Annotated in this window: 120 protein-coding genes and 2 pseudogenes; 46 read left to right on the top strand and 76 right to left on the bottom strand. The window is 47.6% G+C overall.

Annotation, left to right across the window (positions count from 1 at the left end):
* Positions 1–228 precede the first annotated feature (228 nt).
* Together ACTL32_RS09245 and ACTL32_RS09240 are read right to left on the bottom strand one after the other, a co-directional pair.
* Positions 229–426, bottom strand: a complete 198-nt coding sequence (locus tag ACTL32_RS09245) for a hypothetical protein (RefSeq protein WP_204890701.1) — start codon at positions 424–426, stop codon at positions 229–231.
* A 208-nt stretch (positions 427–634) separates the two neighbouring features.
* Positions 635–1,048, bottom strand: coding sequence for a hypothetical protein (locus ACTL32_RS09240; RefSeq protein WP_441341167.1), 414 nt, complete (start codon positions 1,046–1,048; stop codon positions 635–637).
* A gap of 198 nt (positions 1,049–1,246) precedes the next feature.
* Between ACTL32_RS09240 and ACTL32_RS09235 the strand changes: the two genes are divergently transcribed.
* The 5 genes from ACTL32_RS09235 to ACTL32_RS09215 all read left to right on the top strand — a co-directional run bounded on the left by ACTL32_RS09235 (position 1,247) and on the right by ACTL32_RS09215 (position 6,394).
* Complete coding sequence (locus tag ACTL32_RS09235) at positions 1,247–2,521, top strand: mechanosensitive ion channel (protein ID WP_441341166.1); 1,275 nt, start codon at positions 1,247–1,249, stop codon at positions 2,519–2,521.
* A gap of 514 nt (positions 2,522–3,035) precedes the next feature.
* Entirely contained in the window at positions 3,036–3,440 is a 405-nt protein-coding gene (locus ACTL32_RS09230; RefSeq protein ID WP_441341165.1) for a hypothetical protein, read from the top strand.
* A gap of 82 nt (positions 3,441–3,522) precedes the next feature.
* Positions 3,523–3,873 (top strand): hypothetical protein, encoded by a 351-nt coding sequence (locus ACTL32_RS09225; protein ID WP_441341164.1) that lies wholly within the window; start codon positions 3,523–3,525, stop codon positions 3,871–3,873.
* Between the two features lie 6 nt (positions 3,874–3,879).
* Positions 3,880–4,209, top strand: a complete 330-nt coding sequence (locus ACTL32_RS09220) for a hypothetical protein (RefSeq protein ID WP_441341163.1) — start codon at positions 3,880–3,882, stop codon at positions 4,207–4,209.
* Between the two features lie 154 nt (positions 4,210–4,363).
* Positions 4,364–6,394: a Na+/H+ antiporter gene (locus ACTL32_RS09215; protein ID WP_441341162.1), complete on the top strand. Its 2,031-nt coding sequence runs from the start codon at positions 4,364–4,366 to the stop codon at positions 6,392–6,394.
* Positions 6,395–7,138: 744 nt separating this feature from the next.
* Here the strand turns inward: ACTL32_RS09215 and ACTL32_RS09210 are convergent.
* Both ACTL32_RS09210 and ACTL32_RS09205 read right to left on the bottom strand, forming a co-directional pair.
* Positions 7,139–7,891 (bottom strand): arylamine N-acetyltransferase family protein, encoded by a 753-nt coding sequence (locus ACTL32_RS09210; protein ID WP_441341161.1) that lies wholly within the window; start codon positions 7,889–7,891, stop codon positions 7,139–7,141.
* Between the two features lie 85 nt (positions 7,892–7,976).
* Positions 7,977–8,912, bottom strand: coding sequence for an acetamidase/formamidase family protein (locus ACTL32_RS09205; RefSeq protein ID WP_441341160.1), 936 nt, complete (start codon positions 8,910–8,912; stop codon positions 7,977–7,979).
* A 254-nt stretch (positions 8,913–9,166) separates the two neighbouring features.
* Here ACTL32_RS09205 and ACTL32_RS09200 point away from each other — a divergent pair, with 254 nt between their 5' ends.
* Positions 9,167–9,730: a divergent PAP2 family protein gene (locus tag ACTL32_RS09200; protein ID WP_204890659.1), complete on the top strand. Its 564-nt coding sequence runs from the start codon at positions 9,167–9,169 to the stop codon at positions 9,728–9,730.
* Positions 9,731–9,799: 69 nt separating this feature from the next.
* Here ACTL32_RS09200 and ACTL32_RS09195 read toward each other — a convergent pair whose 3' ends face one another.
* The gene (locus tag ACTL32_RS09195) at positions 9,800–10,378 is read right to left on the bottom strand and encodes a TVP38/TMEM64 family protein (protein WP_441341159.1); all 579 of its coding nucleotides are present in this window, start codon (positions 10,376–10,378) and stop codon (positions 9,800–9,802) included.
* Positions 10,379–10,411: 33 nt separating this feature from the next.
* On the bottom strand, positions 10,412–10,924 hold the full coding sequence (locus tag ACTL32_RS09190; RefSeq protein WP_441341158.1) for a GNAT family N-acetyltransferase: 513 nt from the start codon (positions 10,922–10,924) through the stop codon (positions 10,412–10,414).
* Positions 10,925–11,095: 171 nt separating this feature from the next.
* Here ACTL32_RS09190 and ACTL32_RS09185 point away from each other — a divergent pair, with 171 nt between their 5' ends.
* The gene (locus ACTL32_RS09185; RefSeq protein WP_441341157.1) at positions 11,096–12,553 is read left to right on the top strand and encodes an aldehyde dehydrogenase family protein; all 1,458 of its coding nucleotides are present in this window, start codon (positions 11,096–11,098) and stop codon (positions 12,551–12,553) included.
* Between the two features lie 40 nt (positions 12,554–12,593).
* On the opposite strand, the gene ACTL32_RS09180 is transcribed toward ACTL32_RS09185, so the two are convergent.
* The gene (locus ACTL32_RS09180; protein WP_441341156.1) at positions 12,594–13,574 is read right to left on the bottom strand and encodes an ion channel; all 981 of its coding nucleotides are present in this window, start codon (positions 13,572–13,574) and stop codon (positions 12,594–12,596) included.
* Between the two features lie 156 nt (positions 13,575–13,730).
* Between ACTL32_RS09180 and ACTL32_RS09175 the strand changes: the two genes are divergently transcribed.
* Complete coding sequence (locus tag ACTL32_RS09175; protein ID WP_441341155.1) at positions 13,731–14,438, top strand: GDSL-type esterase/lipase family protein; 708 nt, start codon at positions 13,731–13,733, stop codon at positions 14,436–14,438.
* Positions 14,439–14,650: 212 nt separating this feature from the next.
* Positions 14,651–16,084 (top strand): carbon starvation CstA family protein, encoded by a 1,434-nt coding sequence (locus tag ACTL32_RS09170; RefSeq protein WP_441341154.1) that lies wholly within the window; start codon positions 14,651–14,653, stop codon positions 16,082–16,084.
* Positions 16,085–16,096: 12 nt separating this feature from the next.
* On the opposite strand, the gene ACTL32_RS09165 is transcribed toward ACTL32_RS09170, so the two are convergent.
* A complete protein-coding gene (locus tag ACTL32_RS09165) occupies positions 16,097–16,828 on the bottom strand; it encodes a FadR/GntR family transcriptional regulator (RefSeq protein WP_441341153.1) in 732 nt (243 codons plus the stop codon).
* A 186-nt stretch (positions 16,829–17,014) separates the two neighbouring features.
* Here ACTL32_RS09165 and ACTL32_RS09160 point away from each other — a divergent pair, with 186 nt between their 5' ends.
* The 3 genes from ACTL32_RS09160 (at position 17,015) to ACTL32_RS09150 (ending at position 20,519) form a co-directional block, all read left to right on the top strand.
* Positions 17,015–18,418, top strand: a complete 1,404-nt coding sequence (locus ACTL32_RS09160) for an FAD-binding oxidoreductase (protein ID WP_441341152.1) — start codon at positions 17,015–17,017, stop codon at positions 18,416–18,418.
* Entirely contained in the window at positions 18,415–19,407 is a 993-nt protein-coding gene (locus ACTL32_RS09155; protein ID WP_441341151.1) for a bile acid:sodium symporter family protein, read from the top strand. The genes ACTL32_RS09160 and ACTL32_RS09155 overlap by 4 nt, the downstream gene beginning before the upstream one ends.
* A 149-nt stretch (positions 19,408–19,556) precedes the next feature.
* Positions 19,557–20,519: a TRM11 family SAM-dependent methyltransferase gene (locus ACTL32_RS09150; protein WP_441341150.1), complete on the top strand. Its 963-nt coding sequence runs from the start codon at positions 19,557–19,559 to the stop codon at positions 20,517–20,519.
* A 629-nt stretch (positions 20,520–21,148) separates the two neighbouring features.
* On the opposite strand, the gene ACTL32_RS09145 is transcribed toward ACTL32_RS09150, so the two are convergent.
* Together ACTL32_RS09145 and ACTL32_RS09140 are read right to left on the bottom strand one after the other, a co-directional pair.
* Positions 21,149–21,850, bottom strand: coding sequence for a DUF2294 domain-containing protein (locus ACTL32_RS09145; protein WP_441341149.1), 702 nt, complete (start codon positions 21,848–21,850; stop codon positions 21,149–21,151).
* Between the two features lie 107 nt (positions 21,851–21,957).
* Positions 21,958–22,809 carry an NAD(P)H-hydrate dehydratase gene (locus ACTL32_RS09140; RefSeq protein WP_441341148.1) on the bottom strand — a complete coding sequence of 284 codons (852 nt, stop codon included), beginning with the start codon at positions 22,807–22,809 and terminating at the stop codon, positions 21,958–21,960.
* Positions 22,810–22,905: 96 nt separating this feature from the next.
* On the opposite strand from ACTL32_RS09140, the gene ACTL32_RS09135 reads away from it, so the two are divergent.
* Both ACTL32_RS09135 and ACTL32_RS09130 read left to right on the top strand, forming a co-directional pair.
* Entirely contained in the window at positions 22,906–23,835 is a 930-nt protein-coding gene (locus ACTL32_RS09135; protein ID WP_441341147.1) for an MBL fold metallo-hydrolase, read from the top strand.
* 219 nt (positions 23,836–24,054) lie between these two features.
* Positions 24,055–24,420 carry a nuclear transport factor 2 family protein gene (locus ACTL32_RS09130; protein WP_441341146.1) on the top strand — a complete coding sequence of 122 codons (366 nt, stop codon included), beginning with the start codon at positions 24,055–24,057 and terminating at the stop codon, positions 24,418–24,420.
* 71 nt (positions 24,421–24,491) lie between these two features.
* Here ACTL32_RS09130 and ptsP read toward each other — a convergent pair whose 3' ends face one another.
* Positions 24,492–26,204, bottom strand: a complete 1,713-nt coding sequence (gene ptsP / locus ACTL32_RS09125; RefSeq protein ID WP_441341145.1) for a phosphoenolpyruvate--protein phosphotransferase — start codon at positions 26,202–26,204, stop codon at positions 24,492–24,494.
* Positions 26,201–26,470, bottom strand: coding sequence for a phosphocarrier protein HPr (locus ACTL32_RS09120; protein WP_204890645.1), 270 nt, complete (start codon positions 26,468–26,470; stop codon positions 26,201–26,203). Before ACTL32_RS09120 ends, ptsP begins: the two co-directional genes overlap by 4 nt.
* Before the next feature lie 179 nt (positions 26,471–26,649).
* Between ACTL32_RS09120 and ACTL32_RS09115 the strand changes: the two genes are divergently transcribed.
* The 14 genes and pseudogenes from ACTL32_RS09115 (at position 26,650) to ACTL32_RS09050 (ending at position 41,318) form a co-directional block, all read left to right on the top strand.
* Entirely contained in the window at positions 26,650–27,402 is a 753-nt protein-coding gene (locus ACTL32_RS09115; protein ID WP_441341144.1) for a DeoR/GlpR family DNA-binding transcription regulator, read from the top strand.
* The gene (pfkB, locus tag ACTL32_RS09110; RefSeq protein WP_441341143.1) at positions 27,399–28,331 is read left to right on the top strand and encodes a 1-phosphofructokinase; all 933 of its coding nucleotides are present in this window, start codon (positions 27,399–27,401) and stop codon (positions 28,329–28,331) included. The genes ACTL32_RS09115 and pfkB overlap by 4 nt, the downstream gene beginning before the upstream one ends.
* Entirely contained in the window at positions 28,328–30,244 is a 1,917-nt protein-coding gene (locus ACTL32_RS09105; protein WP_441341142.1) for a PTS fructose transporter subunit IIABC, read from the top strand. The genes pfkB and ACTL32_RS09105 overlap by 4 nt, the downstream gene beginning before the upstream one ends.
* A gap of 187 nt (positions 30,245–30,431) precedes the next feature.
* Entirely contained in the window at positions 30,432–31,664 is a 1,233-nt protein-coding gene (locus ACTL32_RS09100; RefSeq protein ID WP_441341141.1) for an AI-2E family transporter, read from the top strand.
* Positions 31,665–32,103: 439 nt separating this feature from the next.
* A complete protein-coding gene (locus tag ACTL32_RS09095) occupies positions 32,104–32,826 on the top strand; it encodes a 3-ketoacyl-ACP reductase (protein WP_441341140.1) in 723 nt (240 codons plus the stop codon).
* Positions 32,827–32,898: 72 nt separating this feature from the next.
* On the top strand, positions 32,899–33,411 hold the full coding sequence (locus tag ACTL32_RS09090; protein ID WP_441341139.1) for an SRPBCC family protein: 513 nt from the start codon (positions 32,899–32,901) through the stop codon (positions 33,409–33,411).
* Positions 33,395–33,916 carry an SRPBCC family protein gene (locus ACTL32_RS09085; RefSeq protein ID WP_441341138.1) on the top strand — a complete coding sequence of 174 codons (522 nt, stop codon included), beginning with the start codon at positions 33,395–33,397 and terminating at the stop codon, positions 33,914–33,916. The genes ACTL32_RS09090 and ACTL32_RS09085 overlap by 17 nt, the downstream gene beginning before the upstream one ends.
* A gap of 137 nt (positions 33,917–34,053) precedes the next feature.
* The gene (locus ACTL32_RS09080; protein WP_441341137.1) at positions 34,054–34,905 is read left to right on the top strand and encodes a phosphotransferase family protein; all 852 of its coding nucleotides are present in this window, start codon (positions 34,054–34,056) and stop codon (positions 34,903–34,905) included.
* Between the two features lie 67 nt (positions 34,906–34,972).
* A complete protein-coding gene (locus ACTL32_RS09075) occupies positions 34,973–35,641 on the top strand; it encodes a YIP1 family protein (RefSeq protein ID WP_441341136.1) in 669 nt (222 codons plus the stop codon).
* Positions 35,642–35,882: 241 nt separating this feature from the next.
* A pseudogene (locus ACTL32_RS09070) lies at positions 35,883–36,341 on the top strand (NUDIX domain-containing protein); the annotation flags it as partial.
* A gap of 65 nt (positions 36,342–36,406) precedes the next feature.
* Complete coding sequence (locus tag ACTL32_RS09065) at positions 36,407–37,717, top strand: GNAT family N-acetyltransferase (RefSeq protein ID WP_441341135.1); 1,311 nt, start codon at positions 36,407–36,409, stop codon at positions 37,715–37,717.
* A gap of 133 nt (positions 37,718–37,850) precedes the next feature.
* Positions 37,851–39,854 (top strand): ABC1 kinase family protein, encoded by a 2,004-nt coding sequence (locus ACTL32_RS09060; protein ID WP_441341134.1) that lies wholly within the window; start codon positions 37,851–37,853, stop codon positions 39,852–39,854.
* A gap of 119 nt (positions 39,855–39,973) precedes the next feature.
* Positions 39,974–40,912, top strand: coding sequence for a bifunctional helix-turn-helix transcriptional regulator/GNAT family N-acetyltransferase (locus tag ACTL32_RS09055; protein WP_441341133.1), 939 nt, complete (start codon positions 39,974–39,976; stop codon positions 40,910–40,912).
* Entirely contained in the window at positions 40,905–41,318 is a 414-nt protein-coding gene (locus ACTL32_RS09050) for a GNAT family N-acetyltransferase (protein ID WP_441341132.1), read from the top strand. The genes ACTL32_RS09055 and ACTL32_RS09050 overlap by 8 nt, the downstream gene beginning before the upstream one ends.
* Positions 41,319–41,681: 363 nt before the next feature.
* On the opposite strand, the gene ACTL32_RS09045 is transcribed toward ACTL32_RS09050, so the two are convergent.
* Positions 41,682–42,071 (bottom strand): VOC family protein, encoded by a 390-nt coding sequence (locus ACTL32_RS09045; protein ID WP_204890629.1) that lies wholly within the window; start codon positions 42,069–42,071, stop codon positions 41,682–41,684.
* Positions 42,072–42,349: 278 nt separating this feature from the next.
* On the opposite strand from ACTL32_RS09045, the gene ACTL32_RS09040 reads away from it, so the two are divergent.
* Positions 42,350–43,156, top strand: coding sequence for a helix-turn-helix domain-containing protein (locus tag ACTL32_RS09040; RefSeq protein ID WP_441341131.1), 807 nt, complete (start codon positions 42,350–42,352; stop codon positions 43,154–43,156).
* Between the two features lie 68 nt (positions 43,157–43,224).
* Here the strand turns inward: ACTL32_RS09040 and ACTL32_RS09035 are convergent, their stop codons facing one another.
* Positions 43,225–43,791 carry a TetR/AcrR family transcriptional regulator gene (locus ACTL32_RS09035; RefSeq protein ID WP_441341130.1) on the bottom strand — a complete coding sequence of 189 codons (567 nt, stop codon included), beginning with the start codon at positions 43,789–43,791 and terminating at the stop codon, positions 43,225–43,227.
* A 144-nt stretch (positions 43,792–43,935) separates the two neighbouring features.
* Here ACTL32_RS09035 and ACTL32_RS09030 point away from each other — a divergent pair, with 144 nt between their 5' ends.
* Positions 43,936–44,694 (top strand): SDR family oxidoreductase, encoded by a 759-nt coding sequence (locus ACTL32_RS09030; RefSeq protein WP_441341129.1) that lies wholly within the window; start codon positions 43,936–43,938, stop codon positions 44,692–44,694.
* Between the two features lie 77 nt (positions 44,695–44,771).
* Here ACTL32_RS09030 and ACTL32_RS09025 read toward each other — a convergent pair whose 3' ends face one another.
* Positions 44,772–45,077 carry a hypothetical protein gene (locus ACTL32_RS09025; protein WP_441341128.1) on the bottom strand — a complete coding sequence of 102 codons (306 nt, stop codon included), beginning with the start codon at positions 45,075–45,077 and terminating at the stop codon, positions 44,772–44,774.
* Between the two features lie 21 nt (positions 45,078–45,098).
* Positions 45,099–45,515 (bottom strand): hypothetical protein, encoded by a 417-nt coding sequence (locus ACTL32_RS09020; protein ID WP_441341127.1) that lies wholly within the window; start codon positions 45,513–45,515, stop codon positions 45,099–45,101.
* Positions 45,516–45,649: 134 nt separating this feature from the next.
* Here ACTL32_RS09020 and ACTL32_RS09015 point away from each other — a divergent pair, with 134 nt between their 5' ends.
* Both ACTL32_RS09015 and ACTL32_RS09010 read left to right on the top strand, forming a co-directional pair.
* Positions 45,650–46,537: a hypothetical protein gene (locus ACTL32_RS09015; protein ID WP_441341126.1), complete on the top strand. Its 888-nt coding sequence runs from the start codon at positions 45,650–45,652 to the stop codon at positions 46,535–46,537.
* A gap of 192 nt (positions 46,538–46,729) precedes the next feature.
* Positions 46,730–47,278 (top strand): ArsR family transcriptional regulator, encoded by a 549-nt coding sequence (locus tag ACTL32_RS09010; RefSeq protein WP_441341125.1) that lies wholly within the window; start codon positions 46,730–46,732, stop codon positions 47,276–47,278.
* An 18-nt stretch (positions 47,279–47,296) separates the two neighbouring features.
* On the opposite strand, the gene ACTL32_RS09005 is transcribed toward ACTL32_RS09010, so the two are convergent.
* The 6 genes from ACTL32_RS09005 to ACTL32_RS08980 form a co-directional block, all read right to left on the bottom strand.
* Positions 47,297–48,511: an MFS transporter gene (locus tag ACTL32_RS09005; RefSeq protein WP_441341124.1), complete on the bottom strand. Its 1,215-nt coding sequence runs from the start codon at positions 48,509–48,511 to the stop codon at positions 47,297–47,299.
* Positions 48,512–48,706: 195 nt separating this feature from the next.
* Positions 48,707–49,144 (bottom strand): VOC family protein, encoded by a 438-nt coding sequence (locus ACTL32_RS09000; protein ID WP_441341123.1) that lies wholly within the window; start codon positions 49,142–49,144, stop codon positions 48,707–48,709.
* A gap of 248 nt (positions 49,145–49,392) precedes the next feature.
* The gene (locus ACTL32_RS08995; RefSeq protein ID WP_441341122.1) at positions 49,393–49,941 is read right to left on the bottom strand and encodes an NUDIX hydrolase; all 549 of its coding nucleotides are present in this window, start codon (positions 49,939–49,941) and stop codon (positions 49,393–49,395) included.
* Positions 49,942–49,955: 14 nt separating this feature from the next.
* Positions 49,956–50,417: an NUDIX hydrolase gene (locus tag ACTL32_RS08990; RefSeq protein WP_441341121.1), complete on the bottom strand. Its 462-nt coding sequence runs from the start codon at positions 50,415–50,417 to the stop codon at positions 49,956–49,958.
* Positions 50,418–50,426: 9 nt separating this feature from the next.
* Positions 50,427–50,555 carry a hypothetical protein gene (locus ACTL32_RS08985; protein WP_441341120.1) on the bottom strand — a complete coding sequence of 43 codons (129 nt, stop codon included), beginning with the start codon at positions 50,553–50,555 and terminating at the stop codon, positions 50,427–50,429.
* 83 nt (positions 50,556–50,638) lie between these two features.
* Entirely contained in the window at positions 50,639–51,049 is a 411-nt protein-coding gene (locus ACTL32_RS08980) for a hypothetical protein (RefSeq protein WP_441341119.1), read from the bottom strand.
* Positions 51,050–51,249: 200 nt separating this feature from the next.
* Between ACTL32_RS08980 and ACTL32_RS08975 the strand changes: the two genes are divergently transcribed.
* Positions 51,250–51,942 carry a Na-translocating system protein MpsC family protein gene (locus tag ACTL32_RS08975; RefSeq protein ID WP_441341118.1) on the top strand — a complete coding sequence of 231 codons (693 nt, stop codon included), beginning with the start codon at positions 51,250–51,252 and terminating at the stop codon, positions 51,940–51,942.
* A gap of 124 nt (positions 51,943–52,066) precedes the next feature.
* Here the strand turns inward: ACTL32_RS08975 and ACTL32_RS08970 are convergent, their stop codons facing one another.
* The 5 genes from ACTL32_RS08970 to ACTL32_RS08950 all read right to left on the bottom strand — a co-directional run bounded on the left by ACTL32_RS08970 (position 52,067) and on the right by ACTL32_RS08950 (position 60,259).
* Positions 52,067–53,050, bottom strand: a complete 984-nt coding sequence (locus ACTL32_RS08970; protein ID WP_441341117.1) for an S-layer homology domain-containing protein — start codon at positions 53,048–53,050, stop codon at positions 52,067–52,069.
* A 346-nt stretch (positions 53,051–53,396) separates the two neighbouring features.
* The gene (locus ACTL32_RS08965) at positions 53,397–54,992 is read right to left on the bottom strand and encodes a long-chain-fatty-acid--CoA ligase (RefSeq protein ID WP_441341116.1); all 1,596 of its coding nucleotides are present in this window, start codon (positions 54,990–54,992) and stop codon (positions 53,397–53,399) included.
* Between the two features lie 320 nt (positions 54,993–55,312).
* Entirely contained in the window at positions 55,313–57,754 is a 2,442-nt protein-coding gene (gene parC / locus ACTL32_RS08960; RefSeq protein WP_441341115.1) for a DNA topoisomerase IV subunit A, read from the bottom strand.
* Positions 57,751–59,721 (bottom strand): DNA topoisomerase IV subunit B, encoded by a 1,971-nt coding sequence (gene parE / locus ACTL32_RS08955; RefSeq protein ID WP_204890614.1) that lies wholly within the window; start codon positions 59,719–59,721, stop codon positions 57,751–57,753. Before parE ends, parC begins: the two co-directional genes overlap by 4 nt.
* A 124-nt stretch (positions 59,722–59,845) precedes the next feature.
* The gene (locus tag ACTL32_RS08950) at positions 59,846–60,259 is read right to left on the bottom strand and encodes a CoA-binding protein (protein WP_441341214.1); all 414 of its coding nucleotides are present in this window, start codon (positions 60,257–60,259) and stop codon (positions 59,846–59,848) included.
* A gap of 129 nt (positions 60,260–60,388) precedes the next feature.
* Here ACTL32_RS08950 and plsY point away from each other — a divergent pair, with 129 nt between their 5' ends.
* Together plsY and ACTL32_RS08940 are read left to right on the top strand one after the other, a co-directional pair.
* Positions 60,389–60,979 carry a glycerol-3-phosphate 1-O-acyltransferase PlsY gene (plsY, locus tag ACTL32_RS08945; RefSeq protein WP_441341114.1) on the top strand — a complete coding sequence of 197 codons (591 nt, stop codon included), beginning with the start codon at positions 60,389–60,391 and terminating at the stop codon, positions 60,977–60,979.
* 25 nt (positions 60,980–61,004) lie between these two features.
* Positions 61,005–61,304 (top strand): HesB/YadR/YfhF family protein, encoded by a 300-nt coding sequence (locus tag ACTL32_RS08940; protein ID WP_441341113.1) that lies wholly within the window; start codon positions 61,005–61,007, stop codon positions 61,302–61,304.
* A 2-nt stretch (positions 61,305–61,306) separates the two neighbouring features.
* Here ACTL32_RS08940 and ACTL32_RS08935 read toward each other — a convergent pair whose 3' ends face one another.
* The 4 genes from ACTL32_RS08935 to ACTL32_RS08920 form a co-directional block, all read right to left on the bottom strand.
* Entirely contained in the window at positions 61,307–61,615 is a 309-nt protein-coding gene (locus tag ACTL32_RS08935; protein WP_441341112.1) for a hypothetical protein, read from the bottom strand.
* Positions 61,599–62,039 (bottom strand): acyl-CoA thioesterase, encoded by a 441-nt coding sequence (locus tag ACTL32_RS08930; protein ID WP_204890609.1) that lies wholly within the window; start codon positions 62,037–62,039, stop codon positions 61,599–61,601. Before ACTL32_RS08930 ends, ACTL32_RS08935 begins: the two co-directional genes overlap by 17 nt.
* 93 nt (positions 62,040–62,132) lie before the next feature.
* Entirely contained in the window at positions 62,133–64,844 is a 2,712-nt protein-coding gene (gene acnA, locus ACTL32_RS08925; protein WP_441341111.1) for an aconitate hydratase AcnA, read from the bottom strand.
* 142 nt (positions 64,845–64,986) lie between these two features.
* Positions 64,987–65,478 carry a DinB family protein gene (locus tag ACTL32_RS08920; protein WP_441341110.1) on the bottom strand — a complete coding sequence of 164 codons (492 nt, stop codon included), beginning with the start codon at positions 65,476–65,478 and terminating at the stop codon, positions 64,987–64,989.
* 293 nt (positions 65,479–65,771) lie between these two features.
* Between ACTL32_RS08920 and ACTL32_RS08915 the strand changes: the two genes are divergently transcribed.
* The 3 genes from ACTL32_RS08915 (at position 65,772) to ACTL32_RS08905 (ending at position 68,350) form a co-directional block, all read left to right on the top strand.
* Complete coding sequence (locus tag ACTL32_RS08915) at positions 65,772–66,626, top strand: site-specific integrase (protein WP_441341109.1); 855 nt, start codon at positions 65,772–65,774, stop codon at positions 66,624–66,626.
* Between the two features lie 831 nt (positions 66,627–67,457).
* On the top strand, positions 67,458–68,000 hold the full coding sequence (locus ACTL32_RS08910; protein WP_441341108.1) for a cysteine hydrolase family protein: 543 nt from the start codon (positions 67,458–67,460) through the stop codon (positions 67,998–68,000).
* A gap of 86 nt (positions 68,001–68,086) precedes the next feature.
* Complete coding sequence (locus ACTL32_RS08905) at positions 68,087–68,350, top strand: GlsB/YeaQ/YmgE family stress response membrane protein (protein ID WP_441341107.1); 264 nt, start codon at positions 68,087–68,089, stop codon at positions 68,348–68,350.
* A 36-nt stretch (positions 68,351–68,386) separates the two neighbouring features.
* On the opposite strand, the gene ACTL32_RS08900 is transcribed toward ACTL32_RS08905, so the two are convergent.
* Positions 68,387–69,034, bottom strand: a complete 648-nt coding sequence (locus tag ACTL32_RS08900; RefSeq protein WP_441341106.1) for a lytic transglycosylase domain-containing protein — start codon at positions 69,032–69,034, stop codon at positions 68,387–68,389.
* A 155-nt stretch (positions 69,035–69,189) separates the two neighbouring features.
* On the opposite strand from ACTL32_RS08900, the gene mscL reads away from it, so the two are divergent.
* Positions 69,190–69,573, top strand: coding sequence for a large conductance mechanosensitive channel protein MscL (gene mscL / locus ACTL32_RS08895; RefSeq protein WP_441341105.1), 384 nt, complete (start codon positions 69,190–69,192; stop codon positions 69,571–69,573).
* Between the two features lie 150 nt (positions 69,574–69,723).
* Here the strand turns inward: mscL and ACTL32_RS08890 are convergent, their stop codons facing one another.
* Positions 69,724–70,182 carry a hypothetical protein gene (locus ACTL32_RS08890; protein ID WP_441341104.1) on the bottom strand — a complete coding sequence of 153 codons (459 nt, stop codon included), beginning with the start codon at positions 70,180–70,182 and terminating at the stop codon, positions 69,724–69,726.
* A 76-nt stretch (positions 70,183–70,258) separates the two neighbouring features.
* The gene (locus ACTL32_RS08885; RefSeq protein ID WP_441341103.1) at positions 70,259–70,750 is read right to left on the bottom strand and encodes a DUF2716 domain-containing protein; all 492 of its coding nucleotides are present in this window, start codon (positions 70,748–70,750) and stop codon (positions 70,259–70,261) included.
* Positions 70,751–70,885: 135 nt separating this feature from the next.
* Here ACTL32_RS08885 and ACTL32_RS08880 point away from each other — a divergent pair, with 135 nt between their 5' ends.
* Together ACTL32_RS08880 and ACTL32_RS08875 are read left to right on the top strand one after the other, a co-directional pair.
* The gene (locus ACTL32_RS08880; RefSeq protein ID WP_441341102.1) at positions 70,886–71,275 is read left to right on the top strand and encodes a hypothetical protein; all 390 of its coding nucleotides are present in this window, start codon (positions 70,886–70,888) and stop codon (positions 71,273–71,275) included.
* A gap of 37 nt (positions 71,276–71,312) precedes the next feature.
* A complete protein-coding gene (locus ACTL32_RS08875) occupies positions 71,313–72,527 on the top strand; it encodes an RtcB family protein (RefSeq protein ID WP_441341101.1) in 1,215 nt (404 codons plus the stop codon).
* A 94-nt stretch (positions 72,528–72,621) separates the two neighbouring features.
* Here the strand turns inward: ACTL32_RS08875 and ACTL32_RS08870 are convergent, their stop codons facing one another.
* Positions 72,622–72,978, bottom strand: a complete 357-nt coding sequence (locus ACTL32_RS08870; protein WP_441341100.1) for a YxiJ family protein — start codon at positions 72,976–72,978, stop codon at positions 72,622–72,624.
* Between the two features lie 235 nt (positions 72,979–73,213).
* Between ACTL32_RS08870 and ACTL32_RS08865 the strand changes: the two genes are divergently transcribed.
* Positions 73,214–73,684, top strand: coding sequence for a hypothetical protein (locus ACTL32_RS08865; RefSeq protein ID WP_441341099.1), 471 nt, complete (start codon positions 73,214–73,216; stop codon positions 73,682–73,684).
* A gap of 417 nt (positions 73,685–74,101) precedes the next feature.
* On the opposite strand, the gene ACTL32_RS08860 is transcribed toward ACTL32_RS08865, so the two are convergent.
* The 8 genes from ACTL32_RS08860 to ACTL32_RS08825 form a co-directional block, all read right to left on the bottom strand.
* On the bottom strand, positions 74,102–75,790 hold the full coding sequence (locus ACTL32_RS08860; RefSeq protein WP_441341098.1) for an S-layer homology domain-containing protein: 1,689 nt from the start codon (positions 75,788–75,790) through the stop codon (positions 74,102–74,104).
* Between the two features lie 75 nt (positions 75,791–75,865).
* The gene (locus ACTL32_RS08855) at positions 75,866–76,177 is read right to left on the bottom strand and encodes a DUF4279 domain-containing protein (RefSeq protein WP_441341097.1); all 312 of its coding nucleotides are present in this window, start codon (positions 76,175–76,177) and stop codon (positions 75,866–75,868) included.
* A gap of 372 nt (positions 76,178–76,549) precedes the next feature.
* Positions 76,550–77,782: an MFS transporter gene (locus ACTL32_RS08850; RefSeq protein ID WP_441341096.1), complete on the bottom strand. Its 1,233-nt coding sequence runs from the start codon at positions 77,780–77,782 to the stop codon at positions 76,550–76,552.
* A gap of 136 nt (positions 77,783–77,918) precedes the next feature.
* The gene (locus ACTL32_RS08845; protein WP_441341095.1) at positions 77,919–78,242 is read right to left on the bottom strand and encodes an ArsR/SmtB family transcription factor; all 324 of its coding nucleotides are present in this window, start codon (positions 78,240–78,242) and stop codon (positions 77,919–77,921) included.
* Between the two features lie 148 nt (positions 78,243–78,390).
* Positions 78,391–79,263: an ABC transporter permease subunit gene (locus ACTL32_RS08840; protein WP_441341094.1), complete on the bottom strand. Its 873-nt coding sequence runs from the start codon at positions 79,261–79,263 to the stop codon at positions 78,391–78,393.
* Positions 79,247–80,182, bottom strand: coding sequence for an ATP-binding cassette domain-containing protein (locus tag ACTL32_RS08835; protein WP_441341093.1), 936 nt, complete (start codon positions 80,180–80,182; stop codon positions 79,247–79,249). Before ACTL32_RS08835 ends, ACTL32_RS08840 begins: the two co-directional genes overlap by 17 nt.
* 173 nt (positions 80,183–80,355) lie before the next feature.
* Positions 80,356–81,489, bottom strand: a complete 1,134-nt coding sequence (locus ACTL32_RS08830) for an anti-sigma factor family protein (RefSeq protein WP_441341092.1) — start codon at positions 81,487–81,489, stop codon at positions 80,356–80,358.
* Complete coding sequence (locus ACTL32_RS08825; protein ID WP_441341091.1) at positions 81,486–82,031, bottom strand: RNA polymerase sigma factor SigX; 546 nt, start codon at positions 82,029–82,031, stop codon at positions 81,486–81,488. Before ACTL32_RS08825 ends, ACTL32_RS08830 begins: the two co-directional genes overlap by 4 nt.
* A gap of 390 nt (positions 82,032–82,421) precedes the next feature.
* Between ACTL32_RS08825 and ACTL32_RS08820 the strand changes: the two genes are divergently transcribed.
* Positions 82,422–83,213: a putative hydro-lyase gene (locus ACTL32_RS08820; protein ID WP_441341090.1), complete on the top strand. Its 792-nt coding sequence runs from the start codon at positions 82,422–82,424 to the stop codon at positions 83,211–83,213.
* Positions 83,214–83,284: 71 nt separating this feature from the next.
* A complete protein-coding gene (locus tag ACTL32_RS08815; protein WP_441341089.1) occupies positions 83,285–84,034 on the top strand; it encodes an alpha/beta fold hydrolase in 750 nt (249 codons plus the stop codon).
* A 25-nt stretch (positions 84,035–84,059) separates the two neighbouring features.
* Here the strand turns inward: ACTL32_RS08815 and nhaC are convergent, their stop codons facing one another.
* The 30 genes from nhaC to ACTL32_RS08665 form a co-directional block, all read right to left on the bottom strand.
* Positions 84,060–85,445, bottom strand: a complete 1,386-nt coding sequence (gene nhaC, locus ACTL32_RS08810) for a Na+/H+ antiporter NhaC (protein ID WP_441341088.1) — start codon at positions 85,443–85,445, stop codon at positions 84,060–84,062.
* A 467-nt stretch (positions 85,446–85,912) separates the two neighbouring features.
* Complete coding sequence (locus tag ACTL32_RS08805; protein ID WP_441341087.1) at positions 85,913–86,470, bottom strand: AAA family ATPase; 558 nt, start codon at positions 86,468–86,470, stop codon at positions 85,913–85,915.
* On the bottom strand, positions 86,467–86,781 hold the full coding sequence (locus ACTL32_RS08800) for a hypothetical protein (protein WP_441341086.1): 315 nt from the start codon (positions 86,779–86,781) through the stop codon (positions 86,467–86,469). Before ACTL32_RS08800 ends, ACTL32_RS08805 begins: the two co-directional genes overlap by 4 nt.
* 41 nt (positions 86,782–86,822) lie before the next feature.
* Positions 86,823–87,461 (bottom strand): pyridoxamine 5'-phosphate oxidase family protein, encoded by a 639-nt coding sequence (locus tag ACTL32_RS08795; RefSeq protein ID WP_441341085.1) that lies wholly within the window; start codon positions 87,459–87,461, stop codon positions 86,823–86,825.
* A 96-nt stretch (positions 87,462–87,557) separates the two neighbouring features.
* Positions 87,558–88,790 carry a DUF3221 domain-containing protein gene (locus ACTL32_RS08790; protein ID WP_441341084.1) on the bottom strand — a complete coding sequence of 411 codons (1,233 nt, stop codon included), beginning with the start codon at positions 88,788–88,790 and terminating at the stop codon, positions 87,558–87,560.
* A 76-nt stretch (positions 88,791–88,866) separates the two neighbouring features.
* Positions 88,867–89,541 (bottom strand): hypothetical protein, encoded by a 675-nt coding sequence (locus ACTL32_RS08785; RefSeq protein ID WP_441341083.1) that lies wholly within the window; start codon positions 89,539–89,541, stop codon positions 88,867–88,869.
* A 325-nt stretch (positions 89,542–89,866) separates the two neighbouring features.
* Positions 89,867–90,157, bottom strand: coding sequence for a hypothetical protein (locus tag ACTL32_RS08780; RefSeq protein ID WP_441341082.1), 291 nt, complete (start codon positions 90,155–90,157; stop codon positions 89,867–89,869).
* 151 nt (positions 90,158–90,308) lie between these two features.
* On the bottom strand, positions 90,309–90,569 hold the full coding sequence (locus ACTL32_RS08775; RefSeq protein ID WP_441341081.1) for a hypothetical protein: 261 nt from the start codon (positions 90,567–90,569) through the stop codon (positions 90,309–90,311).
* A 282-nt stretch (positions 90,570–90,851) separates the two neighbouring features.
* Positions 90,852–91,292 (bottom strand): hypothetical protein, encoded by a 441-nt coding sequence (locus tag ACTL32_RS08770; protein ID WP_441341080.1) that lies wholly within the window; start codon positions 91,290–91,292, stop codon positions 90,852–90,854.
* 166 nt (positions 91,293–91,458) lie between these two features.
* Positions 91,459–91,950 (bottom strand): WapI family immunity protein, encoded by a 492-nt coding sequence (locus tag ACTL32_RS08765; protein WP_441341079.1) that lies wholly within the window; start codon positions 91,948–91,950, stop codon positions 91,459–91,461.
* Positions 91,951–92,003: 53 nt separating this feature from the next.
* A complete protein-coding gene (locus tag ACTL32_RS08760; protein ID WP_441341078.1) occupies positions 92,004–92,633 on the bottom strand; it encodes a hypothetical protein in 630 nt (209 codons plus the stop codon).
* A gap of 117 nt (positions 92,634–92,750) precedes the next feature.
* Positions 92,751–93,236 (bottom strand): hypothetical protein, encoded by a 486-nt coding sequence (locus tag ACTL32_RS08755; protein ID WP_204890581.1) that lies wholly within the window; start codon positions 93,234–93,236, stop codon positions 92,751–92,753.
* A gap of 171 nt (positions 93,237–93,407) precedes the next feature.
* Entirely contained in the window at positions 93,408–93,776 is a 369-nt protein-coding gene (locus ACTL32_RS08750) for a hypothetical protein (protein ID WP_441341077.1), read from the bottom strand.
* Between the two features lie 496 nt (positions 93,777–94,272).
* Complete coding sequence (locus tag ACTL32_RS08745) at positions 94,273–95,241, bottom strand: carbohydrate kinase family protein (protein ID WP_441341076.1); 969 nt, start codon at positions 95,239–95,241, stop codon at positions 94,273–94,275.
* A 33-nt stretch (positions 95,242–95,274) separates the two neighbouring features.
* Positions 95,275–96,744 (bottom strand): glycoside hydrolase family 32 protein, encoded by a 1,470-nt coding sequence (locus ACTL32_RS08740; protein ID WP_441341075.1) that lies wholly within the window; start codon positions 96,742–96,744, stop codon positions 95,275–95,277.
* Between the two features lie 261 nt (positions 96,745–97,005).
* A complete protein-coding gene (locus ACTL32_RS08735; protein ID WP_441341074.1) occupies positions 97,006–97,995 on the bottom strand; it encodes a LacI family DNA-binding transcriptional regulator in 990 nt (329 codons plus the stop codon).
* Positions 97,996–98,151: 156 nt separating this feature from the next.
* Positions 98,152–99,291 carry a PstS family phosphate ABC transporter substrate-binding protein gene (locus tag ACTL32_RS08730; RefSeq protein WP_441341073.1) on the bottom strand — a complete coding sequence of 380 codons (1,140 nt, stop codon included), beginning with the start codon at positions 99,289–99,291 and terminating at the stop codon, positions 98,152–98,154.
* A gap of 390 nt (positions 99,292–99,681) precedes the next feature.
* Positions 99,682–101,181, bottom strand: a complete 1,500-nt coding sequence (locus ACTL32_RS08725; RefSeq protein WP_441341072.1) for a S26 family signal peptidase — start codon at positions 101,179–101,181, stop codon at positions 99,682–99,684.
* Positions 101,168–101,722, bottom strand: a complete 555-nt coding sequence (locus ACTL32_RS08720) for a sigma-70 family RNA polymerase sigma factor (protein ID WP_441341071.1) — start codon at positions 101,720–101,722, stop codon at positions 101,168–101,170. Before ACTL32_RS08720 ends, ACTL32_RS08725 begins: the two co-directional genes overlap by 14 nt.
* Positions 101,723–101,985: 263 nt before the next feature.
* Positions 101,986–102,480, bottom strand: coding sequence for a hypothetical protein (locus ACTL32_RS08715; RefSeq protein WP_441341070.1), 495 nt, complete (start codon positions 102,478–102,480; stop codon positions 101,986–101,988).
* A 101-nt stretch (positions 102,481–102,581) separates the two neighbouring features.
* The gene (locus ACTL32_RS08710; protein ID WP_441341069.1) at positions 102,582–103,034 is read right to left on the bottom strand and encodes a hypothetical protein; all 453 of its coding nucleotides are present in this window, start codon (positions 103,032–103,034) and stop codon (positions 102,582–102,584) included.
* A 499-nt stretch (positions 103,035–103,533) separates the two neighbouring features.
* Positions 103,534–103,914: a hypothetical protein gene (locus tag ACTL32_RS08705; protein WP_441341068.1), complete on the bottom strand. Its 381-nt coding sequence runs from the start codon at positions 103,912–103,914 to the stop codon at positions 103,534–103,536.
* Positions 103,915–104,038: 124 nt separating this feature from the next.
* Positions 104,039–104,461, bottom strand: a complete 423-nt coding sequence (locus ACTL32_RS08700; RefSeq protein ID WP_441341067.1) for a hypothetical protein — start codon at positions 104,459–104,461, stop codon at positions 104,039–104,041.
* Between the two features lie 79 nt (positions 104,462–104,540).
* Positions 104,541–105,062 carry a hypothetical protein gene (locus tag ACTL32_RS08695; protein ID WP_441341066.1) on the bottom strand — a complete coding sequence of 174 codons (522 nt, stop codon included), beginning with the start codon at positions 105,060–105,062 and terminating at the stop codon, positions 104,541–104,543.
* A 429-nt stretch (positions 105,063–105,491) separates the two neighbouring features.
* A complete protein-coding gene (locus tag ACTL32_RS08690) occupies positions 105,492–106,259 on the bottom strand; it encodes a hypothetical protein (RefSeq protein WP_441341065.1) in 768 nt (255 codons plus the stop codon).
* Positions 106,260–106,402: 143 nt separating this feature from the next.
* Positions 106,403–107,026, bottom strand: coding sequence for a DUF3885 domain-containing protein (locus ACTL32_RS08685; RefSeq protein ID WP_441341213.1), 624 nt, complete (start codon positions 107,024–107,026; stop codon positions 106,403–106,405).
* A gap of 106 nt (positions 107,027–107,132) precedes the next feature.
* Positions 107,133–107,465 carry a hypothetical protein gene (locus ACTL32_RS08680; RefSeq protein WP_441341064.1) on the bottom strand — a complete coding sequence of 111 codons (333 nt, stop codon included), beginning with the start codon at positions 107,463–107,465 and terminating at the stop codon, positions 107,133–107,135.
* A gap of 275 nt (positions 107,466–107,740) precedes the next feature.
* On the bottom strand, positions 107,741–108,169 hold the full coding sequence (locus ACTL32_RS08675) for a hypothetical protein (RefSeq protein ID WP_441341063.1): 429 nt from the start codon (positions 108,167–108,169) through the stop codon (positions 107,741–107,743).
* Between the two features lie 266 nt (positions 108,170–108,435).
* Complete coding sequence (locus ACTL32_RS08670) at positions 108,436–108,894, bottom strand: SRPBCC family protein (RefSeq protein WP_441341062.1); 459 nt, start codon at positions 108,892–108,894, stop codon at positions 108,436–108,438.
* 282 nt (positions 108,895–109,176) lie between these two features.
* Positions 109,177–109,773 (bottom strand): hypothetical protein, encoded by a 597-nt coding sequence (locus tag ACTL32_RS08665; RefSeq protein WP_441341061.1) that lies wholly within the window; start codon positions 109,771–109,773, stop codon positions 109,177–109,179.
* 288 nt (positions 109,774–110,061) lie between these two features.
* Between ACTL32_RS08665 and ACTL32_RS08660 the strand changes: the two genes are divergently transcribed.
* Positions 110,062–111,261, top strand: a complete 1,200-nt coding sequence (locus ACTL32_RS08660) for an MFS transporter (protein ID WP_441341060.1) — start codon at positions 110,062–110,064, stop codon at positions 111,259–111,261.
* A 160-nt stretch (positions 111,262–111,421) separates the two neighbouring features.
* Here the strand turns inward: ACTL32_RS08660 and ACTL32_RS08655 are convergent, their stop codons facing one another.
* The 3 genes and pseudogenes from ACTL32_RS08655 to ACTL32_RS08645 all read right to left on the bottom strand — a co-directional run bounded on the left by ACTL32_RS08655 (position 111,422) and on the right by ACTL32_RS08645 (position 113,679).
* Positions 111,422–111,865: a hypothetical protein gene (locus ACTL32_RS08655; protein WP_441341059.1), complete on the bottom strand. Its 444-nt coding sequence runs from the start codon at positions 111,863–111,865 to the stop codon at positions 111,422–111,424.
* 153 nt (positions 111,866–112,018) lie between these two features.
* On the bottom strand, positions 112,019–112,228 hold the full coding sequence (locus ACTL32_RS08650) for a hypothetical protein (protein WP_441341058.1): 210 nt from the start codon (positions 112,226–112,228) through the stop codon (positions 112,019–112,021).
* A gap of 657 nt (positions 112,229–112,885) precedes the next feature.
* A pseudogene (locus tag ACTL32_RS08645) lies at positions 112,886–113,679 on the bottom strand (aminoglycoside phosphotransferase family protein).
* 181 nt (positions 113,680–113,860) lie between these two features.
* On the opposite strand from ACTL32_RS08645, the gene ACTL32_RS08640 reads away from it, so the two are divergent.
* Positions 113,861–114,613, top strand: coding sequence for a class I SAM-dependent methyltransferase (locus ACTL32_RS08640; RefSeq protein WP_441341057.1), 753 nt, complete (start codon positions 113,861–113,863; stop codon positions 114,611–114,613).
* Positions 114,614–114,648 lie beyond the last annotated feature (35 nt).

Here is a 114,648-nt window from a genome sequence, read left to right as displayed (position 1 = left end):
GAAGAAATAGAAAAGAGGCGCTTTTTTCTTTTATAAAGCGCTTCTTTTTTTTGGATTACACTGTATGTATAATTATTCATTATAAATTTAGTATACATAATAGAATTATATTTGATAAAAGTGCCTTTTGAGGGCTGGATTCAAGAAGCAAGCCATAGGCGAAGAAAGCGAAGATTCTTTGCATAAAAAAACCGTTGTTCCTTTAAAGGAACAACGGTTTCTGTAAGATCAATAGCTTAATGCTTTTTCATATAACCAGCGCTTGAGATTTCCGACTGAATTGAAGGAGATGGCTTCGCCAGTAGCAGGATGTTCTGCTCTTACGACAACGTCAGACTCGTTCGAGATAAATGCCCAGCCTTCTTCCATAAGCGTGCGTGTCATCTTGATCACCATGCTCGAGCCTTTGATCGTTTCCATATTCATTTTCGTCATCTCCTTCGAAGTTGTATTTTAATTATATAAAATTTTAGCTTGTTCTAGCAATAATTATGTTTACAGTTTTATTCCTGAATTGATCCTTTTTTAAACTTAAATATCCAAAAGAAAATGGTACCGCCACAATATAATTTAAAAAGGCTGTTCTTAAAGAAAACGGCATTAAAAAAACCGGGGGAACCCGACGGGCGAACTGCTATTTCGGCTGTTCGAGCAAGCCTTGCATAGCGCGTCTTTCCAATTCGATCTCTTCTACAGTGCGGAATTCCAGCCTGCGGAGGGCGGCAAACGGAGGGGACCAGCCATACGCTGCTTGCTGGGCCATAAAGATGCCGGCAATCCCTGCAGCCAAGCCCCACTTTTTAGTGGATTTGGCTGAAAGGAAAATGGTGGCCACGGTCAAAGCAGCAAGGCCAGTTTTCAGCATTTTTTCAATATCCCATTCTTTTTCAAGCAGTTCAATGTGCTCTCGGATTGCATCATGATTCTGTTGCTTAAAATAACCGACATTCGCCTCAATTTGGCGTTCAATGCGCTGATTGATTTCATCTGGTGAATTGCTGAGTGCCGATGAACCTTCTTGCGGCAAAATCTCTTTTGGTTCGGACATTGGAATTTCCTCGCTTTCGTTTAATTTCCTTCCATAAGTATTCCGCATAAGATGAAAAATAAACCTTCTAGACGGAAATCGGAATTGCTTGCAATTATCAGAAATATTGAACAATCGCCGTTTAGGTTTAGAAGATAAAGGGAATATTTAAATAGCAATCATTATTCTTGCTAAAAAAATTTGAAAGGAGAATGGTATATGAACAATGATGTAACTTTAGCGTTCAGGGATATGTGGTACAGCGTTGTGAACTTTATTCCGAATATCCTTGGCGCACTTTTGCTGCTGCTTGTAGCTTGGATCGTAGCTACTCTTGTAAGACTGCTGTTCCAGAAAGTATTGAAGAAAGCTGGAGCGGACCGCGGCATGGTAAAAGGCCATATGGCGAAGACAGTGGAGGACGCGGACAATAAACTGGATGCGATAGGGAAAATCTTCTATTATCTAATTTTCATCCTGTTTCTGCCGAGTGTCTTTGAACAGCTGAATATGGGAGCTGTAGCCAGACCGATCTCGAATATGATGGATAAACTGCTGGCATTCCTGCCGAACCTCTTTATGGCAGCCATTATTCTGGTCCTGGGTTATTTTGTCGCAAAATTCGTCAAGAACCTGGTCGCTACATTATTGAGTACGCTCGATATTGACCGTTGGTTCAACAAATTGACTAACCGCACCGGCACTACGAAGACCATGTCTGCATCGGACAAGAATACACTTGCGAATGTTTTAGCGAATGTCGCATTTGTCCTTGTGCTGATTCCAATTGTCACAGTGGCGCTCGAGACATTGAATATTGAATCGATTTCCCGCCCGATCACTTCTATGCTGAACCAAGTATTGAACATGATCCCGAATATTTTCGTAGCGATCATCCTGATTATAGTAGGCGTCATGATTGCGAAATTTATAGGCGACCTTCTAATCAGTTTGTTGAAAGGGACCGGCCTCGACAATATTTCAAACGCGCTTAATTCTGGCCAGCGTCCGAATATGCCAAGGTTTGACCTTGCGAAGATCATCGGCAAGACAGTACAAGTATTGATCATTGTTTTCTTCACTGTTGAAGCTCTCAATGTATTGAATCTGGAAGTACTGAACAATATCGGCTCAGCAGTCATCAGTTACCTGCCGCTTGTCCTTAGTGCATTGATCATTTTGGGGCTAGGGATTATCGGTGCGAATATGCTCGGGAATTACCTGCAGCGTTCTACTGGTAACCGCATGTTGAGCGGCATCGTGAAATATGCCATTATCATCTTGGCTGTATTCATGACGCTCGACCAACTCAATTTTGCTACAAGCATCGTCAATCTAGCATTCTTGTTCATCGTTGCCGGATTGGCAGTAGCATTCGCGATTGCATTTGGTATCGGCGGGCGCGATGTAGCCAAACGCCAGTTGGAAAAGTTTGAAGCAAAAGCCGAAGCGGAAGAGAAGAAGCCTTCCGATCCGACGGAAGGAAATTTCTAAAAAGCTGATCGGTTATGGATCCTGCAGGAAAGACCTGCAGGATCTATTTTTTTTGCACTTTTCCTTTAATTATTACAATAATGTTCTTATTTGGAAATGAATCATTGTTCACCTCTCAGCCCTTGGAAGCGGGAAACGTACGCTCAGGGTCAAAGGGCATGCAGGAGCAAAAAAGATATTCTTGCATAATAATATTGATGCGCTAAAATGATTAGAAATTATTTTTTTATTATTTATTTACTTTTTGTAGCACTTGGAGTAGCCTATAAGTAGGTGGAAATGCTATATTTTCGCCAAATATAGAAGGGGATAGTCATTTCGAATCAGACTCATTATTATTCAAAGCCTTTGTGATAAATATAGTTCCACAATATATTTTGCTTTCAAAATAGTAAGCAAAAAGAAAAAAGCAGAGCTGACAGATAGCGAACCAGGTAGTTTCCATGGCTGTTGCTCCCCCAGTCGGATTCTCTCCAAACTGCTGAAACTTGGATTTCAGGAAGGAATGGATTTAATGGTTTTCAAGATAGATACATTTGAAGAAGCGGCTTTAAAAGTTGCGGCATTTCTTGATGCCGAAGTCGATTCGGCTTCCGGGAAATGCATTATCAAACGCGCTAGAAGATTCAAAGTGCTCGACCGCGGAGAGGTGCGGAACTGTAAAGGGGATTTTGAAATCAGTTTCAGTGCCTATCGAAAAAACGGGGTTTCGCTTAATAAAGCAGCTATCTGCTTGATGCCGGAGGAATATGATCTGTTTATCCGGACGATTATGGGGCACGAACTTCCGCTTCCCATCCATTACACGCAGCGGTTGACTACCGATTTCAACATTTATTGTTTGAATTTCGAGTCATTCGAACCACCCGGACATTTCGCCGAACGGCTGGCTGCCGCTTTGAAAGCAATAGATCATTGATTGCTGGTGCGCCTTCAACAGACTTCCGAATTTTAGAAAGTAAGCCCATGCTTATAGACCAAAGCTAAGGGGGGATAAGTAGATGCAGGAAAAACAATGCTTGAATGAAGGATCGGTGAACTATTACTTTTTAAGGTCGAAAGATGTCCATGAGGAAGATGGAAAGGAGTTCATCACATTATTTGCCCGTCTTACGCGTGAATTCACGTTTTACAGGCAGGACCATGTATACAGCCAACGCCAGTCGGTCTGGGTGGATATCGATGAAGTGGCATCTGAGGATGCTCCCGAAAAGGTAAAAGAACTGCCGAATACCATACAGACATTCACCGTTAAAGAGAAAGTGTTCAAAGAATTGGTGGAAGCGTCGAAACAGTGTCCAAAGGAATTGTATTTCGTGACGCCGATGCATGATCGAAAAGGCATGATGTAGGGCAAATTGAATAAGATGGAGCGAACGGAAAAGGGGAGTGCCCTTCATAAAAAAGGCGGTGCTTGGATGATGAGAATTTTCTTTACATTGGTTTCAGTTTTCTTATTTTTGATGGGCGCCATTCCCTTGGCATTGGCCTCGCTTCACTGGAACAACCAGCCGCTTTTTGCGTTTTTGGAGGTCAATCCCTATTTCCCGTGCATACTGGGTGCACTGGGTATCTTTTGCGGCTGCCTGGGGAAAACGGGTGATTGCAAACTCTATTTGATTGGTATGAATACCATGAATCTGGGATTGTATTTGATACTCATCAATTTGGTCATCAAAACACCTTAATTCGCAGATCTCTTCACTTGTTTCAGCCTCGCAGCCTATTTTCCGCCACTTTAAGTGGTCTTTTTTTTTGCTTTTTTTTACGGTTGTGGCTTCGCTTGGAGCTCTAATTGGGTATACAAAATTTATAGTTAATGATGAAGATGGGAGAGCATGTATGGATTTATTGATGACGATTTTATTGCTTTTATTAATATTGCTCATTTCCAACGTAGTGAGCCATTATACGCCGTTCATCCCGACGGCTTTAATCCAGGTTGCGCTAGGGGTACTGGCGGCTTTTTTGTTTGATGATATTTCACTTGATATTGAGACAGAATGGTTCTTGCTGCTGTTTATCGCCCCGCTTTTGTATAATGATGGCCGGAATTTTCCGAGGGAGGAATTATGGCGCATGCGCTGGCCCATCCTTGGGAATGCGGTCATCCTGGTGCTGATCACGACAGTGGCAGGCGGCTATTTTATCCACTGGCTCATCGATGACATCCCGCTGGCAGCCGCTTTTGCGCTGGCAGCCATCCTTTCGCCGACAGACCCGGTTGCAGTCAATGGTATTGCGAAGAGAATCCATCTTCCACAGAAAGTCCTGAACCTGGTCAGAGGAGAATCGCTGATCAATGACGCTTCCGGACTGGTTGCATTCAATTACGCCGTAGCAGCAGTGGTGACCGGTTATTTTTCATGGCAGGAAGCCGCCCTTGACTTTTCGTTCAAATTTGTTGCCGGGGGCATACTCGGACTGGTTTTGGGCTTATTGGTCATCGGCATTCGCTTCGCTCTGCGCAGGCAAGGCATCAGCGATGTCAGCTTCCAAGCCCTTTTGTCGGTCTTGACGCCATTCCTCATTTTCATCATCACTGAAGAACTGCTGCACGCGTCAGGTGTTATTGCTGTCGTAGTTGCCGGAATCATTCATTCGTTGGTGCGTGAACGGACAGAAACATTGGTTGCCGAAGAGCAGGTGTTGACCGAAAACATCTGGACAATCATTTTGTTCATCTTAAACGGTATTGTCTTTCTGCTCCTCGGATTAAGTATTCCTTCTTCAATCAGCGGGGTGCTTGAAAACCGATCAATCAACGAATGGGTGCTGTTCTCGTTTGTCCTTGCCATCGGGCTTGTCATCCTTGGCATCCGTTTTGTTTGGGCATATCTGTTTTCGGCATATGAATACCATTCCGGACATATGGCTAGCGAGGAAAAACCGGATTTACGTACGGCCTTGATGGTCAGCCTGACCGGAGTCAGAGGTACGGTGACAATGGTCGGTATATTATCCCTTCCTTATCTGCTGGCGAACGGCGATGCTTTTCCAAATCGTTCGTTATTGCTGTTCCTTGCAGCAGGCACGATCCTCTTTACGCTGATTCTGGCAACAGTTCTGCTGCCAATACTGAGCAAGGGAGAAATGCCAGAAGCTGGGACCGGGAAATTTACGACAGAAGATGCGAGAAGAAAAATCCTGCTGAAATCGATCTCCACACTTAAACAAAAGATGAGCGAAGAAAACGAAGTCGCCGCTTATGAACTCATCGACGAATATACGGTCCGCCTTCAGCAAATTGAACCGGATACGCAGCAATTGAAAAAGGGAACTAAGACCTTGCAGGACAAGCTGCGTGAAATCCGTCTGATAGCACTGGATGAAGAGCGGGCATACTTGAACCGGGTGAATGAATCGCCCGGTATGACACAGGAGGTTTATGAAGCGTTCGAAAAATCGCTGGACCGGAGGGAAGAAGCGGTTTCAAGAAGCATCCGCTCAATGATGGTCTATATGCAAGGGAAGCTGATACGGGCATACAAACGGATGAGAGGCCAGTATATCAAGGACGAGGAAACTCGCCTCGTCCAACTGGAGGAAGCCCAGGAAATCCAAATTGGCGCGCTGAAAGTGGCACTGGAAAAGCTCGAAGAAGTTGCAGCGGACAAAGAACGCAAAGATTATGTCCAAGCCGTCATTACTGATTACAAACAGATGATCAGCGGCGCGCAGCGCCCTGAATTGCATTTTAATGAGGAATTCGAATTGCAGAAAGAAGAGCTTCGCCTCATTGTCATGGATAAGGGACGTTCAGAGATCTACAAAATGTATGAAGCTGGCGACATCAGCAGAGAACAGGCAAAGGAATTGCGGAGATATGTAAACCATATTGAAAGCGTTACGCTTTATGAAAGGGAAGAGTAGAAGGCATAAATTTCATAGACAAAAAGAAGCATCCGGGTAATTCCGGATGCTTCTCAGAGTGTAGACAAAGTCTAATTTGAATGAATAGAGATGGATAAGCCCGACCATGCTGGCCACTTCGCTTTCCGTGGCCTCGGCTTCAGCCGCTTCCATTGCTCCTGCGATTACTCGTCGCAAATTGAAAAAACATTCGCTTCGCTCAGTCCAGGGTCTTCAGCTCGAGTCGCTTCGCTGCTCCCACATGAGTCTCGTGGCCAGCACGGTCGGGAGCGTCATCTGTATCTAAAAGACGAGATTAGGACTCTAATTCTGCTTGAACCTGCTAGGAACAAGCCGCTGGCTTCAGGATCCGCAACGGAAGGCGGCGAGCAAGTTGGCCGAAGGCAGTTCGGCCGACTTGTTTGCGACGAAGCAGCGAAGCGATGCAACGCCCTTTCATGTCTCGAAGCTAGCGCAGCGATGCAGAGACAGGAGCACCGGTTTTACCTGCGGGATAGCGAAGTGTCGAAATCCACTCGGACGCCAGTCAATGCTTGACCGAAGCTTGCGAGGGCAAGTATTTGCGACGAGCTTGCGCAGGAGGACAGGTTCTTAGTTAGTTCGGCGCGAGCCCGCGGAAAGCGTCCGCCTGAAGTGGAGGATTCGGTATAACTTATTCAAAATGTAAGGTTATTCTTTAAGATGAGTAAATATTTTTTTGTCTACAAGCTCAGAAGCATCCGGGTAATTCCGGATGCTTCTTTTCTATTCATTCAGCTCGATGCCGAATTCGGTTTTTAGAATTTGGATCTTTTCTTCATCCGTCAAATCGGTTTTCTCTTTCTTGCCGTTTTCGGAGCGGGTGAGCTGATGGCCGGATAAGGTGATGCGGCCGATTTCGGTCGCGCGGGTAGCCAGGTCGTCATGGGTGAAGGTTGATTTGTCCGACACCTGATTGAAGACGCACCCTTCGTGGAAATCGGCCAGCTGCTTTTCTGCAGTGCTGAACCGGTACAAGATTCGCTCGTTGCCGTCTTCTTCCCGGATCAAATTATAGAATGTGTCATCATGCGGCGCGATTTTGTAAGTGCCGCTATGGTCAGTATGGCGTTCTCCGCCAAGCGGGATCGGGCTGATGGTCGAATCGCCGAAACCGACATCCATGAGGTACGGTGCATCAAGTTCTACGAGGATAGCGGCGTGAGTATCCGCCTTCGCAGCTGTGCCATCCGGTTTCATGACGGTGGCTGAAATCAGTTTGGCGTCAAAGCCGAGTTCCTGTAGCAGCCAATGGAACAAGCCGTTCAGCTCATAACAATAGCCGCCGCGGTGCTGGTTCACGATTTTTTCGTAAATCGTCTCGAGATTGAGGTAGATGGGGACTTTCCGGATTACGTCCAGGTTTTCAAACGGAACATGCTGCATATGCAGCGATTGCAGACGTGCCAAGTCCTGCAGAAAAAGCTCCTCTACCGGATATGCATTGAAACGCTTTAAATAAGCAGTAGTGTCCATCATCAAAATCCATTCCTTTCAATCAATTCTAGCTGTTTCCATAGTAGCATGAAGGTCGGGAAATGCCTTTTTCCGGCATTTCGGAATTTCAGCGGATGGCGCCGTGCGGCAAGATGGCATGGACCCCTTTGACGCCATTCACTACTTGTGTGATATGGAGGTCGGCGGCAACACTCGACAGTGCGGCCGCTTCCGTTTTGCTGATGCCGTGGGTGTGCTGAATCAGTTGGACCATTTCATCCAATGCGACCGCCGCCGCTTCGTTCAAGTCTTCATGGAAGCCGAATGTAACCCAGCCGGCTGGCGTATGGGCACGCGGCATGGAAAGATGCCAATCCTCATGCAGGATGACGGTGACATCGGCAAGGTCCATTGGGCATTCGATTGCGGTACCCGAACTTTCGCCGTCCCCTTGAAGCGCATGGCCGTCGCCGATCGACAGCAGCGCGCCGTCGACTTCGATGGGCAGGAATAAACTGCTGCCCCTTACCAGTTCCTTGCAGTCGATGTTGCCGCCGGTGCGGCGAGGCGGCCTGGTCGAATGCGGGCCCGCTTCTTCGGGAGCCAAGCCGATGAGCCCGAGAAATGGAGAGAGGCCGACGTGGAATTCCTTGTCGCCGATCGAGCAGCTGCCGCTCATTTTGTCCGCGTGAAGCATCCAGTCAAGCTGGACACGCTCGCTTTTGAGGAGCCCTAATTTTTCATTTTGCCAGCTGGGCAGCTTGCCGGCCCAATTGGTTCCATACCATCCTGGAATAACTTGATTGGTCCGGATTTCAAGCACCATGCCCTCTTTTGCCCCTTCGACCGCGATCGGGCCGATTATCGGATGGACCTTTTCGGGTTCTTTTTCCCTGGAAGCGAATACGGTTTTCGGCTGGCCGTTCTGTGCTGAATAGCCCCATTGGATATCAGGCGTCGTCAAATGCAGCGTGTCGCCGGACCGGATGGTGAGAATCGGTTCGTAATCCTTGCTGAAAGAAGAGTGAAGGTTTTGGTTTTTTAAAGCTATTTTATGTATCATGCAATTTTCCCCTTCCGGTCTGTGGTGGCGGACTATTTAAGTAGTACCCGATTCTCATTATATCAATCTCCAAGCGGCTTCGCCCGGGTACTTGATTTTTCAAATCCCGTATAACCGGAAAGTAGGGCGGCTTTTTGCGGCGCCGGTCCTCTGCACTTTTCTTGGGCAGACCTGCTTAACTTCTTAAAGTTAGGGTATAAAAAAATATACCAAGAAAAGAAGATGACTTTGATGCAGAGTGGAGGACGAAGAATATGCAAAGAATGAACAGAGGGATCATCACATCATTATCGGCGATCGGGGTTGCCCAAGCGCTAAAAATTGTTACACATAAAAAATTGACCGGAAACTGGGATCTGAAGCAGGCGTTTACAACTGGCGGCATGCCGAGCTCCCACTCGGCGGGCGTGTCCGCACTCGCTTCCTATGTGGCAGCCAATAAAGGGACAGGCCATACGGAGACGGCGCTCGCTGTGATTTTCGGGACGATCGTGATGTACGACGCACAGGGAATCCGCCGGCATACCGGTGAAATTGCACATTTAGTGAACGACCTCGAAGACAGTTTTGTCTCCCTGTCCGGTGATTTCCCAAGCCTGGAGTTTGAGAAGCGCGACAAAGAATTGAAAGAGCTTCTGGGCCACCAGCCAATTGAAGTCCTCGGAGGAGCGATTTTCGGAACGGCCCTAGGGTTAATCTCTGCGAAGATTGAGAACGATGAACGGCGGCAAAAACGAAAAGCACGCAAACTGAACGGCACACCTTACCGATTGGAACAGCCGAAAAGGCTCCAACGAAAACAACGCACCCTAAATTAAAACTGAACGCAGAAATGAAAAAAACCAGTGCAGATTATCCTGCACTGGTTTTTGAATGGGAATTTTTCGTCAAGGGGAATGATTGTGTTTGTTCTGTTCCCCGAATGGCAGCGGCACCTGATGGATTTTGTTCAACAGGGAGTAGAGCAATGCAAGCACGGCAAACATCAGGAGTGTCAAATACCAAGGGAGATTGGTGATTACATCACCGAATCCCGTATAGAGGATTGACGGCAAAAGCACTCCAAGCAAAGCATAGTACATATATTCCTTGAAGTTTTTTGTCATTTCCATCAGGTAGAAGGAAAGAAGGTGGAAATGGACAAATGGCATGATTCGCAAGATCATCACTTGCGCAATCGACAGGTTTCTGTCCGGCAATAATTTATTCTTCAACTTGTTCATCTTTGCTTCGAATTTTGGCATGTGCCGAATGATGAGATAAAAAATCAGGTTCATCGAACCCAGGCCGATAAAATTATAAAGTGCACCTTGCCAAAAGCCGAACAGCACCCCGCCTGCAATGCAGACAACGATCACCGGCAGGAAAAAAACCGGGCGCAGGATATGCAATAGGATGAAAAGCGGCGGTGCAAGCCATCCCATGCTAATAATGAACATTTCTACATCCAAAAGGAAATTCTCCATATCGATTCTCCAGTCTTTTAGGGAAGTCCCTTATTACTCAAGGTCTTTAACCCAAATGGCATGGGGCTGCCCAATCCCCCAGTAATCTTCCAGGATGATGTTTGGTTGGCCCAGTTGTTTAGTCCAGTATACGCGCGAACTTGAAAAGCCGGCGTCAAGGAAAAACCGGGCGCCAGGACTTTCTTTGGCCTTCTCGAATACTGAACGGAACAGGAACTGCCCGACGCCTTTCCGTTGGTGGCTTGGATGGACATAGACGCAGCCGATTTCGATATCCGACTCTACGGCGTTCGCGTGTGAGACAGCTATCGATCCAGGAGGCACGAGGGCTGCGGTTCCGAGCAGGGTGCCTTCGGATTCAATGATGTACATGCAGGGGCCCGCATATTGCAAACTTGCAGCCGCCACCATGTTCAAACGTTCTATTTCATTTTCAAGGAGCCCGGGCTCATCGATGCCTTCGCGGCGGATCAGATCTGCCAGACAGGCTTCGAAAAGCGCTGAAGCGTTTTTCTTATCGGACATTTTCAGCTTTCTGAAATTCATCGGGCACCTCTCCTGTTCGCTCTTCTATCTTTTCTAAATTCTACTATATGCTCTTGCATAATGCTTCTTTCGTGTCTGCGGAAGGGGCGAATGTAAGCGGGAAGATGTTTTTTTTACAGAATAACGGGAACAATAAAATTGTTGACTGGAGTTTAGAAAGGGGTTTTACATTTGACTGCATACACAGATCTTGACAAGCAATTCATCGGGGGAACATGGCGCGAAGGGACAGGATCAAAGGAAATTGAAGTGGTGAATCCGTACACACAAGAGCAAATTGCCTCGTATAAATCTGCCGGCATCGCCGATATCGACGAAGCCTATACACATGCAAAAAGCGTTCAGAAAGAATGGGCGGCTGTAAGCGCATTCGAACGGAACCGCATAATTGAAAAAGCGGCAAGCATCATGGAGGATCGGCGGAGCGAAATCGTCAAAGTGCTTATTGAAGACGCCGGTTCGACATTCATCAAAGCGAATGTTGAAGTCGATTTCTGCATCGCTATTACCCGGCATGCGGCATCGTTTCCGTTCCATGCCGAAGGCTCCATTACACCTTCAATCATACCGGGAAAACAGAATAATGTCCTGCGCAAGCCGCTAGGCGTGGTCGGCGTCATCGGGCCGTTCAACTTCCCAATGTATCTAGCGATGCGGTCTGTAGCGCCGGCTTTGACGGTAGGGAATAGCGTCGTCCTTAAACCTGATTCCCAGACATCGTTTTCGGGCGGGACACTCATCGCTAAAATCTTTGAAGAAGCAGGCGTCTTGCCGGGAGTGCTCAGCGTGGTGGTCCCGGACATCAGCGAAATCGGCGATGCCTTTGTCGAGCATCCGATTCCGCGCATGATCTCATTTACCGGTTCAACCGGCGTCGGCCGCCATATCGGCGAACTATGCGGCCGGAATATCAAGAAAGTCGTTCTTGAGCTTGGCGGCAACAATGCATTCGTTGTCCTGGAAGATGCCGACATCGAACGGGCGGTGGAAGGTGCCGTCTTCGGCAAATACATGCACAGCGGGCAAATCTGCATGGCTGTCAACCGCATCATTGTCCATCAGGACATCTATGAAGAATTCACGAAAAAGTACATTGAATTGGCCCAAAAGATTAAAGCGGGGGATCCGCACGACGAGAAAACACTGATCGGTCCGCTGATCAACCAAAAAGCGGTCAAGCGCCTGCTCGGGGAAGTGGAGAAGGCGAAAGCGGAAGGGGCGGAAATTCTGCTCGAAGGGTCAGTCGACGGCAACGTCATGACGCCTTACATCCTAAAAGGAACAAATGAAAACTCGACTGCGAAAAACGAAATGTTCGGTCCGGTCGTGACGATCATTCCGGTTGCCGATGAAGAAGAGGCATTGCGGGTGGCAAACGACACTGAATTCGGATTAAGCGGTTCTGTCCATTCGCAAGATCTCGAAAAGGCAATGAAATTCGCAGAACGCATGGAGACTGGAATGGTGCACATCAATGACCAGAGCGTCAATGATGAACCGCTTGTCGCTTTCGGCGGCGAAAAAGCTTCAGGGCTTGGGCGATTCGGCGGCGAATGGTCGCTGGATGAATTCACCACATTCAAGTGGATTTCCGTGCAAGAAGAAAAACGCCAATATCCATTTTCATAAACGCCAAAAAGCCGCTTTTTGATAAAGCGGCTTTTTTTATTCATTCCCATGGACTTTCTACACCGCTTGCATGGGCCAAGCCGACCAGCTGTTTCCGGCGTTCAGACAGGCGGTCGAGCGCTTCGTTGAATTCCTCAGCGGAGACGGTTGGCAATCCCGCAGCTTGCAGTTTAGCAAGATCCGGGGGCGGCGGCAACGGCCCGGCGCTGATGTCCATGGTTTCCAGGTAGCTCTGCGCAGTCCGGCGCATTTCTTTAATGAGCAAGCCGTTCGGACGATGTTCTTCAGGGATGCCGAACCGGAATACCGTCAATGCCTCATCAAGTACGATGACAGCGACCGGAACCGATTCCTGCCGCTTCTCGGCGTAATAATAATGCAGGATCGGATACGCGCTGTGCTGGGACGTGATGGTGCTGAGCTGGGAGGAGAAGCTGCTGAGAAGCAGATGGACATTGTGAAAGTCGTTACCGTCCCAGGAATCGGTGACGATTTCTTCGGCGCTGCTGCCGATCGACAAAACGCTCTCTGCAAAAGCCCTTTTCAGCGTGACGGCCCCGAGTACCGACAAGAGGTAGGTGACGCCGAGCGTGATGAACATCATGCCGGTGCCCGTTGCGATTACCGTGGCAATTTGCCAGACACCGGTAGTCGGTGCGTAATCTCCGTTGCCGAGCGTGAAAATCAAGTAGCCGGCATAGTACAGCCGCTCGACCCACGTCGCGGGGGTGCTGTCCGTAGAGTTGACGATGGCGCTTTCGTTTCCTGAAAACACGAGCGTCCATCCTGCCCACAGCAGAAAAATCCACATCAGCAATGTCGCCGACAGAATGACCGGTCCGGCTAAACTAAGGATTTTCGGATGGTCGCGGCTCCATTTGCGCATGAATGCCCAGATGGCGCTCGATAAGCGGTCGGTCAACGGCCCGGCTCCGCCGTCGACCCACAATGTTGTCCAGATGAAATCGGCGATGGCTGCAATCACCAGCACGATGCCGATGATTAAAAAGAACGTATTCATTTTCCGGTTCCTCCGTTCTAAAGATGTTGGCTTTTATGGTACAGAAATGGAAGGGAAATGTAAAAGGGCAGGCTTCTGCGACGGGCACCAAAATCGTGGGAATCTGTTTTTTATGTTAAAATAAGGAGAGATAAATTGAAAGGGACGTGTTGCAACTTGGACAAAATTGCACGCTCAGGCGCCCTTTTGAAAGGGTTGCCATTTTTGCCATCGAAAAAAGAAGAACGTGAATTATTCATAAAACATATCGTCATTTTAGGGGATTCGGTCGCCTATGGCTACGGGACGCGCGGAGGCATCGCCAAACATTTGAAAGAGGCGTTCCCCGGCACCACGGTCACCAATCTGGGGATCAATGGATTGACAAGCAACGGACTGATCGGCCGGCTGCAGGAAAACCGGTGGGATTCCGTGCTCCAGTCAGCGGACATGGTCCTATTGAATATCGGCGGGAATGATCTTTTGCGGGGATTCCGCACGCACGGTGCCAAGGGGCTTATCCGCCAATTTGCGGTCATGAAACGGATTTACCGGAAAAATTTATTGGCGATTTACCGCCATATCCGGGAACTGAACGAAGAAGCCATCATCGTCCAGAACAACCTCTACAATTCCATGAAAAAAAACGTCCAGTACTTCGGGTTCACGGACCTGCTGCTCCGCACCTGGAATCGGGCCATCGGAGAAGAAGGCGTCATCATTTCACGGACGGATCCGATGAACAAGAAAGAAGGGATCTGGCTGGATGATATCCATCCGAACGAAGAAGGCTATAAACTCATGCACGAACTGCTGATGCAGACTTTGGAAGGGACCGGGCTCCGCGTCAAAGGGCATGAAGAACCAGCGCAGGCGGAACACTGAAACAGGCACATATCTACAGCCGGGCTTAACGCCCGGCTGTTTTTATTTCGGAAAAATTCAAATTGACTAATGGATTTAACTGTAATAATCTTAAATTCAGCATAAATTTGGAAAGCCCGCATTTTATTTTCGCGGGGACATACGGGGGAGGGGACCGGCCGCTATCCGGCCATTGCAGCAAGTGTTTACAAAAAAAGAATAGAGGTAGAAAAATGATCACATTTTTAGTTTCCATCGCATTATTGATTGCAGCTTATTTTACATACGGCAAGTATATCGAAAAAATGTTCGGCCCAATGGCGAACCGGAAAACACCGGCCTATGCCAATCAGGACGGCATTGACTTCGTGCCGATGAATAAACATAAAAATTCCTTGATCCAGTTGCTGAATATCGCCGGAACCGGTCCGATTTTCGGGCCGATCATGGGGGCTCTCTATGGTCCGGTCGCGTTTTTATGGATCGTCATCGGCTGTATCTTTGCAGGTGCGGTACATGATTACCTGACGGGCATGATTTCAATCCGCAACAAAGGCGCTCATATTCCGGAGCTTGCCGGCAAGTTTCTTGGCGCGGCTTCCAAGCACGTCGTCAACTTCTTCGCCTTGCTGCTGTTGCTGCTTGTAGGCACCGTCTTTGTAACGACGCCGGCGTCGCTCCTTGCGATTCTGCTTGACGGAAAAGTGGCTGTCGGCATTTTGATCGCTGTTATTTTCGTTTATTATTTCTTGTCGACGATCTTGCCAATCGATAAAATCATCGGCCGCCTTTATCCATATTTCGGTGCTGTCCTGCTGATCGGAACGATCGGGGTCGGTGGCGCATTGTTGTTCTCTGAATATAAAATTCCCGAATTGAACCTGGTGAATATGCACCCGGCGAATCTGCCGATCTTCCCGATGTTGTTCTTCACCATTACTTGCGGGGCATTGTCCGGGTTCCACGCGACCCAATCGCCGATCATTTCGCGGACCACCCAGAATGAATCACAAGGCCGCTACATCTTCTACGGCATGATGATTGCTGAAGGGATCATCGCTATGATCTGGGCAGCAGCAGCCATGAGCATTTTTGATGGCCAGACTTTGAGCACCATCATCAATTCCGGAACGCCTTCTGCTGTCGTCAACGAAGTGTCCATGACGCTCCTTGGTGCTGTGGGCGGTACCATCGCGGTCCTTGGCGCCATCGTCTTGCCGATCACGTCCGGCGATACCGCCTTCCGTGCAGCGCGATCCATCATCGCGGATTACATCAAGATGGATCAGCAAAAGGTCGCAAAACGCCTGTTGATCGCTGTTCCTTTGTTCGCTGTGTCCCTGGTGCTGACCCAAATCGATTTCAATTTGCTGTGGAGATATTTCTCTTGGGCCAATCAGGCAACCGCTGCGATTGCTCTTTGGATCGCTACGATGTACCTGTATATCCAAGGAAAAAACTATCTGGTGTCCTTGGCGCCGGCCATCTTCATTACGTATATGGTTTTTGTCTACATCTTGAACCAGAAGATCGGCTTCAACCTCGATCTTGATGTGTCATTTATCATCGGTTTGATCTTGACGGTCATCCTTGTCGGCATGTTCTTCGCCAAAGCGCGCAAGAACCGTGCAGACGATGTGGAAACCGTCGTCGCCGTAGAACAATAAGAAAAAGCGGACTCACTCGAGTCCGCTTTTTGTTTTGGCCGGATGTATCACGGAACGGTTCAATTCCAGCCGGATGCGGGAAATGTGCTTTTCCATCAGCCGTGCTGCAAGGGCGGCATTGCCTGAGGCGATGGCCAGGAAAATCTCCTGGTGTTCTTCGTACGTATCTTTATGGCGGCTGGCGTCCACAAACCGGTGGCGCCGCGTCGCGCGGATATTGTCTTCCATGCGTTTGGCAAGTGTGCCCATCATGTCGATCAACAAGCGGTTCTTCGCAGCGCGCGCAATCTGCAGATGGAATTCAAGATCTGCTAGCACTCCGGCTTCAGGATCGTCAATGGCCTCCTTCATCCGGCCCAGCGCTTCCTGAATCGCATCCAAATTCTCAGGGGTCGCCCGCTGCGCAGCCAGCGAAGCAGCTTCGACTTCGAAGGCCCTGCGCAGTTCTAGCATCTCATGAATGAAATGAGTTTCGGCATCATCGAAGTGGGAGGACAGCACACGGCTCAGTTTTGTAAGTTCTGTCGCGGCGATAAAACTGCCGCCTCCGCGCCGTATTTCGATTGCGCCGTTCATTTCCATAACTTTCAAAGCTTCGCGGATGGAAGTGCGGCTGACGCCGAACAGCGCTGCCAGATCCCGTTCAGCAGGCAGGCGGTCGCCCGGCTGCAAGCGGTTTTCGAGCAAGTATACTTCGATCTGTTCCACGACAAGTTCATACGTTTTTTTCTTCGGATTCTCCATGCAATCTCTCCTAGCTGCCAGGAACTTTGCTTTCACCATACCAATTCTAAAAAAATTAAGCAATGTCTGAAAATTTTGCATTGAAAGTTTCAGATTATTATGTATAATGAACTCTATTGGTTGGACCAATTTGAATGAAAACAAAATGCAACACCGATCCCATTATGAGAAATGGAGCGAGCAAAAATGGCAATGGACAATCTGGAAACTATACACGAAGCTTTGCGCGAACACCTGAAAGAAGATCAAATTTCCGTCAACGAAACGGTACGGGAACTGCACGGCCGCGATGAATCGTACCATTCGATGAAATTGCCGGACATCGTCGTTTTCCCGGAGACTGCGGCTCATGTGGCTGCTGTGATGAAAGTATCGAAGCAGTTCCAAATGCCGGTCGTGCCGTTCGGTCTCGGTTCGAGCCTGGAAGGGCATGTGATTCCTCAAAGCGGGGGGATTACCATCGATTTTTCATTGATGAACAAGGTCCTAGCCGTTTATGAAGAGGATTTCCTGGTCAAGGTGCAGCCGGGCGTCACGCGTACGCAGCTGAACAAGGAATTGAAGAAATACGGTTTGTTCTTCACGGTCGACCCGGGAGCGGATGCCACACTCGGCGGCATGGTCGCAACCAATGCCAGCGGAACCACTTCCGTCAAGTACGGCGTCATGCGGGATCAAGTGAGGGACCTTGAAGTCGTCCTTGCTGACGGCACCATCATCCATACCGGCAGCATGGCTGCCAAATCCTCCTCAGGCCTCCATTTAAACGGCCTTTTCACCGGTTCGGAAGGGACGCTAGGCTGCTTTACGGAAATGACGCTGCGCGTCTATGGCATTCCCGAGCATATCACAGCAGCCCGTGCATCGTTTCCGTCCGTCAAGGATGCCGTGGAAGCGGTCGTGTCCATCCTGCAGGCGGGCATTCCGATTGCCCGTGTGGAACTCGTGGATGAACAATCGGTGCGCCAGGCCAATCTCTTCAGCGACACGGCCTATCTTGAAAAACCGACGCTGTTCATGGAATTCCATGGCAATGAAGCGGGATTGAAGCAGGATGTCGAATTCATGCAGGAAATCGTCCTGGGACATGGCTGTGAAGAAGTAGCTTTTGAAACGGATACCGCCGGCCGGAACCGGCTGTGGGAAGCGCGGCATAACTTGGCCTATGCTTATATCCACGGATACCCGGGCAAAAAAATGATGGTTACCGATGTCTGCCTGCCAATATCGGAGCTTGCCGGGGCTGTCGGGCATGCCAGGGAGAATCTCTTGGCGCTCGGCTTGCCCGGCGGCATCGTCGGCCATGTTGGGGACGGCAATTTCCATGCACTCATTATGATGGATATGAACGATCCTGAAGAAGTGGCAAAAGCGCAGGAATTCAATGAACGCATTGTGCTATATGCGCTCGAACGCGGCGGAACATGCACCGGCGAACACGGGGTCGGCATCGGCAAGCAGAAGTACCAGGAGCGGGAGCACGGCGCAGCGCTGGCGGTCATGGAGAAAATCAAGCGGGCGCTGGATCCCGACAATTTGTTGAATCCGCATAAAAACATCAAAGCAGAAGCGAAGGAGATAATAAAATGAAGATGCTCGAGTCATTAAGTTCATTTGCAGGAAAGTATTTCGCCGTGTGGGTCATCTTGATTGCATTGCTTGCGTTTTTTATTCCGGAAGCGTTTCTCGGTTTCGGCAGCTATATCACGATCCTGCTTGGGGTCGTCATGTTCGGCATGGGGCTGACGCTGAAGCCCGTTGATTTTAAAATTGTGCTGACCCGGCCGCTGCCGGTGGTTATCGGCGTTGCCGCGCAGTTTCTAATCATGCCTTTTGCAGCATTCGCCATCGCTTATTTATTGAAACTTCCGCCTGAACTGGCAGCCGGCCTCGTACTCCTTGGCTGTGTGCCAGGCGGAACCGCTTCGAATGTCATGGTCTATTTGGCAAAAGGGAATTTGGCGCTTTCGGTTGCCATGACTTCGCTGTCGACATTGATGGCACCCATCATGACGCCTTTGCTGCTGCTCCTGTTGGCTGGGCAATGGCTGCCTGTCGATCCGTTGGCCATGTTCCAGTCAATCATCCAAGTCATCATCATTCCGATTGCGCTCGGATTCCTCGTACAGCGCTTTTTCCCGGGAGTGGTCAAAAAAGGCATCACGATTGTGCCGCTGATTTCTGTAGCAGCCATCCTGATCATCGTTTCGGCCGTGACGGCTGCAAATGCGCAAAATGTTATCAGTTCAGGGTTTATCGTCTTCCTGGCTGTGTTCCTGCATAACGGATTCGGTTTGCTGCTCGGCTATTTGACAGCTATGGCGATGGGCTTGTCAGAAAACGACCGCCGGGCCATTTCGCTGGAAGTCGGCATGCAGAACTCCGGCCTCGGCGTCGCATTGGCAACTGCCCACTTCAGCCCGCTCGCGGCATTGCCGAGCGTATGGGGGGCAATTTGGCACAATATCTCAGGGCCGATTCTTGCGACGGTTTGGTCGAAAAAGCCGACAACCGGACCGCAAGCGGCGCGCACTGTCCGGACTGGCTCTGTACCTGCGGGCATCAAAGCCGGAAAGTAAAGCTTGGTTCATCTTCATCCTCGAACATAATGAAAAAGCCTGCATGGTGTCTATGCGCCCTGCAGGCTTTTCTGTGCAGCTGAGGCAGTTCGCGCTATACTGGTAAAGCTAAGCGACTTTGCAATAAAAGCGAGAAGGACGGGAATTTTTTGAACCGATTGATGCCAAGAGGCGAATATCTTTACACATATGCCTATACAGAAGATGAGAAAGAACTTTGCGGCTTGGAGATGCGGTCGTTTTTTGGAGCCGGCCATACCGGCAAAATCATAAAAAGCAGGACAGCGGTCGATCCGGACCGGAGCCCCTTCATGAAAGAGCGGATCGATATCCTTTTCGAGGAAGAAGGCCTGGAAGGGATTGTCGACCGGGCGTCTGCTATCTCGATGGAAGGGCAGACGTTCAAGGTCATCTTCGTCAAGATCAACGGCGAACCGGAAGCGGAGAAAACCGGATACGATGAGAAGCGGGCTGTAGAATCCCGGATCGGTAAGGTGATCCAAGGGAAAGCCGACATGCAGGAACCCGACGTCGTATTCGGCTTGCTTCCGTATGGAGGGCGCTGGTATTTCGGACGTTACCAGCTGGCAGAGCCGGTGTGGTTCAGGCATCAGAAAAAGCCCAAGCAGTATTCGACCGCTTTAAGCACGCGGGTCGCAAGGGTAGTGGCCAATATCGCCGCCCCTGAAATCGAAGGCGTCCGGGCGATTGATCCGTGCTGCGGCATCGGTACGGTTTTGGTGGAAGGTTTATCGATGGGAATCGACATTGTCGGCAGGGATGTGAATCCGCTCGTCGTTGTGGGATCAAGGGAGAATATCGCCCATTTCGGATTGTCGGGAGAAGTGGTGCATGGCCCGATCGCTGAAGCAACCGGCCAATTCGATGTCGCGATCATCGATATGCCTTATAATCTCTACACCAGTGCAACGCCTGCGGATCAGCTGTCGATTTTGTCGCATGCGCACCGGATCGCTGAAAAACTGATCGTCGTCACATTGGATAATTTGGATAGCATGATCGCAGAGGCAGGATACGCCATAACGGACCGCTGCATCGCTAAAAAAGCCGGATTTTCACGGGAAGTCGTCGTTTGCCACAGGGCACAATAAATCGCAATTAAAAAGAGGCGCTGATGCGCCTCTCAAACTTTAGACAAAGTCTAATTTAAATGAATAGAGATGCATAAGCCCGACCGGGCTGGCCACTTCGCTTTCCGTGGGCTCGGCTTCAGTCTCCTCGTCACTGAAAAACCATGCTCCTGCATCGCTGCGCTAGCTTCGTCGGAAAGACTTGGTAAGCCAAGTCTTTCCTGTGGGGCATTCAGCTGGAGTCGCTTCGCTGCTCCCACAGGAGTCTCCGTGGCCAGCTCGCTCGGGAGCGTCACCTGTACCAAAAAGAAAAGATTAGAATTCTGATTCTGCTTTAATCTGTCAGAAACACGCCGCTGGCTTCAAAATCCGAAACGGAAGGCGGCGAGCAAGTTGGTCGAAGGCAGTTCGGCCAACTTGTTTGCGACGAAGCAGCGAAGCGATGCAGGAGCACCGGTTTTCCCTGCGGGGTAGCGCAGTGCCGAAATCCACTCGGACGCCAGGCCGAGTTAGTTCGGTGCGAGCCCGCGGAAAGCGTCCGCCTGAAGTGGAGGATTCGGTATAATTTATTCTAAATGTACGGTTATTCTTTTAGATGAGTAAATATTCTTTTGTCTACTAGTTCAGAGGCGCTGATGCGCCTCTTTTTTTTATTTTGTTTCTACAGGGCTAAGCAGAAACACCGAGTAGCTGATGTCTTCATCAAAATTCCAATCTACGAACATTTCCGCTATGTCACGTCCTAGTACCGATTCGAGCGGCACTTCGCTCATCACTTTGTGTTCGAGCGGCCGTTTGGCAAGTTTCAATTCTTCCACAAAACCGTTCTGGATCAGTTCCTTTTCAATACGCACTAAAATTTCCGACCGTTTAACGAGGATGGTCCGGTCATTCATCCAGAACGATTCTGTTTTGCCGGGGGTCTTTTCCGCTTTGAAGCTTGCCGCATCGATCGTTTCTTCAAATGCCTTCTGATCAACTTCCTTTGGCCATTTCAATGTGTCCGCTGCAGGTTCTTCATTCAAAACGGCGATGATCATGCCGGTTTTATTTTCCAGATCCCAGTCGGCATAGATTTCTTTGACCTCCAGTTCGGCAATCTTCCATAACGCGAGAATGATTTCGGAACGCAGGTCGTTCATCATCAAATCCCGCGTCTGCAGCACGCGCTGGAATTCTTTTTGCTTCACGAGAATGGCTTCCATGGGTGCGAGGAAACCCCGGAAGTGGATGGTGATATAAGGGCGTTGGATGCTGACATAGACGGAAGTCGGCCCTTTTCCGAAGTTCGAACGGAGCAGCGTTGAAACATAGCTGCTGATTTCTGAATGCAACGTCTTTTCTTGCGGCAAGTAAAGCCCTCCTTGGAAAGCAATGTGTATTTTTTGATTTCTATCAATTATATACATAGCAATGACCATAGTAAAACCAATAAGCGGCCAGGATTTACGGAGACACTTTACCGTTCGTACTGTTTCCAGACTTCAGGCAGCATGCCGGTTATCTCATGGGCGAGCATCGTATGCGCAGAGCGGGTGCGGACCCATTCATCGGCGCAGGCGCCGTGGAGGTGAACGGCATTCAAGACAGCATGGCGCCAGTCCTCATGGCAGCACAGCATGCCGAGAAGCATGCCGGTCAGCGTATCGCCGGTTCCGCCTTTTCCGAGCGCTGAGTTGCCCGTCGGATTCTTCCATATCTCACCGTCCGGAAATGCAATCAGCGTTTCGTGGTCTTTCAAAACGATGGCAGTGCCCCATTCCCGGGCCGATGCTTGGAGCAACGGGATGCGGTTTTCAGCAAGTTCCTCTTTGGATACACCGGTGATCCGGGCGAATTCACGCACATGCGGCGTCAGGATGGTGGGAGAGGCGCGTCTTGGATACTCCCGTTTGGACAGCGCGCCGGCGTCGAGCACGACCGGATGGCCGGATGCCAGCAATGCGGCGACCGCTTTTTCGGTCATTTCATCCGGCGGCAAGCCGGGGCCAGCTGCACTAGCACGGTATGGATCAAGATCAAGAGAATGTTCTGCGGTTTTTTGGACCCCGTCGCGGATATAGGTGGCTTCCGGTAGAAGCACGACGATGGCGGTTGCCACTTCCGGAGCGGTGGCGATTTCCAGTTTGCCTATGCCGGATCGCATGGATGCCAGCGCAGCAAGCAGCGCCGCTCCAGGCATGTCGCGCGTTCCGGCGAGAAGCAGGCCGGTTCCGAACGTCCCTTTATGGCCGTCCTCCCGACGGATGGGAAGGGAGGCTTCGACATGTTTTCTGGTCCAGAATGGAATCCCAGTGTTGCTCGCACTCATGGCCATCTCTCCAATTCGTCTATTCATTTGCCTCAGCCGCAATGAATGGTAGAATATTCTTATTATTCATTATTACATAATAAAGGGGTTTGGTGAATGGCTAAGCAGTTGAACGGACGCATCTTCATTATTGACGGTTTCGATTTAGGCATTGCAGAACGCACGGGCACATACGTCATTGATGAAAAGGAACTGACACTGGTTGATACAGGGGCGAGCCCGTCTGTCCCGCACATCAAAAAAGGGCTGAGCGAGCTGGGGTATTCGCTTGAACAGGTGAAATACATCATCGTGACGCATATCCATTTGGACCATGCAGGCGGGACGGGCTTGCTGCTCCAGGATTGCCCGAACGCCAAAGTGGTCGTCCATCCGAAGGGCGCCCGGCACCTTGCTGACCCGAGCCGGCTGATTGCGGGCGCCAAGGCGATCTACGGTGATAAATTCGCTGACTTGTTCGATCCGATTGTGCCGATTCCGAGTGAAAGCATACTCGTGAAAGGGGAAGGCGACACCTTGGAAATCGGGCCGGAATGCACTTTGAAATTCTGGGACACACCGGGCCACGCGAAGCATCATTTCGGCATTTATGACCCTGTCAGCAACGGTATGTTCGCCGGTGATACTGTCGGCATCCGCTATCCTCAGCTGATAGAGGAGGGCATCCCTTTTTTCCTGCCTTCGACGTCTCCGAACCAGTTTGATCCGCAGGCGATGCAGCAGGAGATCGACCGTTTTCAGGCGGCCAATTTTGATGCCATCTATTACGGGCATTACAGCATGGAGAAAGAATCCAAAGAAGCGCTCCGGCAAGTTGCGGAATGGCTGGTGATTTTCGTGGAAGAAGCGGAAGAAGCCTTCCAAAAAAGGCGAGAGCCGTCAGAGCTGGCCCTGCGATTGCAGGAGCAGGTGCGTGGTTATCTGCGTACAAAAGGCGTGCCGGACAGCCATGAAGTCTATAATATGATCAAGCTCGACACGGAAGTGAGCGCGATGGGTTTGCTCGACTACCTGGCTGCGCGCTAAGCGGTGCAATAGTAAAGGAAGCGCAAAACCGGCAGTGGGAGACAAAAGGTTTCAGCTGCTGGTTTTGTTTTGCGGCATTCTCGGCAAAAGCGCAGGTTGGGTTGAATATGCTCTGTGATCGCTGGCAGATTCCTTCCTACTCATTTATTTCGAAGGGGATTGAAGTTTTCCGAATCGGGTATTTAGTTCAATAAGCATTTCCAAAGGAGGAAACAAACAATGGCAGATAAAAGCGCCGAGAAGTTTTTCCGCGAAATGAACGTGGCTTTCGTAATTGGGGACGTTGATTTCCTGTCGCGCCACCTTGCAGAGGATGTCGTTTGGGACCGTGAAGGAAGAGATACAATCGAAGGGAAACAGGCATTTCTGGCACATGTCGAAGAAATGGACATCAAGGACGATGTAGAGATGACAATCGATGAAATTGATATCAATGGCTCGGAGTCGGCAGTGTCAGGAAAAATGACCGTCAAGCACAACGGCGGAAATGCAGAACAGTATGCGTACCGGGACGTCTACCAAGTAGCCCCTGGAAACGACCGGGTGATCAAAAAGCTGGTTTCTCAAATGAAGGAACTTTCTTGACAGCACCGATTTAGCCGAAACAAAAGCGCTCAAGGATAGCCCTTGAGCGCTTTTTTGCTTTCATGATGATGCTATAGGAGTTTTTCCACGTAAGCTTTCACTTCATCAGCTGTTGCCAAAGAGAGGATGGCTTCGCTATGGGCGGCCATGTCGCTCTTGGACAATTGGCTGATCTGCTCGCGCGCTTTCAGGATGGACGAAGCACTCATCGAGAATTCATCCAGCCCAAGGCCAAGCAGGACAGGGATGGCGATTTCATCGCCCGCCATTTCGCCGCACATGCCGGCCCATTTGCCTTCTTTGTGCGCAGCATCGATGACCATCTTGACCAGGCGCAGGATTGCGGGATTATACGGCTGGTACAGGTAAGAGACATTTTCATTCATCCGGTCTGCAGCCAGCGTATATTGGATCAGATCATTTGTTCCGATGGAGAAGAAGTCGACTTCTTTCGCGAATTGGTCAGCCATAACAGCGGTGGACGGGATCTCCACCATGATGCCGATTTCTATCGACGGGCTGAATGGGATCCCTTCCTCGGCCAGCTTTGCCTGTTCTTCAAGGAACAGCGCTTTGGCCTCCCGGAATTCTTCAAGCGTTGCAATCATCGGGAACATGATCTTCAGATTGCCGTGGACGCTTGCGCGTAGGAGTGCACGCAGCTGGGTGCGGAACATATCGGGCCGTTCCAGGCAAAGCCGGATGGCGCGAAGGCCGAGGAACGGATTCTGTTCTTTCGGCAGGTCCAGATAGGAAAGTTCCTTGTCCCCGCCGATGTCGAGCGTCCGCACGACCGTCGGTTTGCCGCCCATCGCCTTCAGGACTGCCGAATAGGCTTCGGTCTGTTCCTGTTCTGTCGGAAAATCATCGCTTCCCATATAAAGGAATTCCGTCCGGTACAATCCGACGGCTTCTGCACCATTTTCAACGGCACCGGCAGCGTCTTTCGGCGATCCGATGTTTGCGGCCAGTTCGATAGAAACCCCGTCGGAAGTGACGGTCGGTTCGTGTTTCAATTTGGCCCATATTTCTTTTTGCTTTCGGAAAGCCGCTTGTTTCGCCTCGTACCGTTTTACCGTTTCGTCATCCGGTTCGATGATGACCGAACCTTCGAGCCCGTCCACGATGATCAATGAACCGTTTGCAACACTTTCCATCGCTTTTTTCGTGCCGACAACAGCCGGAATTTCAAGCGTCCGCGCCAAAATAGCTGAATGCGACGTGCGTCCGCCGATGTCCGTGATAAAACCCTTAACATATTGCGGATTCAATTGGACCGTATCGGAAGGCGTCAAATCTTCTGCGATAATGACGACTTCTTCTCGGATAAAGCTCGGGTCCGGAATGGAAACGCCAAGCAGGCGGGCAGTCACACGTTTGGTCACATCGCGGATATCCGCGGCACGTTCTTTCATATAATCGTTTTCCATCGCTTCGAACATGGCAATGAACCCATCCGCCGTTTCTTTCAGAGCGTATTCTGCATTGACGAGTTCCGATTCGATTTTTTCATTGACCGGTCCGACAAGTTCCGGATCGTTCAGGACCAGAAGATGTGCTCCGAAAATCGCTGCTTCTTTATCGCTGATCCCTTGTGCAGTGGCTTTTTGGATCGCCTCGAGCTCCGAGACGGCCTCCGCGCGTGCCGCAGCGAAACGTTCGATTTCCTGGCCGGCATCGCCAACGGTCTTCTTAGAGGTGTCCAACACGGGTGTTTCGAGTCTGAACGCTCTGGCAATTGCTATACCATCTGATGCCGCAATCCCGGATAGGGTAGACGTCATTGGTTTGAGAGCCCCTGTGCTGCCATAACTTCAGTGATGGTTTCGATTGCCTGTTCTTCGTCTTCACCATTTGCGGCAATGGTTACAGTCGAACCGGAAGACACTCCGAGTGACATGACGCCAAGGATCGATTTCAGATTGACGGTTTTGCCGTTAAACTCCATCGTAATGTCCGATTTGAACTTGCCTAGCGCGCCTACGAGTGCGGATGCCGGTCGTGCGTGGATGCCTGCTTCGTCCGTGATAGTGAATTGTTTTTCTGTCATGTCAATTTCCTCCTAGTGTTTTGATTGATATTGGATGAGTCTTAATTCGTTCACGACGGCTTTTGGATGAAAAATAAAACCTTTTGAATGAATTTGACTGCTTATGAATGATTATGATTGATTTTGGAAGCGATTTCAAGTAATATCGATTTAACAAAAATAAAAAGAAGGTGCAGCCAATGTTAACGAATGAGCGGCATGAATTTATTTTGAACTTGCTCGAAAAAAAAGGGACCATCAAAATCCAGGACATTGTCGACCAGACGTCCGCATCTGAATCCACCATCCGGAGGGATTTGACGGAACTTGAAAGCCAGAACAAGCTGGAGCGCGTTTTCGGCGGGGCGGTTCTTCCGGGACGGAATTTGACCGAGCCTTCGATCGAGGATAAATCGGACCGCAACCAGGCGGAAAAAATCCAGATTGCAAAACTCGCTGCTTCGTTCGTCCAGGACGGAGATAGCATTTTCCTTGATGCCGGCACGACCACTTTCCAGATGATCCCGTTTTTAAAAGGTAAAGATGTTGTTGTCGTCACTAACGGGCTGACGCTTGTCGATGCACTTGATGCGCACGGGATTACGACTTACTTGACCGGCGGAAGGATGAAACCGAGCACCGGTGCACTGGTCGGCGCTCAGACCATCCAGTCGCTGAAAAACTACCGTTTCAACCTTTGCTTCCTAGGGGTCAACGGTTTCCACCAGGATCTCGGCTTTACGACGCCGGACCCGGAAGAAGCGGCTGTCAAACGGGAAGCAAGTACACTGGCCAGGGAAACTTATGTGCTGGCCGACCATTCCAAAGCGAACAAGGTGAGTTTCGCCAAAATCATGGAGCTGGATGAGGCATTCCTCATCGTCGACGGCTTGCCGCCGGGGCTTCTGGATGCACTTGAAAAGAAAACGATTGTAAAGGTGGGAACCCGATGATCTATACGTGTACAATATCACCTTCCCTGGATTACACCACTTATTTGGACGGCTTCGAAGTCGGCTCCTTGAACCGTACGTCCGATGTTTATTATTACCCTGGCGGTAAAGGGATAAACGTGTCACGTGTGTTGGCGCGCCTCGGAACAGGAAGCAAGGCGCTCGGATTCACCGGGGGCTTTACAGGACAGTATATAGAAGACTTTTTGAAAGAGGAAGGCATTGAAACCGACTTCATCAAAACGGATGGTATCACTCGCATCAATGTCAAAATCAAATCCGGCGTCGAAACCGAACTGAACGGGCCGGGTCCGGAATTGGACGCACAGCAATTGATGCAATTAAAGGAAAAAGTGGAAGCGATGCAGCAGGGGGATTGGCTGGTCCTTGCAGGGAGCTTAGCCGGCTCGATTGCGCCGGATTATTTCACCGGACTGGCAGAGTTGTGCCGGAAGCAGCAGGTCCGCTTCGTCGTTGATACATCCGGCCCGGCACTCAAAGATCTGATCCGTTCATCCCCGTTCCTGATCAAGCCGAATTTGGAAGAGCTCGGCGAGTTGTTCGGCCAAACCATTGCGGGTCCGGATGACGCCTTGTCGTATGCGCGCGAGCTCAACCGTATGGGCATTGGGCATGTCGTGGTTTCGATGGGCGGCCAAGGAGCGCTGCTTGTTGCAGATGGACTGGCCCTGCTGGCAGAGGCGCCGAAAGGGAAAGCGGTCAATACGGTAGGCGCAGGCGACTCGCTTGTGTCCGGATTTATCGCTTCCTACGCGCTCCATGAAGATGCGGAGCGGGCGTTCCGCTACGGTGTTGCAAGCGGCAGCGCCACGGCGTTCAGCACAGACCTCTGCACGAAAGCGGCGGTAGAGGACTTGCTCGCAAAAGTCAAAATCACCCCAATACAAGAGAAGGATGTGGCAAAATGAAAATCACCCAATTGTTGACTGAAGAAACAATCGTCCTTGATGTCCAGGCCCGTTCCAAAAGCGATGTGCTGTCGGAACTGATCGGCCAGCTGGACCGCGCCGGCAAACTGAATGATCCTGCAGCGTTCGCCCGCGACATCCAGGCGCGCGAAGACCAGAGCACGACGGGCATCGGGGAAGGAATCGCCATTCCGCATGCCAAATCCGCAGCGGTAAAATCCCCGGCAATCGCTTTCGGCCGTTCGGTGGAAGGACTTGACTACGATTCGCTTGACGGGCAGCCCGCCCATCTGTTCTTCATGATCGCCGCCAGTGAAGGGGCGAATGACGACCATTTGGAAGCCTTGTCCCGGCTCGCGACATTCCTCATGGACGAAGCGTTCCGCAGCCGGATCCTGGCAGCGGGTTCAAAAGCGGAAGTCCTGCAGGCGGTCACCGATAAGGAACATGAAACTGAGGGCCCGGCAGCGCCCGAAGAAGAACACACCGCACCAGCCGGCACCGGCAAACGGATCCTTGCGGTCACAGCTTGCCCGACCGGCATTGCCCATACTTATATGGCAGCGGAAAAACTCAATGACCGCGCCAAAGAGCGCGGCATCGACATCAAAGTTGAAACCAACGGCTCAAGCGGCGTCAAGAACCGCCTGACCGATGAAGACATCGCAAATGCAGATGCAATCATCGTTGCAGCAGACACCAAAGTGGAAATGGCGCGTTTTGCTGGAAAGCCCGTCATCCAGACAGCGGTCGGCAAAGCGATCTATGAAACGGACAACCTCCTTGACCGTGCGCTGGCCGGCGATGCGCCGCTTTACAAGCACGATAAGTCGAAAGACGAAGCGTCGGATTCGGATGGCAAAGGCGGTTTCTACAAGCACTTGATGAACGGCGTTTCCAACATGCTGCCGTTTGTTGTCGGCGGCGGGATCCTCATTGCGCTGTCGTTCTTCTGGGGCATCAACGCAGCGGATCCGGACAGCCCTGAATACAATGCGTTCGCCGCCATGCTCAGCACGATCGGCGGCGGCAAAGCGTTCTACTTGATGGTTCCTGTACTGGCCGGCTTTATCGCGATGAGCATCGCTGAGCGCCCCGGTTTTGCACCGGGTATGATCGGCGGTTTGATTGCCACTACCGTCACCGGCGTTGAAGAAGCGAGCGGCGGTTCCGGTTTCCTTGGCGGCTTGATCGCCGGTTTCCTGGCCGGTTATGTCACGCTTTTCGTCAAACGCGCGTTTGCCGGCTTGCCGAATTCGCTTGAAGGCTTGAAGCCGGTGCTGTTCTATCCGGTGTTTGCGATTGCCATCACCGGCATCATCATGATGCTTGTCAATCCGCAATTGACGAAAGTCTATACCGCCATCGCCGCTTTCCTTGAAAGCCTGGGCGGAACGAATCTTGTCCTGGTCGGACTGCTGCTCGGCGGCATGATGGCGATCGACATGGGCGGACCGATCAACAAAGCGGCCTACACGTTCGGCATCGCGATGCTGGACGCTGAAAACTTCGTCTTCATGGCTGCAGTCATGGCAGCGGGCATGGTTCCGCCGCTTGGCATGGCGCTTGCGACGACATTCTTTAAGAACAAATTCTCCAAACCCGAGCGGGAAGCCGGCAAGACCGCTTATGTGCTCGGTGCCTGCTTTATCACAGAAGGCGTCATTCCGTTCGCCGCGGCCGACCCGGCGCGCGTCATTCCGGCTTCAGTTGCCGGGGCTGCGGTCACCGGTGCGCTCGTCATGCTGTTTGATATCGGCTTGCGTGCACCACACGGCGGCATCTTCGTCATCGGACTTGTCGACGGAGCGGCGATGAACATCCTGCTGTATATCCTGGCAATTCTTGCCGGAGCGGCTGTGACTGCTGTTGTAGCCGGATTGCTGAAAAAGAAAGTCGCTGTCGCGGCTTGACCGAAACAGAAAAAGCCTGCATCCCGAATAAATGGATGCAGGCTTTTCTTGTGAAATTTTTTATGCCTCTAGCCGGATAAAGGAAGAAGCTGCTGCCATATCGAATTAAGAGATATAAACAAAAGCACAGAGGGGCCTTATTCCGTAATGTGAAGGGAATGCCATGTGCATGGAGAGGTGGTAAGCGATGGAACCGGAAAAAGAACGGCTGACGGCGAAAGCGGTCGCCACATGGTTTTGGCGCTGGGTCTTGAACAATAAAGTGGTGGCCATCTTACTGGTTTCGCTATTGGTGCTGCTGAATCTTTTCCTCTTGACAAAAGTCCTGTATCTGCTGGAGCCGCTCAAGGGCTTTGCATCCGCTATGGGGTTGCCGATCGTCATGTCCGGCATTTTGTACTACCTGCTGAATCCGCTGATCGACGGGCTCGAGAAAAAAGGGGTGCCCCGCATCTCGGGCATCCTGATCGTCTTTCTGCTGCTCGCTGGCCTGATCGTCTGGGGCATTGTCAGCCTTATTCCGATTCTCCGGGAGCAGGTCCTGAGCCTGCTGCTCAATTTCCCGGATTATTTGTCGACATTCATCACCCAGCTCAATATGTTCCTCCGGAGCGATCTTTTGACGCGCATCCAGGAACAATTGCTGGGGGACACCGGTACGCTCGCAGAAACGATCTCGACCCAGGCTGAAGGGATGATCGATTCGGCCATCAGCAACCTCGGCAGCATCTTCGGCACATTGACGTCGATCGTGCTCGCCGTCATCACGACGCCGTTCATCCTGTTCTATTTGCTGAAGGACGGCCATAACCTGCCGTATCATATCATGAACATGGTGCCGTCGAAAATGCGGGAGAAAACCTATGTGCTGCTTCGCGAGACCAACCTCCAGATCAGCCAGTACATACGCGGCCAGCTCCTGGTGGCGTTTGCGGTCGGCGTCATGTTTTGGCTGGGCTTTCTGATCATCGGAATGGAATACGCGCTGATCTTAGGCATCATGGCCGGCGTGCTGAACTTGATCCCTTTCCTTGGAACGTTCATCGCTTTTTTTCCGATCATCATCGTCGCGATTGTCGTCCATTCGCCGATTATGCTGGTGAAAGTGCTCATCGTCTTTACAATCGAACAGACGCTTGAAGGCCGGGTCATTCAGCCCTTGATCCTCGGGAGCAACTTGAACATCCATCCGGTGACCATCATCGCGGTCCTATTGACTGCCGGAAACCTCTTCGGCATTCCGGGTGTCATCCTCGGCATCCCGGCCTATGCCGTGCTGAAGGTCTTTTTGGTCCATGCGTTCGTCTGGTACCAATCGTATACGGGGCTATATGCCGATCATTTCAACCCGGCACCGAAGCCGGTCGTGTCAAAAAAGAAGAAGAAAAAGCAGTTGGAGTTCCGCCGGAAAATGAAGTAGGAGAACGAAAATAAAGGAAGTTGAAGGCCAAAAGATATGGTAAGATAATGAAAGGCAATTGAAAAGGGTACTCAAGGGTGGTCGGCCATCCCCGAATGAAAGGGGGTGGTGCGGATGACAGTGTTCGAGGCATTGATGTTTGCAGTAACGTTTGCAAGCCTGGTGCTCGCCGTAACGTCATCAAACCAAAAAAAATAACCCGCCCTTGAGTTGGTAGCTCTGCGGGTTATCCTTATGAAGAAACCTTGAGGCTGATCTCCCTTGGGGAGGACCTATTGATTGCTTGCCGTCCGGTGTTCGCGCACCGGCGGTTTTTTTATTCTTATTAGTTACTATATACCCTTGAATCCCAAAATTCAACCAGACAGCGGCAACTTTGCGTTTCCGCCAGGCTTCGGTCAAAATAAAAGGTAAAGACATGATGGAAGGTGGAAAAACAATGGCACAATCGTTGAACGGGAAAATCGCTTTTATCACGGGAGCCGGAAAAGGCATCGGACGGGCAGTCGCCCTCGGATTGGCAAAAGAAGGCGTCCACATCGGGCTCATCTCCCGGACAGAGGAAGATCTGCAGCAGGTCGCTGAAGAAGCAGCAGCGCTCGGCATCAAGACCGCTTACGCCACAGCGGATGTCTCAGACCTGGTGCAAGTGGAAAATGCCATTTCATCCCTGACGGAGCAGCTTGGGCACACGGACATCCTCATCAACAATGCCGGCATCGGCAAATTCGGGCCGCTGCTGGAAATCGATCCGGCTGACTGGAAAAAAGTCATCGATGTCAATTTGATGGGCATGTTTTATGTCACCCGCACCGTGCTGCCGCAATTGATCGAAAAAAACGGCGGCGACATCGTCAACATCTCCTCGATGTCCGGAGTAAAAGGAACGGCGGGCTCAAGCGCGTACAGCGCTTCGAAATTCGGCGTCCTCGGGCTTTCGGAATCGCTGTCTCAGGAAGTGCGCAAGCACAATATCCGGGTATTCGCGCTGACGCCGAGCCGGGTGATCACCGAGTTTGGCGGAAATGCCGGAAAACCGGATGCGAGCGAAGAGAAATTCATGCAGCCGGAAGACATTGCCGAATACATCGTCGCCCAGCTCAAACTGCATCCACGGATCTTCATTCCGTCCTCGAGCCAGTGGGCGACCAATCCGTTCTAAAGGGTTCGGGAAATCAAACCGCCTCAGATAAACGATCGATAATCGGAAAGCCGGAAGAAAGGAGGGGGCAAAATGGTGAAATGGCGAGAGGAAACGGTCATCAACGCAGAGATTGAAACGGTGTGGGCACTATTCCTCGACCGCAACATGAAGAAAATCTTCCCGAAGCTCGAGGACCATGTGCTGGTTGAAGGGACGGACGACGAAGCGGGCGCAAAGCACGCCCAAAGTTTCCTGCAAGGCAGCCAGCTGATGACCTATGTTGTCGAAACGCTCGCGTTTGAAGACACGCCGGAGCGGAAGCAGCGTACAACCAGTTTTTTGATGAACGCTTCGATTTCCGTCGTCTACTCGTTTACGCTTGAAAAGCTGGAAGAAGGAAAAACCCGCTTCATCTATGCGGGGTCGAATAAAGGCGTGACCGCCTCAGCGAAGATGATGCTGCTTGCAGGCAGCAAAAAAGTGCGGCAGGAGACCATCCGCGCATTCATGGAGCGGGTTAGCGAAGAAGCCATGAAGCTTCAAGAGCAAGGCGAAGGGTCGATTAGCGGGAAGGGGGAGCCGAAAAATGATCGAATGGAATGAACAGCGGGTGATCGATGCAGATATCGAGACCGTCTGGAACTTGTTCAAGGACGAAGAAATCCGTCGGATCATGCCGAAATTGGAAAAGCACGTGCTTATAGAAAAACGGCAGGACGAAGTGGGGGCGAAACACGAGCAGACGTACCGGGAAGGCAAGCGCCTGGAAACCTACATTGTCGAGACCCTGGCCTATGAAGATGCGATTGACCGGAAACACAAGCGCCTGCATTTTGTGCTGGCTAAAATGTTTGATGTCCACCTATCGTTCACGCTGCTGAAAATAAGCGAAGGGCAGACGCGCTTCATTTACCGCGGGTCGAATGAAGGCATCAATTTTATCGGCAAGTCCATGCTGAAGATGGCCGGACCGAAAAACAACCAGGCGACCGTAGGGGATTTCATGGACCTGGTGGAGAAAGAAGCGATGAAAGGTTCAAGCGGCCGGCAGGACAGTTCAGGTCCGGCAGCGGGGAAAAACAGCAGGCCATCCGAAAACCACACTTGAAAAAGGGTGCAAAACCGGAGCGGCTCTTGGTGGCAGTGTTCGATAAAGAGGCCGGCACGGCCTCCTATAATAAATGTATGTTATTACATAAGGTATTAATACCAAAAATCAAAACCGGCAACAAGAAAGGAAGCGAGATGGAAAAGCACATCGACTTTATCCGGCGAACAGGGATCGCCGCGCAAAATCCTGATATCCAACGGGAAACCGGCGGATGGGACAACGATTTGTATATCGCCGACGGCCGCTGGGCATTCCGTTTTCCTAAAAACAGTGAAGTCCAAAAACGGGTGGCGGCTGAAATCGGCGTACTGGAAGGGCTGAGAAAATCAGGGGAGCCAGTCTTGAAAGTTCCAGCCTACCAGCCATGGTACGGCTCAGATGGAAGCCTCGTATGTGTCAGCTATGAATTTATCGAGGGCGCGGCGTTCAGCGGGAATGTACAAGAACAGACAGAAGAAAATGCCCGGAAACTGGGGCTCTTTCTACGGCAATTGCATGGCATCGAGCCGCCAGCCGGTTTGGCCGGCCAACGAAACAAGGCTTATTGGGAAGAATTCCGCCAAAGGGTTGAAAACAAACTGCTTCCAAAGTTGTCTGTGCCGGACCAACTTGCAGTGCAGACGGTCTTTTCGGAATTTCTCGCTTCTTACAATGAAGAAGTGGGGAAATGCCTTCTCCACGGCGACCTGACTGCTTCGAACATTATCTGCCAGGGAGGGGAAGTCACCGGCATCATCGATTTCACTGATGCCCATATCGGAGATCCGGCATTCGATTTTGCGGGAATCTACTGGGCGTGCGGTCCCCGTTTCACTCGGCAGGTCCTGCGCTTTTACGGGGGTACACAGCAAATGGAACTTTTCAGCCAGGTGCGGCAATTTTACGGCCTCCAGCCGGTCTTCCATGAACTGCTCCATGCTATGGAGTCGGGAAGAACGCCAGAATGGGAAAATGCGCTGCGTAAATTCCATCATTTGAAAAAATAAAAGAATGGACGAAACCATTCCGTCACGGTTCCGTATACCATATTAGAAAGAAAGAGAGGGAAATGAAATGAAAGAAATCACAGAAAAACACATGGCCGAAAAGGTCAATCCGTTTACAGCGATCTGGCTGCAGACGAGAAAAGCCGTGCGGTATGTAATTGATGCAAAATCGGCCGGATACGCCATCGCGTTGATCCTTCTTGCAGGCATAGGCAGCGGCTTAATGGGGATGCAAAGCTCAGGCCTGAACGATTCGATCCCGACGTGGCTGATCTTGCTCGGGGCATTGCTGCTGTTTCCAGTGATCAGCCTGGCGAGCGCTGCCGTCATTGCAGCACTTTATCTGGTGGTGGGCAAATTATTTAAAGGCACCGGCACATATATGGACTTGTTCAAAACTACGGGGGCGGCCATGATCCCTTATATTTGGCTCGCACCGCTGCTGATCCTGTGGATCTTGGTTTCCCCTGATACCTATTTTGCAGATCCGTTCGCAGCATCGCAACCGGGTGGGGGAGCGATTGCGGGAGCCGTCCTGTATGGAGTGGGCGCAATGATCATTGCGATCTGGAGCATCATCATCCACAGCAAAGCAATCGGGGAAGCACACCGGTTTTCTGCCTGGAAAGGGTTTTTCACCCTGATGATTCCGGCCGTCATTTTCGGGCTCGTCATATTTGGCATTGTGCTGCTGTTCATCGTCTTGATTGCGGGAGCCACTATATACGGCGGTTAAGAGAAGGCTTTGGCCTTCTTTTTTTAATTGCAAAAGTACATGTAGAAAACTACATAAAGATACATCTTAAAAAACCAAACCGTAACAAGAAAATAACAGCCAAAGAGCATTTTATCAAAGATCACGAGGGGAGAGAATAATAAAAATCCTTCATTTAATAAGTTCTTCCGGTTCTGCTTATACCCAATGACAAGTCCGACAGAGATTAGTAAGATGGATTTAAGCATAGGGGGAATCGTCCGTGGAAAATCAGCATCCGAAACACATCGTTGCCACTTCAGCGTATGTTGAAAATGAAAAAGGCCAGGTTCTGCTTGTTAAAACACACTTCAGGCCGGATACTTTTGAATTGCCGGGCGGCCAAGTCGAGGAAGGGGAAGCACTGGACCAATCGGTCGAACGGGAAGTGTTTGAAGAAACCGGAATCAGGATCCGGCCGCTTGGCATCACGGGTGTTTATTATAATGCCAGCCTGCATATTCTTTCTGTCGTCTTCAAAGCGCAATACATAAGCGGAACGCTCAAGCCCCAGCCGGAGGAAATCAAAGAAGCGGTGTTTGCCGAATTGGCCCCGGAAACCATCGCCCACTGGATCACCCGGCCGCACATGCAATCGCGGACACTCGATGCCCAGAAAGCGCAAAGGTTCGTTCCTTACGAAACATGGGAAACGGATCTCTATCACCGGATTGGCCGGCTTGCCGAAGACCTGCAGCAATCAGCAGCGGATCCGGGCAAAAGCGGCTCTGAGAAGGAGAGAAATTCATGCTGAACATCTATGAACAGGAAGAAGTGATTTGCGCAGAAGGCACGCTCGGCCAAGGGCGCAAAGTGTTTGTTTACTGGGTCGATGGCATGCTCATCGATACGGGGGCGGAAAAAATGCAGGAAAGCCTAATACCATTCTACAAAAAGTATGGATTTGACCAGGTTGTATTGACCCACAACCATGAAGACCATACCGGAACGGCCGCCTGGATCGAAGAACATCTGCAAAAACCGATCTTCGTCCACCAGAACGGTGTGGCGCTTTGCCGGCTGCCCGGGGAATATCCCAAATACCGGCAACAGACATGGGGCGGCCGCATAGCCTTCTCACCGCTCCCGCTCCCGAAAATTGTCCAGTCCCGGCACCATACTTGGAAGGTGATCTATACGCCCGGGCATGCCGGCGACCACACCGCTTTTTACAATGAAGCGACCGGCCAGCTGTTTTCCGGGGATCTGTTTGTTTCCCCGAAAACCAAGGTCATGATGGCGACCGAATCGGTGCCTGAAATCAGGGAGTCGCTGAATAAACTTCTGGCCACGGATTTCCGTTCGCTTTATTGCAGCCATGCCGGATATTTACCGAATGGACGCGACATGCTCCAAGCCAAGCTTGAAAATCTCGAAAATTTGACCGAGGCAACGATTGATCTCGCGCAAAAGGGATTATCCGCTTTGGAAATCAGGGACCGTCTTCTGCCCGGCGCTTATCCCATCATTGCTTTTTCAGAAGGGGAATGGGACTCGCTGCATGTCATCAATTCCATTCTCCAGGAAGGCCGCCCGGACAGAGGGGCTGAAAGCAGAGACAACGTAGCTGAAACAGCGCGTCTTGTGTTAAAGGTATTTACGCCGGAAGATGCACATGCCGCGCGTGATTTTTGGGGCGATGAAGAAGTGATGAAAGCCTCAGGCGGCGCAACGCCCCATTCCGCCTTGCCGCAAGTGCTCGACGGATACCGGAAATGCCAGCTGGAAAAAGGGCTGTCCGTTTACGCTGTCGTGGAAAAAAGCACTGGGGAAGTAATCGGCGCTGCAGGATTCAACATAACGGAAAGCGACGGCCGTGCGGAATTGATCTATCATTTTTCCCGGAACAGCTGGGGCAAGGGCTATGCTACTGAAGCGGTCAGTGCATGCATCGGACTGGCCCGGCAGCACCCAAACACCCATCTGGTCCATGCATCAGCCGATCCGGCCAATCAGGGCTCGCTTCGCATTCTGGAGAAGACAGGGTTTCGGTCCATCGGCATGAAATGGTTTGATGATACCCTGCAGCACGAACCGTATTACGAACTTCCCGTATGAGCCTTTTGCGCCCGCAAAAGGCTTTTTCTTTTCCTTCTTCTCCTCCGGGCGTTTCTATGGGAATAACTTTGCTATACTGAAAGTAGAAAGATTATTCAAACTTTATTTATTTTGGCTAAAAGGAAGTGGGCGGATGATTTACCTACGCATTTTCGTGGAGATGTTCGTCATAGCAATTTTCATCTTTTATGTCAGCGGCCGGTTAATCGGCAACCGGATCCATGTCATGAAACGGCTGTTCTCGGTCATTTTCGGGGTCGGCTTGACGACGCTCGTCTACTGGTACTCATATCTGCGGTTCACCGATTATTTCAACGAAGGGTTCCTGTCGGCCGTGACAGATGCGAGCACAGTCATCTGGATCGGCAGCATGCTGATGATTTCCATGCTGTTCTTTTTGTTCCTGGAACTGTTCGATACCCAGACTTTTACCACACGGCGGCAAAAAAGCGCGCACAAATCCATTTTCCTCCGGCTCCGGCATAATTTCCGCCGGCAAAAACGCCTCAGCCACGTGCTCGAAATCGCCATGAAAAACGGCATCTCGACGACGATCCATTATGCCCGCCACCGGGAAAACGAGCGCGACCTCGCCATCGCGTTGCGCCGGACACTTGAACAAAGCGGCGGGATTTTCATCAAGTTCGGCCAGGCGCTCTCCACGCGCGCCGATCTTCTGCATCCTGCATTCATCGAAGAACTTGGGAAGCTGCAGCAGAATGTCGAACCGCTCTCTCTTGAAAAAGTGCAGTTCGTGCTGAGCAAATCGCTGCCGGGCTCATTTGAAGAAGCCTTTTCTTCGTTCAACATCGAGCCGCTCGCTGCCGGGTCCATCGGTCAGGTGCACCGGGCTGTCCTTCGCAAAAACGGCGCTGAAGTCGTCGTGAAATTGCTCCGGCCGGATATCACCACGATCATGCGCGACGACCTGGACATCCTCGTCCAATTTGCCGAGTGGGTCACGGAAAAATCGACATGGGCAGCAAGCATCGGCTTCCGCCAGCTGGCCATCGGCTTTGCGAACGGCTTGCGGGAAGAAATCGATTTTGAAATCGAGATCCGCAATACGATCCAAATCGCGAACATCCTGGAAAAAAGCCCGTACGAGGTGAAAGTGCCGCGCGTTTACCGGGAATACAGCAACAAGAACCTGATTGTCCTGGAGTTTTTCCGGGGGAAGAGTGTTTCCAAAGGGCCGGAGATTTTCGAGCAGTTCGGCGTAGATCCGAAAGAGTTCGCGAAAACGGTGCTGTTTTCACTGCTGGAGCAAATGCTCTTCAGCGGCATCTTCCATGCCGATCCGCATCCGGGCAATGTCTTTATCGACGGGCAGGACGGGGTGCCGGTGCTGCTTGATTTCGGGGCAGTCGGCCGATTGGCACAACCCCAACAGGAAGCGCTCGCGCAATTTGTCATCGGGGTCCAGCAAAACGATCCGGAGATGATTTATGACGCCATCACGAGCTTGATCGAAGACACGAAAGACATCGACCGGCCGAAAATGCAGCAGGCCATCGGGCAGATCCTCCTGAAGGTCTCGTATGTCGACCGCATCCCGACGGACGAACTGATCCATGCGTTGTTTGATGTCGTGCGCGATTTCGGGCTGTCGTTCTATCCGTCGGTCGGGACCGCGCTCCGGTCGCTGATTACGCTTGACGGCACGCTGCGGACGATCGACCCGACATTCGATATGTTCACAGATGCCAAACAATTTGCGAAAAAGTTCAAACGGGATTCACTGACGCGCCCGTTCCGCGAACCGCGCGCCGCCAAAGAACGCCTCGAAGAGGAAGTAGCGCTGCTCCTGCCGGAACTGAAGAAAATTCCGAGGCGCGTCGAACATCTTGTGCGGCGGATCGAAGGCGGGCGGGTGGTGCTGCACCACGACATTTTCTCAGACAAAGCGAATGCCCGCTACGTCACTTTGCTGTTTTCACGATTCATTTTGCTGATGACTGGCATCACGTTCGGCATCATTTCGTCCGCGTTGCTGGCCATCGCCCAATTCATCGATACAGTGTACGCCGTCTACTTGAATATTGCGGCCTATACCGGGCTGTTTCTATGCGTTATCCTGCTGGTGCGTCTGGCCATCCAGGCCGTACGGGACATCAAGGACGGCGACTTGTCCTGAGCCCGATTAAAACCACTTCAGACAGGTGGTTTTATTTTTTATATTTAGTTGATTTTGTCAACTAAATGAGGTAAGGTCGAATTATAGAAAAGTTCTGATAATTAAAGGGGTGTACATACATGCAGGAACAGTGCCAAATCGAACAGATCCGCAAATTTAACCGGTTCTATGCCAATTTGCTCGGCAAGATCGACCAGGAAATCTACAGCCCGGCATTTCCATTGACCGAAGCGCGCGTGCTGTCGGAAATTGAGACGCAAAGAGGCGCAACAGCCACTGAAATACGGGAAAAGCTCGGCATTGACCGGGGCCATATGAGCCGGATCCTCCAGAAGTTTGAAGAAGACCACTTGATTGTGAGACAGCAGTCGGCCAAAGACAAACGCCAATACGGGCTCCTATTGACGCCAGACGGCCAAACCGTCCACAACGAATTGGTCCAAAAAGCAACGAAAGGCGTCAGCAAACTGGTCGAATCACTGGAACCACCTAAACTAAACGAGTTGACCGCTGCAATGGCAACAATCCAGCAATTGTTGTCAAACACCAAGCAGAATTCCGCACACGTAACCATCCGCCCTTATGGACCCGGCGATCTCGGTTTCATCGCGCATCTGCACGGAACGCTGTACGCCGAAACCTACCAGTTTAGCGAACTCTTCGAATATTATGTGCTGAAAGGCTTGACAGAATTCATGGCCGAGCACGAAGGCGGCGAATTGTGGATTGCGGAAGTGGACGGCGAGATCGCCGGATCGATTGCCATCACCAAATCAGCCGACGATACGGCTCAATTGCGCTGGTTTATCCTCGCTGAACGGTTCCAGGGGCTCGGCATCGGCAAACGGCTGATGGATACCGCGATGGCGTTCTGCAAGGAACAGCAGTACCGGCATGTGTTCCTTTGGACCGTCAACATTCTGGAAACAGCGCGTTATTTGTACAGCACCTACGGATTCCGCGTTACAGAGCAAAAACCGAACAGCGACTGGACGCCGTCTGAAGTGCTCGAGGAGCGCTGGGACGCCAAATTGGCTGTGGAGCATGCAAATGCCTGAAAGAGCAGCTATACGTTATACAGACAAGCATCCGGAGGACTTTGAAGGGCTATTGGCATTGTATGAGGCGCTGGGCTGGAATTCACTCGAGCTGACAGCAAAACAGCTGGAAGCGATGTGCCGGCAAAGCTGGCACGTGGTATATGCGTACCAGAAAAATCGATTGGTTGGAACAGGCCGGATTGTATCAGACGGCGTCGTCACAGGCGTCATCTGCGGACTCGGCGTTGACCCGGACTATCAGAACTTGCGCCTCGGCACCGGATTGATGGAACGGCTGCTTGCAAAATGCGACGCACACCGGGTCATTGCTCAGCTGATGTGTACGGAAAGCCTGGAAGCGTATTACGAGCCATTCGGATTCCGGAAGTTCGCCATCGGCATGTCCAGGCGACGCAAGGGTTAAGCCTGAAGACAGAAGAAGAGGCCCAAAGGAAAAGGCCTCTTCTATTCAAAATATATTTTAGTTAACATAATATAAATTATCGGAAGTTGTGTTTCATTTAACAAGTATACTTAAGACAGTGAGACGAAACAGCTTTTTTCGGCTATTTTTGCGGTTTTTCGGACTTTTTGCTATTCAGCGGTTTTGCTGCGTTTTACAGCGTTTTAACCAGTCTTTAGTTAATAATGATTTCATCCCGCTGGAATTATTCGCTGAGCCGGCAAACTTTTTTGTCTCACTGAAATGTTCTTAGTGTTCATTGACGATGAATCCTGCAGCTGACGTTTGTTGTGTCTCATACAATGATTCAACTTGCGGTGAATCTCACATCACCAGCAAATTCCAGCGATGTCCATCCAAATCACAAAATCCGGCTCCGTACATGCCATTTCTTTCACCAGGCTCTGCATACACGATTCCGCCTGCGTTTGCCGCTTTATGAATTAATTCCTGGACTTCGTCGCGGTCTTCTACAGAAATCGAAATCAGCATCTCCGTGCCCGCTTGCGTATCAGCGATTTTGGCATTGATGAATCCTTCGAATGTCTCCACCGGAAAAAGCATAATCATCGAATTGTGGCCGCCAATGACGACGCCAGCCACGGTATCGCTGTCCGCAAACCGTTCGTTGAGCCTGAACCCCAATGCTTTGAAAAATTCCTTTGATTTCGAAATATCTTTGACCGGCAGATTGATCCAGCATTCTTTAGCCATAATCTACATCCTTTCGGTTTGTGAGAGTGTTGTCCTCATTTTACGTCATTATAAAGCTTATTGGAAAAAGACACCACAAGTGTTTTCTTCTCCTCCGCTCCCTCTCCAAGAAAACGTATTGGGCAATAATTTCTTAATTTCGCCACTCCTATTCCATCGACACTTATTAATTCTTGCTCAAGAATCAAATATATTGTGGCATAATACGGATTTTTCCCAGAAAAACTATGGATTCTTGCTATAATAAGGATTATCCGAACCGGAAATGAGACGACGCCATGGACATCTATCCCCTTTTTTATTCTGCCAGAACCCTACATATCCTACACGGGAAAACCTACCGAAAACCGCTCCACCAGCACGCTGAAACGGCGGAATTGCTGCTGATCACCGAAGGGCGCGGCCGGTTCACCATCAACAATAAAACCTATACGGCTGGCGCAGGGTCGATTGTTCTTCTTAATGCCGGCGACTGGCACGAAGAAGCCGCCGCTCCCCCATTTTCCGCTCTGTCGCTGTGCTGCAGCGGCGCACTTATAGACGCTTTGCCGATTGGACACGTCCGGCCTGCCGCACTCGCACCGGTGCATAAGCTGCGGGAATTCCCGAAACTCCTGTCCATCCTTGACGACATCCTAGCTGAAAACAGCAGCAGCCACCCGAATAAAGAAGCAACGGTCCGGCTCTATTTGTCGCTGTTCCTGGAAGTGCTCGGCCGCAATTTGCGTCCAAGTCTCCAATCCGCTCCGGATGCGGCACAGCACATGCGGATGGCACGGCATTTTATTGAAGAAAACTGTCACCGGGAACTGACGCTTGAAGAGCTGTCGGCGGAAATTGGCTTGAGCAAATACTACCTGGCGCGCCAGTTCAAAGAACATATTGGCCATAGCCCGATTCAGTACGTTATCCAGTGCCGCCTCCATATCGCCAAGCGGCTGCTCGAAACCACGGCATTGCCGGTAGCTGAGATTGCCCAACGTACGGGGTATAAAAGCGGCACGCATTTTCAGCAGGCGTTTAAGAAGTCCGAAGGCACAACGCCCGGCGCTTACCGCCGTATTTGCACCGCTCCCGCTCCTTGACAGAAAACTCTCTTATGACACGCTCATAAGAGAGTTTTCTTATGCTGAATCAACGGATTACAGCCGCATCATTTGCTCAGCCGGATCTTCAGAATTTTGACCAGCTGTTCGTTCATGTCGGCGGCGCTTTTTTGGAACGCTTCCCGGTGCCATTGGATCACCATGCCGAGGATCGCATTTGACTGGTATGCACTCAGCATGTCGATGTCCGCTCCACCGTCCGTACCCTGTGAAATGAAATCCCGTCTCATGAGCCCGTTAATCTCGTCGAATAATAGGTAATAATACGCGAGCGGCACATTTTTCGAAAACACGATCAAGTAGAACTTCTTGTATTTCTCGATGTGATGGAAAATGCGGATCGTCGCCGGATTGAGCCGGTTGGCTTCAAGGCGGCTCGCGTGCCGGTACGGCTCCTGATAGGATTCCTCCAGGTCTTTCATGATTTCCTTGAAATATTCTTCGAACAGGTCCTCGACTTTCCCGTAATGCTGGTAGAACGTGCCCCGGTTGATCTTCGCCGTCTGGCAGAGCTCGGTGATGGAAATGGCGTCAAGCGGCCGCTCCTTCAGCAAGAAGATCAAGCTTTCATGCAGGGCTTCTTTGGTTTTCAGGATGCGCAGGTCGGTTTTCATCTTTTGCCTCCTCTTATTGAACAAATACTCAGAAAATGTCGGGTAATGAACAAAACGGATTTTTTTGTCGGTTGTAAGCGCTCGCCGAACCAGATTATAATTTTATTATACAGTTGTTCAATAACTTGCAGGAGGTTTTCATTGATGAAATTCGAAGGAAAAGTAGCGATCGTGACAGGGGCAGCATCAGGCATGGGCAAGGCCATTGCGGAAAGCTATGCACAAGAAGGCGCGAAAGTTGTCGTGTCGGATATGAACCTAGAAGGCGCCAAAGCAGTTGCTGACGGCATCAAAACAAATGGCGGCGAAGCAATTGCTGTGCAGACGAATGTCACGTCTACCGAGGATTTGGAGCGTTTATTCGAAGAAACCAAACAGGCATACGGCAAGCTTGATGTCTTGATCAACAACGCAGGCATTATGGACGGCATGGAGCCGGTCGGCGAAATTTCCGATGAGCGCTGGGACAAGGTGTTTGCGGTGAATACGACGGCTGTCATGCGGACGATGCGCATCGCGACCGCCCTTTTCCTTGAACAGGGCCATGGCGTCATCATCAATAACATCTCAGCAGGCGGGCTTTACGGTGCCCGTTCCGGTGCGGCCTATACGGCTTCGAAGCACGCGGTGGTAGGATTAACGAAAAACACGGCGTTTATGTATGCCGATAAGAATATCCGCTGCAACGGCATTGCCCCTGGCGCTGTGATGACGAACATCGGCAACACGATGAGCAATATCAGCGAAGCGGGCATGAACCGCCAGCAGCTCGGCATGGCGATCAACCCACGCGTCGGACAGCCGGAAGAAATTGCGAAATTGGCGATTTTCCTCGGTTCAAACGACGCCAGCTTCGTCAACGGCCAAGTCGTGACAGCAGACGGCGGCTGGACCGCGTATTAATAATTTCAGCAAGACTGGACATTTGAGAACCAGCCGTTTTTCTACGGCTGGTTTTTTTGCTTTTTCCAAGCGAATGCCTACACATCCCCATAATAGGAGGCAAAGTGCAACCATCCCCGTTTCACTACGAGAAACTGCCGCAAGTCGCTCTCCGTTGCCCGCTCAAAAGGCGGTCTTTCCATGATCAGTACTTTTCCGCGCCCGCCTGCAAACTCCCGACTGTCCTTTTCATGATGAAAAGGCCCTTCACTGATTTCCGAAGTGAAGGCTGATACCGGATACCCCATCGTCAAGACATTGGTCCGCAGCGCGTGTTCAGGGGTTGCGTGTAAGAATACAAATAGAGCCATGAACGCAACAATGCCGCATATGATTTTCTTCATGCCTTCCCTCCTTCCCTTTTCTTAACGCGGTTCAAGCAATCGGAGCATCCGCTCCCATTCTTCTTCCGCTATGGCATAACGGACGTCTCCCTGTTCGGTCTCGGTCTTTTGCGCCGGATCCTGGAAACTCGCGCTGTCTGTCCCTTTCCATACCGGGTACTCGATTGTTTCGCCATTCTCTTGGTGGAAGGTGAACGTCAGGTTGTTGCCGATGCCCTTCACCGCACCTTCTGTACGCTCCGCCCTTTCGAATGCCCTGACGATGAGCGCGACGTCTTCTTCCCGCTCCACGGTGAGCGTCTCACCCGTTTCGGAAAAGGCGGTGCCGCGGATGGTCACGGTTTCCGTGGAATGCCCTTGACCGCCTCTGAGGAAACCCGCTCCGATCACCAGCAGCAGGAATACCGCGGTGGCGAATAAAGGATATTTGTTTTTCATACACCTGCCTCCTTCTCCCGGCAACTAAATTAAAGCTCCGGGTTCGTTTGTAATATGGTTTAGATTTGGATATCATTTACTTAATACCGGGATGAAAAGTCCATCCACACTACGCATTTAGGAGCAGATGACCTGTGAAACTAACCATTGCGCCAACCAAACAGCAACTGAGAACGTGGATGGAAATGTTCGTGCCCCACCATGAATTGTTTTTTGTGGAAGAAAACGAATTGGCTTCCTTCAAAATCGAGCTGACAGCTGTGCTTGTCGTGCCGATCAAAGAGTTTATGGCCCACGGCGAATACAAGCGCCTGCAGCTCGCCAACAGCTACCTGTACTGGAATATTGCGAGCGGACTGAGCCATGTCATTGTCGCACCGCCGGAATGGATCGAGCGCTTGGACGCGGCTAAAAAACAGCGACTCTTTGAACGGCAAGTACGCGCAGACAGAGGACTGGTCTTCCCGTTGGAAATGTTGCCGGACGCCCCGGCGGACTATACCGTAGAAGTAGACGGCTTCTCTTACGCTGTTGTGCAGCATGCAATGTGGCAGCGCTTAAGCACCGGAGCAAAAGAACGCTTTTTGAAGGAATACCTGTTGCTGTGGGATCGTCCGGAAAGTTACGCCCTGCCACAAAACGCACCCAAGCACCTAAAAGCGTTCGCCAATCGCTACAGCAGCAGCCATGGCGGCAATTGCCTGTCTGCTGCGTTGTTCGCCGCCTCCAGGCAAGACTGGATTGCCGGCGAATGGGTGCACCCCGAAACGTTCTGGAACAGCGTGCAGCGGCTGGGATTTGTCCAAAGCAACAAAGCGCCGGACCGCGGGGATATTGCCGTCTGGTGCAATAAAAAAGGTGTGGTGCAACATGCCTCCTACTGCCTCGGAGGCGGCCTGTACTTCAACAAGAACGGGCAAACGTTCTTCAATCCGTGGAAAATCGTCGATGAGCAGGAATTGAACGGTGTCTGGGGGCATCTCAGCAAAACGGTCTACACCTTGCCGAAGGCCTTTATGTAGGCACCCATCAACCCGTAAAACCAAGCATAGAGCTTTTGTGCCCGTGGCCAGATCCACTTTCCGCTGCGATACTTCCTGCTTATCCCTAATATTACCATTCACCTATCCAAGAGCTTCTTGAAAAAATAAATCTTTGGTAAAAAAATTCCCATGCGTTAAAATAAAATCAAACGGGATAAGCGAGGCGATACAATGGCAACCAACCTGGATATGATGAAGATGGTCTTTGACCCGAAGATGGAAGCAATCCTGCAGGCGGTGAAAAAGACGCCGAAAACCGTCAAAGACGTTGCGGCGGAATTGGACGACAAGCCGTCGCGGCTGTACTATCCGGTCCAGAAACTGCTGTCAACCGGTCTTTTAGTGGTGCAGGAAGAAAAGCAAGTCGGCAATCTGATTGAGAAATACTATTCCTCCCATCATCTTTTCGGAGCGAACGATGTGATGCAGTTTGAAGGAGAACTTGCCGGAAAGAACATTGATTTTTTATTGCCACTGATTCTGATGTCGGTTAACAAAGGGGTTAATCTTTTAAAAGAGGATCTGGAGAACCATCAGAACCAGGACCATTCCCGTGCAATGTATACGGAGACGAGCGCGTTTCTGACGCCGGATGAGTGGGTGCGGGCCAATGAGGCGATCCGCCAGATCATCAGCGAACGGAGCGGGAACGAAGAGGATTCCAAAGAATACACCTTCTCCTTGCTGACATACGAGAAAAATCCAACAGGTGCCGAGTGATTGCTCGGCACCTGTTTTCTATTCCCCTTGCAGTCCGGATGTTTCCACTGCCGGCAGCGAACGGATGGTTTTATTGAACAGAAAGTAACCGGCAATTACGGCAAGGCCGAAGCTGCCCGCGAGCATAATGCCCCCTGCGCCGACTGTCTGCGCGAATGCACCGCCGAGGACCGCGCCGAGCGGCATTGCAGTAACGAGGATGCTGTCAATGATCGATGAAACCCGCGCCAACATGTCCTCGTCAATGGAGGTCTGCAAAAACGTAATCAGCAAAATGCTCATCATGCCAAACGGAATGAACGCCAGCCCGAGCAATATCACCGACTGCCATACGCTACCGGCAACGACCGACCAGGCCCACATGACGAACGACAAAAGCGGCAACACAATCATCAAGCGGCCAAGAGGGTATTTCAGGACTTTGACAACCAGCATCGACCCCAGCAAGTTCCCCGCGGTGATGCCGAGTATCAGGTAGCCGTACAATTCACTTCCGCCCCGCTCCGCCGCATAAACAGGCAAAATCGCATTGGTCATTCCGAACGAGAAATTGGCAATGAGAAAAGGCAGGCAGATCAATGCGATTTTGGTGGTGAAAAAGTACTTGAATCCCTCTTTCAGGCTTGCGGCATATGCTCCACGTGAACTTGTCGGGCGAAAGTTCGCTTCAAATCCGCCTCCCCGCAGCAGGCTGAAGAAAAGCGCTGCTCCGAGATACGTCAACGCATTGTAGAGAAAAATCGGGCCGACACCGACCAGAAGGATCGCCCCGGCGAACCCTGCTTTCATGAGAAGATCGATGATTTGCTGGGAGCTGCCGGCAAAGGAGTTGAAATGCCCTCGCTGGCCAACCTGCACGAGTTTGGGAACAACCGCGATTTCGGCCGTTCCTTGGAAATTCTCCAGGAACGAAACCAGGAACAGGACTGTCAGCACGAGCGTAAGCGAATCCACACGGAAATAGATGCTCACCGGAATGGCTGCCATCAGGAGAAACTGGCCATACTGCGCATAAACCAGCACCTGCAGTTTGTTCAGGCTGTCAATCACCGGCCCTAAAAGGAAATTGAGGCATTTCGGGATCATGACGATTGCAGCAGCGAGCCCGGTATAGAACGCATCCTGGCTCAGTTCAAAGATATACCAGATGACAGCCACCTGGTACAGGCTATCGCCGGAAGTCGAAACCAACCTTCCGAACAACAAATTGCGGATATTCCTATTCTTTAGCATCGGTTCAATCCTAAATTTCGTTTAACGTTAAAATTAATTTTAACGTTAAATATTATTAAGTAAATAGTAAACACGAAACTTTAAATGGCTTTAATAAATTACCGAAGACCCCTAAAAAGCCCGGCAGCGGTACACTACATCCGCTGCCGGGCTTTTAGTTTATAATTAAACCGCTTAAATCTTTCGTGTCGCTTTCTAGGTAAGTTTCTCCGCCAGCTCAAGGATGATTCCTTCCGGTCCTCTGCAATAGACCAGCTTGTATTGCCCTTTATAGTTTTGGATTTCGCTAAGCACCTCCGTTCCGTTCTTTTTCAATCTCGCCACCACTGCCTCGATGTCATCCACCGTAAAAGCAATGTGCCCGATGCCTAGCGTATTGGCAAACGGTTCCGAAATGCCCCTTTCATCTTTCGGTGTTTCGTAATGGACCAGCTCGATCCATACTTCACCGTCTCTTGTTCCCAGTGCGGCACATGCCACTTTGGCGTCCGGGAGCGCTACGATATTTTCCAACAGCTCCCCGTCCATCTCCCATTCCCCGATCACATTCAGCCCGAATTCAAGAAAGAACGCTTTTGCCACTTGCAGATCCGCTACGTTGATGCTCACGTGGTCAATTCGTTGAATTTCCATTTTTTTCACCCCTCTCACTTTTCAGCTTCTGTCCGCATTCAAGCATTTGCCTTTTATAATTCGGGGTGGACGCTTGATTTCCTTCCTTTCCCAAGCAGCAAAAACAAAAGAATTCTATCCGTCGTTTGGCTTTTTAAGCCTGACTAAAAACTCCTATTTAAAAAGAAAAAACGAACCGCCTTTTTCAGGAGCGGTTCGTTCTAATAGAGGGTAAATAAGTGGCCATTATTACGCTAAGGCGCCAGAATCTAATTTTCCTGGAGATAGTCTTTCGCCATATAATAAGCAGCGGCTGTGAACAGCTGCGTCTTTACTGTTCCGCTTTGCAGCTGGCTGCCGAAGCCGGCGAATCCGAATAGGGCAATTTCAAGCTCCTCGGTTGCATCCAATGCGGGATCTTGTGCCTTGAATGCATCCACCAGCAAATAGGTCTTGATTTTATTGGTCTGGACTGCCGGATTGACCATAAAGTCGCCAAGCAGGACCGGAGGCGCAAGCGACGTGTAGCCGGTCTCTTCCAGCACTTCCCGGAGTATGCCTTCTTCACCGGTTTCCCCTGCTTCAAGCTTCCCAGCGGGGACCTCGAAGTAGAACTCCCCGCCGCCGTGGCGGTATTGTTCGACCAAAATGAGTTCTTTGTCTTTGGTCAGCACAACCGCATTGACCCAATCTTCAAACTCGTTGATGTAGAAGGGGGAGATCAGCTGGCCGTCCGGCAGCTCGCACGCTTCTTTGCGCATATTGCCAAACGGCGTCTTATACAGGTATTCACTCTGGCGCGTCTTCCATTTCTCCATTCTTTGCCTCCTTTTCACTTGATGACTGGCCGCGCCGCCCCGTTCGCCCAATCATGGATAAAGCGAGCCTGGTGCGCATTGAGCGCCGGCAGGGCGTGCTTCGGGAAAAAGCGGTGGGCATGGCTTTCTTCGGCGTCTTGAAGCAGACTGCCGGAGAACTGGGCGGTGTGGAAAACGAGCTGGACGCTGAAGACCCGGTCGCCGTTTTGGTATTCGGCAAAGCCTTCAGCACCGGAATAAAGTCCGAAAAGCGTCAAGTCTCCGACCGTCAGGCCCGTCTCTTCGAAGGTTTCCCGCTTTGCGGTCTCGAGGAAGGTCTCACCGGGTTCCATGGCGCCTCCCGGAATCCCCCAGACGTCCCGGTCTTTCCGGTGCTGGAGCAGGATGTGCCCGTCGCGTTCTATTATGATGCCGCAGCCGACCGTCATCAGCAATTCATTGCCGATCAACCGGCGCATTGTTTGTATGTAATCCATTTCTGCCTCCTATTTGCCGCTGCGCTTGCTGAATTTGTATACTGCGAATACCAGGATCAACGGTACGCTGACCATCAGGCCGAAAACCGCGACTGCCGCAATGACTTCGCCGATTTGAATAGTTGAAGCTACCTGCATCGTATATCCTCCTTTGAACGTTCATTCGTGAGTCACCTTATCTCTGATTCTACACGAAAGGAGCGGCCTTTTGGCCTTTTGCTTCAGTTTTGCGCGCGAAAGAGAGTCTGCAGGGTTTCAGCAGACGCGGCATTCAGCACTCCGTATCCTTCTTCTTCATTATTGCTTTCAATCTCTGCCGTGCCGTCCTCAGCAAAAGCGATCCGGTGCTCGAAAAGCCGCTCCGGCATGTTTTTCTCGAGTTCATTAAACAAAACCGCGGTGTAGTCCGCATCTAAGACATCTTTTGCGTTGCCTGTCTCCCAGTCGATGTCCGCCAGTACGTCCCGGTAGATGGCCAGTGTTTCCTCATCCGCAATGACCCGCTCCTCAGGTTCGCCTTCCGTAAAGACATCCACCCGATTCAGATGGTCCTCTTTGTCAGCGAAGATAGACCCAGTTGCTAGAAGTCCTATTCCAATCAACCCGGCCGCTGCATAACGCCATTTTTTCATTCACTTTCCTCATTTCCTGGTTTCTCTTTTCATAGTATTCGACGCCATCCATCTTTTTCCTTTTCCATTCAACTTTTTACCGGACCGCCTTGGGTAGCCAACGGCCGGACAGAAGTCTATACTGAGGGAAACTAAGGATTGCACAATGCCGATTCCCACTGACATCGGAACATGGTCGCAAAAAGAAACGGGGAATAAGCATGACAATGGAAAGAACCACGGAAACAGAAATCAGCGGCTATATCTCAAACGTCTTGCGGAGCCATTTCGGAAAAGGGCCGTCTTCCGTCTACGTGACCTTGAAAGCTCCGTTCATCACAATCCATTGCCGCGGCTTGAACTCCCCAATGGAACAGCTGCTCCTGCGGCAAGGGGAATGGGAGCGGGTCCTAAAGACACGGGACCTGATTCTGGATGACATGAAGAAAGAAATCATGGAGCAACTGCGCCGCATGGCGGGCTTAGACATCTTGGATTTCTTTGCGGACTGGAACTTGGAGCATGAGTCCGGCATGTTTGTCGGTGTGCTGGATGAAGAAACGGAAGGAGCGGATTTCGAATGGCCAGCCGGGATAAACCGCGAAGAAGTGGAAAACAAAGTGGTGCAGGCAAGTGAAAACGCAGAAAAAAAGCCTGGAAAAGTCAGCAGCTTCTGGCTCAGCGACCGCACCTTGCTCATAGAGCGGCGCAAAATCCTGGTGGGCATCGAAAAAGCGTTGATCGAAAACGGCCATATGGAAACCCTTAGGTTGACCAAGCGCCCGCTCGAACGGTCCCTGCTGTATAAAGCTGGCCTGGCAGATGTGCTGGCGCGCGAGGTACAGGAAATCTTTGTCGATTGGGACTTTGACAAAGACATCAGCTATATCGTTGTTGTCATGGCGCCAGCCTGACCATCCTCATAATTCCAAAGCTGCAGCCGGAAATCCGGTCGGAAACACAAAAAAAGAGAGCCGTTTGGCTCTCTTTTTCGTTTGGAAGATCCAGCCGTCGGAAGATCCACAAACGGCCTGGTAATTATTGAACAGTTACAGGTGTTTCGGTTGGCGCAACCGGCTCTTCGGTTGCCGGTTCTTCAACGACCGGCGGTTCAACCGGAAGATAATTGAATGGGATGATCATTTCTTTTTCCCAATCGTCAACGATGATGTGGCCGGATTTGCCGGTCAGATCCATGCTGCCGATATTGAATGTCACGGTCGTGCGGTCTGCTGAAAACGAAGCAGTCGTCGGCACAAATTCAGTTTCATCGCCGTTGTCAAAACGGATCGAGTAGTAGAACGAATCTGCAATGTCCTGCGCTTTGAATTCAGACGGTACAGCTTCGGTCAACGTCACTTTGAACGATTTGCTGTTCACCATTTCGGCCTTCAGGACTTCCGGGTAATAGAATGATTCAAACATGAACATGAACGTATTGTAGAGGAGGTTCGCAAATTCTCCGCGAGTGATGTTGCTATAAGTTCCGTACGAAGTAGCGGTTTTCCCCGTCGTGATTTCCGTGCCGTAAAGGGCACCGATATACGGAGCAAAGACGCCGCCTACGTCGGTGAATGGCGTTTCTTCTTCAAATTCCTGCAATTCGAACGCTGTGACCAAAAACTTCGCCATCGCGCCGCGTGTCAGGATGTCGTTCGGTTTGAATTGTGTAGCCGTCACACCGGAAACGATTCCGAGTTCCGCCAGGCCGTTGACTGCGCCTTTGACACGGGTGTTCAAATCGGTAAAGCCGGCATCCGGTGCTGTTTCAGTATCGGCACCGATGGCATTTGCCAAAATGACTGCTGCATCTCCGCGCGTCAATTGCTGCGAAGTGCCGAACTGTGTAGCCGTTTTACCTTTGATGATTTCGTATTCATACAGGAAGCTCACTGCTTCTGTATAGCGCTCACCGACATCGGTGAAAGGATGGCTTGCTTCTTCTGCATGTACGGGTGTTGCTACAGCCGCTACTGCGACGATGGCAGTGCTTGCTGCCAAGAAAAGTTTGTGGTTGTTCAATTCGGTAATCCCCTATTCTCTATGTTTTCTCGCTACGCTGGTCCGGTCTGTACAGTTGCCTATCCTATCCGTTGTTCACAATGAGCGGTACAGAAATATTATAACTGGTAAAATTAGAAAAACAATACTTTTTTGAGGATAGTTTTAAAAGTTTTAACTTTTATTTTCTACCCTTCAGAAAATTTGCCGGTGCATCCCGTTAAACAGGTCGCCAGGAAGGTCTGTCTCTTATAGGGAATCATCTATTGAGCTTCTTCAAACAAGGAGGCAGATCCACCTATTGGACAAATATTTATTATCTCGAAAACTAAAAAAAGACCAGAATCCATCGATTCCGGTCTTTTTGTCAATTCACCTTTTTTGGGCTGTTCCAGTACATTTCGCGCAAGCGGAATTTCTGCAGTTTGCCGGTGGCCGTCTTCGGCAGCGCATCGACAAAATCGATCGACTTCGGTGCTTTGAAATGCGCCATGTTGTCGCGGGTATACGCGATGATGTCCGCTTCCGTGCACGCAGCGCCCGGCTGCAGCACAATGATCGCTTTCGGCACTTCGCCCCATTTCTCGTCTGGAACGGCGATGACGGCCACTTCCATGACGTCCGGATGCTTATAGAGCACACCTTCAATTTCGGTCGAGGAGATGTTTTCACCGCCGGAGATGATCATGTCTTTAATGCGGTCCTGGATCTCAATATAGCCGTCGGGATAGGTGACCGCGAGATCCCCTGTGTAGAACCAGCCGTCCTTGATCGCTTCAGCCGTCTTTGCGGGATCCTTATAGTAGCCGCTCATAACGACGTTGCCGCGCGTGATGATTTCACCCAGTTCTTTGCCGTTCCACGCGACTTCCCTGCCGTCCTCCTGGTTGACGACTTTTGTTTCCCCGTTGAACGCGAGCTCAATCCCTTGTCGCGCTTTGATGGAGGCCTGTTCATCTGCTGCGAGACCATCAAACTCTTGATGCCATTCGCAATACAGGATGAACGGCGACGTTTCGGTCAGTCCGTATACGTGCATCATATTCAAACCGAGGACCGATTGCGCTTTTGCAATCAGCGCAGCTGCCGGCGGAGCGCCTGCTGTCGCCATCCGCAGCTTGGTTTTCAAGTTGATTTCTTTCGCTTTCGGTTCGTTGACGAGCATATTGACGACGGTCGGCGCGCCGCATAACAGCGTCACCTGGTGCTGTTCAAACAGTTCAAGAATGCGCGGCGGATCGACTTTGCGCAGGCAAATATGCGTCCCGCCTGCCGCTGTCAGCGCCCAGACCCCGCCCCAGCCATTGGCATGGAACATCGGCAGCGTGTGCAGATAGACGTCATCATGCGAAACATTCAAATGGTACAGGAAGTTGGCGGCGTTCAAGTAATTGCTGCGGTGCGTCAGCATGACGCCTTTCGGGTTCGAGGTGGTGCCGCTTGTATAGTTCAGCGTCAGCATCTGGTTCTCATCAATATCGACTTGTGGAAGCGCACCGTCCTCCGGCATTTCGCTGATGAATTCTTCATAGGATACGCCGTTGATCTTCGACTCGCATCCGGGCACGTCGACAACGATGTATTTTTGGAGCGGCAACGTATCCTGGATGTCCTCGATCAATTTGCCGAACTCAGCGTCTACAATGAGCATTTTCGCGTCGCTGTGGCGGATGATGTATTCGAGGTCCTTGGCAGTCAGCCGGTAATTAAGCGGCACCATTACGGCACCCAATTGGCAGATGCCATAGAAGCACTCGAGCATATAGTGGGTATTCGGCAGCATGACCGCGACATGGTCGCCTTTTAGGACACCGGCATTGTGCAGCGCGTATGCCAGCTGATCTGTCCGCTTGCCGAACTCTTTGTATGTAAACGTTTTTTCCTCATCAACCACCGCCACTTTCTCAGGGTAATACTTGATGGCGCGGCGCTTCCAATCCAATGGTGTAAGTGGTGCAAACATGAACATTTCCCCTTTCGCTTAGCTTATATGAAACTGTTATATATCAAGTATAGGAAGCTTCTCAGGCAGTGTCAACGAAGCTATCAGAATAGAACGACATTTGAAGAATTTCATATATAGTTTACATAATTTATTTATTTACTACATAACCATACGCTTATATATAACATTTTTCGTTACATAAATTAGTTTACATAAATAATTTATTTATAATATAAGCGATAGGTTATATGTTAAAAATCTTGTCCTTAACCCACTTTGCTGGTTAAATGCAAAAAAAGCTGACCCTTAGCGGATCAGCTTTTCTTCTTGTATTCGGTTCAACTTTGCTCTTTTGGAGCAGGCAGTTCTTTTTTGTAGACGGCGGTAACTTTGCCGTCAGCCGCTTCATCCGCGATAAACGAACCGTTGGAATAGCGGTCAACCGTTTTCAGTTTAGTGGCCGGGATTGAAAGTTCGACGCCTTTGGCCGTTTCGATCAGCACTTCCTCTGCCCCTTCAACTGGTACGACTGCCACAACGCGGTGAGGGTTGGATTTCAGTTCACGCAGCATGACGACGCCTCGCTTCGCGCGGCTCCCTGTTTCAAATTCCTGGAGCTTCATCTTCTTCGCTGCCCCGCGGTGTGTAACCAAGAGAAGATCCTGGCTCCGTTCCGGGTGGACCATGATGGCAGAGACGACCGAATCGCCGTCTTTCAAATTCACGCCTTTGACGCCAGCTGTCCGAAGACCGGTCAATGGCACTTCATCCATCGGGAACCGCACGCCATAGGCTTGATTGGTCGCGATGAACAATTCCGTTTCTTTGGTGACCAATCCGGCAAAGACCATCGTATCGCCTTTTTTCAGGTTCATCGTCTTGATGGCACGCGAGTAGCGCTGGACATGGTAGTCCTTGAGAGCCGACCGTTTGACCATGCCGTTTTTCGAGACGGTGAGGATGCTCGCGTCGGCATCGAAATTCTCGAATGGATACACCGCAAGAATCGATTCATTCGGCTCCAACTGGACGATGCTCGACAAATGCTGGCCGAGGTCTTTCCACTTGATGTCCGGCAATTCGTTGATCGGCTGATAGACGAAATTGCCGTTTGACGTGAAGATGAGTACGGTATGCTGCGTGTTCAAAACGCGTTCGAACAGCAGATGATCCGAATCCTTCATCGCGAAGTCCTTGCCGTTCGAAGCGGCGTGGGAACGCGTGCTTGTCCGTTTCACATAGCCTTCCTTCGTGACGGTCACCACCACGTCTTCACTCGGAATCATCAATTCGCGGGTGATGGTGATTTCCTGGATCTTTTCTTCAATGACGGAACGGCGCGGTTCGGCAAATTGCTTGCGGATGCCGGCGAGTTCCTTCTTGATGACGTTCTTCAATTTCGTCGCACTTGTCAAAATACCCGTCAACTCGGCGATCAGCTTTCTCAAGCTTTCGGCTTCATTGCGGAGATCTGTAATATCGGTGTTCGTCAAGCGGTAAAGCTGCAAGCTGACAATCGCTTCCGCTTGGGCTTCCGAAAACGCAAACGAATCGATCAAATTGTTCTTCGCATCGCGCTTGTCTTTCGACGCACGGATGGTCTTGATGACTTCGTCCAGAATCGACAGCGCCTTCATCAAACCTTCCACAATATGCATGCGGTCATTGGCTTTTTGCAGGTCGTATTCTGCCCGTTTTGTGACGATCTCCTTTTGGTGCGTGATATAGGCATCCAGCAAGGTATGGAGCGTCATCATCATCGGCCGGCGCTTGTGGATTGCGACCATATTGAAGTTGTAGCTGACCTGCAGATCGGTATTTTTGAATAAATAATTCAAAATGCCGTTCGCATCCACTTCTTTTTTCAATTCGATGACGATCCGCAGTCCGGTCCGGTCGGTTTCATCGCGGACTTCCGAAATGCCTTCGAGCTTCCGGTCAAACCGCTGATCATCGATTTTCTTGATCATGTTCGCTTTGTTGACTTCAAACGGGATTTCCGTGATGACGATCTGTTCTTTTCCGCCTTTGAGCGGTTCGATTTCCGCTTTGGCGCGGACGATGATCTTCCCTTTGCCTGTCTCATAAGCTTTCTTGATGCCGTCGACGCCCTGGATGATGCCGCCTGTCGGGAAATCCGGCCCTTTGATGACCGTCATCAATTCCTCGACGGTTGCATTCGGGTTGTCCATGCGCATCAATACTGCATCGAGCACTTCGCTTAACGCATGCGGCGGGATGTCTGTTGCGTAACCGGCAGAAATACCGGTCGAGCCGTTGACCAAAAGGTTCGGAAAACGGGCCGGCAAAACAGTCGGCTCCATATCCGAATCGTCAAAGTTCGGGATGAACTCGACGGTGCGCTTGTCGATGTCGCGCAGCAATTCGCCGGCAATCGATGACAAACGCGCTTCTGTATAACGCATCGCAGCCGGGGAATCCCCGTCCATCGATCCGTTGTTCCCGTGCATTTCAACGAGCATATGGCGCACTTTCCAGTCCTGGCTAAGCCGCACCATCGCCTCGTACACGGACGTATCGCCGTGCGGGTGGTAGTTGCCGATAACGTTCCCGACCGTCTTGGCCGATTTCCGGAACGCTTTGTCATTGGTATTTCCTTCTTTGAACATCGCATATAAAATCCGGCGCTGAACAGGCTTCAACCCGTCCCGTGCATCCGGAAGTGCACGGTCCTGGATGATGTATTTACTGTAACGCCCAAACCGATCGCCGATGACTTCTTCTAATGGCAGATCTTGAAAACGTTCGGTCTGTGTCATACAACTTCCTCCTCAGCATGAATCAAATCATTTTCTAGAATGTTTCCGTCTTCCTCCATACCGAAGTCGACGTTGTTCTCAATCCATAGGCGGCGCGGTTCAACCTTGTCGCCCATGAGCGTGGTGATCCGGCGTTCGGCACGCGCCCCGTCCTCGATCGTGACGCGGATCAGCGTGCGGCTTTCCGGATTCATCGTCGTTTCCCACAATTGGTCGGCGTTCATCTCGCCAAGACCTTTATAGCGCTGCAGCATATAGCCCTTGCCCACTTTTTTCGTTGCCGCTTCAAGGTCGGATTCGGTCCAAGCGTAATCGATGACTTCTTTCTTGCCGACGCCTTTTGACACTTTGTAGAGCGGCGGCAGGGCGATGAACACTTTGCCCGCTTCGATCAGCGGCTTCATGTAGCGGTAGAAGAACGTGAGAAGCAACACTTGGATATGCGCTCCGTCCGTATCGGCATCGGTCATGATGATGACTTTGTTGTAGGCGATGTCCTCGACAGAAAAGTCCGACGCCACGCCGCCGCCGATTGCATGGATGATCGTGGAAATCTCTTCGTTTTTCATGATGTCTTCAAGCTTCGCTTTTTCAGTATTGACGACTTTCCCGCGGAGCGGCAGGATCGCCTGGAACGTCCGGTCGCGGCCTTGCTTCGCTGAACCGCCGGCCGAGTCGCCCTCAACGAGATACAATTCGTTTTTCGAGGCGTTGCGCGATTGCGCCGGCGTCAATTTGCCGGACAATAATGCATCGGATTTCTTGCGCTTTTTGCCGTTGCGTGCATCTTCCCGCGCTTTGCGGGCAGCTAGGCGCGCTTGTGATGCCCGGATGGCCTTGCGGACAAGCGAGGCACTCAATTCTGCATTTTCTTCCAAATAATACATCAGCTGCTGCGAAACGACCGCATCGACGATGCTCCGCGCTTCACTTGTGCCGAGCTTGCTTTTCGTCTGCCCTTCGAATTGCAGGAGCGCTTCCGGAATGCGCACGGAAACAATCGCCGCAAGCCCTTCGCGGATATCCGAGCCTTCGAGGTTTTTATCTTTATCTTTCAGTAAATTGATTTTCCGTGCATAGTCATTGAACACCCGCGTCATCGCCGCTTTCGCGCCGGTCTCGTGCGTTCCGCCGTCCCGTGTCCGGACGTTGTTGACAAACGACAGGATGGTTTCGGAATAGCCGTCGTTGAATTGGAATGAAAATTCCACTTCAAGTTCGTCCTGCTGCCCTTCCATGTAGGCGACAGGGTGCAGCACGTCTTTCTCTTCGTTCAAATAAGCGACGAACGCTTCAATGCCCGTTTCAAAAAAGAACGAATCATGTGTATCCGTCCGTTTGTCGGTCAGTTCGATTTTGAGGCCTTTCAGCAGGAACGCCGATTCGCGCAGCCGTTCGCTCAGGGTCTCGTAATTGTACTTGGTCGAAGAGAAAATCGTCTCATCCGGCAGGAAATGGATCTCCGTACCGGTTTCTTTCGTTTTGCCGATTTCTTCAAGTGTCGTGACGGGTTTCCCGCCATTTTCAAACCGCTGGCGGTATTTTTTGCCGTCGCGGTGGATCGTCACTTCCAGGAATTTCGACAATGCGTTGACGACCGAAGCCCCGACGCCGTGCAGGCCGCCGCTTGTCTTATAGCCGCCCTGGCCGAACTTGCCGCCTGCGTGGAGCACGGTCAAGATGACTTCCGGCGTCGGTTTGCCGCTGCGGTGCATGCCGGTCGGCATTCCGCGCCCGTAGTCGCGGACGCTCAAGCTATTGTCTTCGTGGATCGTGACATTGATGCGGTCGCCGAATCCTGCAAGCGCTTCATCGACCGAGTTGTCGACGATTTCATAAACCAAATGGTGAAGACCTCTGGCATCAGTCGAACCGATATACATACCCGGGCGTTTTCTAACGGCGTCTAGGCCTTCGAGTACTTGGATTGCTTCTTCGTTGTATGCCGTATTTTTAGATTTGGCCATTGATTTTCCCTCCAACAAAACATCTGTTCGTATTTCTCTTATCTATTAATCGTATCGGTAACGCGCCAATCTGTCAATAATCATAGAAAAAGAGCGCTAGGCGCCCTTATTACCTATAATCACCTTATTTTAAGATGGCGTGTTCCACTTTGATGCAGCGGTCCATGATAACAGTGCGTCCGGATTCGGTCAACTTCTTGAAGACTTCTTCGTCGACAACATTCAACTGTGTCCAGAAGACCGGTGCGTCCGTTTCCAGGTACGCCTCTGCCAGCTCCGGCAGGAATTCACTGCGGCGGAAAACATTGACGATGTCCACCGGTTCCGGAACTTCCGCAAGGGACGCAAAGCTCTTTTCACCGAGCACTTCGTCTGCCTGGGGATTGACCGGGATGATCCGGTAGCCCGCTTTTTGCATCGCTTCCGACACCATATACGAAGTCCGGCTCGGGTTCGGGCTCAAGCCCACGACCGCAATGGTCTTCGACTCGTCGAGCACTTTTTTGATTTCTTCACGGCTTGGGTTTTGCACGCTGATCACCTGTCCTTTTCATTCTATCATACATGATTTGCGTTGCGTTGTTGAATAATCAAGTGAATATTGTCCATTGATCCGGCTTCATGTTAAACTGAAAACATAAATACATATGGCTCAAAGGAGTTTTCCATGGATATTTTTTTTCCAATTATTCTCGCTTATTTGCTTGGCTCGATTCCATCTGCGCTGTGGATCGGGAAGATTTTTTACAAAACCGATATCCGCACGAAAGGGAGCGGCAACCTCGGCGCAACCAACACATTCCGGACGCTCGGTGCAAAAGCTGGCATCGCCGTAACCGTGATGGATATCCTAAAAGGCACTGCAGCTACCATGATCCCCTATTTCATCGCTACCGACATCCACCCGCTCGTCTTCGGCGTGCTTGCGGTCATTGGCCATATGTTTCCGGTTTTTGCGAAATTCAAGGGCGGCAAAGCGGTGGCAACTTCCGGCGGCATCCTGCTCGGCTATCAATGGCCGTTGTTCCTGGTCGCAGTTGCAGTTTTGCTGATTGCGCTGAAAATCACGAAGATGGTATCGCTTTCTTCTATCATTTTAGCAGTAGTTGCGGTTATTTATACAGTCATTTACACTTTTTATTCACAAGATTATCCATTTTTGATTGTCATTTTGATTCTTGCCGGTTTTATCATTTACCGGCACCGAGCGAACATTGCCCGGATCAAAGCCGGCACAGAACCGAAAATCAAGTGGTGAACAGCCGCTGAAAGGGCGTGTGACGATGAAAATCAACATCAGCAACGATGCATTCGAATGGTTTCAGAACGAAATGGAAGTAGAACCGGGAGATACGGTCCGCTTCTTTGTCCGCTACGGCGGCTCGAGCAAGCTGCAGCCCGGCTTTTCACTGGGCGTCACCAAGGATGTCCCGGCAGAAGCTGCTGCAAAAGTGGAACAAGGCGACGTGACGTATTACATCGAAGCGACCGATGCTTGGTACTTTGACGGCCACGATCTTTTTGTCAACGTCAATGATGACCTGAAAGAATTGAATTATGACTACCAAAAGGAAGAAGCGTGAATTCACGCTTCTTCCTTTTTGAATCGGTGCAATTGATGGAGCATGTCTTCCGCTTCCATGATGCGCTGCTGGTGCTCCCCGAACAAGTCGAAATGCGGGTAGTTGTTGCGCAGGTCCATCCATTCCGGCTTCAAGCCGTACTGCCTCCCCCACCTCTCCAGCTTTTCGAGATCGCTGCAGCCGACTTTGGTGACCGTCGAACAGCCCGGAAACCGGACGTCCACCCAGTAATGCGTCAAAAAAGCGATTTCCCCTTCGGCGACTTGCTGCTTCCAGATCAGGAGCTCTTCCCGCTTAATTCCGAACGCCATCGGGTGCCTGCTTTTTGATTTCTTCGTATTTTTCATGCCATTCCGGATAGATTTTCTTCAAGGAAACCGGACGGAACGACTCTTTTTTCACGACCACATGCTCAGACGTCGCCGTCGCTGCGAGCGTGCCGTCTTCATGGAGGATTTCATAGCCATAGGTCGTGCGCAGGCGGCCATGCTCTTCCACCCAGGTGCGGACGATCGCTTTTTGGCCGTACCGGAGCGCCGCCTTGTACTGGATGGAAATGTCGGTCACCGGCGACAGGTAGCCTTGGCTCTCCATTGCCGCATAGGTGAAGCCGACGTCTTCAATCAGTTTTGTCCGGCCGATTTCCAGCCAGATGATATAGTTTGCGTGATACACCACGCCCATTTGATCGGTTTCCGCGTAGCGGATTTCGATTTCTTTTTCGCTTATATGCATTTCCACTTTCACCTCTTCGTAAGTATACCGAATTTCTTCCGGGAAATAAAAAATAAGGCCGCCCAGGGGCGGCCTTATCTCATCAGCGTCAGCTTACGCTTCCACTAATTTTCTTCTCAATACCATTTGCAGAATGCCGCCGTGGCGGTAGTAGTCGACTTCAACTTCAGAGTCGAAACGAACTAGCGCTTCGAATTCCGTTACTGTGCCGTCTTCTGCAGTCGCAGTGACTTTCATGATGTCGCGCGGTTTCACGTCATCAGTCAAGTTGACAGAAATGGTTTCGCGGCCTGTCAAACCAAGTGAATCCGCGTTTTGACCGTTCAGGAACTGAAGCGGCAGAACGCCCATCATTACAAGGTTCGAACGATGGATCCGCTCATAGCTTTCCGCGATGACTGTTTTGATGCCCAATAGGAAAGTCCCTTTGGCAGCCCAGTCACGGGAAGAGCCCATGCCGTAATCTTTTCCAGCAAGTACGACCAGGCCAGTGCCCAGGTCTTGGTACTTCATCGCTGCATCATAGATCGGCATCGTTTCGCCTGTCGGCCAGAACGTTGTATAGCCGCCAGTTGTTCCTGGTGCTACCTGGTTGCGGATCCGGATGTTCGCGAACGTTCCGCGCATCATGACTTCGTGGTTTCCGCGGCGTGATCCGTAAGAGTTGAAATTACGCGGCTCTACGCCGTTTTCACGCAGGTATTTGCCTGCAGGAGTATCTTTGCCGATCGCTCCAGCTGGTGAAATATGGTCTGTCGTGATGGAATCTGCGAATTTCGCAACAACGCGCAAGCCGGCAAGTGTCTGGATCGGCTGCGGTTCTCTTGAAAGTCCTTGGAAGAACGGCGGGTTCTGGATATACGTCGAATTCTCATCGAAGTTATAAAGCGAATCGTCGTTCGTTTCAATCGCATTCCATGTTTCGTTTTCATCGAATACGCGAGCATATTCTTTACGGAACAATTCAGGCGTAACTGTGCTCTTGACAACTTCGTTCACTTCTTCAGTTGTCGGCCAGATATCGCTCAAGAAGACCTTGTTTCCTTCTTTGTCTTGTCCGATCGGGTCGTTCTGAAGATCGATGTCCACTGTTCCAGCAAGTGCATAAGCGACAACCAATGGCGGTGAAGCCAAGTAGTTTGCTTTAACTAGCGGGTGGATGCGTCCTTCAAAGTTACGGTTACCGGAAAGTACAGAAGTCACCAATAGATCGTTATCCAAAATCGCATCTTCGATTTCAGGAAGCATTGGGCCTGAGTTACCGATACATGTCGTACAGCCGTAGCCGACCAAATTGAAGCGGATTTGCTCAAGGTAATCCAAGAGTCCAGCCTGCTTCAGGTAGCCCGTAACAACTTTCGACCCTGGAGCCAATGAAGTTTTTACGTAAGCTGGCGGCATCAAGCCTTTTTCAACTGCTTTTTTCGCAACAAGTCCAGCACCGAGCATAACGTACGGGTTGGAAGTGTTTGTACAAGAAGTGATCGCCGCAATGCCGATCGCGCCTGTCTTCATTACAGCAGAAGAGCCGTCTTTGAAGTTCACAGTTGCTGTCTTGTTGATTTCCTGGTCGCTAAGCGCAAAACCATGAGGTCCTTCTGGAGCAGTGACCGCTTTGTTGAATTCTGTTTTCATTTGAGAAAGCGGAATCAAATCTTGCGGGCGTTTCGGTCCGGAAAGGTTCGGTTCGATCGCTGAAAGATCCACTTCGATCGTATCCGTGTAAACCGGATCTTTGTCTGCATCGAAGAACATGTCGTTCGCCTGCAAATAAGCTTTCACGACTGCGATATGCTCTTCTTCGCGGCCCGTCAAGCGGAGGTAATCCAACGCTTCTTCGTCAACCGGGAAGAAACCGCAAGTTGCGCCGTATTCAGGTGCCATGTTGGCAATTGTTGAACGGTCAGCAAGCGGCAATGTCGTAACACCCGCGCCGTAGAATTCAACGAATTTCCCAACCACGCCTTTTTGGCGGAGCACTTGTGTGATTTTCAGCGCCAAGTCAGTAGCTGTTGCGCCGTTTGGCAACGCATTCACCAATTTCACACCGATAACTTCCGGAATCGGGAAGAATGATGGCTGTCCAAGCATACCGGCTTCCGCCTCGATGCCGCCGACGCCCCATCCGAGTACGCCAAGACCGTTGATCATCGTCGTATGGGAATCTGTTCCGACTAATGTATCTGGGTACGCTTCGAACGTGCCGTCTTCATTTGCGATGGCGTGGACGACGTTCGCCAAGTACTCAAGGTTCACTTGGTGCACGATGCCCGTTTCCGGTGGAACCGCACGGTAGTTGTCGTACGCTTTTTGAGCCCAGCTAAGGAACTGGTAGCGCTCCGCGTTGCGTTCAAACTCCAATTTCGTGTTGATCTTCAATGCTTCGTTCGTGCCGTAGCTGTCAACTTGTACAGAGTGGTCGACAACGAGGTCAACTGGAACATCCGGGTTGATCTTGTTCGGGTCTCCACCCATTTCCGCCATTGCAGAACGGAGTGCAGCCAAGTCGACGACAACCGGTACGCCTGTGAAATCCTGAAGGATTACGCGTGAAGGCTTGAATGGCACTTCGGCTTCTTTGTTGGCGTTCTTGCCCCATTTTGCCAATTCTTCCACATGCTCGTCTTTGATGACGTATCCGTCGTGCTGGCGCAATACGGATTCCAATAGCACTTTAATCGAGTAAGGAAGTCGTGATACTTTCGCGATTCCTGCTTCTTCCAGAGCGGCCAAACGATAATAGTTATACGTTTTGCCATTCAGCTCAAAAGAAGTGCGGCTATTATGCAAACTGCTTTTTGCCATGATCATGTTCCTCCTTTAAATCTTCTGAAAAGGCTAGTTATAGCGTCTTTTCTCCTCTACCATCATAACGAAAATAAAAGCATAAGTAAATTACATTAAAATTATAGAATGTGATAAGTTTTTTGAATTACTCTTTTGGAAATCATTTGAGTTTTCCGATGGTTTTTTCCAATTGCTTCAAATGACGCTTTTCATGCAGTCCGATAAACGGAAACCACTGGATCAGCGGCACTTTCCCAAAGACCGGATGCGGCATAGATTTGCTTTCAAGTACGTCTTCCGTGGTGGCATCATAGACGCTGTCCAAAAACACACGGGACTCGGCGAGCCGCGCTTTCATCTCTTCCAGTGTGAAAAATTCACCGGTTGGAACCAATGGTGCCGGGGCATCCACTTTCACCATTCGGCTGACAGTCAATTGAATGGGTTTCTTGGATGCTTTTTCACTTTCCTCTCGCGCAATCTGTTTCGAGAGGTTTTTCGCGATATACGCCTCCATCAAGTGCAGATGCTCGAGCACTTCCATCGGCGACCATTCATCAGCCGCGGGTTTCCGGTTCAGCAAATCATCCGGCAACCCTTCTGCAGCAACGAGGACTTGCTGCCTCACCTTTTCGTTCGCTTCTTTATACATTATCCACCTCTTCCTTCTATATAAGACCCTTCATATAAGGCATACCCTATTATTCTAACAATAGTACGTATTTCCTTCTTCTTTTCTTCATTTTATCGAGGTTTTAGCGTCTTGGTGGCTGTTTTTGGTTTTTTAGTTGTATTTCCCTTATGTAGAATTGTATTTATTAATCAAAAACCGATGCTTTTCTGAATAAAGCCCGTCTTTACTGGGTTTCTGAAGGGAAAGTACGTTCCCTTTCGGTCCACAACTGGTATAATTAAGATAATTCAAAAAAGAAAGGGTGCTGCACTATGCCATACGGCTACGAGAAATACCGGTTGAAGAACGGCATCAGCCCGAACACGGTCGTCCATGAAGTCCAGTTGATCCGTTCGCTTTTCGCCTTTCTTCGGAAAACCTATAAAAAAACAGTCGAACCCCATGAGATCCGTCCGTCCGATATACAGAAATTCCTGCAGGAACAGCACGAAACCGGCATCAAGGACAGCACATTGAACCGGAAGTTGATCTACATACGCCAGTGGTTCGATTATATGTGGCAAATCGGCCGGATTCCGGTCGACTTCATGCCGAAATTCAAACTCAACCAGAAGCTGGATTTGACGCCTGCTGATATCGAAATCGATTACCAGCAGCTGTTGGAGAAAAAAGACAGCCTTCTCGCTTCAGATAAGCTGACGCTGAACGCCAAAATCCTGTTCATTTTTTATATGCGCGGGCTGCGGCTTCGGGATATGGCCGCTATTGAAGTGGATGATTTCGAGAACCGCGGCGACAAACTCACGCTTTTATTGGAGAAAAAGGATGGCTATGCGTGCCAGCTCGAATTCTCCGGTTCGGAAATTCCGGTCCTCCAGGAAGGAATCGAACGCGCCGTTTTCCGGAACACCCCTTACCTATTGTCTTCCAAAGTGAAAGAAGGCTATTCCATGTTCAAGATGGGATCGCTGTCTGATTACACGGACGCCTTGTCGGAATTTCTTGGCGTGCCGGTGCGTTCCGGCGATATCCGGTTCGCCTATGTCTATCATTTGTATTCTGTTGAACACAAGAACTTGGAAGAGATCCAGGAAACGCTCGGAGTCTCGCTCGATTCAGCTTCCCGCATGCTGAAGGAAGCCCTCACCCGCTTGAAGCGAGGATAAAAGCAGAAAGATATAATTTACGCATCTCTTAATCGATATTCCGCAAAACAGCTGCGTAATACCCCTGTGCTCCTGCGCGCTATGCGCTCGTCGCAAAGAGATGGCTCAAACTTCCTTAGAGCCATCTCTTTGCCGCGGGCGAGCGCCAAGCCTCCTCAGCCGCTATGCGGCTTGCGGGGTCTCGGCTGTCTCGCTGTCCCGCAGGCAAGACTTACCCGAAGCCTGCAAGGGCAAGTCTTTGCGACGAAGCGCACAGCGCTGCAACGGTTTTTCATGTCCCGAAGCTAGCGCAGCGATGCAGGGACAGGAGCAGTACGGTTTTCTCCGCTGTTTTGCTTCATATCTCAGATAGCGCTACTAAAACGGATAAAGTTACCAGCTTTTAAAGAGCGAAACCAGCGCCGGCGCGTCCACGGGCTGGGCGAAGCTATGAGACGGGTGCTTTTCCGGCTCATGGCGAAAGTCATGCCCTGAGCGGCCGAAGCGAGGTGAAAAGTTCATTTTTTTATTAACTTATCTAAAGAAGGTTTCTCAACAGTCAGTAAAGGCCGGCTTCCAAGTTAGGAAGCCGGCCTTTTAAATTTTTAGAAAAAGAACTCGAAGTCGATGACGAAATTCAGGAGAACCAACGTATGGATGACAACAAACCACATGCCTTGCCGGTTGAGTTTTTCTACGTTTTCATATTGCATATTGACCATCCCCTTATCTCTTTTTGAAAGTATACTGAAAATTGCAAACAAAGGCAAGTATTTTAGATTTCCATCTTCCAGCAAGATTCAGGTAAACTGATAATAGAAGATTTTGCTAAAACTACGAGGAGGAAATGGAATGAAGAAAGCTTTATTGGTTGTGGATTACACGGTGGATTTTGTGGCGGACGACGGCGCTTTGACCTGCGGCGAACCCGGACAGGCGATTGAAGAGCGGATATGCGAACTGGTTGAGCAATTCCTTCAAGAAGGCGAGCTGGTGGTGTTCCCTGTCGATCTGCACGAGCAGGACGACCCGTACCATCCGGAAGCGAAACTTTTCCCGCCGCACAACATCCGTGGAACAGCCGGCCGCAATTTGTTCGGCCGTTTAGCTGACGTCTATGAAGCAAACAAAGAGCGCATCGTCTGGATGGATAAAACCCGCTACAGTGCATTTGCTGGCACAGCTCTTGAACTGATGCTTGCGGAACGGGACATCACGGATCTGCACCTTGCAGGTGTGTGTACGGACATCTGCGTCCTGCATACGGCAGTCGATGCGTATAATAAAGGGTTCGATATTACAGTCTACAAAGACGCTGTTGCCAGCTTCGTTCCGCAGGGCCACGAATGGGCGCTTCGGCACTTTTCCGGCAGTCTTGGGGCTAAGGTCAAATAATTTTTCCTCCTTTATGTTTCAAATGTCATGAATAAGGTTATATCTTAAGTGTAGCAATTATTCATAACTAAAAGGAGATGGAAAACATGAGCTTTATTTTATTCTTAATCATGGGCGGTATCATTGGTTGGCTAGCTGGCATGATCCTAGGCAAAGACATTCCTGGAGGCATTATCGGGAACATTATCGCAGGTATCGTCGGAGCTTGGCTCGGAAGCTTGCTTCTTGGAAACTGGGGACCTGAAATCTGGGGCGTATACATCATCCCTGCATTGATTGGTGCTTTGGTTCTAGTATTCGTCTTAAGCCTAATTCTTGGTTCAATGAGAAAAGGCCGCAGAAGAGCATAATTGAAATGTAAAAAGAGGACCCGAGGGTCCTCTTTTTTATTGTGCTGCATATTCTTTTTCATAGAGATGATAATAATGGAGCACGTCCTCGACGTATTGGTTGCTGTGGTTGTACTGAAAGATTGCGCGTTCGAGCTCCCCTTTGGCCGCTCCGTTTTTCGAAAGGTAATTGGCAGCGCTATACACAGCATCCGGTAAGCTGTAAGGATCGGCAATGCCGTCCTGGTCGCCGTCTACCCCGTAGCCGCCGTATTGGGCAATGACCGCAGGATCAGTTTTTTCCGTGTCAGGGATATCCCCTTCCCCCAATCCTGAGCAGGACGGGTGGCTCCATCCGACGAATGTGCACGGCATAAATTGCATATGGCCTTCCGCTCCGACAGGCGACAAGAGCGGATCCATTGACGAAAATTTCGTTTCAATGCGGTGATGTGCAGCGAGCAGCGTCCAAGGAACACCGTATTCATCGGCCGCTTCTTGATAAAGCGGGATGTTTTCCTCAGGCAACTCCACTTCAAACAGATTTTTGGGTGTATCTTTGATTGAATTTATAACAGTTGCCGGATTGAATAGATAAAACACGAGGATCAACATCGTAGTCAGAACGACAGCTGCAGGAAACAAGACGATCAGAAACCACATTTTTAAGCGGTTTCCGCGTTTCGTTTTTTTCTTGGTTTTCATAGTTCCACACCTATTTTGGGATTTCTTTCAGTGTACCATAGTTTCGATTATATATTCTTTCAAGAATAATTTCCGAAAAGGAATAAATTAGGCGTTTCTTTTCCTTCTTCCTTTTCAGTCCCACGAGAAGTACACTGGATTTGGAGGTGAATTATATGTGGGAAGATTTTAAGAAATTTGCATTAAAGGGAAATGTACTGGACTTGGCAATTGCCGTGGTCATCGGTACAGCGTTCGGAAAGATTGTCACTTCGCTTGTCGAAGACATCATCATGCCGGCCGTTGGCATTCTCCTTGGGGGATTCAGCGTAGCCGACTGGACTTATACATTCAATGGAGCTGAATTGCGCTACGGGGCATTTGCACAGTCTATTATCGACTTTCTGATCATTGCATTCTCCATCTTCCTGGTCATCCGTCTGTTCACCAAATTCAAACGAAAAGACGATGTTCCAGCCGAAGCTGAACCTGAAGTGCTCGACAAAAAAGAAGAGCTGCTTACGGAAATCCGCGACCTGCTTTCTAAAGATAAGTTTTAAGGAACCTATAAAACAACTTAACAAAATGAAAAAAACCCTGTCCTTAAACCATTCTTGCATTAGCAATAGTCTTAAGGACGGGGTTTTTAAATGATAGCCCAGGCTGGGTAATCAATGAAAAAGGTGAGGCTCCCTTCAATTAGCAGCACTTTACCATTCATCAACACTGGTTCCGGCAGGAAGTGCCCCTTCAAAAAAGTCCCGTTGTTGCTGTTTTAACCCTGTACCGGTAAACTCCGTTCCGTAATGTTCGGATGAAAACCGTGATTTCCCATTCTGACTTAGGAAGACCGAGAACCATTTTAAATTCCCGCTTTCGTCCAACGCTTGAGACACGATGAAATTCTTTGCCTCTTCTTTTAGGACGCCACTGACAATAAGGACTTTCCCTTCTTTTCTGCAAGCTGCATCCTTCACTACCACTAAAATTTCTTCAACCGCTGCTTCTTCATCTTCCCAGCAGTGTATTTCGAACTCATCTGCCTCGTTAAGGAAATAACGGATTAGCGGAACCCAAAACGAATAGTCGGCTGCAATATGGATGCCTGAACTGGCCTCCGCAAACTTGGCAAGTTCGAAGTGCATATTAAATTTAGGCACCGATTCCACCCTCCTGTTCAGTTTTACTGAAATTTCCTCTATCATATTAATCACGCTAAGCCATTAAAGAGGGCGTTCCATCGGCTTATCCTTCCCGGAGCTTGCCGGCAAACAGCAATGGGCGATGCTTTTCGAACCGTTCCAAGAGCTTTTCTCCAAATAGGGTGATGGTCCCTTCCCATGGATGGCCTAAATAGCCCCACTCGAAATCCTTCTGCAAATAGAAATAATAGTCCCCATCCGGATACAAAGGGACCAGCCATTCATTCCATTCGTTGCGGCGCATTTCCAAATGTGGATTCATCCGGTACCCAGCATGCTGCCAATCCAGTGCGTAAATGTATTCATCCGGTGCAATGAGCCCTTGGAAAACCCATCTCACTTTCGCTTCAAGATCAGCAAAAGACTCCAGATTCTTCTCGAAATCTGCCAAGCTGAAAATGTTATAGGTAATAAACGGCTTCGGAACTTGGAACCCAGGAAATACATGGATGCTCGGTTCAAAGTAGAACTCATTGTAAACCCGTTCCCAAACAAAATGGTTTTCTTCCGCTGAAAGTTCCTGCCAATTTTCCATATACCTGCACCTCTCTCAATCATTGAATCTTTTCTTTTGGAAAGTATAAAATGGATTGAAATAAATGGCAATGTTATTGGTAAAATGTAACTTAAGGCAACTTCACGCGTCTGACTTTCCATGGAGGCGATACGGATGAAAAACCTTTGGACAAGTCTTCTCGTTTCTTGCTTGTTCTTGTCGGCTTGCGGCGATGAGAAAGAGCAGAATGTCCCAAGCGTAGTTGAAGTTGTGGAAGCAGAGAAATCCTACGCTTTTGGTAAACCATATGCCCCGGTAGTTGTTGAATTTATTTCAGAGAATGACAGGGCTCGGTTTCAAAAAGCGATCAAGAATGCTGTAAAAATTGATGGCGCTGTAAACATGGCTGCCCCCCACTATAAAATTATAAACGGTGAAGAAAGCTATTTTCTCTGGCTGAACGAGGATGGCTCAGCGACGCTGATGAATGCCTCAGATACACATACCATCTATGAAATGGATAAAAGCAGCAACATTAAAGAGTTGGTCGCGACGGATTCATAGAACCTGGAGCTTTGACCCGGAAGAGAGGCAGAAAACGATGAAGATCATTAAAGGCAAATACAGCGATGCAAAAGTGTTTACCCACAATATCGATGAAATGACCGTTTCCCAAATCGAGGGGTTCCTTAATGAGGAACTGACAAAAGAAGCGAATGTCCGCATCATGCCGGACTGCCATGCAGGCAAAGGCGCAGTCATCGGGACGACAATGAAAGTGACGGATCGGGTCGTCCCCAATCTGGTCGGAGTCGATATCGGCTGCGGCATGTTGTGTGTCGAGATTCAGAAAAAGGATATTGATTTCGGGAAATTGGATGCGGCGATCCACGCTCTCGTCCCTTCCGGACAAGCCATCCGTTCTGATGCCCACGAGTTCGACGGCAGGATTGACTTGGACAATGTACTGGCGAACTTTTCTAAAGAAACAGCCATCCAGTCGCTAGGAACACTGGGCGGCGGAAATCATTTCATTGAAATGAACGCGGCGGCAGACGGACGCCTGTATTTAGTGATCCATAGCGGAAGCCGCCATTTGGGCGTCAAAGTTGCGAATTATCATCAAAAGAAAGCCATCGCAAGCCTGAGCAATGATAAAGAAGGGCTTGAAGCGATGATTGACCAGTTGAAGAACGAAGGCCGGCATTCAGAGATTCATGCGGCTATGAAATCCTATAAATCAACGAAGCCTGTCATTCCGAATGATTTGGCCTATTTGCAGGGATCTTTGATGGAAGACTATTTCAATGATTTGAAAATTGCCCAAGAATACGCCAAGTGGAACCGCGCAGCAATGATGCAGGTGTTGATCGAAGCAATGGATTTAAAGGAAGTCGGCCGCATCGATACCGTACACAATTACATCGATCTCGACCATATGATTTTGCGGAAAGGGGCTATTTCTGCACGAAAAAATGAATTGGTGCTGATTCCGATCAATATGCGCGATGGCTCCCTTCTTGCAAAAGGCAAAGGCAACGATGATTGGAATCAGTCTGGCCCTCACGGAGCCGGCCGCATCCTTTCGCGTACAAAAGCCAAGCAGCTGCTGCAGCTTGATGATTTTACCGATACGATGAAGGACGTCTTTACAACGAGCGTCAGCCAGGACACGATTGACGAATCGCCTTTTGCCTACAAAACCATGCAGGAGATCATCGATAATACTGAAGATACAATTGAAATCCAGTCGGTTTTAAAACCGCTTTACAACTTCAAAGCTGCGGAATTTCAGGGTTGGAGAAAGGGATTGTAAAAAGGAAGAGGCTCCGGAGGAGCTTCTTCCTTTTTGATTTGTTAGGAATTCCGGCGGATCCTATTGGGTTAAGTAAATTCACTCCAGAAAACAATTACAATGTTTTAACCAACATCTTCCGCGCCTTTTCAATTCGCAGCATTTCCTTCATTAGTTCTGGGAATTGATGTACTACGGCCTGCAAGAATGCATATTGGGGGTAACTCTGAAAAAAATCTTTTTTCAAGAAACTGCTTTGAGGTTTGGGCACCTGGTTTCCTATAATAACATAGGTACAGCTCCCTGCAATCAAGTCACAATACTCATTAAAATCCATGATAAAGTCTTCTATCTCGGGATGAATTTCTCCTAGCAAATTTTCAAGCTTTTCGATTTCATCAGATGGAAAGCACAACGAAAGTTCATTTTCGTAGAGGTTTTTTAATTCTATTACTAATTGATTATCAATCATAGCGTAACCTCAGATCTTTGTTTTCTATAACGCCTAAGAACTTTCATTAAAATCTATAAAATTAGTTGATGTTTTGATAGGTACGATCATTTTAAGAGAACTTCCTCTTCTTATTTCTAATAAATTTTTAAACATTTATAAAAATATACTTTATTTTCCTTCAAGAATAAAGCATACTGTTAATAAAATAATTAGAACTTACTTCAAACTCGAAGAGTTCGATAAGGAGAAAGAAATGCCTCAAGCGATCCATTTGCTAGAACCGAGTATTTTAACACCGGATAAATACTACAAAGTCTATTCCACTGACCCATCCCTATTATTCGTCAAAGTGGGCGGGCAATTTTACGATGAAACAAGTGATGATGAAGCTCCGCTTGTCCTTGGTCTTTTCATGATGGTGTTGAGAAAGCTCTATTTGAATAAAAGAAAAGACGACATAAACACTTTGATCGACCGTCAATTCAGTGAAGATCCGCAGCAATTATTAGCGAAGAAAAGCAATTTCGATATCGCTTCCACCAGCATCGAGAAAATCGAGCTGAAAACGAAATCCACGTTGCATACAAATAAAACCGATAACGGGACTCTCCATTTCCATCTGGAGAATGGTGACCAAAGAAAATTCACCATTCCTTCGTTTGTTCCAAGGAAATCCGTTATCAGCTTCTTTCTGAATCAGGGTATACGCGTTGAGATTTTGTGAAGCTGCATAGATTAATCTAACTTAAAAACCAGTTCATCCTTGGAATATCAAAGATGAACTGGTTTATTTTAATTTTCTTTTCTCGAACTCAGTTAAACTGCTAAAATGTTGCTTTTTTAATTCTCTACGATAAACTTCGCCCAGTCCGCTCGCTCGACCTCATCTTGAGAAGGTGCAGCAACACGATTGTGCTCTCTCCGTATACCTTCTTTCTTGCTGATTGCATCGAGAGGGTGGCGCCATTCGGTTTCGCATTCATCACACATCACAAACAATTCGTTCCTTGTTGGGTCTTTTACAATCTCCACCCAGCCCTGAGAGCATACCGGACACCATGAAATTTTAAACGGAAAATGCAACTTACATTGTCCTCCTTCAGAAAACCTATTAACGTGTTTTACTGTTTGCCATCAAGCATCATTTCGTTTCCACCAGCAAAAAGTCGCCTGGCTCATACAATTTCGCAGGATCTCCGCTGTCATTCCAGACAGAAGCGGTTGTCCACTTCAAGCTCTGCGGCGGATTATGAATCGCATCCGGTCCGGAAGTAATATTCACGCTTTGGCCGGAGCGGAGAATGAACCCGGAAGGAAACTTGTAAACTTCGTTTCCGTTGACGCTGACGAGCTTAAAGCCTGTCATGTCTGCATTCACACGGTCGTGATTCGTCAATGTCACGACTTCATTTAGCAAGTCTTTTTTGGTGAACCGGATATCCGGTATAAGCTGACCATATCCGAACAGATGGTATTGCACATTCGACCTCATGTATTCTTCCGTGATGACAAAGATGATATTTCCTTGTACTTGCGTATCATAAATATCCGAACCGCCTGCCCGCAGGTCCTTTACGACTGATTCGTCCGGAAGCCCTCCCGCATTTTCTCCGTAAGACAGGATCGACATCCGCGGGTCCACTTCGTCCACAAATGGATAGGTGTAATACTGTTCATCCCCGTGATGAGGCACTTTCAGGATTTTCGCTTCCAAGTCATGATTGTCGATGAGATTCTGCTGAACTTTTGGCGTTGCATCCCCGGCAAGGAGAAATTCCCAGGAGTCGCTTGTCAAATTGAGCACCATCCCGCCGTCATCCAATTCCTCTGCGTCCGGATCAACGTATAAAACTTCGAGTGCCACCGACGGGTCCGAAGACAAATCATCTGCTACCTCCACAGTCTCAGCAACAATTTCGTTCGCTTGGAGAGCGTCCTGGAAATCGATGAATAGGTCTGAATCCGTGGTCAGCCCGCTTTCAAAGACCTTTTCAATTCCCTTATTTTCAATGACCCACGCCGCTCCGCCCATGTGTTCAGGATCTGGATGCGTGACAATCAACGTGTCGATTCTCTTCGCTCCGATTTCATCGAGCGCCTTGCTGATTTGTTCAGCGCTCGGACCCGCGTCAATGAGCATCGCTTTCCCGTCCGGATACTCAACATAAATCGCGTCTCCATGGCCGACATCCAGGAAAGCCACTTCCACTTCTTTCAAGCCTACTGCAAATTCAGCTGGATTCAGCGACCTTGCCAGGAATGCCGCAAATTGTTCTCTTGTGAGCGTTAGCGCTGGACGGAATTCGTTTTTCCCATATCCCGCAGCCACGCCCGAAGCGGACAGCTGGCGGATGGCTTCATACGCTTTCATGCCTTCATGGACATCAAGAAAATACTCCGGCTCCCCTTCATACCCCATGTCGAACGCCCGGTCCAAAAACAGCGCCATTTCCGCCCGCGTCACAGCATTATCGGGCCTGAACGTGCCGTCAGGATAACCGCTGATGATGCCTTCTCTTGCCAGTGCCGCAATAAACCCGCTCGACTTGGAAGAAGCATCGACATCACTGAACGGCGTTTTTTGTGATTCACCCGGATAATCCAACGCCTTTGCGATCATGATAGCTGCTTGTCCACGTGAAACTGAACTTTTCGGATAGAACTTACCGTTTGCAAAGCCGGTTATGATCTCCTCATCCAGCAAGAATTGAATTTCTTTTTGGAACCGGTTGGTATCACCTACATCCGGAAACGATGCCGCTGAGATAGGCGATGCAATAGACACGATGAGCATGGCGATAAATATCAGCTTAATAGGGAATCTTTTCAAGCGAACCACTCCTTTTACGCCTAATATTACCACAATATCCCATATGACATAGTGAAACTTGTAGAAATACTTCGGTTAAATAGAGGCAGCTAAAAGGTAACCCAACTCCTTTTTCAGTTTGATCAAACTTGTTTGTTTGCCTGCTAAAGAGTTGAGCAGCGGCGTAAGCTGATCGTTGATATCATCAGATTGTTGAAAACCCGTACTTAATGTCCAGTCGGTTTCTACTCTCTTTCTTGTCTTGTAGGAAGCGGGTCCGCTTTTTCCGATGAGGTCGCCTTTGACAAAGGTTTCTGTAGGTTCAAGCCCAAGTTCCTCCGTGATCCGTTCAAGCGGAAACCAGTCGCCAACTATGCTAAAGCAGGCCATCACTTTTGTGCCACCCATTCAAATTCCTCCCTTCTATATAGCCTGAAACTTAATTGAACTGCACTTTTAGTTTGTTGAATAAAACCAAGGTAATCTTCTATTCTTTCAATATACTTAGCAAACCAAAAGAACGCTAGCTAATTTTGTATGCTAGTTACTCGTTAACGAGTTTTAGAGAACTAAAAAAGAGAAGATGCTTCATAAGAAGCTTTTCTCTTTCGATGTGCATTAAAAATATAGGCAGCTTTCTAGATTGCCCATTCCTACATATAATAAGTTTCTCGTTTTAATTTATTCCTTTAAATTTTGCTCAAGCAATCAAATCATAACTCTTTTTATTTATTGATAAACATAAAAAACACCTTGCACAGTGCAAGGTGTCTGCTGAAATTATGCCTTTACTCCGCTGCTTGCTTCAGAATCCGTCAAGTTTTCTGCAGCATCCATCCGGTAACTGATGAAGCCCAGTCCAGAGGCGATCAACGCGCTAATGCCGCTAACCCATGAAAGATGTTCGTATCCTCCATTGGCAACCACATAGCCTCCAAGAGTTGCACCCAACGCAATGCCGATATTGACTGCAACCGGCGTTAAGGAAGAAGCGAAATCCTTGGCGGCCGGGAAGTACACAGTCGCCAAGTTCATCAAATACAATTGAATTGTCGCGTTCATGGCATAGATCATCACTGCCATCAACATCAGGCTGGCCAGTCCGGCCAAAGTGGATTCCATTGTGAAATACAGCGACCCTAAAATTACAGCCTGGACAATAAATACATAGCGCAGCTTGCTGACACCGTTGCGGCTGGCGATTTTCCCTGCCAAGACATTGCTCAGGATGGAAAACGCGCCGTAGGCAAGCAGTATGGCACTCACATAGCTAGTCGGGATTCCGAGCCCGTCCTCTAATATCGGGGTGATGTACGTATAAACCGTATAAGTTCCGGCAATTGAAAATGTCGGGATAAAGAACGCCAGAATCATCCGTGGATTTGCCAGCAATTGGAGCTGTTCCTTGGCCGACGCTTTTTGCACCTTCAATTTTCTTGGCAGGATAAAGATGCTCATCACTAAACTGATTATCCCTAATAACGTGGTAAACCAGAAAGTCAGCTGCCAGTTGCCGAGCTGCCCGATGAGTGTCCCTATAGGAACACCGATGACATTTGAAATCGTGAAGCCGGCGAAAATCAGCGCAATGATCGGCCCTTTCTTGCTTTCCGGCATGATGTCGCTGGCAATGCTCATCGACAGCGCAACCAATACGCCGCTGACCACCGCTGTAATGACTCTAGAAAAGATCAACACCTCATAAGAGCCGGATAAGGCACTGATGATATTGCCGACGATGAATATGGATATCAACGCCAGCATCAAAGGGTATTTGGGGAACCGGCTGACATACGCCGTCAATACCGGCGTTCCGATGGCATAAGCGATAGCGAAGCCGGATACCAATGTTCCTGCAACAGCAAGGCTGATGTTCAAATCGGCCGAAACTTCGGTTAACAGGCCGACGATCACGAATTCACTCGTCCCCATAACAAATGTCAAAAGCGTCAGCGTAAAAGCCAATACTTTCTGTTTGGTGGTTAATGCATCTTTTTCGAAAACTTTATCCATGAAAAAATTCACTCCTAATTTGGATTGCCTTGTACATACGAATGAATTCTTCCATCCCTATCTCAAGCTAGCATTTTGAATATAGATATATCTAAAAATATCGATATGATAAATCAAAAAAAGGCAGAGGGCTGCCTCAAATTTCTTCATTGATAAACTGCGCGATTTTTGCCAATGTCTCTTCATTCCGCCTGTAATACGTCCATTGCCCGTACCGCACCGCTTCGAGCAAGCCTGCTTTTTGCATGAGCGACAAGTAATGGGAAACGGTGGACTGGGAAAGGTTCACCTTTTCTTGAATATCCCCGACACATACGCCGCCTTCAATGCTTACCTCCTTGGGCAAATGCGCTTGCTGCGCTGGGAAATTCTTCTCTGGTTCTCTGAGCCATTTCAAAATATTCAAGCGGGTTTCATTTGACAATGCTTTGAAAACATCTAATACATTTAAATTTTCCATGGATCTATCTTATATCGATTTAATTCGATATGTCAATTTGTTTGATTTAATGTCCCTTTATATTTACAGGGCAATTTGAAAGGAAAAGACATGTTTTTGCATAAGCCCTCCAACCGAAGCAATACAAACTACAGCCGTATCTCCAAATTCACACATCCCGTTTTGCAAAACTGTAGATAGCCAAAATCACCGCCGCTACACCATAGAGCACCGCATACCAAACCATCACATTTCCAGGTGTGGAGACACTTGTGAACATGCCGCCTTGTGCAAAAGAGAGGGGATCATCTGACGTATCAAATAACAGCACCGTCATTTTCCGGTACATGGAGTCGATGGGGAAAACAAGGCTCATGACGATCCCGATGTTGACGAGGCTCGCTTTTTCGACTAACGCGCCGAATTGTTCGATAAAGCCTCCGATAAACGCCGCCCCGTATAAGATAATGGCCACAATTCCTGCATTCAATGTGGTCATCCGGGTGCTCAGCAAGATGCCGAACGCGACCAAGACAAATGGCTGGACGGCAAACACGCTGACCGCCCCAATCAGCTGCAGGGGCTGGATGTCCAGGTCCATCCAGTCGGCTCCGATGCCTTGGTGGAGCAGGACAATGCTGAAAAATAAACCGGCTGCATAGGCAATCATGAGAAAAGCCAAGCCGAAAAATTTGCCCAGCACAAATTGGGTCCTTGAAATCGGCCGCATCAGCCATGTATCGATTTGATGGCTGGACACTTCTCCTGAAATCGCACTGACGCTGGACATAATGGCAAGCAAAGCCGTGATGAATGACGAAAAATAAAGGCCGACTCCCAAAAGCTGTGATGCGACAAACTGCTGCATCATAAAGGCTTGTGTGCCTTGGCCGATATCCTCTAATTCTTCTGCGCCTTCTCTTCCGGCGAAGTAAATCGCTGTGGCATATAGCGCCAGAAAAATGAGCGTCATAATGATTGTAATCAGGAAAATACGCTTTGAAATGACTTCCTTGACGGTCAGTTTACTGATTGTCCACATAAGCGCTCTCCTTTTTCTGGTTCACCCAATGCATAAATACATCCTCAAGATGCGGAGTGACCGGTTTGACTTCATGGACGCCGATTTGTTTGGAAGAAAGGAAATGGACAATTCTCGGGATATCCTTTTCGTCCTCGAGCTGAACCAGCCACCGCGTCCGCCCGCCTTCCAGTTTGATTTTTTGGTACTGGATGACATATGGAGGAAACGGCGCAGCATTAGAACCCTCTAGCACAATCTCCACCTGTGGTTCCGCCCTCATCAACTCACGCCATGGGCCTTGGACCATTATCTCTCCCTGATGGACGATGGACACTTCGTCGCAAAGAGACTCCACTTCATGCAATAAATGACTGTTCAAAAAAAGGGTTTTCCCCTGATCCCGTAGATAGGCCATGAGATCCCGGACGTCTTTGCGGCCAATCGGGTCCAGCGCGGAAGTGGGTTCATCCAGGAAAATCACTTTCGGGTCATTCAAAATTGCGCAAGCAAGGCCGATCCGCTGCGACATCCCTTTGGAAAACCCGCTGATCCGGCCCATTTCTCTTCCTGTCATGCCGACAAGCTCGATCACTTCATCGATCCGTTTGGTTCGCTGCCGGACCGGGATTCTGCATAATTCTGCATGGCTTTCGAGCAGCTGCCTGCCGGTTAGCCAATCCGGATAGCGGAACAGCTCCGGAAGATAGCCGACCTGTTCCCGGGACTTCACTGTCCCGATCGGTTCACCGAGGATAAAGCCTTCTCCGCTTGTCGGCTGCAGCAAGCCGAGAAGCGTCCGGACAAATGTGCTTTTCCCAGAGCCATTCGGCCCTAAGAAACCATACACAATGCCTTCTCCGATAGACAACGTCACATCTGAAATGCCGCCCTTTCCATCGTACGTTTTCGTTAGCGAACGGGTCTGGATAACGTCCATCCTCTTCCTCCTCCATAGGGATTAAGAAAAGTCCAGAGTGCAAATGGACCACTCTGAACTTTTTGTATTTATGGGTTGAATCGAATAAATTACTTGAAATACCGCTTCGGCCGATTTGGCCATGGCTTTCGCTGGATAAGCTCTTGAATATTAGTCTAACTTATTTATCTCATTTATTGAACGCGTTCTCCCAAATCATGCAGCGCGTCTGCTGCCATTTTGCCTTCAGCGAAAATCGTGTGGATTTCGCCGTTTTCCTGCCAGACAAGATAGGAATGTTCGTTGCTTTCCACTGCAAACCCTTCGGCTCCGCCTACCATCACTTCAGTCATCTCGGAACCTTCTGTCGCCGCATAAGGAATCGGCAACGTCGATTCGATATTTTCAATGCCGGCAAGCTGCGTTTTCACGTTCTCAGGCAGAAACGGAAGCGACAGCAGCGTGGCTCTCAATTGCTCGATCGACACGCCGTCAGGAACGTTAATTTCCGGAGATTTCGTGTGCATATAGGAGACGTGTTGCCCGTCCATGCTGTAGTCCGTGCGGACGGCTTCAAATGTCGATACGGTAAACGGCTTTCCGTCCAGAAGGGATTCAAATTGCTGGTCAGAACCTAGCTGGTTCAGCATCTGATTCGCTTTTTCTACATCCAGCGTAAACGTCATGGTGGAGGCGGGAACTACCTCCACCCCTTCAACTCCATACGCTCCGAAATCTGGCACGCTGTAGCCTGCAGCTGCTGCACTTTGGGCAGTGCCAAAGTGCGCGGCTTCTTCAGCTGCCTTGGACATATCCATCTTGCCGATCCCTTTCAGGTCCAACGAGCCGTCTCCATTCTCATTCACCCAGTCTTCGATTTCCCGCAGATCATTCTGCGTCAATGTCACGACCTCAAATTCGTTGACGCGGAATAAAGAAAGGAATTGTTCCGCTTCCCCCCGGACTTGCGGGAAGGCAAGTGTGCTGATCAAAGCGGCTGCTGCTGCACAAGACAAAAGGAACCGTTTGGTTTTTGTCTTCAATGTTCTCCACCCCTTCGTTGTTCTCAGTTCTTCATCCCTTGTTGGAATTAGTGTTCCGTTCATTTGCAGCTTGTTGCTGAATTGCACCCATGCCGCTTCTGTGTCAACGGATGCATCCTTCGCTTCTAAAACGCCTTCACAGAAAAACTGCAGATTTTGCAATTCTTCAATGCTTTCCCGGCAGGATGGGCAGCTCTCCAGATGCTTCATGATCCCTTTTTTCTGTTCACGGCTGACCTCCCCGTCCAAATAAGCTTGCAGCGTCCCTTTATCCTGGCAGGTCATTGGTCCTCGCCCCTTCCTTCCATATATGATTGCTTGAACCGTTGTTTCGCCCGGGCTAATAGCGTGCCGACGGATCCTATTTCGATCCCGATGTGGCGGCCGATTTCTTCATAGCTATATCCTGAAAACTTCATGATGAGAAGTTCGCGGTCCCGTTCCGAAAGTTTCATCAAGCTTTTCTGGACTTCATCAATGTCTTCATGTTCCATATACTTGTCTTCGACAGAACTTGCGGCCTTGTTGCCGAACATTTTCTGTTTGTCGTTACGGGCACGATGGCGCTTTTCGGTCCGAATGTAATTATAGGCGGTAGTGACCGCCACTTTTGTCAGCCAGGCCGGCAAATTGATTATCGCATTCCGGTCCGTCCGGTATAATTTGACGAACACTTCCTGCGCAATGTCTTCTGCGATGGATTGTTCTTTCACGATGACCAGAATTTTTCGGACGACAAGCGGATAATGTTGCTGAAATAAAAGCTGAAACGATTCTTCGTTTGACGAATTGTTGTTGTTCTCAGACAACCCCGCCTTCACCTCCATCGCTCCATCCTCCTTTCAAAAGCCCTTCTTAATAAAGACACCGGAATTCTTGTTTTCATGACGGATTCGCATGTTATTTTCAATTTCCCAAAGCATCTTGGTTTTGGCTTCCAATCTGCCAATTGTAATTCAATTTGAATCTACCATATAAATAGTTGAATCACACGGAGTATTTGTTATATTCAGACATCAATCCGATAAAAAGTTCCAATATAAATTTTCACATGGCCAGTTTTCCAAAGCTTCCTAAAAGGAGCTTGCCTTGCGTTATCTATCGAAAATGATAAAATATCAGTATATTCTGTAAAAATACCTTGAAGTTTAGACTCATAACAATCATATCCATTCCCTGGTCTTTTTCGGAAATCTTTAAAATAGGAGATGAGTGCAATGAACGATTTGGCCAATTCAACCCCGAGCGAAATCCGGCAGGCAATCCGTGCAGGGGCATGGGACAAACCGACATCCAGCTTGGCAAACGGCTTTCTGCAAGCGAACCTTGTCATCCTTCCGAAGGACATGGCGTTTGATTTTCTGCTGTTCTGCCAACGCAACCCGAAATCCTGTCCGCTGATTGATGTCACGGATCCCGGTTCATTCACTCCGGTACAATCTGCGCCTTCCGCAGATCTTCGCAGCGATCTCCCCCGCTACCACGTTTACCGCCATGGCGAATTGACGGAGACACCGACGGATATCACCGAATTCTGGCAAGACGATATGGTCGCGTTTCTGATCGGCTGCAGCTTCACATTTGAAGAGGCCCTTGTGAAAAACGGCATTCCGATGCGCCATAACGAGGAAGGCCGCAACGTGCCGATGTACAAGACCTCGATTCTGGCTGTGAAAGCCGGCCGCTTCGAAGGCCCGACGGTCGTCAGCATGCGCCCTATAGCAGAGAAGGATGTCGTGCGCGCGGTCCAGGTGACGAGCCGCTTTCCGACGGTCCACGGTGCGCCGCTCCATATCGGACATCCCGCCGGTATCGGCATTGCCGATCTCGACCAGCCGGATTACGGCGACAGCGTCACAGTCAAAGAAGGCGAAGTTCCTGTTTTCTGGGCATGCGGCGTTACTCCGCAAGCGGTCGCAGCCCATGTCAAACCGCCGCTTATGATCACCCATGCGCCGGGCCATATGTTTATCACCGACCTCAAGACGGAAGAAGTTGGCGTGATGTAGAAAAAGCACTGGTTCCCAATCGGGAATCAGTGCTTTTTGCAACGGATCTATATTCAATGGGAGGGCTGCGCATGATCGATTTCCAGGAAACCGAGATCAGAGGAAGCGATCCGATTCTCTTCATCCACGGGTTGGGGGCCAGCCGTTGGATGTGGTGGCAACAGGAAGCGGCCTTTCAGGATCATCAAACGATCCTGGTGGATCTGCCGGGGCACGGGAAAAGTGTTTCGACCCCATGGGTCAGTTTAGCGGATACCGCCAAAGGGATTGCCCGGCACGTGATCCATGGCCGCAGGGTCCATTTGGTTGGGATCTCATTGGGCGGCCATGTCGCATTGGAACTGGCGAAGCACTACCCTGAAAACGTCCTCAGCATATGGATTACTGGCATCACTGTCAAACCCATCCCGTATCGTTTTTTGCTAAAGCTCCAGTCTCGATGGGTTCAGCGGGGGCTCCGGAATGAGCGGTACCTCGAAGACTTAGCTGAAAGGCATTTCCGGTTGCCCCGGCATAAAACCGCAGATTTCATCTCGAATTATCAGCTGCTTACTCCTGTGACCTATGAAGCTATTTGGAACGAAATAATGCGGTTTCATCTGGATGCTTCTTATAAGGTGATCACAGCGCCCTGTTTTATTGCAGCAGGCGAAAAGGAATCGGCCCGCATCCGGGAATCGGTGGAAGTTGTGCCGCAGATCCTCCCGAATGCTGCTGGAAAGATCATACCTGGAGCGCAGCACGATTGGCCGGTGCAGAATGCGCAGCGCTTTAATTCCCTTCTGAAAGAGTGGCTGGATCAATACCGGCTAAAGAGCTGATCCATGCCGCTCCTATGCCAAGCCGTTAAGCTTTGTTTACGTAGGTCAACGTTTTTCCGCTCATGCCGAATAGGACTGTCAGCAGCGGCGACAATAAACAAAAGAAAGCGAACGGCAAGTATTCCAAAGTGGACACACCCAATACCGAGGTGATGAAGATGCCGCAGACACTCCATGGAACCAACGGATTGACCACTGTCCCAGCGTCTTCCATGACGCGGCTCAAGTTCTTTCCGTGCAGCCCCAGCTTTTCATACTGCCCTTGAAAAGCTTGTCCGGTCAGCAAAATCGATAGGTATTGTTCCCCGATCAGGATGTTAATGCCGATCGCGGTCAAAGCAGAAGCGGCAATCAAAGAAGATGCCTTTTTCAACAAGCTCTCGATTTTCATGAGCAGGCATTGAACGATTCCCAGCTTGAACAGCAAGCCGCCCATGCTGAGAGCCAACAGCACCAGCCCGATTGTAAAGAACATGCTTTCCATGCCGCCTCGTGAAAGAAGCGCATCGATTTCCTCAATGCCGGTCGATGAAACATAGCCGCCGAACAGAATGCTGAGCACTTCGGTTATGCTATAGCTTTGGTGCAGTAAAGAAAGGAGTATGGCAGCAATTGAACTTGCCGCGAGTGTCATTTGTGCTGGCGTCTTCACAAGCGTCAAAATGATCAAGACGATCAATGGGATCATGGTGTACCAATGGATGGATCCGGTTTCGAGCAGCCCTTCTTTAAAGACCGCAATATCCGAAGTGTTTTCCAGCGTAATGGAAGGCGACATGAACCCGAAGAGAATCAGTGTCAAAATGAATGCCGGTACGGTCGTCCAACCCATGTTGCGGATGTGTTCAAACAAATCGACGCCCACAATCGAAGAAGCCAGATTGGTCGTGTCCGATAGCGGCGACATTTTATCCCCGAAAAATGCGCCCGAGACGATGGCACCTGCCGTAACCGCTAAGGATAGATCCAGTGCGCCGGCAATGCCGATGAACGCCACTCCGACGGTCGCAACCGTTGTCAGCGAACTGCCGATGGAAATCCCGATGATCGAGGTGATGATAAAGACGATGGCGTAAAAGAATAACGGCGTGACTAGCGTAAAACCTGCGTAGATCAATGTCGGAATGGTTCCGCTCATCATCCAGCTGCTGATTAGAATGCCAATGAAGAAGAACAGGAAAACCGCACTCATCCCCGCTCCTGCACCTTCCATCAAACCGCGTTCAAGTTCGCGGTACGTCACTTTCTTCGCTAGCCCGTAGCAAATCAATAATAAGATCGATACCAAAATCGGCAAATGCGGAGGGGCTTCAAACCTGATGATGCTGACACTGATGACCGCAACCACAATTGCGACCAATGCCACTGCTTCTTTAAAACTTGGTGTAATTACTGCTTTGATTCCAAACATTTCCGATTCCTCCTACATTCTTCTATCTATAAATAAACGCAAAAAAAAAAGAAAACCAAGCATCCCTTAACAAAGGGACGAAGGTTTTCTCGGCGTTACCACCCAATTTGACATTCCGCTATCCGCAGGAATCTCCACTTCATTGACCGTCGAAAATACAGATGGTGTAATTCACCTCGATTGCTGCCTGGACTTCCACCTAACATCCAGTCTCTGCTTGCTGCGCGCAATGAGCCTACTCGATCATCATTCAACTTTTCTTTTGTTGCTTATGTAATTGTTTTTTATCTTAGCAGGTTTTGCAAACATGTCAAGCACGCTAGTAAGTTCTTGGTATAGCTGCATTTCCATTTTTATTTGAGCGTGCTACTTGTTTATTGCCGGGAAAATGTACAAGAAAGATAGAAGATTTGAATTCGTGAACTTAGATCTTATTCTGTATAGTTTCAAAAACTTTCACAGACAATCTATTCAATCTTATTACTACACTTTACCTTTTCCTTGTAGAACTTCAAGATTTCAGCGTACAGGACTTCAACCGGAAATGAACTGTCGAGCTTTATTACCGGGCTCGTTGAAATTTCCATTTGATGCATATGTTCTGCATAAGTTCCGATCGAATTCTTATCTCCTGCTGTTAGATAGGTCTTGCACCATTCCAGGAAGTCGTTGGTCATTTCCCCGTTTTCATCTGGCCGGACAGGACTGTTCCGCTCCGTTTCCCTTAAACGAAGTCTTTGCATTCGAACACTCTCATCCAAGGTAAGAAAAACCAGTAGATCCCTGTCATGGAACCCATTCGGACACCACGAAAAAACTGAACCTGAGACAATGTACTCATCGTATAATTCCATATCCCGCTGATACATTTCCCTGCGCTTTTCTATCGGATAAAGTTCAGTGAAAGAAGTATCCTTCCAAAGATATTCGTCTGTATCAATCCATTTAACGTTTTCCTTTTCGCTAATAAACTGTGCCAAAGTGCTTTTACCGGTTCCTGAGCCGCCGATAATCTGGATTTTCAATATGACTCCCTGTCTGCTGAACGAAGGATATGTACGCTTCCGTTCTCTTTGATTTGAATCGGCTGATAGCTTTTCTTGAATTCCAGCCCGATATAACCGGTAGAATTCAAGTCCGCTGAACCTTTTATATAAGCTTCCTCATCGATAATCAACCGGTAAAAGAAGCGGATTCCTTCTTCTCCATCGGAAGACTCTTCAAAGACGAATCTCTCTCCGTATTTCTCTTCAAAGAAGCGGATCGCTTCTTCATGGGTCCGGAATACCGGCAGCTCGCTTTCTTCCTTACGAGTGATTTCCTGCATTTCTGTCATTCCCTTTCTGCATCTTTTTATGGATATCGTACCACATGTGCTTAATACAGTTTTTCCCGGTAGCTCTTCTCCAGGAGTTTGCCCACTGTGGCTTCATCCACATTCGGCAGCTTTGCATGGGCCGCCAAGATCTTCGCCCCTTTTGGCAGTTCCTCCTGGTCCATCCATGTCTCCGGGTTCCACAATTCCGACCGCCGGAACGCCTTTGCGCAATGAATAAAGCATTCCTCCACATCCACGCCGATGCCAAGGAGCGGCCGTTTGCCGTTCACGGCCATCTTCTCCAACAATTCCACGTCCCGCACCACGCTGGCTTTGCCGTTGATGCGCAATGTTTCCCCAAGCCCTGGAATCAGAAACAGCAAACCGATATTCGGATTCGACAGGATATTCTGCAGGGAATCCATCCGCTTGTTGCCAGGCCGTTCCGGAATGATCAACTGCCGATCGTTCATCACATAGACAAAACCGGCCGCATCGCCCCGCGGCGAGACGTCGCAAAACCCGGACCCGTCAGCAGTCGATATCATCAGGAACGGTGATTTTGAGATAAAGGCTCTGCAATGTTCATCCAAGTAGGAAATGACTTTATTATTCACCAGTTCACTGGGCTTCCCCGTGAGTTCCAGCAGCTCCTCGACGGTTTGGATCGTATTCGGAAAAGTTGGTTCGGTTATCACTGCACCACATCCCTCTCATTTCTATTTTTCTTGTCGTGCTGTTGTTTGTTTTTACTTTAACATTTCCTGTATCGAAAAAAATCATTCACGTCACCTTTATTTGTCTTCGACTGTTTTTTCGGTTTCCTGATCATCTGCTACAATCTCCACAGTCCATCTATCCTGTTCGCCATTATAAGTGACGGATCGGATAGCTGGAAAGTTAAACTGTTTGGAATCAAGGCCTTCAAGTGCCAGCTTCACTGCTTCCGCTTCCGTCAAATCGGCGCCTTCCGGCTGATACGGCGGCAGAACTTCCACGAACACTGCCCGCCCTTGGCCCGGATAAGACTCTTGAATGCTGCCAGCCGCCTCAACTTCGACTCGCTGGCCGACTTCCAGCAGCTTCTTGGCATCTTTGAATGCAAAATGAATCGCTGAATAGTATTTATGTTGCCCTCCGCTGCCACCAAAGTCTTTAGGTGCAGCTTCAACCGCAAGGAAGCGTCCCTCCTCCAGGCTTACAATATAAGAGCCTGCTTCAGAAGGTTCTGATGTCACAAGAGAGTCAGAATATTTGACGGTCGGTTCGCCTTCAAGCGGAACCATCTTGCCTTCTTGTTCGATCATCACTTCCCTATCTGGAAATGCCTGTTTCAGTTCTTTGATCTGGTTTTCGGTCAGGAAATTATGCCCGATTTCGATTGCGCCCGTGATGGTATCCGCCGAAATGGAATACGAAACGGAGTCGGGATTCGAGTGGGCTGCAGCCATCGGTTTCAATTTCTTTGCCGCCTGATACATCAAGTCGTTCAAATCTGTACGCGTATGAGGAATCCTATAAATATGAATTGGTGCTGCCAGTATTTCACCGGCGTCGACCTGCTTCTGCAAGATGCCGGCGAGTTCATCCACTCGTTCGTCAGGCATCTTGATGCCCACCCAGATGCCTGGCTCCTTTGCGCCCGATGTTTGATTTTCAAGGAAAATGTCACCGACTTTATCGAACTCCAGATCTTTTCCATATACTGTTTCCACTGCTTCGTAGACTGCTCGAGCCTCGATTTGCTGAACCGCCATGTCCTCTGCAAGCTCTTCCGTCGGTTCGTCCATAACCCCTTCTTTAAAGTCGCGCGATTCCTTCACAGCTGCAGCCGCTTCGTTCCGCTTTACTGGGTCTGCGGTCTGCTCGAGCGTGATGAGAATCTCCCGGCCGTTTGCCGCTTTTCCGTCTTTCTCGCTGCTTGCTGCCGGCCCTTCGACTTGTTCATTCGAGGCTGGAGGTTCTTCCGTACCGCATGCAGCCAGCAAAACCAGCATGCCGGGTACTATGAGGATCTTTTTCATCATTAGCGCCACCTTTTATAAATCGATTTCTAACCGCTCCTTTACGAGCAGCCCTATAACTCATTTGCTGTTCACATTGTTAAAAAGAAGCATCTTTTTTGATTACCGGAATGGAATCAGAGACGATGTTCTGATATTCATCGCCGGCTCTTCTGTAGATATGATTCATATTGCTGGGAGCGAACTTTTTGGCATGTGGAGAATCGTTTGGAAATTGCGCCAAAAAGAGAAGGTATTCTCCTTCGTTGAATTCTGGAAAGGCATCAAATAGCGGAATGATTTCGCCCGCTTCCTCTCCCTTTAATCGCTGCTGCATCCCAACGGGCACAACCAAGTTAATCGTATCACCCGCTTGAAGCTGCATGTGTTCCGGGCTTTTGGGTATTTCTTGTATCGTTACTTGGTATTCATGATCTATCATATAAACCGACTTCTCGCCGGAAATCGGCGTTCTGACAACTTCGAAATCGCTTGCCATATCCACTACAAGAATAAGATCCGTTTCAGACTCAAGGGTTTTCAAATCTTCTCTCCCTGGAATCTCAAGCGCTATCCCGCCTGCAGCATTTTCTGCAGATTTGGTCGTTTCTTTCTCGTTATGTTCTTTTTTGCCGCCCAGTGCTTGCTCTGGTGAATCTTCATTCTGTACCTGGTTCTTCGCAACCGGATTCATCGTATCTGCCGGTATGGTGCTGCATGCTGCTAACCCACCTATTAAGACGACTATGCATAACCCTTTAATTATATTTTTCATGACTAACCTCCATTAACGGACCTATATACCTTATACTCAATATACCAAATAAAACCAATTATAACATAAATTGTTTGAATATTCCTTTATAGAAAACTGTGTTAAATCCAAAGTTAAATGGCTAAGAAATTAATATATAGGCTTTAGGTTATAAGAGCATAGTTTCCTGTAAAAAGAGAGTGAAGATGCGCTTGGTGCAGCATCTTCACTCTCTTTTAATTTAAGCAACTATTAAGAAGCCATCTTTTATAAACTTGTTTCTTTAAAGTTCCCAGCTATAACATCGCATAGATAAGTTCTTTTTTCGACTGATCATTATTATTTATTATAACTTTTGATTAATCATTTCCTTAAATTTTTTACGTTCTTCTGAATTATGTAACACTTTTTTCAGTTTCCTTGTAGAAGTTAAATATACTTTTAGTTCGCTATCATTTTTAATAAGTTTATCAACTGATGGATACTCTGAAACAAGTTGTTCAAACCAATACTTTTTTTGAAGTTGGCTTAAATTAAATTCGATTTTCTGATCTTTCGAAAGAAAACTATATCTTATTCTCCCAAGCATTGACTTCAAAATCTCCCAGATACCCTCTGCACCAATATCTATTAACATTATTATTCACCATTTTCTATTTTTCCTTTGATTAGCACGCAATTTAATTACTAGCAAGCTACAATCATTTTTTTATGAGCTACAGCATTTTCGCTCTATCAGGTTCTTTCAGAAAAGAATCTTTTCCTTCATCAAATCCTTCTGGCCGCCATTATTCTTCCGGCAATCCACTTTCCTCAAACAATTTCCGAAGTATTTTAATGGCTTCCTCCCAAGACGAAAACACTTCAAAAGCATAAGGCGGTTCTGCCTCGCCGTCATTCCATACCGCCCATTTCTTATCAGGAAGCTGCGTCGCTGAGTACCAAGTATCCCCTTCCATTTCAAAAATAACAAAAGTATTATCAAAAGCAATGTTCCAATCCGGGTAACCCAATTGCTCTGCAAATTGATCGTATTTTTCAAAGAACATTTTATGGAAAAACTTTTTTTAACGCCTCATATCGTCACCTTCCACTTTTATAGCTTCATATACGCTAACCGCATTAAACCTGAATTTAATCTTCTATTCTATTTTTAAAAAATGAGATCGATCAAAATTCAGTGTTTTGTCTGAAGGTATTCGTCTTCAGCGGACCATAATACTAAAATTCAAATAAAAAAAAGAGCGACATCTTTGAATAGAAATACTTGAGCAGCGGAAGTGGCAGCTCTTGAAGTGATTGTCCTTCCGTTCAAACTTAACGTTTATATTCTATTTCTTTTCTTTTTCCTTGACGTCTTCATCTTCCAGCCAAAAATCAGGACCCGTTACATCTGATAACCAAAATAACACGTCTTGTTCATGATCTTCGGATTCTAAATTGCTAATGGGTCCGGGCCTGAAGATGTAATCCCCTTGCTGAATTTTTTCTTCAGTCACGTAGTCCCTGAAATGGTAAGCTCCATATCCTCGTACAGTATTTGTTTCTTCCGGTTGTGGAGACTCCTCTCTAATTGACGTATGGACCTCTGCCAGATAGGTGAAGAACCTCGAGAGTGACAAGTACCCTTCCGCATTTCCGACAAATGAAACTCCGTCTCTATTAACTTTGATTTCCATTTTTGCATTTTTTGAAAAATGCGGATCAAAATCTTCATATACCTCTTTTTCCTTCTTCATTTTCTTCTTTTTTTTCTTATTCTTTTTCGACATTTCTTCCTCTCTCCTTATTGATATACTTTTCTCTTTGCTGCTCTCGAACTTTTGGGACGCTTTGCGCTTTTCATTGCTTTGACTTTTTAATGTTGAATTATTCCCGTCGGGCATTTATTCCACTGCGAAGTTAGAGAGCATGAATTTCCCTCCTCTATACTCTTTATTATTTTTCAGAACCGCGTATTTTTCGATAAATACTATTCAAACGGCTTTTAATATCATCCTGGCGTTCGAGAACAGGGAACTCAACCAGTACCTCTTCCAGCTCCTTGATTAATTGATCTAGATAACTCTGATCTGAACCAAATTCAAAATCAAGGACAGCTCCGCTACTAACTGGATAACGGATGGTCACGTTCCAAAAAATTCCTCCTTGCGGATTCATCATTGCATTGGCTTGGATCACATTCTCGATTGAAATCAATGTGGCAGTTCCCTCTAAGTTTTTATTCATGGAAACTAATTGATTGCGAAACTCTCTAAATTCGTCTGTTCTTAAATCAGCATGGAAATCAGCAGAAAAACCGGGAATTTGGACCCTAATTGCGGTCTTCACCCAATCCCCTTCCCATGATCCGATGGCTTCAGGAAAGCATCTTTTCAATACTTCAATTTCAATTTTCGTGTCTGTGCCTAAAATATACAGTTTCGCCATTTTCTTCGCTCATTCCTATCGTTTCTTTTCAGGCTTTGATATCGTTAAAAAACTTACCCAAACTTCCTAAGTTCGTTTGACAGTGCTGTTCCTTTTCCATTGAGTCCTAACCGGTCCAGCAATGGATTCGGTAGTATACAGGTCATATAGGTTTTATTTTTCATTAACTCAAGCGTAAGTTCTTCTTGATTGGCTTCGCCTGAAATTTCATCGCCGACCATCGCAAAATCAAAAGGGGATTTAAAGTAGATGGCTTCTGCAAGTCGTGTAAATACATCATTAATTTCCTCTAACCAAGGATTTAGCTCAGTTGTCAGTGGATAGCGGCAAGAAAACACTTTTTCAAAGGCAGCTTGTGGAATTGAAATGTCTAACCAGTCCGACTCACCTTCTATCCTAATGACCGAAATCATACAAGGGAGCTCCTCATTCGTTGATTCGAAAAGAATTAGGGTGCCGTAATATGACTTAACACTTTCTTCTTCAATATGTATCGGCAGCGAAATAGAACGCTTCTGGTAATCCTTTTTCTCTTCCCAAAACCCGCTGAAGAACCGACTCTTCTCCAAAGCAGAGAGTGCCTCGTTCACCCTTTGGTCATCACCAAAAGGGTGATATTCAATTGAAAGTTCATAGAATCCATCCGTCCAATTTTCCGGGTTGGTGTAAAAATCATAATCCATTTATGTTCATCTCCATTGCATTAATTCCTGTAGGGATTAACTGCACTTTCCCACTAATAGAAGGGCTGCAAGTTTGTTAACGCAGTATTACCCTAACTCCGCCAAAGTTCCCTCATCTCATTCTTCAAGATACGGAGAACGTACTTCTTCTACATACAAGCCGTTGATTATTCGAAGTTCTTCTATGATGTCATCCGTCAAGCTTTCTCCAACAAAATACATATAGTAATCATAACCAAAATGTATTTCAAACTGATTGTTGGCAACGAGTCTCCCCCAAACCTTTTCCCTGAGGATCAGTTTGACCAAATCCGACACCAAGTTATGGGAAATCGTTTTTCCTTCTGACAAGTCCATTGCTGTTTCATCTGTATGATTTTCTAAATCCACAATAGCAATATCGCTGCTCCCGTTTTTTTGCAGGAGCATTTCCACAGCTTGAATGTACTTTCCTTCTATAGCCAGGTATTGTTCCATCGTTAAAATCTTTCCTTGAAATGACTTTCCGACATCGGATATGCTGGTCCATTCATCAACTAAGGTATAGTGCCCATTTGCATCCCTGTTTTGGGGATCATATTTTGTTATCCGTACAGAGTTCATTCTTTATATTCACTCCAGATTCGGTTTTTATTTCGTGAAAACAGACCAATAATAGGTTAAGTTCTTCTAATTACAAAAAAATTATATGACTGCTAAATCATCCTATCACTTCAACATTTATTGGGTGAAGTCAACTTGTATTTTGTTCGTAAAGAGTAGATTCACTGTCTATTAATTTATTGCAATCGATTTACAGGTGATTTGGCAATCCATCATTGGAATAATCATTTTGCATTCGTATAATTGGACGCCATTCACTTCGATTTCCCCGATTGATATGTCCTGAATGAAAAATGCTTGTTCGCTGGGAGAATTGGGAATCGCTCCTTCAACACCTTTCAACCACGTATTGAAGTTCGCCAAGAAACATTCCTTGAAAAAAATTTTGTATTCCCTTTCTTCTGCCTCTTCGTCGCTTTTGCCCCAATATTTCATTGTTACTAAGTGTTTGCTATGATCGTAATGCAATTCCTTTAGTTCTGAATCAATGTAACCTGTTGCCAACAGTTGTTCTTCAATTTTTCGTCCGCTTAATCCCACTAACTTCCCCCTCCTCTTCAGACGGTTTCTTCAGTGAAATGTATATAATTCACCTTTTCTTTTTCTCTAGCCTTACCAAATTAATTCTTGCTACTTGTCTTCTTAATATACTCAGAGAGGGGTCGGATAGCTAGTTAAATTTGGAAATGAAGTTTATTCAGAAGGTGTTCCTATAGGAAAAAGGGGCTGGCTAAAAAGCCCAATACGAAAGGCCAGAGGAGAAAAAGCAATGCTTTTTCTCCTCTGGCCTTTTTCTTATTCTATATCGGCTGATGGGAATGGAGGCGGCGACTCCAGCGGGGCAGCGTAGCGACGAAGTGCCGAAATCCACTCGGACGCGAGTCCGAGTGGATTTCGGCGCAAGCTCGCGGAAAGCGTCCGCCGCAATGGACAGCAGCCCTATTGGACAGGACCTTCTTACACCTATTTGGTTCCTACTCTTTCAAAAGTAGTTTTTCGACAAGCACTCCTAAATTTAAAACCTGCAGAAAAAGTTTTATTCCCTCATTAACTGCAAAACCTGTTCTTTCGTTGGAAGAGAAGAAATCGCCCCTTGTCCAGTAGTAGTCAGCGCTCCCGTAGCGTTTGCAAATGCCAGCATTTCTTGCTGATGCTCACTTGCCAATGCCGCTAAGTTATCTTGATCAGCACCCTTATCCAATAGCTGATACAAGAAAGCGCCGATGAACGCATCACCTGCACCCGTTGTGTCCTCTACTTCCACAACATATCCCCCGGATGAATATTTCCTGTTCTCGACGTAGAGCTCTGCACCGCTTACACCTTTTGTCAGCACCACGATCTTGACGTCTCCAACAAATAAAGATGCGATGGCTTTTTGCACTTCCGCAATACCGGTAATAAACTCCAGTTCTTCATCGGAGACTTTAACAAGATGCGCCATCGGAATAAATTCCAGTATCGCCTGCCGGCAATCCCGTGGATCGTCCCAAAGCGGCAGGCGCACATTCGGGTCGAAGCTGATGATTCCGCCGCGCATTTTGGCTGCCTGGATCGCTTTCACATGTGCTTTTTTCATCGGGCTTTCCACCAGATCCACCGAACAAAAATGCAAGATGTCCCCCTGTTTGAACCAGTCCTTGTCTATTTCGGAATCCTCAAGCAAGAGATCGGCAGAAGGATTGCGGTAGAAAGAAAAGTCGCGTTCCCCATCTTCGCGCAAGGAAACAAACGCAAGGCCGGTCTTTGCCTCTTTTGTCCTTAAGACCTTGTCTGTCCCTACGCCGGACTTTTCAAGCTGCTCCAAAAGAAAATCACCGAAGGCATCTTCCCCTAATTTGGTGATCAGTGAAGCCCTTCCGCCGAACTTGGCAACTGCCGCAGCAACATTTGCAGGAGCGCCGCCAGCGACTCGCGTAAAGGAAACGACGTCTTTCAATGCGATTCCTTTTTGGCGTGGGATAAAGTCTATTAAAAGTTCGCCGATAGAAATTAAACTACCCAATCTGCCCATCTCCCTCTCGGAACATTTCTCTTTTTAATAGTCCCACTTCACCGCTTTAAACGCCACTGAACCGCCTGTTGCAAAAAAGCGGATTTCGTTGCTTTTTCGATTCGGGAAAATCCGGGAAGTGAATACTTCTTCGCCATCGTTCACAAAAATCTCCACAGAAGAAGAATCGACGAACATCTGGAGTTTGTAGACATCCCCATCGATTCGGCATTTTCTTTCTGTTCCATATGCACTTCCGATCATTTCGCCCGATAGCGTGCGGTCCAAGATGATCTTCCCTTGCACAGCATCATACTTGATGACCGTTTTTTCATCTTCGCCGGCGCGGAACTCGATTCCGTATTGCAAGGCATCGCCTGGCTCAAACTCACACACGAGTTCGTATGTGACGCCGGAAAATCCATCATACACTTTCTTTTCATCTGTAATGCGATCCGCCACTACGACTTTCTCTTTCCGCAGTGCCTGAAGTTCGGGAACAGGTTTTTGCATCAGTTTTCCATTCTTGACCGACAATTCCCGAGGGAGGGTCAAACAATGCGCCCATCCATTGATATCGCTCGGATACTCGATTTCAGGCAAGCCCATCCAGCCGACCATAAGGCGTCTGCCAGTAGGGTCTGCCATTGTATGGGGAGCATAAAAGTCGAAGCCTCTGTCAAGTTCGATGAAATTTCCATGCACCAATTCTTTTCGCTGCAGATCGATCTTCTTGCCCATCACATAGCCTGCTTGGTAAATATTCCGATAAAGATCTCCTTCAGGTTCCAACCCTTGTGGTGAGAAAACCAAGACCCCCTGATTTTCGATTTCGAAATAATCCGGGCATTCCCACATAAACCCGAAGGAATCCAATTCCGTGTCTAGTTCTCCTTCAAATTTCCAATCCAGTAAGTTGAATGAACTTAATAAACAAACGCCCCCCGTTTTGTCCGTTCTTTGCGCGCCGATTACCGCGTAGAAACGTTCTCCCTCTTTCCATACTTTCGGATCGCGGAAATGCTCGGTATATCCCGCCGGAACATTATCAAGAACTGATTTTTCTAGTTTCGTGATTTTTTCCTGGGCATCCATAATGGCGATACATTGGTGCGGATGTCTCTCGAAATTCTCGTCCCGTGTATTGCCGGTGTAAAGCAAATAGATTTTCCCGTCATGCTCAACGGCACTTCCTGAATAGGCGCCATGGCTATCAAAATAATCGTCCGGTTGAATGGCTATTCCGACATTCTCCCAGTTCACCAAATCTGTGGATTTGGTGTGGTACCAGTATTTTAAGCCATGGACTGGACCGAGCGGATGCCATTGATAAAACAGATGGTATTCCCCGTTGTAAAAACAGAAGCCGTTCGGATCATTCAGCAGCCCGGAAACCGGTTGAATATGAAACGTTTGCCGCCAAGAACAGCTATTGACCTTTAAAATCAGCATATCTATCTCTTTCTGGCTGACCTGGTCCATTCGGATATATTTTTTCTCTTGTTGTAGTACCATTTTTAATTGATGCTCCTTTTTAATAAAAGCAAATTTCCCCACCTTTGAATGAACACATCTTCCCCGTCAACATTCCATTCCGAAACCGGTTCCATAATTTGATCTAGGACTCCTCCCTTCTTTGTTTCGATATATATGTGATGAATGCCTAAAACATAACTCCAATCGTTCAGCAGTACCTGTATAATAAATTGAAACGAACTACCTATGGAACCGGTTCCATTTTACTGAAAATGTAACCGCTTTCATACTTTAATTATATTACTTTGTCAATTTATTGTCAACGGTGCCCCTTTCAATAATCCGGTAGTCTGAAATATTTTTAAGGGGGATTTCGCCGCCGTTTAATAACGTGATCAAGCCCTCAGCTGCTTTTCGCCCCGCTTCTTCATACTCGAATTTAACTGTAGTCATCCCCGGATGCACGATATTGGTCATTGCATATCCGCCAAATCCGGTAATCGACAACCCGGAAGGAACAGGGATCCCTTTTAGGTGTGCTGCCTTTAACGCACCCATCGCAATATTATCTGTTGCACATACGATGATGGAAGGATTAAAGCTGTCGATGATAGCGGAAGTGATTTCAATTGCATCTTCCATTTGAAATGTTGTTTCGTAAAACCTGACTTCACAGTCTCCCTGAGCACGGATCGCCCGTTTGAATCCTTCCTTCCGCTTTACTCCGACAGCGATATCTTTCTCCGTAACCCCCAAATAGGCAATTTTTCGATGTCCATGTGCCAATACATATTTCCCCAGCTCAAAAGCAGCAGCATCATCGTTATGGATATAACTATAGACTTTTTCATGTTGCTGGCCAATCAGGATAACAGGCAATTCCGTTTCCGAGAACGCCTTTAGATGGGCATTTGTAATTTCAGTCGCCAATAATAGGATTCCTGCCACTTTTTGATTGGATAAACTATAAATACTTTCAACTTCGCGCTCCACAACTTGGCTGGTATTTGAAATCAGCATTTGGTAATTTTGCTCCCTCAACTGTTCGTCAATCCCCATTAATATCTGCGACGTAGCAAAAGAATCTAGGCGGGGAACAATCGTACCGATGATGTTCGGTTTCTTCGCCTTCAGGCTTTGGGCAAAGCTATTGGGGGTGTATCCTGTTTCACTAATAATCCGCTCGATTTTCTTTCTAGTGGATTCACTGATCGACCCGCCGTTAAGATAGCGCGAAACCGTACTTTTTGCTACACCTGCCAACCGGGCTATATCCTCAATTGTATTCATATCGCCAACTCCATGTCGGGACTTATTTGTCTTCAGTATAAACAAGAAATAGAGAACAGCGCGTTTTTAAATCTCGACTTGTTCGGAAAATCTTTTAATTAGTTTATCTGAATAACTGTAATGCTTCGGAAGCGGTTATTCTAAAAGCTCACTTTTCTACTGCACCGGCACAAAGCCTGTTTCTTCCACTAACTTCTGCCCTTCTTTTGAAAGGATCCAATCGATGAATGGCTGTACGTTCGGATTTTGGGTCCCCGCAGTAACCGCGTAAAATTCCGATGCCAACGGGTATTCCCCGGACCGGATATTTGGAATGCTCGGCTCTACACCATCGACCGACAGCAATTGGACTTTGTCATTGCGGACCATCTCGGTGGAATAGAAACGGAACGTATAGCCGATGGCATTTTTGTAGTTCCGGTAGCTCGCCACTTCTTCGATGATGCCGCCCATCCCTTCCGCCACTTCTTCCGTTTCAGGTTGTTGGATTTCTGTATCGCCCATGAATTTAATGAACATGGTCTGGCTGCCACTGTCTTCAGGACGCTGGAAGGCGCGGATTTCATCGTCTTTTCCACCGAGATCCTGCCAATTTCCAAACTGACCTGAATAGATTCCCCGGATCTCCTCACTGGATAAATCAGTTACCGGATTTCGGGAATTGACGAAAAACACGAATGCTTCTCGTCCAATTGGTGTTAACTGGAGTTCAACGCCAGCTGCCTTTGCCGCCGCCATTTGGCCGCTGGAAGGCTCTGCTGCAAAAATTATATCGGCGTTTCCTTTAATGAGCCGGCTATAGGCAGAAGGCGTCGTCGTCGTGGCAACCGGGCCGCTATAAGGTTCGTAGACCCCTTCCGGATACGTGGCTTCAGCGAATGCCGAAAATAATGGATATAGAGCCGTTGCACCATCAAGGATTGGCACTTCCCCTTCGATTTGGAAAGAAGCCTCCTCATCCAGCCTAGCCAATTTCTCGCTTTCCTTGAAAGGCTCATAAGCAAAGAGATCCACTTCCGAATCATTCACTTTCTCGAAACTTTCCTTGTAATAATGGGGTACGGCAAAGGCTGCTCCTCCTGCTAAAACTAACGAGATCCAAACTATCGTTTTTTTTCCGTTCCCGTTTCCGACGATAAAAACCAAGAGGATGATCAGTGAAAGGATGATTGTCCCAAAGAGGCCCATTAAGTGCGTATTGCCCGTATTTAAGATATGTAATGCTCCGCCAAAAAACACAAAAATCATTCCAGCGATTATTAGAAAAACAGCTATTACTTTATCGAACCCATTCATCTTATATCCTCCAATATTGCTTTTTAAAACGGCCATTGACCTGTCATTTCCCGCACTCATAAATAGTTCTTCTTATTAATTATGAAATAGGCTGCTCCGTCGACTAAGGATAATGTTTCTTAACCCTACACTGCCTGCGATAGCGATTGTGGCGAAGAACAAGTCGAACTTTTTCATTCCCTTACCTCATCCTTTAGCGTCCGTTTACTCCATAGTAGCACTGGAAGGAAATAAAAGGGAATTAAATAGTTGTATTCGAAAAAAGATTTCACGATCATTTCCTCCCAATCGTAAAATCTACTTTCCTAAATCTTTATAGAAATACATATCTGCAAATAAAAAAAGAAAAAAGCGATTATTTCAACCACTTCTCTCCCATTGTGTTTATGTTCACTCCTTGTAATACCCGATCACTTCCCCTTGGATCTCCGCAACGTCCAGTTTATGCTGGCTTCCGCGGAACCAATCGTCCCCGATAAGGAAAACTTCATCTTCTCCCAATTGGAATGCCCCAAGGTCCATTTGGAAAACATCCTCCATCCCTGTAGTGGAGCTGCCTGGTGAAGTATTTTCTTCAAACCATTTTTGGTATTCTTCTGCAGAGCTCGTCCCCACCCGATGCGCTTTGCCATAGAAGGTATCCAGCTTCTGGCCGTCTATAAAAATCCGGCCGTCCTGAATTGCAATGTTTTCTCCCGGCAGTCCCACGACACGCGAAACCGTCTTCCGGATCCCATTGGAAAATGCGTATTCGTACAAGACCACATCTCCTCGGGCAATGTCTTTTTCGTTATAGGCAGCAGGATCGATCAATAGAGGATGGGCGGCATACTCATGGTTCCCTCCGTCCATTGCGTCCGACTTAAAGCGGAACACTTCCAAAGGCTTGTCGTATTCCGTAAAGATTGGAATGTCCGCCACCGTTTCGGGATCAGTCAGCACCGGCTCCTCCACTTCCACAAAAACCGTACCGAAGACTTTATCATTAAAAATCGCTTCCAGCCGCCACATACCCTTGTATGGCAGCGACATCTGGGTCGGAATATGGTGGTCTGCACCATTGTTGGAGCTCAAAAAAGGTTGCTCCGCCTCCGGCACCACCACGATCTCCTCCCCGCTTTTCTCATGTGTGCCGATCACTTTGAATGTACCGGCAAGCTCTTCTTCGCTGCCCCAGAAATGCCACATGTACTTCTGGACTTTATTTTCATAGAAGCGGGTTGCCTCATCGTCTCCGTAAATAAACCCGGCGCGCCCTTCTTCGCCAATCATGGAAAAATTATTTGATTCGAATAAAGGGCTCATTTCCCATGCCGCTTCTTTTCTCGTTGTCAGAACTAGGCTTTCCTTTTGACCACCCCATTCGAATACGCCAGGAATTTCGTCTTCCTCGTCGTACAAGATACAGGTCGTGCATGTAGTGGGCTCAATAGCCGCATAACGGCCGTCTTCATTTAGGAGGAGCGAGCCGCCAAACGATTCTTGGTCGTTTCCATAGATAAATTGGAAGCTCACTTCTTTCGGCTTTGGCTCTCCTCCTACATACTCGATGGTCCCTGATCTCTCTTGAACTCCGTCACCCAAATCCTTAAAGACATACCTGGCCCTCCAGTGCTCACTTTCGCCTGAAAAGATCCGGACGGTTCCTTCCGGTTGTGCCGTTGCGGGTGCCTGCGTTTCTTGGCCGTTCTCCTGGAGGGTCAGGAAGAGAAACGAGGTGGCCACAGCCAACAGAATCGTGAAGATGGCTGCATACCTAAAAGTGCCGTACCTTTTTGACGTTGGCTGGCTTTCCTCTTTTATTTTCATGAGGATTTTCTGTTTCAACGGTATGTTGAAACGGGCATCCTCTCCGATAAACTTATTCATCTCCCGCTTAAAGTTGTTCATCTGGCAGCCCCTCCCATTCTCGTGGATCGACTTGTCCCTTCAATAACACCTTCGCTCTTTTCAACCGGGTTTTCACGGTATTTTCAGGACAGGCGAGCAGCTGGCTGATTTCTTTGCTGGTGAATTCCTGGTAGTAATACAAGAGAATGACTTCCCGGTATTTGATCGGCAGCTCTAACACCTTGCTCATCAGAACGGCCTGGCCGGCTTGCTGTTCGAATATTGCCTCAGGGGCAATGGTGCGCGACATCAATTGGTCAATCGACTCCGAAAAGAAGAATCGCCTGTTTTTCCAGCTCCTGAGGTAATCGTGGCATTTATTGATCGTGACTTTGGAAAGATAGGTTTTTAGGGAGGAACGCTGTTCAAACTGATCCCTTTTCTGGTAGTAAGAAATAAAAACTTCTTGCAGGATGTCTTCTGCGGCCTGCCAGTCCTTCACATACATATAAGCCAGACGGATAAGGGCTTCTCCGTGCTGGTCCATAATTTGTTCGAACTGTTCTTCGCTCCCACTTTGTTCCCTATGATTTCTCGACACAGCACACCCCGCCCTTTCCTGAATACTCGATAGACGTAAGATTCCCAAAAATAGTTTCATTAATTATTATCATAGAGGAAATTCCCAAAATTTGTTCTTTATTTTGTGTAAAAGGAAAAGGAAGCGAGTGGTTTTGATGTCCACTCGCTTCCTTTGGAATAAAGGCAATTACTTCTCTCTTTTCAACCTGCTTGAACAATTAGGCAATCAGCGTTTTTGTATTGTGATAAACTTTCATTCTTAAATACTTTTATAAAATAACTCTAGTGTTTCAGAATCCAGTTCCAACTCAACTTTTTTTCGGCCGCTAAATCTTCGCATTCGACCAATAACTTATGGCCTGTCCATCCTTTAAACTCTATCCCATGCATATCGATTGGATTGAAAATGGGAGTTCGTTCTAAAAAACTAGCTTTTATCAAGTACAGATTGTTGTAATCTGCAATGATGAAATCGCCGTTCGGTGCCACGGTTAAAGTTTGATAATCCGTTTGATTATCATATCCTAGTTGATTTCCAGTGTTTCGATCCAGTTCAAACAAATAATCAGAAGTCAGAACGAGTACTCGATTATGATTTGCTGATACGGCAGCATCTTTGGGAGTTCCCCGAAAATTCCCATACCATGCTTCTGAATCGTCATTGAAGAATTTTACCCATGTCCATTCTTGGGAATTCCATGTATTAGGAACATCATAGATTTTTTCTTTGTACTCACCTGAAATAGGCTGGCTTATTATCTCTGCTTTAACGATCACCCTATAAACCTCCTGGAAATCTTTGCTTAGACTCAATATTCATTATAAAAATGTTGCACTCAAATTCTGTTGAAAACATCATCATAAGTAGCCAAAATCCCTTAATCTCGTTGACTATCTCTATGTATGTATGAAATTTTTGGAGGATCCATCGATATGACATCTATAATATGATTTAAAGCGTTTATCCCGTAATGCTTGAATGGTCCAGGATGTACCTCGTCAGCTATGGTGCTGACATTAATAAAGTCCAGGTACCGTGATTTTGAATAAAGTGAAAAGACACTCCCTTCATACACTTCATACTTTTCTATCACAGTGAAACTCTCGTCTCTAACTGAGTACGCAATGTACCAATCAAATTCAAGCCGAAGGATGGGAAGGGTTTCATCCACTTCTATGACACCATAAGACGAAGAAGGATTAGTCCCAGCGACCGCCTTTCCAAACGGCTTACAATGGTCAATATCCACTATTAAAGAATTGTCTTTGGGTTCGAATAACGTATTCAAATAAATATACCCCTGATGCTGCAGCAGTTCAGAATAATTCATATAGACACCCTTCCAAAATAGTATATTGTTTTTCAACATGTAAATGTAGCCTATTCACAAAAGTTACATTCACGACCAATTAAAATATCTGCTAGAAATTAATAATAAGGGCCAAAGATTTTTTTAATATCAATATCGATTACAAAATCTACTTTACTATCTTCTGAATAGGGAATTTGTTCAAAGTTATGAAGCCGACAAAACACGTTTGGAAAGCCGAGGTACTCATAAGTTAATTTGTCTGCTTGGATATACATCTTCTTCAATTGCTGTTTCGAACACTTTCTTCCCGTTAACAACGCTTGGATAAGGTAACCTTCAATTTCAATAATCATCGTAATCACTATTGAGTGCTAACCAGTTATATAGCTTAAATTTTTCATTACTTTCATTCAATCAATCTTTCTAGGACTAACTCGTAAAATGAATTCTAAAAATAACTTTCTAAGCATGAGTTACTTTCGCTATCAATAAAATCACTAATGGCCTTCCTTATATTCTAACTACCGCTTTCCCGAAACTTGTCATTTTCCATAGCTTTGATTGCTTTTCTAAATTCATGCAAAACCCCTGTTACTTCTTTGCCGTCAAACACAATCATTTGAAGTGGCGAGCTGCTCGTGGTGCCTCCATTTTCTGTACAGGGAAAAATCCTTACTTGAGAACAATCTTGCCAGGCATATGCTTCAATTAGCCAATGTGAAGCGAAGGAGTAGTCAGGATTCGTTTCATCATGAGATAAATCAATCTTATCCCGTTCACCGATCGGAAGAAACTCATATCTTATGCATCTAATCCCTTTCCGTTTTCCTCTTTGACGCTCCGCTCCCTTCAATGCATGATATTTGTTTGTTAATTTCTTCTTAATCCGCTTTCTCATTTCTCACCTCTAATAACGGTTTTAATCGACTTGTTGCATTAAGCATAGAGTTGTTCCAACGCTGTTCAAAACAAAAAATCGAATATCACTTAATTCACAACCGGTTATATTTAAATCAATTCCTTTAATTCATTTTAGGTCTTTTTAATATATATCTAGGCGAAGGTCCAAAATCTTGCTCAGCTTCAAAATAAGCTAACTCACCGGGAACACATGAAATGATTGAAGGAAAGCCAAAACCGACAGCCTGTTCCAAAGCTTCCTGCAGCGGCAATTCTTTTCCATCTATGTTTTCATTATAGGACAGAGAATAGCACATTTTTTCAGCCCCGTTGCGTTTAAGCAGCTCGTAAATGTCTTGTGGATCTGAATTGGGCGGCGGAATTTCAATCAGGTATTTCCCCTTTAGCATCTTCTGATATTCGTGGCAAAGCCGATTCAAAGCGTGATCCCGCTTCTTTGGCGTGGCCAATTCGTGAAGTACTCTTTCTTGTACGTTCTTTTCGAAGAAAGATTTCACAAGCAGTTCTTCCATTTCCTTTTTCATGTGGAATCTCTCCCTTCCAATGTTTCAACCACAAGCAACCAATTTAGAAATTCTTCTCTGCCATGAGCTCTTGAAAAAATTAATCGTAGATTCCCCAGTCATAGATGAAATAATGGCCATTAGATTCCCCGAAGAAATGGTCGTATACGTGTCCTTTTCTAACCAATATGGCCTCAACATTGGTTAAGTTCCGTGTGAACTGATCAATCTTTGGGCTTGGCTTGTTCAAATCGATAAATTCCCCTTTGACTCGAGAAATCAACTGCTCAATATGGGCTGGTTCAAAAACAAGTTGATGCCACTTGAAAAAGTATTCATGAATCCAAATATTTTTCATTGCTGCCATCCATTCTTCATCTGTTTCACGCGCTTCTATCCAAAGGTCCCAATCTTCCATTGCATATAAATATCTTTTAAATAGAGCAGAATAAGCTTCTTTTCGGTTGTTGAATTGACTTTTTTCAGCAAACACAATGAATGACAACATGTGCTCATCTTCAATTTCGAATAGATCGATTGACAGCTTCGATAATTTTGCATCGGTAATTAATTTAGCGAAGTTATCTTTGTCATAGATCAATTGCCGAATTTCATCACTCAAGTTTCTCTTCTTTCCGAGCAACTGATTGAAAATTGACTGTAGATTCATCTTGGGCACTCCGTTCCAGCAAATAGAATGGTTCTATGTAGTTTATAACCGTTCTAAAGATAGCATTTTAAGTGATGCACTATTATTCATTTTAATAAGCTTTCTTTAATCTATTAATAATAAGAATTAAAGTTGGCTAATGTTCGGGCTTCTGTCTGTCTAAAAGTACTAACATGTAAACAAAGATCAGTTTATGCGAAAACTTTAAAGCCGTGGAGAGCAGTCTATTCCTAGTAACACTTTTTCTAATGAGAGCAGCTTTGAGTGACTTTCTGATAAAGTCCATGTAAAGAGGAGTGTAAATGTAACTTTTTTAGTATTAAGCTACATTCAGAATATGTTTTATGGTTCTATTACTTCTGGTTTTTCGGTTAGCTAACCTTATATATACTGATTCATGATTGGTTTAAACACACGTACTTCATATTTCAAAACAGTTATAAATAAATACTCATGGCGAGAAAAAATCGCTCGGGTATTAGAGCCGAATTCTCCCGGATATTCCGAAACCTGTCCCGTTGTTTCAAATTCCCATAACAACATCCGATTTTCTTCAAGAAACACCCCTAATTCATGAGTAAGGGCAAATGCGATGACATTGGCCGTAAGAAAAGGAGCGTCCATCGTTCTTTCCCTCTTTAACTGCGCGTCCATGAAGAATAGCTCATTGGTATCCATACCAAAACCAAGACAGGCATAAGGTTTGTAACGAGCAAAAAGAGCATCATATACCAGCTGATTCTGGAGAGCGATGTCGTAGTAGGATTCTGGATCTTGAAATGGCGCAGCGTAATTTAATCTGTTTTTACCGAGTTTCTTGCCGAACACTCCTTCATCGCCATAAATACAGAGAACGCCTTGTCGATGAGGGAATAATTCAAAGACATCATTGCCGACCTCGCATTCAAAAACAAATTCTCCTGTTAGAGTATAAAAAGATAAGGTCGTGTGATTCAAGAGACAAAAATGCTCTTTTGTAAAACGAATTTTATGGAATCCAGTTGGGCCAGTAAAAATCGGTTTACCGTTTAACTGAACCATATTTTCTCCCTTACCTTTCAACAGAACAATCACTAAATTGCCCTTGCAATCTGCATCAATAATAGGCCACTGGGTACTTTTGAAAAGCGTTTCTTCTTTCAAATACATCAAGATCATTCCCTTCAATTTAGGAATTAGGCAGCACAGTTTCAGTATTTTCTTCTGTTTTTGTAGTTACCATCATTGGTTTTGAATATAACTTAATTACCAATAAGTTACATTCACTTCTTACAATTCACTAATGGACATGCTTATATAAATACTTGGTCTATTTCATTTCTGTCGTAATCCAATATCCAGTCGTTGTATTCGTCGTACATGCCTTTTATATTTTCAGTTGAGGTGGCTACTAGATCACACCCTCTATAATCGTAAACATGAAAGACGGTTTTATTTTTTATATTGATAAAGAACACATCGTGATAAATGCTCGGTTTAATGCCCAAGTCTTGATTGCATATCGCTTTCAGCAAGGGGATGTATGTGATATCCGATGCTTTGCATTTGAGAATAAAACGGTGCGTTTTGTATTTGCCGTCTTCATCATCTTCTGGAAAAACATACGGAAGGGCAACGTGTTTCAACTGATTCAAGCTGGATTTCTCCTGTACGTATCGGGAGAAGATTTGCAGCTTGCGGTTAAACGTTGCACCATCTCCATAATCGTTAACGTTTGCTACCATAAAAATCTCATCTTCAGGTAGATGTAAGGATTTAAACAAAGTAATCGCCCTATGGTAGACTCCCTGAAGATAAGGACTGTTTTCTCTATCATTCTCCCTATCGTAATTCACGCCTAATTCGAAGCGAATGCCGATGTCCCAGTTATAAAATAACGGAGGTTTCAATTCTAAGTCGGGAAAATTCTCATTCATAAAGTCCGAAAGGTTCATTTTGTCCCTCTTTCCTTTTTGATTTTCATATCTTGCTGAATGTAACTTAACTGCACTTAAGTTACATTCACTTTCAGCAATACTGTGATTATTTTTCGTTTAGCTTAGCTGCCCATTTTTCGAACCATTCATGTGGCAATTCTAAGTTGGAGATGTCCATCTTCTTCAGTTTTTCGTGAGAATAAAACTCATACCAATACAAATCCCACTGAGTTTCAATGTCCCGAGCAATACCAAAAGCTAATTGATCTTGGTCGTCTAAATCTTCTTCATCCGAAGCCATCGTTAAATTATCGCACCACATGCAAAAATCAACTTGAGAAAACCGGTTTTCTTTCTTGCAGACTGCATCTAAAAGACTCTTAAGATTTCCAAATGAATACGGAAGATTGATGCTAGTTTTATTCCAATTCCACTCCACAAGATATGCCTCCTCTTTTAGGATAGTTCAGCAACAAGGCAATTTTATAATTTCCGTTTTTCACCAATAATACCATATTAAAATTTTACTTGATAAAAATTTATAAAAAAATAACCGTTCGTAAAATTACCCTGATGGAGACTAAAGCGAATAGGAAATATGCATACTAACAGTGGCCGCTTTTATGCATAATGATGTGGCTTATCTATATCTCCCTGTCTTAAATCTAAAATGAAAAAGGAAGAAACTTGATATCAAGTTTCTTCCTCCTAAATTTACTTATTTGTTATTAATAGTTCACGTGAAGAAGCATCAAAAATTTTGTAGCTGATACCAAATTCATGGTCTTCTGTAAGTGTTACTTCACAATAGTAAGGAATCGATTTCCCATAGGCATCCAATTCGGGAACGTCAGAAAACGTAAACCACTCATCCGTTTCAAGTAGAGTGATCTCCGTTTCCGTATATCGGCCGGAAGAAATTATTTCAATGCTGCACTCCCCTTCCACCACATCGTATTCCTCAAACAGTATAGATTTTAAACTAGGTACGGTAATTATTAAGAGGAAATTGCCAATTAGCAAAGCGAATAGAATCTTTCCAACATCTAAAAATTTAAATTCCTTTTGTTTGAACAGGAAAACAATAGCTCCAATGGCTATCAAAATAAAGAAAAATCCTAATAAAAGCATAAAGTAATACATTTTCCACTTCCTATAAGTTTTGCATACCAATATTTACGTTCTTCTTGGACAAAAGTTTCAAATTCAGTCCTTGTAATGATTATCAAGCATGTCTGTATATAAATCATTTTAAGCTTGAAGCTAGGTAGGCAAAAAAATATATGCCGATTTTTTGAAGAACGTATTTGTATAATTCCGCTTATCCAAACAAAAAGAAAGCAAGCTCTTTTTTTACAGCTGAAGTTTGAAACACTCCTTTTTTCCGATAAGCTGATGATATGTAAACTCTACTTCTTCTTATATTCCGCTATTTTCTTTAGTTTAATTGCCCGGTCCACAATAAATTTTCTCATATATTTTTCTAAAAATAACTTGTCCGCTATTTTCCCGAAAAGGCCAAGAGGAGAACGATAAACAAATCTGTCTTTCATGATTGTTCCGCAGTCTATTTCGATAAATTCATGCGTATGGGTAAAAGAATGGAATGCCCCTTTCACCATCTCATCTGTAAATCGATAGGGTGTCTCCATTTCGATAATTCTAGCAGTGAGCTTTTGCTTCACACCAAAATGAATAGCTTCCCAAGTTACGCTGTCTCCTTCTTCCATTAACCCTGTTGTTACTCCTGCAATAGCTCGTTCCTTTGTCTTAGCAGTAGTTTCGGTATGGATATCAACATTTCTGGCAAGATCGAAACAAACTCTGATTGGAACTTGGATATAAATTTCATGCATGATAATCGGCATAAGTGAAATTCCTCCCAACTATCTTCTTTATCGCAAAAGTCTCTCAACTCAAAGGTTTTTGGACTAATTTTTCAGATTCCGTGGGCTTTGATTTATTGTATAGATTGACTACTATATTAACATTCACTATTACTCAACGAAATAAACTACAATATATAGTCCCTTCGATAAAGTGTTCGTAAAAGTATATTTTTACAGACAGAAAGGGGAGAAGATATGCTTCTATAAGCCTCTCCTCTCCCTTATTATCGATTCATTTTCTATTAATTTACTAGGTGTTAACTAATTCGATGGAGTAACCTTTTTTTCAAAAAAATCCTTCTTTCCTATTTCTAAAGTTTCCTTGTCTTCATCCAGAAATAAAATTTTACTTTTCAGATCTGCTGACGACGATGAACCTGAAGAGATGTACCATACCTTTACACCGGTTTGATCAGCATCATTGATGACGTCTTCAACTGAAAAAACATTGGACACATTGTCTTTTCTGACTGTACTACCAAGTGCTGTATATCCTACTTTATGATTTTTGACCAGCCCGAAAGTAAATTCTAAATACCAAGGACCCGTTGCATAAGGAATTTCATTATTTAAGTCCGAACTATAGATATTCAAAGGAGTAGGAAATACTTTAAAGTCTTTGTATAAATTGAATAGACGTTCCACTTTCATAAAAGCAATCGATACATCGCCTTTTTCATCGATGAGAAGTACTAAATTATTTTTCGGCAGATTCAGAATTTGGGCATTTGTCTCTTGTCTTAATTCCGCCAAGGCACTCTCGGGAGTCTTATGATAATTTGTATAAATATAGTAAGCGGTCGTTCCTAAACTTACTAAACATAAACCAACTAGTATAAAAAGCATGATTTTTTTCATTAAACGCTTCCCCCTTGATTCACTCCTCAATATATTTCATTAAACTATTTCTCTTGTACCAGCAGCAAAATGATACTTCCTTTTACTATATCCAATTTTTTCTTCAGTCGCCATTTATTTTCCAATAACATCACGTATAATAGAAATAATCAAAAATCTCGATAACTCTAAGTCCCCCAAGATTTATCTTCACACCGAAAGGAATAGCTGACATGACAATTTGTCCAATTTGATCCATCTCCTTCATTAGAAATCATTTAAGAAATGAACTCTTGGGGGAGCTTATTAATGAAACTGAATCGAAATTTCAACTTGCTGCTGACCGGGCAATCGCTTGCCAATATCGGTGACGTCTTGTATATCGTCAGCATCATTTACATCATTTTTGAATTGACCGGATCAGCTACTGCAGCTGCTTTTGTTCCATTCACTATCACTAGCTCGATGTTCATCTCGAATACGTTGACGCCTTTGCTGATGCAGCGCTTTAACCTGAAATGGCTGTTGACTGGTTCGCAGATGGGGAAAACCGTCTTGCTTCTTGCATTGGCATTTTTTCTGCCGCAACTTTCTATATCCAATTTCTACGGATTGTTTTTGGTCATCAGCTTGATCGCCTTGTTGGACGGCTGCGCTAATCCGGTGACCCAATCGCTCATTCCAAATTACGTGAAGAGTGAGCAGCTGCTGAAGGCGAATGGAATTACCGAAACCGTCACCCAACTGATTCAGACCGCCATGTGGTTTGTCGGCAGCTCGCTGTTGATTTGGCTCTCTGCAACCGAATTGGTCTGGCTGACAGCTGGCTTGTTTTTGGTCTCCAGCCTATTGTTAAGCAGTTTGCAAGCTGTCGACTTTATACCTTCAAAGGAGCAAGGAAAATGGCAGCAAATCACCCAAGGGTGGCAGACCGTCTCCACTTCGCCTGTATTAAAACGCATAGTCTGGATGGATGTCTTGGAGACGATTGCTGGTACGGTTTGGATTGCAGCCATTCTCTATGTCTTCGTCAGTGATGCCTTGTTGGCGGATGAAAAATGGTGGGGATTCATTAACGGCGCCTTTTTCCTGGGACTGATTGCTGGCAGCTTGTTTTGTCTGCGTTTTTCAGATTGGATCGAACAGAGACTCAGCCAATTTATTTTTCTTGGGGCAATCTCCAGCAGCTTGGTCACCATCTTCTTTGGGTTGACGAGCCTTCCGATGTTCGCACTGCTTTTTTCCTTTTTGGTTGGGATTTCGGCCCAAATCAAGAATATTCCGCAACAGACGGTGGTCCAGACGAGTGTTCCAAAAGCTCAATTGCCAACCGTGTTTACTACACTCGGAGCAATTGGCACCGGAACCTTCGGGATCGCTTCCCTCTTAATGGGAATCTTGGCAGATGTATTCGGCATTCGCGGTGTCTTCCTCTTGTCCGGAATGTTATTGGCAGCAGTCAGTCTCATTGCCTACAAAGGCAGAATTCTTTTGTGGCGAACCGTGTAAGAACTTAAAAATAGAAAGGAGACATTCGGCGTTAATTCGAATGTCTCCTTTCTATTTATTCGGCCTCTAGTAAGACGTAATTTGTTTGCTTGGAATTAAAAGTAAGTATTGATTGATATAATCATTACAAATTGTGTCTGAGCGATATAACAAAGTTTGCTCATTTTACTTCTATTGAGAAAGCGTAATTGCCATCTCCTTGTTTCCAACGGGACTGTATATGGTAGACGTATACCCCTTTTTCTTCTGGAATGGTAATGGAATCGTTTTTAAGGACGATATTTTTTATGTTGTTCTCGTCAATCCATTGTTCTACTTTCATTGATTCCGATAAGGGTTCTTTATCAAAGTCAATTTCTATTTTCTCATCTGGAAAAACTTTTGTCGGGACATGTTTTTGTGCCATGTCCAAAGGAGACGTGTAAATAAAGTCGACACATTGGGCAAACATAATTCCGCCCCAACAAAATGAACCTTGCGTAGTGGGAATCTTTTCCCCATTGATTGTCACTTCTGGTGTAGGTGGTTCCGAGCGGAATGGTTCAAAGACTACAATGGCTATAGCCATTAAAATAAGAATGAGTGAAATATATAATTTCTTCATTGTTCTCGCCCCTTTACCACTATTAGACAAACCACCTGGTAAAAAGTTACATCTTTATTAAATAAATTTTGAATTTAATTCATTCCATTCGTAAATACAGTTTTGCAGACAAAAATAAAGAAGATGTTCTTCCATCCACATCTTCTTTCTCATTCATTCTTCTTCTTTTCGGATATAGATATGATAAACGGTACTAAATCCACTCCCTCCTCCATATCCGCCACCAAGATTTAGGCCCTTTGTTTTAAAATCAATGCCATGGTTTCTTAGCTCTTCTAACATGGAAAAATGTTGATCGACACTAGCAGTTGTATGATACAATTCCCATTTTGTGAACAAGTTTCTAATTGGAAAGTTTAGCATTGTTTTCTTCTCCTCTTTGTTCTAAGAAAATGGCTTCTTCATTCCGATTCATTGTAGCTCCCATAAAATTCCTTTAATACAGTTTAGCAAATATTCTTGCAACTCGGTAGGACAAACGACCTTCTTTAAAATAAAAGCGTTATAGAGGAACACGTTTCCGCTCTGCTCTAATTTCTGTATCTGAACACCATACAGCCTTTTTTATTGCTAGAAGGGTAAATATTATGTCTTCCTGTATCCGCTTCTAATGCTATAATTAAGTACTTTTCCAACCATCGTCTATATTTTTTTATCCTGTTAACAATACGCCAAAGGAGGTTTAGCATGAAGCTCTTTTCTAAATTCGCTTTTTGGCTGCCGATTTTCAGTTTTTTGCTGATCTTGTTTGAACTGTTTGCACAGCCAGCGAAGTCGCTCCTTTATACAGCAATAGATCCTTTATTCGGATTGATCCGTTCCTTATTGCCGGATGCTATGGACTTCCTTTTTTTTTCTCTTGCCTCTCCATTTTGTGCTGGCGTTAGGTTATGGCTGCGCCATTGATGCGTTGATCAAAAAGGTAAAAGAAGTTCCGCTAAACAAATAATGCGTGGCACCTCCTATCCGATGGAGGAGGAACGAATCCGGCAATGATGAAAATGATCTTTTCAATGCTCCCTAAATCCAATCATGGCCATTTTCAAGAATGAATTTCCTTTCATTTTGATAATGGTCCACGTGTCCTTCCGCAAACATTTTTTGAAAAGCCGGCTCTCCTTCCTGCGCTTTTCTTACGATCGTCTTGCACAACCCTTCCAGTCGAAGCACGACCATCTCCAGAAAATTTTCTTCAACTTCTTTTCCATAAGCTTCACAGAATATATTAATCCGCTCTTTTATTCGGTCCGCATCTTGAGCAGCATCATAGAAAATTACTTCCTCAGCTGGTGTCGATAGATTATATCTACTTAAGGGAATACAGGTGTAAAGGGCGTATGCAATATCCCATAGCCGCGGGCCGGGACCCGCATGATCGAAATCAATGATAGCTACTGGTGTCTTATCTTTAAAAATAACGTTGTAGATGGCAAAACATTATGGCATAACACTTCATGGTTCGATGGCGTATTATCTAACGATGGCCAGGTGTCATCAAATGAAAAATCGCTTACTGCATCGTGGTATTGGCGAAGCATTTTCACTATTTCTTTCAAGGCGTCGTTTGACCACATATATTCTTTAACCGGATAATTTCCGGCTTCTCCTTCTATGTACGTTAAAGTTTCTCTTCCGTCTTCATCTATTCCTAAAAATCGGGGTGCCTGCGTAAAACCTTTGGTTTCCAAATGCTTCAACAACCCATGAATTTTATAACTGTCCGGCTTTAAGTCACGGCGTACAGTGTTTCCTCTGCGATAGACATTCGAAACATTTCCACCTGGCAATTTTTCTTCATCTTTATGATCGGACATCCTGTTTTTCCTCCTTGTTTAAACTTCCTTTATTCATAACGGCATGCTGACGTTAATCGTATAAGAATTCCGTCCCCTTAACTATTCGAATACTTCTATATACTTTTTCATATATGCCAGTCCAAAATGGCAGGATTAAAATCTTTTTACGAGAATTTATCTATTGAATGGAGGTTGGATAATGAAAGCGGAAATTTTAAAGCAGAACCAAAAGAGTTGGAACATGGTCGCCGGCCATTTTAACGGCATCGATGCATTGCCAAGCTTCGGCCCCTTTACCCAAACGGATGAAGAACTGCGGTTGTTTGAAGCGATCCAAGATAAAAAAGTGCTGGATATCGGCTGTGGCAGCGGCCATTCCTTGGCGTATATGAAAGCAAAAGGAGCTGCAGAATTGTGGGGCGTCGATTTTTCCGAGAAGCAAATCGACACCGCAAAGGACACTTTAAGAGAGCTGCAGGCTAACTTGTACTGCGCACCCATGGAAGAAGATATCGGTCTTCCCAAAGAGCATTTTGACATCGTCTATTCCATCTATGCGATAGGATGGACGAGCGATTTGAAAAGCACGTTTAACCTGATCTATTCCTATTTAAAATCCGGTGGTTATTTCATCTTTAGCTGGGATCATCCGCTTTATGCCCATCTGCAAAGTGAAAACGGACTTATTTCACTGACAGGCTCCTATCAGGAGGAGGGCATGACACGCTACGACAATTTCAAAGGGGAAGATGCGCCCGTTGTGATTCCGCAGCGTAAGCTTAGTACATATATAAATACACTGGTTCAATCCGGTTTTATCATTGAAGAAGTCGTCGAAGCGGATGTACCGGTCCAATTGAAGAACATGGAAGCGGAAGTGTCCGACCGTTATTATTCACTTTACAAAGCACAAAAGTTCCCCACCACGATGATCATCAAAGCGAGAAAATAAAATCCCTTTTATCGGCCAGAGAGGAAAAGCAGCGC

The sequence above is a fragment of the Planococcus sp. FY231025 genome, from assembly GCF_052078085.1.
Lineage (GTDB): Bacteria > Bacillota > Bacilli > Bacillales_A > Planococcaceae > Planococcus.
Note: the sequence above shows the minus strand (reverse complement) of the source record. Positions and strands in the feature narration are given on the sequence as shown.

Coding starts and splice junctions, on each gene's coding strand:
- ACTL32_RS09245 (WP_204890701.1), bottom strand. CDS start 426: ATGAATATGGAAACGATCAAAGGCTCGAGCATGGTGATCAAGATGACA.
- ACTL32_RS09240 (WP_441341167.1), bottom strand. CDS start 1,048: ATGTCCGAACCAAAAGAGATTTTGCCGCAAGAAGGTTCATCGGCACTC.
- ACTL32_RS09235 (WP_441341166.1), top strand. CDS start 1,247: ATGAACAATGATGTAACTTTAGCGTTCAGGGATATGTGGTACAGCGTT.
- ACTL32_RS09230 (WP_441341165.1), top strand. CDS start 3,036: ATGGTTTTCAAGATAGATACATTTGAAGAAGCGGCTTTAAAAGTTGCG.
- ACTL32_RS09225 (WP_441341164.1), top strand. CDS start 3,523: ATGCAGGAAAAACAATGCTTGAATGAAGGATCGGTGAACTATTACTTT.
- ACTL32_RS09215 (WP_441341162.1), top strand. CDS start 4,364: ATGGATTTATTGATGACGATTTTATTGCTTTTATTAATATTGCTCATT.
- ACTL32_RS09210 (WP_441341161.1), bottom strand. CDS start 7,891: ATGATGGACACTACTGCTTATTTAAAGCGTTTCAATGCATATCCGGTA.
- ACTL32_RS09205 (WP_441341160.1), bottom strand. CDS start 8,912: ATGATACATAAAATAGCTTTAAAAAACCAAAACCTTCACTCTTCTTTC.
- ACTL32_RS09200 (WP_204890659.1), top strand. CDS start 9,167: ATGCAAAGAATGAACAGAGGGATCATCACATCATTATCGGCGATCGGG.
- ACTL32_RS09195 (WP_441341159.1), bottom strand. CDS start 10,378: ATGGAGAATTTCCTTTTGGATGTAGAAATGTTCATTATTAGCATGGGA.
- ACTL32_RS09190 (WP_441341158.1), bottom strand. CDS start 10,924: ATGAATTTCAGAAAGCTGAAAATGTCCGATAAGAAAAACGCTTCAGCG.
- ACTL32_RS09180 (WP_441341156.1), bottom strand. CDS start 13,574: ATGAATACGTTCTTTTTAATCATCGGCATCGTGCTGGTGATTGCAGCC.
- ACTL32_RS09170 (WP_441341154.1), top strand. CDS start 14,651: ATGATCACATTTTTAGTTTCCATCGCATTATTGATTGCAGCTTATTTT.
- ACTL32_RS09165 (WP_441341153.1), bottom strand. CDS start 16,828: ATGGAGAATCCGAAGAAAAAAACGTATGAACTTGTCGTGGAACAGATC.
- ACTL32_RS09160 (WP_441341152.1), top strand. CDS start 17,015: ATGGCAATGGACAATCTGGAAACTATACACGAAGCTTTGCGCGAACAC.
- ACTL32_RS09155 (WP_441341151.1), top strand. CDS start 18,415: ATGAAGATGCTCGAGTCATTAAGTTCATTTGCAGGAAAGTATTTCGCC.
- ACTL32_RS09140 (WP_441341148.1), bottom strand. CDS start 22,809: ATGAGTGCGAGCAACACTGGGATTCCATTCTGGACCAGAAAACATGTC.
- ACTL32_RS09135 (WP_441341147.1), top strand. CDS start 22,906: ATGGCTAAGCAGTTGAACGGACGCATCTTCATTATTGACGGTTTCGAT.
- ACTL32_RS09130 (WP_441341146.1), top strand. CDS start 24,055: ATGGCAGATAAAAGCGCCGAGAAGTTTTTCCGCGAAATGAACGTGGCT.
- ptsP (WP_441341145.1), bottom strand. CDS start 26,204: ATGACGTCTACCCTATCCGGGATTGCGGCATCAGATGGTATAGCAATT.
- ACTL32_RS09120 (WP_204890645.1), bottom strand. CDS start 26,470: ATGACAGAAAAACAATTCACTATCACGGACGAAGCAGGCATCCACGCA.
- ACTL32_RS09115 (WP_441341144.1), top strand. CDS start 26,650: ATGTTAACGAATGAGCGGCATGAATTTATTTTGAACTTGCTCGAAAAA.
- pfkB (WP_441341143.1), top strand. CDS start 27,399: ATGATCTATACGTGTACAATATCACCTTCCCTGGATTACACCACTTAT.
- ACTL32_RS09105 (WP_441341142.1), top strand. CDS start 28,328: ATGAAAATCACCCAATTGTTGACTGAAGAAACAATCGTCCTTGATGTC.
- ACTL32_RS09100 (WP_441341141.1), top strand. CDS start 30,432: ATGGAACCGGAAAAAGAACGGCTGACGGCGAAAGCGGTCGCCACATGG.
- ACTL32_RS09095 (WP_441341140.1), top strand. CDS start 32,104: ATGGCACAATCGTTGAACGGGAAAATCGCTTTTATCACGGGAGCCGGA.
- ACTL32_RS09090 (WP_441341139.1), top strand. CDS start 32,899: ATGGTGAAATGGCGAGAGGAAACGGTCATCAACGCAGAGATTGAAACG.
- ACTL32_RS09085 (WP_441341138.1), top strand. CDS start 33,395: ATGATCGAATGGAATGAACAGCGGGTGATCGATGCAGATATCGAGACC.
- ACTL32_RS09080 (WP_441341137.1), top strand. CDS start 34,054: ATGGAAAAGCACATCGACTTTATCCGGCGAACAGGGATCGCCGCGCAA.
- ACTL32_RS09075 (WP_441341136.1), top strand. CDS start 34,973: ATGAAAGAAATCACAGAAAAACACATGGCCGAAAAGGTCAATCCGTTT.
- ACTL32_RS09065 (WP_441341135.1), top strand. CDS start 36,407: ATGCTGAACATCTATGAACAGGAAGAAGTGATTTGCGCAGAAGGCACG.
- ACTL32_RS09060 (WP_441341134.1), top strand. CDS start 37,851: ATGATTTACCTACGCATTTTCGTGGAGATGTTCGTCATAGCAATTTTC.
- ACTL32_RS09055 (WP_441341133.1), top strand. CDS start 39,974: ATGCAGGAACAGTGCCAAATCGAACAGATCCGCAAATTTAACCGGTTC.
- ACTL32_RS09050 (WP_441341132.1), top strand. CDS start 40,905: ATGCCTGAAAGAGCAGCTATACGTTATACAGACAAGCATCCGGAGGAC.
- ACTL32_RS09045 (WP_204890629.1), bottom strand. CDS start 42,071: ATGGCTAAAGAATGCTGGATCAATCTGCCGGTCAAAGATATTTCGAAA.
- ACTL32_RS09040 (WP_441341131.1), top strand. CDS start 42,350: ATGGACATCTATCCCCTTTTTTATTCTGCCAGAACCCTACATATCCTA.
- ACTL32_RS09035 (WP_441341130.1), bottom strand. CDS start 43,791: ATGAAAACCGACCTGCGCATCCTGAAAACCAAAGAAGCCCTGCATGAA.
- ACTL32_RS09030 (WP_441341129.1), top strand. CDS start 43,936: ATGAAATTCGAAGGAAAAGTAGCGATCGTGACAGGGGCAGCATCAGGC.
- ACTL32_RS09025 (WP_441341128.1), bottom strand. CDS start 45,077: ATGAAGAAAATCATATGCGGCATTGTTGCGTTCATGGCTCTATTTGTA.
- ACTL32_RS09020 (WP_441341127.1), bottom strand. CDS start 45,515: ATGAAAAACAAATATCCTTTATTCGCCACCGCGGTATTCCTGCTGCTG.
- ACTL32_RS09010 (WP_441341125.1), top strand. CDS start 46,730: ATGGCAACCAACCTGGATATGATGAAGATGGTCTTTGACCCGAAGATG.
- ACTL32_RS09005 (WP_441341124.1), bottom strand. CDS start 48,511: ATGCTAAAGAATAGGAATATCCGCAATTTGTTGTTCGGAAGGTTGGTT.
- ACTL32_RS09000 (WP_441341123.1), bottom strand. CDS start 49,144: ATGGAAATTCAACGAATTGACCACGTGAGCATCAACGTAGCGGATCTG.
- ACTL32_RS08995 (WP_441341122.1), bottom strand. CDS start 49,941: ATGGAGAAATGGAAGACGCGCCAGAGTGAATACCTGTATAAGACGCCG.
- ACTL32_RS08990 (WP_441341121.1), bottom strand. CDS start 50,417: ATGGATTACATACAAACAATGCGCCGGTTGATCGGCAATGAATTGCTG.
- ACTL32_RS08985 (WP_441341120.1), bottom strand. CDS start 50,555: ATGCAGGTAGCTTCAACTATTCAAATCGGCGAAGTCATTGCGGCAGTC.
- ACTL32_RS08980 (WP_441341119.1), bottom strand. CDS start 51,049: ATGAAAAAATGGCGTTATGCAGCGGCCGGGTTGATTGGAATAGGACTT.
- ACTL32_RS08975 (WP_441341118.1), top strand. CDS start 51,250: ATGACAATGGAAAGAACCACGGAAACAGAAATCAGCGGCTATATCTCA.
- ACTL32_RS08965 (WP_441341116.1), bottom strand. CDS start 54,992: ATGTTTGCACCACTTACACCATTGGATTGGAAGCGCCGCGCCATCAAG.
- parC (WP_441341115.1), bottom strand. CDS start 57,754: ATGACACAGACCGAACGTTTTCAAGATCTGCCATTAGAAGAAGTCATC.
- parE (WP_204890614.1), bottom strand. CDS start 59,721: ATGGCCAAATCTAAAAATACGGCATACAACGAAGAAGCAATCCAAGTA.
- plsY (WP_441341114.1), top strand. CDS start 60,389: ATGGATATTTTTTTTCCAATTATTCTCGCTTATTTGCTTGGCTCGATT.
- ACTL32_RS08940 (WP_441341113.1), top strand. CDS start 61,005: ATGAAAATCAACATCAGCAACGATGCATTCGAATGGTTTCAGAACGAA.
- ACTL32_RS08935 (WP_441341112.1), bottom strand. CDS start 61,615: ATGGCGTTCGGAATTAAGCGGGAAGAGCTCCTGATCTGGAAGCAGCAA.
- ACTL32_RS08930 (WP_204890609.1), bottom strand. CDS start 62,039: ATGCATATAAGCGAAAAAGAAATCGAAATCCGCTACGCGGAAACCGAT.
- acnA (WP_441341111.1), bottom strand. CDS start 64,844: ATGGCAAAAAGCAGTTTGCATAATAGCCGCACTTCTTTTGAGCTGAAT.
- ACTL32_RS08920 (WP_441341110.1), bottom strand. CDS start 65,478: ATGTATAAAGAAGCGAACGAAAAGGTGAGGCAGCAAGTCCTCGTTGCT.
- ACTL32_RS08915 (WP_441341109.1), top strand. CDS start 65,772: ATGCCATACGGCTACGAGAAATACCGGTTGAAGAACGGCATCAGCCCG.
- ACTL32_RS08910 (WP_441341108.1), top strand. CDS start 67,458: ATGAAGAAAGCTTTATTGGTTGTGGATTACACGGTGGATTTTGTGGCG.
- ACTL32_RS08905 (WP_441341107.1), top strand. CDS start 68,087: ATGAGCTTTATTTTATTCTTAATCATGGGCGGTATCATTGGTTGGCTA.
- ACTL32_RS08900 (WP_441341106.1), bottom strand. CDS start 69,034: ATGAAAACCAAGAAAAAAACGAAACGCGGAAACCGCTTAAAAATGTGG.
- mscL (WP_441341105.1), top strand. CDS start 69,190: ATGTGGGAAGATTTTAAGAAATTTGCATTAAAGGGAAATGTACTGGAC.
- ACTL32_RS08885 (WP_441341103.1), bottom strand. CDS start 70,750: ATGGAAAATTGGCAGGAACTTTCAGCGGAAGAAAACCATTTTGTTTGG.
- ACTL32_RS08880 (WP_441341102.1), top strand. CDS start 70,886: ATGAAAAACCTTTGGACAAGTCTTCTCGTTTCTTGCTTGTTCTTGTCG.
- ACTL32_RS08875 (WP_441341101.1), top strand. CDS start 71,313: ATGAAGATCATTAAAGGCAAATACAGCGATGCAAAAGTGTTTACCCAC.
- ACTL32_RS08870 (WP_441341100.1), bottom strand. CDS start 72,978: ATGATTGATAATCAATTAGTAATAGAATTAAAAAACCTCTACGAAAAT.
- ACTL32_RS08865 (WP_441341099.1), top strand. CDS start 73,214: ATGCCTCAAGCGATCCATTTGCTAGAACCGAGTATTTTAACACCGGAT.
- ACTL32_RS08855 (WP_441341097.1), bottom strand. CDS start 76,177: ATGGGTGGCACAAAAGTGATGGCCTGCTTTAGCATAGTTGGCGACTGG.
- ACTL32_RS08850 (WP_441341096.1), bottom strand. CDS start 77,782: ATGGATAAAGTTTTCGAAAAAGATGCATTAACCACCAAACAGAAAGTA.
- ACTL32_RS08845 (WP_441341095.1), bottom strand. CDS start 78,242: ATGGAAAATTTAAATGTATTAGATGTTTTCAAAGCATTGTCAAATGAA.
- ACTL32_RS08840 (WP_441341094.1), bottom strand. CDS start 79,263: ATGTGGACAATCAGTAAACTGACCGTCAAGGAAGTCATTTCAAAGCGT.
- ACTL32_RS08835 (WP_441341093.1), bottom strand. CDS start 80,182: ATGGACGTTATCCAGACCCGTTCGCTAACGAAAACGTACGATGGAAAG.
- ACTL32_RS08830 (WP_441341092.1), bottom strand. CDS start 81,489: ATGACCTGCCAGGATAAAGGGACGCTGCAAGCTTATTTGGACGGGGAG.
- ACTL32_RS08825 (WP_441341091.1), bottom strand. CDS start 82,031: ATGGAGGTGAAGGCGGGGTTGTCTGAGAACAACAACAATTCGTCAAAC.
- ACTL32_RS08820 (WP_441341090.1), top strand. CDS start 82,422: ATGAACGATTTGGCCAATTCAACCCCGAGCGAAATCCGGCAGGCAATC.
- ACTL32_RS08815 (WP_441341089.1), top strand. CDS start 83,285: ATGATCGATTTCCAGGAAACCGAGATCAGAGGAAGCGATCCGATTCTC.
- nhaC (WP_441341088.1), bottom strand. CDS start 85,445: ATGTTTGGAATCAAAGCAGTAATTACACCAAGTTTTAAAGAAGCAGTG.
- ACTL32_RS08800 (WP_441341086.1), bottom strand. CDS start 86,781: ATGACAGAAATGCAGGAAATCACTCGTAAGGAAGAAAGCGAGCTGCCG.
- ACTL32_RS08790 (WP_441341084.1), bottom strand. CDS start 88,790: ATGATGAAAAAGATCCTCATAGTACCCGGCATGCTGGTTTTGCTGGCT.
- ACTL32_RS08785 (WP_441341083.1), bottom strand. CDS start 89,541: ATGAAAAATATAATTAAAGGGTTATGCATAGTCGTCTTAATAGGTGGG.
- ACTL32_RS08780 (WP_441341082.1), bottom strand. CDS start 90,157: ATGTTAATAGATATTGGTGCAGAGGGTATCTGGGAGATTTTGAAGTCA.
- ACTL32_RS08775 (WP_441341081.1), bottom strand. CDS start 90,569: ATGTTCTTTGAAAAATACGATCAATTTGCAGAGCAATTGGGTTACCCG.
- ACTL32_RS08770 (WP_441341080.1), bottom strand. CDS start 91,292: ATGTCGAAAAAGAATAAGAAAAAAAAGAAGAAAATGAAGAAGGAAAAA.
- ACTL32_RS08765 (WP_441341079.1), bottom strand. CDS start 91,950: ATGGCGAAACTGTATATTTTAGGCACAGACACGAAAATTGAAATTGAA.
- ACTL32_RS08760 (WP_441341078.1), bottom strand. CDS start 92,633: ATGGATTATGATTTTTACACCAACCCGGAAAATTGGACGGATGGATTC.
- ACTL32_RS08755 (WP_204890581.1), bottom strand. CDS start 93,236: ATGAACTCTGTACGGATAACAAAATATGATCCCCAAAACAGGGATGCA.
- ACTL32_RS08740 (WP_441341075.1), bottom strand. CDS start 96,744: ATGGTACTACAACAAGAGAAAAAATATATCCGAATGGACCAGGTCAGC.
- ACTL32_RS08735 (WP_441341074.1), bottom strand. CDS start 97,995: ATGAATACAATTGAGGATATAGCCCGGTTGGCAGGTGTAGCAAAAAGT.
- ACTL32_RS08730 (WP_441341073.1), bottom strand. CDS start 99,291: ATGAATGGGTTCGATAAAGTAATAGCTGTTTTTCTAATAATCGCTGGA.
- ACTL32_RS08725 (WP_441341072.1), bottom strand. CDS start 101,181: ATGAACAACTTTAAGCGGGAGATGAATAAGTTTATCGGAGAGGATGCC.
- ACTL32_RS08710 (WP_441341069.1), bottom strand. CDS start 103,034: ATGAATTATTCTGAACTGCTGCAGCATCAGGGGTATATTTATTTGAAT.
- ACTL32_RS08705 (WP_441341068.1), bottom strand. CDS start 103,914: ATGAGAAAGCGGATTAAGAAGAAATTAACAAACAAATATCATGCATTG.
- ACTL32_RS08700 (WP_441341067.1), bottom strand. CDS start 104,461: ATGAAAAAGGAAATGGAAGAACTGCTTGTGAAATCTTTCTTCGAAAAG.
- ACTL32_RS08690 (WP_441341065.1), bottom strand. CDS start 106,259: ATGTATTTGAAAGAAGAAACGCTTTTCAAAAGTACCCAGTGGCCTATT.
- ACTL32_RS08685 (WP_441341213.1), bottom strand. CDS start 107,026: ATGAATGAGAATTTTCCCGACTTAGAATTGAAACCTCCGTTATTTTAT.
- ACTL32_RS08675 (WP_441341063.1), bottom strand. CDS start 108,169: ATGTATTACTTTATGCTTTTATTAGGATTTTTCTTTATTTTGATAGCC.
- ACTL32_RS08670 (WP_441341062.1), bottom strand. CDS start 108,894: ATGCCGATTATCATGCATGAAATTTATATCCAAGTTCCAATCAGAGTT.
- ACTL32_RS08665 (WP_441341061.1), bottom strand. CDS start 109,773: ATGAAAAAAATCATGCTTTTTATACTAGTTGGTTTATGTTTAGTAAGT.
- ACTL32_RS08660 (WP_441341060.1), top strand. CDS start 110,062: ATGAAACTGAATCGAAATTTCAACTTGCTGCTGACCGGGCAATCGCTT.
- ACTL32_RS08655 (WP_441341059.1), bottom strand. CDS start 111,865: ATGAAGAAATTATATATTTCACTCATTCTTATTTTAATGGCTATAGCC.
- ACTL32_RS08650 (WP_441341058.1), bottom strand. CDS start 112,228: ATGCTAAACTTTCCAATTAGAAACTTGTTCACAAAATGGGAATTGTAT.
- ACTL32_RS08640 (WP_441341057.1), top strand. CDS start 113,861: ATGAAAGCGGAAATTTTAAAGCAGAACCAAAAGAGTTGGAACATGGTC.